The sequence below is a fragment of the Streptomyces sp. NPDC006476 genome, assembly GCF_040612015.1.
Classification (GTDB): Bacteria; Actinomycetota; Actinomycetes; order Streptomycetales; family Streptomycetaceae; genus Streptomyces; species Streptomyces griseorubiginosus_B.
Genome location: NZ_JBEXPK010000003.1, coordinates 171,390 through 286,732, shown reverse-complemented (window position 1 = coordinate 286,732; position 115,343 = coordinate 171,390). Strand labels below are relative to the sequence as shown.

At 71.4% G+C, this 115,343-nt stretch carries 90 protein-coding genes and 3 pseudogenes (1 of these 93 only partly in view); 54 read left to right on the top strand and 39 right to left on the bottom strand.

Translation table 11 applies throughout. The annotated features are described in order from the left end of the window. The 3 genes in view from ABZZ74_RS05235 to ABZZ74_RS05225 are tightly spaced (at most 22 nt apart) and all read right to left on the bottom strand, a layout consistent with a single transcriptional unit that may run on beyond the window. Positions 1 to 441, bottom strand: partial view of an FAD:protein FMN transferase gene (locus ABZZ74_RS05235; protein ID WP_356762061.1) — the 5' portion only. It extends 276 nt beyond the left edge of the window; only the first 441 of its 717 coding nucleotides appear in the window; it begins with the start codon at positions 439 to 441; the stop codon falls past the left edge of the window. Between the two features lie 22 nt (positions 442 to 463). Further along, positions 464 to 898 carry an FMN-binding protein gene (locus ABZZ74_RS05230; RefSeq protein WP_356761966.1) on the bottom strand — a complete coding sequence of 145 codons (435 nt, stop codon included), beginning with the start codon at positions 896 to 898 and terminating at the stop codon, positions 464 to 466. A gap of 10 nt (positions 899 to 908) precedes the next feature. Beyond that, positions 909 to 2,246: a ferredoxin reductase family protein gene (locus ABZZ74_RS05225; RefSeq protein WP_356761965.1), complete on the bottom strand. Its 1,338-nt coding sequence runs from the start codon at positions 2,244 to 2,246 to the stop codon at positions 909 to 911. Between the two features lie 153 nt (positions 2,247 to 2,399). On the opposite strand from ABZZ74_RS05225, the gene ABZZ74_RS05220 reads away from it, so the two are divergent. Genes ABZZ74_RS05220 through ABZZ74_RS05210 form a run of 3 tightly spaced genes read left to right on the top strand, consistent with a single transcriptional unit; the run spans position 2,400 to position 5,592 of the window. Then, complete coding sequence (locus ABZZ74_RS05220; protein WP_356761964.1) at positions 2,400 to 3,089, top strand: response regulator transcription factor; 690 nt, start codon at positions 2,400 to 2,402, stop codon at positions 3,087 to 3,089. After that, positions 3,086 to 4,537, top strand: a complete 1,452-nt coding sequence (locus ABZZ74_RS05215) for a HAMP domain-containing sensor histidine kinase (protein ID WP_356761963.1) — start codon at positions 3,086 to 3,088, stop codon at positions 4,535 to 4,537. The genes ABZZ74_RS05220 and ABZZ74_RS05215 overlap by 4 nt, the downstream gene beginning before the upstream one ends. Positions 4,538 to 4,590: 53 nt before the next feature. Then, a complete protein-coding gene (locus ABZZ74_RS05210; protein WP_356761962.1) occupies positions 4,591 to 5,592 on the top strand; it encodes an NAD-dependent epimerase/dehydratase family protein in 1,002 nt (333 codons plus the stop codon). Positions 5,593 to 5,634: 42 nt separating this feature from the next. On the opposite strand, the gene ABZZ74_RS05205 is transcribed toward ABZZ74_RS05210, so the two are convergent. Next, positions 5,635 to 6,747, bottom strand: a complete 1,113-nt coding sequence (locus tag ABZZ74_RS05205) for a HAMP domain-containing sensor histidine kinase (RefSeq protein ID WP_356761961.1) — start codon at positions 6,745 to 6,747, stop codon at positions 5,635 to 5,637. 2 nt (positions 6,748 to 6,749) lie between these two features. Further along, complete coding sequence (locus ABZZ74_RS05200; protein ID WP_356761960.1) at positions 6,750 to 7,463, bottom strand: response regulator transcription factor; 714 nt, start codon at positions 7,461 to 7,463, stop codon at positions 6,750 to 6,752. Positions 7,464 to 7,566: 103 nt separating this feature from the next. Between ABZZ74_RS05200 and ABZZ74_RS05195 the strand changes: the two genes are divergently transcribed. Genes ABZZ74_RS05195 through ABZZ74_RS05185 form a run of 3 tightly spaced genes read left to right on the top strand, consistent with a single transcriptional unit; the run spans position 7,567 to position 9,703 of the window. Next, positions 7,567 to 8,277, top strand: coding sequence for a glycosyltransferase family 2 protein (locus ABZZ74_RS05195; protein ID WP_356761959.1), 711 nt, complete (start codon positions 7,567 to 7,569; stop codon positions 8,275 to 8,277). Continuing rightward, positions 8,274 to 8,951 carry a DUF2064 domain-containing protein gene (locus tag ABZZ74_RS05190; protein ID WP_356761958.1) on the top strand — a complete coding sequence of 226 codons (678 nt, stop codon included), beginning with the start codon at positions 8,274 to 8,276 and terminating at the stop codon, positions 8,949 to 8,951. The genes ABZZ74_RS05195 and ABZZ74_RS05190 overlap by 4 nt, the downstream gene beginning before the upstream one ends. Further along, entirely contained in the window at positions 8,948 to 9,703 is a 756-nt protein-coding gene (locus ABZZ74_RS05185) for a methyltransferase domain-containing protein (RefSeq protein ID WP_356761957.1), read from the top strand. The genes ABZZ74_RS05190 and ABZZ74_RS05185 overlap by 4 nt, the downstream gene beginning before the upstream one ends. On the opposite strand, the pseudogene ABZZ74_RS05180 reads toward ABZZ74_RS05185, so the two are convergent. Both ABZZ74_RS05180 and ABZZ74_RS05175 read right to left on the bottom strand, forming a co-directional pair. Further along, a pseudogene (locus ABZZ74_RS05180) lies at positions 9,634 to 10,038 on the bottom strand (hypothetical protein); the annotation flags it as partial. The gene ABZZ74_RS05185 and the pseudogene ABZZ74_RS05180 overlap by 70 nt on opposite strands. Beyond that, positions 10,038 to 11,258, bottom strand: a complete 1,221-nt coding sequence (locus ABZZ74_RS05175) for a molybdopterin-dependent oxidoreductase (protein WP_356761956.1) — start codon at positions 11,256 to 11,258, stop codon at positions 10,038 to 10,040. The pseudogene ABZZ74_RS05180 and the gene ABZZ74_RS05175, both read right to left, overlap by 1 nt. Positions 11,259 to 11,372: 114 nt before the next feature. On the opposite strand from ABZZ74_RS05175, the gene ABZZ74_RS05170 reads away from it, so the two are divergent. Continuing rightward, positions 11,373 to 12,689 carry a hypothetical protein gene (locus ABZZ74_RS05170; protein WP_356761955.1) on the top strand — a complete coding sequence of 439 codons (1,317 nt, stop codon included), beginning with the start codon at positions 11,373 to 11,375 and terminating at the stop codon, positions 12,687 to 12,689. Between the two features lie 263 nt (positions 12,690 to 12,952). Here ABZZ74_RS05170 and ABZZ74_RS05165 read toward each other — a convergent pair whose 3' ends face one another. Further along, positions 12,953 to 13,717 carry an SIS domain-containing protein gene (locus ABZZ74_RS05165; RefSeq protein ID WP_356761954.1) on the bottom strand — a complete coding sequence of 255 codons (765 nt, stop codon included), beginning with the start codon at positions 13,715 to 13,717 and terminating at the stop codon, positions 12,953 to 12,955. Positions 13,718 to 13,889: 172 nt separating this feature from the next. Between ABZZ74_RS05165 and ABZZ74_RS05160 the strand changes: the two genes are divergently transcribed. The 6 genes from ABZZ74_RS05160 to ABZZ74_RS05135 all read left to right on the top strand — a co-directional run bounded on the left by ABZZ74_RS05160 (position 13,890) and on the right by ABZZ74_RS05135 (position 23,189). Beyond that, positions 13,890 to 14,774, top strand: a complete 885-nt coding sequence (locus tag ABZZ74_RS05160; RefSeq protein WP_356761953.1) for a MurR/RpiR family transcriptional regulator — start codon at positions 13,890 to 13,892, stop codon at positions 14,772 to 14,774. Positions 14,775 to 14,908: 134 nt separating this feature from the next. Next, entirely contained in the window at positions 14,909 to 19,129 is a 4,221-nt protein-coding gene (locus ABZZ74_RS05155; RefSeq protein WP_356761952.1) for an NEW3 domain-containing protein, read from the top strand. Further along, positions 19,126 to 19,788 carry a peptidyl-prolyl cis-trans isomerase gene (locus ABZZ74_RS05150; protein WP_356761951.1) on the top strand — a complete coding sequence of 221 codons (663 nt, stop codon included), beginning with the start codon at positions 19,126 to 19,128 and terminating at the stop codon, positions 19,786 to 19,788. Before ABZZ74_RS05155 ends, ABZZ74_RS05150 begins: the two co-directional genes overlap by 4 nt. 130 nt (positions 19,789 to 19,918) lie before the next feature. Beyond that, positions 19,919 to 21,292, top strand: coding sequence for an extracellular solute-binding protein (locus tag ABZZ74_RS05145; RefSeq protein WP_356761950.1), 1,374 nt, complete (start codon positions 19,919 to 19,921; stop codon positions 21,290 to 21,292). Continuing rightward, the gene (locus tag ABZZ74_RS05140; protein ID WP_356761949.1) at positions 21,292 to 22,314 is read left to right on the top strand and encodes a sugar ABC transporter permease; all 1,023 of its coding nucleotides are present in this window, start codon (positions 21,292 to 21,294) and stop codon (positions 22,312 to 22,314) included. Before ABZZ74_RS05145 ends, ABZZ74_RS05140 begins: the two co-directional genes overlap by 1 nt. Beyond that, positions 22,311 to 23,189 carry a carbohydrate ABC transporter permease gene (locus ABZZ74_RS05135; protein ID WP_133041562.1) on the top strand — a complete coding sequence of 293 codons (879 nt, stop codon included), beginning with the start codon at positions 22,311 to 22,313 and terminating at the stop codon, positions 23,187 to 23,189. Before ABZZ74_RS05140 ends, ABZZ74_RS05135 begins: the two co-directional genes overlap by 4 nt. Here the strand turns inward: ABZZ74_RS05135 and ABZZ74_RS05130 are convergent. Together ABZZ74_RS05130 and ABZZ74_RS05125 are read right to left on the bottom strand one after the other, a co-directional pair. Then, entirely contained in the window at positions 23,153 to 25,297 is a 2,145-nt protein-coding gene (locus tag ABZZ74_RS05130; RefSeq protein WP_356762060.1) for a glycoside hydrolase family 3 N-terminal domain-containing protein, read from the bottom strand. The two genes, ABZZ74_RS05135 and ABZZ74_RS05130, sit on opposite strands and share 37 nt — an antisense overlap. 153 nt (positions 25,298 to 25,450) lie before the next feature. Continuing rightward, positions 25,451 to 26,467, bottom strand: coding sequence for a BadF/BadG/BcrA/BcrD ATPase family protein (locus ABZZ74_RS05125; protein WP_356761948.1), 1,017 nt, complete (start codon positions 26,465 to 26,467; stop codon positions 25,451 to 25,453). An 8-nt stretch (positions 26,468 to 26,475) separates the two neighbouring features. On the opposite strand from ABZZ74_RS05125, the gene ABZZ74_RS05120 reads away from it, so the two are divergent. Continuing rightward, the gene (locus ABZZ74_RS05120; protein WP_356761947.1) at positions 26,476 to 27,777 is read left to right on the top strand and encodes a glycosyl hydrolase; all 1,302 of its coding nucleotides are present in this window, start codon (positions 26,476 to 26,478) and stop codon (positions 27,775 to 27,777) included. A gap of 10 nt (positions 27,778 to 27,787) precedes the next feature. Here the strand turns inward: ABZZ74_RS05120 and ABZZ74_RS05115 are convergent, their stop codons facing one another. Beyond that, the gene (locus ABZZ74_RS05115) at positions 27,788 to 29,281 is read right to left on the bottom strand and encodes a glycoside hydrolase family 3 N-terminal domain-containing protein (protein WP_356761946.1); all 1,494 of its coding nucleotides are present in this window, start codon (positions 29,279 to 29,281) and stop codon (positions 27,788 to 27,790) included. A 364-nt stretch (positions 29,282 to 29,645) separates the two neighbouring features. Between ABZZ74_RS05115 and ABZZ74_RS05110 the strand changes: the two genes are divergently transcribed. Then, positions 29,646 to 30,809, top strand: a complete 1,164-nt coding sequence (locus tag ABZZ74_RS05110; protein WP_356761945.1) for a lysylphosphatidylglycerol synthase domain-containing protein — start codon at positions 29,646 to 29,648, stop codon at positions 30,807 to 30,809. 36 nt (positions 30,810 to 30,845) lie between these two features. On the opposite strand, the gene ABZZ74_RS05105 is transcribed toward ABZZ74_RS05110, so the two are convergent. From ABZZ74_RS05105 to ABZZ74_RS05080, 6 genes are read right to left on the bottom strand one after another with little or no spacing between them, the layout of a single operon-like run. Beyond that, on the bottom strand, positions 30,846 to 31,595 hold the full coding sequence (locus ABZZ74_RS05105; RefSeq protein ID WP_356761944.1) for a DUF2071 domain-containing protein: 750 nt from the start codon (positions 31,593 to 31,595) through the stop codon (positions 30,846 to 30,848). A gap of 34 nt (positions 31,596 to 31,629) precedes the next feature. Continuing rightward, positions 31,630 to 32,877: a carbohydrate ABC transporter substrate-binding protein gene (locus ABZZ74_RS05100; RefSeq protein ID WP_356761943.1), complete on the bottom strand. Its 1,248-nt coding sequence runs from the start codon at positions 32,875 to 32,877 to the stop codon at positions 31,630 to 31,632. Next, the gene (locus ABZZ74_RS05095) at positions 32,874 to 33,935 is read right to left on the bottom strand and encodes a hypothetical protein (protein WP_356761942.1); all 1,062 of its coding nucleotides are present in this window, start codon (positions 33,933 to 33,935) and stop codon (positions 32,874 to 32,876) included. The genes ABZZ74_RS05100 and ABZZ74_RS05095 overlap by 4 nt, the downstream gene beginning before the upstream one ends. Continuing rightward, on the bottom strand, positions 33,932 to 35,332 hold the full coding sequence (locus tag ABZZ74_RS05090) for a hypothetical protein (RefSeq protein WP_356761941.1): 1,401 nt from the start codon (positions 35,330 to 35,332) through the stop codon (positions 33,932 to 33,934). Before ABZZ74_RS05090 ends, ABZZ74_RS05095 begins: the two co-directional genes overlap by 4 nt. Before the next feature lie 55 nt (positions 35,333 to 35,387). Beyond that, complete coding sequence (locus tag ABZZ74_RS05085) at positions 35,388 to 37,676, bottom strand: tetratricopeptide repeat protein (protein ID WP_356761940.1); 2,289 nt, start codon at positions 37,674 to 37,676, stop codon at positions 35,388 to 35,390. A 43-nt stretch (positions 37,677 to 37,719) separates the two neighbouring features. Further along, on the bottom strand, positions 37,720 to 39,042 hold the full coding sequence (locus tag ABZZ74_RS05080; RefSeq protein WP_356761939.1) for a serine protease: 1,323 nt from the start codon (positions 39,040 to 39,042) through the stop codon (positions 37,720 to 37,722). Positions 39,043 to 39,132: 90 nt separating this feature from the next. On the opposite strand from ABZZ74_RS05080, the gene ABZZ74_RS05075 reads away from it, so the two are divergent. Further along, positions 39,133 to 39,426 carry a trypco2 family protein gene (locus ABZZ74_RS05075; RefSeq protein ID WP_208785691.1) on the top strand — a complete coding sequence of 98 codons (294 nt, stop codon included), beginning with the start codon at positions 39,133 to 39,135 and terminating at the stop codon, positions 39,424 to 39,426. 22 nt (positions 39,427 to 39,448) lie between these two features. Here the strand turns inward: ABZZ74_RS05075 and msrB are convergent, their stop codons facing one another. The 4 genes from msrB to ABZZ74_RS05055 form a co-directional block, all read right to left on the bottom strand. After that, entirely contained in the window at positions 39,449 to 39,856 is a 408-nt protein-coding gene (msrB, locus tag ABZZ74_RS05070) for a peptide-methionine (R)-S-oxide reductase MsrB (RefSeq protein ID WP_133041551.1), read from the bottom strand. Between the two features lie 13 nt (positions 39,857 to 39,869). Then, entirely contained in the window at positions 39,870 to 41,261 is a 1,392-nt protein-coding gene (murC, locus tag ABZZ74_RS05065; protein ID WP_356761938.1) for a UDP-N-acetylmuramate--L-alanine ligase, read from the bottom strand. 341 nt (positions 41,262 to 41,602) lie between these two features. Further along, positions 41,603 to 42,076, bottom strand: a complete 474-nt coding sequence (locus ABZZ74_RS05060) for an indole-3-glycerol phosphate synthase (RefSeq protein WP_207929648.1) — start codon at positions 42,074 to 42,076, stop codon at positions 41,603 to 41,605. A 133-nt stretch (positions 42,077 to 42,209) separates the two neighbouring features. Further along, positions 42,210 to 43,016: a pyrimidine reductase family protein gene (locus ABZZ74_RS05055; RefSeq protein ID WP_356761937.1), complete on the bottom strand. Its 807-nt coding sequence runs from the start codon at positions 43,014 to 43,016 to the stop codon at positions 42,210 to 42,212. A 37-nt stretch (positions 43,017 to 43,053) separates the two neighbouring features. Between ABZZ74_RS05055 and zapE the strand changes: the two genes are divergently transcribed. From zapE to ABZZ74_RS04965, 18 genes are all read left to right on the top strand, one after another. Beyond that, entirely contained in the window at positions 43,054 to 44,160 is a 1,107-nt protein-coding gene (zapE, locus tag ABZZ74_RS05050) for a cell division protein ZapE (protein WP_356761936.1), read from the top strand. A gap of 154 nt (positions 44,161 to 44,314) precedes the next feature. Next, the gene (locus tag ABZZ74_RS05045; RefSeq protein WP_356761935.1) at positions 44,315 to 44,707 is read left to right on the top strand and encodes a hypothetical protein; all 393 of its coding nucleotides are present in this window, start codon (positions 44,315 to 44,317) and stop codon (positions 44,705 to 44,707) included. An 89-nt stretch (positions 44,708 to 44,796) separates the two neighbouring features. Continuing rightward, on the top strand, positions 44,797 to 45,375 hold the full coding sequence (locus tag ABZZ74_RS05040) for a carbonic anhydrase (protein ID WP_356761934.1): 579 nt from the start codon (positions 44,797 to 44,799) through the stop codon (positions 45,373 to 45,375). An 8-nt stretch (positions 45,376 to 45,383) separates the two neighbouring features. Beyond that, the gene (locus ABZZ74_RS05035; RefSeq protein WP_356761933.1) at positions 45,384 to 46,853 is read left to right on the top strand and encodes a SulP family inorganic anion transporter; all 1,470 of its coding nucleotides are present in this window, start codon (positions 45,384 to 45,386) and stop codon (positions 46,851 to 46,853) included. A 100-nt stretch (positions 46,854 to 46,953) separates the two neighbouring features. Then, positions 46,954 to 47,742 (top strand): slipin family protein, encoded by a 789-nt coding sequence (locus tag ABZZ74_RS05030; RefSeq protein ID WP_356761932.1) that lies wholly within the window; start codon positions 46,954 to 46,956, stop codon positions 47,740 to 47,742. 45 nt (positions 47,743 to 47,787) lie between these two features. Then, positions 47,788 to 48,342: a YbhB/YbcL family Raf kinase inhibitor-like protein gene (locus tag ABZZ74_RS05025; protein WP_356761931.1), complete on the top strand. Its 555-nt coding sequence runs from the start codon at positions 47,788 to 47,790 to the stop codon at positions 48,340 to 48,342. 17 nt (positions 48,343 to 48,359) lie between these two features. Beyond that, the gene (locus ABZZ74_RS05020) at positions 48,360 to 49,217 is read left to right on the top strand and encodes a PPK2 family polyphosphate kinase (protein WP_356761930.1); all 858 of its coding nucleotides are present in this window, start codon (positions 48,360 to 48,362) and stop codon (positions 49,215 to 49,217) included. Between the two features lie 28 nt (positions 49,218 to 49,245). Further along, a complete protein-coding gene (locus ABZZ74_RS05015; RefSeq protein WP_356761929.1) occupies positions 49,246 to 50,766 on the top strand; it encodes an FAD-dependent oxidoreductase in 1,521 nt (506 codons plus the stop codon). Positions 50,767 to 50,850: 84 nt separating this feature from the next. Beyond that, positions 50,851 to 51,693 (top strand): polysaccharide deacetylase family protein, encoded by an 843-nt coding sequence (locus ABZZ74_RS05010; RefSeq protein WP_356761928.1) that lies wholly within the window; start codon positions 50,851 to 50,853, stop codon positions 51,691 to 51,693. Positions 51,694 to 51,737: 44 nt separating this feature from the next. Continuing rightward, a complete protein-coding gene (locus ABZZ74_RS05005; protein ID WP_356761927.1) occupies positions 51,738 to 51,917 on the top strand; it encodes a hypothetical protein in 180 nt (59 codons plus the stop codon). A 23-nt stretch (positions 51,918 to 51,940) separates the two neighbouring features. Next, positions 51,941 to 52,657 carry an aminoacyl-tRNA hydrolase gene (locus ABZZ74_RS05000; protein ID WP_356761926.1) on the top strand — a complete coding sequence of 239 codons (717 nt, stop codon included), beginning with the start codon at positions 51,941 to 51,943 and terminating at the stop codon, positions 52,655 to 52,657. Then, positions 52,654 to 53,304, top strand: coding sequence for a TetR/AcrR family transcriptional regulator (locus ABZZ74_RS04995; RefSeq protein ID WP_356761925.1), 651 nt, complete (start codon positions 52,654 to 52,656; stop codon positions 53,302 to 53,304). The genes ABZZ74_RS05000 and ABZZ74_RS04995 overlap by 4 nt, the downstream gene beginning before the upstream one ends. Before the next feature lie 32 nt (positions 53,305 to 53,336). Continuing rightward, a complete protein-coding gene (locus ABZZ74_RS04990) occupies positions 53,337 to 53,945 on the top strand; it encodes a TIGR03086 family metal-binding protein (protein WP_356761924.1) in 609 nt (202 codons plus the stop codon). A 149-nt stretch (positions 53,946 to 54,094) separates the two neighbouring features. Beyond that, a complete protein-coding gene (locus tag ABZZ74_RS04985) occupies positions 54,095 to 54,880 on the top strand; it encodes a DUF4142 domain-containing protein (protein WP_356761923.1) in 786 nt (261 codons plus the stop codon). 123 nt (positions 54,881 to 55,003) lie between these two features. Then, positions 55,004 to 56,407 (top strand): DUF692 domain-containing protein, encoded by a 1,404-nt coding sequence (locus tag ABZZ74_RS04980; RefSeq protein ID WP_356761922.1) that lies wholly within the window; start codon positions 55,004 to 55,006, stop codon positions 56,405 to 56,407. A 112-nt stretch (positions 56,408 to 56,519) separates the two neighbouring features. After that, complete coding sequence (locus ABZZ74_RS04975) at positions 56,520 to 57,293, top strand: DUF4142 domain-containing protein (protein WP_356761921.1); 774 nt, start codon at positions 56,520 to 56,522, stop codon at positions 57,291 to 57,293. A gap of 100 nt (positions 57,294 to 57,393) precedes the next feature. Beyond that, entirely contained in the window at positions 57,394 to 58,155 is a 762-nt protein-coding gene (locus ABZZ74_RS04970; RefSeq protein WP_356761920.1) for a TIGR04222 domain-containing membrane protein, read from the top strand. A 159-nt stretch (positions 58,156 to 58,314) separates the two neighbouring features. Continuing rightward, positions 58,315 to 59,934 carry an alpha/beta hydrolase gene (locus ABZZ74_RS04965; protein ID WP_356761919.1) on the top strand — a complete coding sequence of 540 codons (1,620 nt, stop codon included), beginning with the start codon at positions 58,315 to 58,317 and terminating at the stop codon, positions 59,932 to 59,934. On the opposite strand, the gene hemQ is transcribed toward ABZZ74_RS04965, so the two are convergent. After that, on the bottom strand, positions 59,935 to 60,666 hold the full coding sequence (hemQ, locus tag ABZZ74_RS04960; RefSeq protein ID WP_356761918.1) for a hydrogen peroxide-dependent heme synthase: 732 nt from the start codon (positions 60,664 to 60,666) through the stop codon (positions 59,935 to 59,937). 4 nt (positions 60,667 to 60,670) lie between these two features. Continuing rightward, entirely contained in the window at positions 60,671 to 62,125 is a 1,455-nt protein-coding gene (gene hemG, locus ABZZ74_RS04955) for a protoporphyrinogen oxidase (RefSeq protein ID WP_356761917.1), read from the bottom strand. Between the two features lie 160 nt (positions 62,126 to 62,285). Here hemG and ABZZ74_RS04950 point away from each other — a divergent pair, with 160 nt between their 5' ends. Together ABZZ74_RS04950 and ABZZ74_RS04945 are read left to right on the top strand one after the other, a co-directional pair. Next, on the top strand, positions 62,286 to 63,275 hold the full coding sequence (locus tag ABZZ74_RS04950; RefSeq protein ID WP_356761916.1) for a DUF4349 domain-containing protein: 990 nt from the start codon (positions 62,286 to 62,288) through the stop codon (positions 63,273 to 63,275). Positions 63,276 to 63,302: 27 nt separating this feature from the next. Further along, positions 63,303 to 64,691 (top strand): FAD-dependent oxidoreductase, encoded by a 1,389-nt coding sequence (locus ABZZ74_RS04945; protein WP_356761915.1) that lies wholly within the window; start codon positions 63,303 to 63,305, stop codon positions 64,689 to 64,691. Positions 64,692 to 64,769: 78 nt separating this feature from the next. Here ABZZ74_RS04945 and ABZZ74_RS04940 read toward each other — a convergent pair whose 3' ends face one another. Beyond that, on the bottom strand, positions 64,770 to 65,093 hold the full coding sequence (locus tag ABZZ74_RS04940; RefSeq protein WP_356761914.1) for a hypothetical protein: 324 nt from the start codon (positions 65,091 to 65,093) through the stop codon (positions 64,770 to 64,772). Positions 65,094 to 65,218: 125 nt separating this feature from the next. On the opposite strand from ABZZ74_RS04940, the gene ABZZ74_RS04935 reads away from it, so the two are divergent. Then, entirely contained in the window at positions 65,219 to 66,031 is an 813-nt protein-coding gene (locus ABZZ74_RS04935; protein WP_356761913.1) for a rhomboid family intramembrane serine protease, read from the top strand. Between the two features lie 13 nt (positions 66,032 to 66,044). Here the strand turns inward: ABZZ74_RS04935 and hemE are convergent, their stop codons facing one another. Further along, a complete protein-coding gene (gene hemE / locus ABZZ74_RS04930) occupies positions 66,045 to 67,103 on the bottom strand; it encodes a uroporphyrinogen decarboxylase (RefSeq protein ID WP_356761912.1) in 1,059 nt (352 codons plus the stop codon). Between the two features lie 118 nt (positions 67,104 to 67,221). On the opposite strand from hemE, the gene ABZZ74_RS04925 reads away from it, so the two are divergent. The 3 genes from ABZZ74_RS04925 (at position 67,222) to ABZZ74_RS04915 (ending at position 70,183) form a co-directional block, all read left to right on the top strand. Beyond that, positions 67,222 to 67,890 (top strand): DUF3000 domain-containing protein, encoded by a 669-nt coding sequence (locus ABZZ74_RS04925; protein ID WP_133046039.1) that lies wholly within the window; start codon positions 67,222 to 67,224, stop codon positions 67,888 to 67,890. 212 nt (positions 67,891 to 68,102) lie between these two features. Next, on the top strand, positions 68,103 to 68,765 hold the full coding sequence (locus tag ABZZ74_RS04920) for a response regulator transcription factor (RefSeq protein WP_030939825.1): 663 nt from the start codon (positions 68,103 to 68,105) through the stop codon (positions 68,763 to 68,765). Between the two features lie 131 nt (positions 68,766 to 68,896). Further along, entirely contained in the window at positions 68,897 to 70,183 is a 1,287-nt protein-coding gene (locus tag ABZZ74_RS04915) for a ribonuclease D (protein ID WP_356761911.1), read from the top strand. A 6-nt stretch (positions 70,184 to 70,189) separates the two neighbouring features. On the opposite strand, the pseudogene ABZZ74_RS04910 reads toward ABZZ74_RS04915, so the two are convergent. Further along, positions 70,190 to 70,372: pseudogene (locus ABZZ74_RS04910) on the bottom strand (carbohydrate ABC transporter permease); the annotation flags it as partial. Positions 70,373 to 70,380: 8 nt separating this feature from the next. Between ABZZ74_RS04910 and ABZZ74_RS04905 the strand changes: the two are divergent. The 3 genes and pseudogenes from ABZZ74_RS04905 to ABZZ74_RS04895 all read left to right on the top strand — a co-directional run. Further along, positions 70,381 to 71,083: pseudogene (locus ABZZ74_RS04905) on the top strand (substrate-binding domain-containing protein); the annotation flags it as partial. Between the two features lie 118 nt (positions 71,084 to 71,201). Then, a complete protein-coding gene (locus ABZZ74_RS04900) occupies positions 71,202 to 72,419 on the top strand; it encodes an acetyl-CoA C-acyltransferase (RefSeq protein WP_356761910.1) in 1,218 nt (405 codons plus the stop codon). After that, the gene (locus ABZZ74_RS04895; protein WP_356761909.1) at positions 72,416 to 74,545 is read left to right on the top strand and encodes a 3-hydroxyacyl-CoA dehydrogenase NAD-binding domain-containing protein; all 2,130 of its coding nucleotides are present in this window, start codon (positions 72,416 to 72,418) and stop codon (positions 74,543 to 74,545) included. The genes ABZZ74_RS04900 and ABZZ74_RS04895 overlap by 4 nt, the downstream gene beginning before the upstream one ends. Before the next feature lie 85 nt (positions 74,546 to 74,630). Here the strand turns inward: ABZZ74_RS04895 and ABZZ74_RS04890 are convergent, their stop codons facing one another. Beyond that, entirely contained in the window at positions 74,631 to 75,650 is a 1,020-nt protein-coding gene (locus ABZZ74_RS04890) for a hypothetical protein (protein WP_356761908.1), read from the bottom strand. A gap of 149 nt (positions 75,651 to 75,799) precedes the next feature. Between ABZZ74_RS04890 and ABZZ74_RS04885 the strand changes: the two genes are divergently transcribed. Next, positions 75,800 to 76,690 carry an NAD(P)-dependent oxidoreductase gene (locus ABZZ74_RS04885; protein ID WP_356761907.1) on the top strand — a complete coding sequence of 297 codons (891 nt, stop codon included), beginning with the start codon at positions 75,800 to 75,802 and terminating at the stop codon, positions 76,688 to 76,690. 144 nt (positions 76,691 to 76,834) lie between these two features. Beyond that, entirely contained in the window at positions 76,835 to 77,209 is a 375-nt protein-coding gene (locus tag ABZZ74_RS04880; protein ID WP_356761906.1) for an NTP pyrophosphohydrolase, read from the top strand. Positions 77,210 to 77,462: 253 nt separating this feature from the next. Here the strand turns inward: ABZZ74_RS04880 and ABZZ74_RS04875 are convergent, their stop codons facing one another. The 9 genes from ABZZ74_RS04875 to ngcE all read right to left on the bottom strand — a co-directional run bounded on the left by ABZZ74_RS04875 (position 77,463) and on the right by ngcE (position 89,513). Then, positions 77,463 to 78,956: an amino acid permease gene (locus tag ABZZ74_RS04875; RefSeq protein WP_356761905.1), complete on the bottom strand. Its 1,494-nt coding sequence runs from the start codon at positions 78,954 to 78,956 to the stop codon at positions 77,463 to 77,465. Positions 78,957 to 79,102: 146 nt separating this feature from the next. Continuing rightward, the gene (gene dxs, locus ABZZ74_RS04870; protein ID WP_356761904.1) at positions 79,103 to 81,022 is read right to left on the bottom strand and encodes a 1-deoxy-D-xylulose-5-phosphate synthase; all 1,920 of its coding nucleotides are present in this window, start codon (positions 81,020 to 81,022) and stop codon (positions 79,103 to 79,105) included. Positions 81,023 to 81,199: 177 nt separating this feature from the next. Continuing rightward, positions 81,200 to 82,492 carry a sugar ABC transporter permease gene (locus tag ABZZ74_RS04865; protein WP_356761903.1) on the bottom strand — a complete coding sequence of 431 codons (1,293 nt, stop codon included), beginning with the start codon at positions 82,490 to 82,492 and terminating at the stop codon, positions 81,200 to 81,202. Beyond that, positions 82,489 to 83,280: an ATP-binding cassette domain-containing protein gene (locus tag ABZZ74_RS04860; RefSeq protein ID WP_165954963.1), complete on the bottom strand. Its 792-nt coding sequence runs from the start codon at positions 83,278 to 83,280 to the stop codon at positions 82,489 to 82,491. The genes ABZZ74_RS04865 and ABZZ74_RS04860 overlap by 4 nt, the downstream gene beginning before the upstream one ends. A gap of 185 nt (positions 83,281 to 83,465) precedes the next feature. Beyond that, a complete protein-coding gene (locus ABZZ74_RS04855; RefSeq protein ID WP_165954970.1) occupies positions 83,466 to 84,569 on the bottom strand; it encodes a substrate-binding domain-containing protein in 1,104 nt (367 codons plus the stop codon). Between the two features lie 133 nt (positions 84,570 to 84,702). Then, positions 84,703 to 85,902, bottom strand: a complete 1,200-nt coding sequence (locus tag ABZZ74_RS04850; RefSeq protein ID WP_208780941.1) for an ROK family transcriptional regulator — start codon at positions 85,900 to 85,902, stop codon at positions 84,703 to 84,705. 197 nt (positions 85,903 to 86,099) lie between these two features. After that, positions 86,100 to 87,023, bottom strand: coding sequence for a carbohydrate ABC transporter permease (locus ABZZ74_RS04845; protein WP_133046052.1), 924 nt, complete (start codon positions 87,021 to 87,023; stop codon positions 86,100 to 86,102). Positions 87,024 to 87,038: 15 nt separating this feature from the next. Beyond that, positions 87,039 to 87,974 (bottom strand): sugar ABC transporter permease, encoded by a 936-nt coding sequence (locus ABZZ74_RS04840; protein ID WP_356761902.1) that lies wholly within the window; start codon positions 87,972 to 87,974, stop codon positions 87,039 to 87,041. A gap of 93 nt (positions 87,975 to 88,067) precedes the next feature. Then, on the bottom strand, positions 88,068 to 89,513 hold the full coding sequence (gene ngcE, locus ABZZ74_RS04835) for an N-acetylglucosamine/diacetylchitobiose ABC transporter substrate-binding protein (protein ID WP_133046054.1): 1,446 nt from the start codon (positions 89,511 to 89,513) through the stop codon (positions 88,068 to 88,070). A 368-nt stretch (positions 89,514 to 89,881) separates the two neighbouring features. Here ngcE and ABZZ74_RS04830 point away from each other — a divergent pair, with 368 nt between their 5' ends. After that, a complete protein-coding gene (locus tag ABZZ74_RS04830) occupies positions 89,882 to 93,682 on the top strand; it encodes a GH92 family glycosyl hydrolase (protein ID WP_356761901.1) in 3,801 nt (1,266 codons plus the stop codon). A 140-nt stretch (positions 93,683 to 93,822) separates the two neighbouring features. Here the strand turns inward: ABZZ74_RS04830 and ABZZ74_RS04825 are convergent, their stop codons facing one another. After that, positions 93,823 to 97,095: a GH92 family glycosyl hydrolase gene (locus tag ABZZ74_RS04825; protein WP_356761900.1), complete on the bottom strand. Its 3,273-nt coding sequence runs from the start codon at positions 97,093 to 97,095 to the stop codon at positions 93,823 to 93,825. 365 nt (positions 97,096 to 97,460) lie between these two features. Next, complete coding sequence (locus ABZZ74_RS04820) at positions 97,461 to 98,537, bottom strand: lytic polysaccharide monooxygenase (protein WP_356761899.1); 1,077 nt, start codon at positions 98,535 to 98,537, stop codon at positions 97,461 to 97,463. Positions 98,538 to 99,547: 1,010 nt separating this feature from the next. Here ABZZ74_RS04820 and ABZZ74_RS04815 point away from each other — a divergent pair. Beyond that, on the top strand, positions 99,548 to 103,204 hold the full coding sequence (locus ABZZ74_RS04815; RefSeq protein ID WP_356761898.1) for a S8 family serine peptidase: 3,657 nt from the start codon (positions 99,548 to 99,550) through the stop codon (positions 103,202 to 103,204). 71 nt (positions 103,205 to 103,275) lie between these two features. After that, positions 103,276 to 104,277, top strand: coding sequence for a LuxR C-terminal-related transcriptional regulator (locus tag ABZZ74_RS04810; protein WP_356761897.1), 1,002 nt, complete (start codon positions 103,276 to 103,278; stop codon positions 104,275 to 104,277). A gap of 61 nt (positions 104,278 to 104,338) precedes the next feature. Here ABZZ74_RS04810 and acnA read toward each other — a convergent pair whose 3' ends face one another. Continuing rightward, on the bottom strand, positions 104,339 to 107,056 hold the full coding sequence (gene acnA / locus ABZZ74_RS04805; RefSeq protein WP_356761896.1) for an aconitate hydratase AcnA: 2,718 nt from the start codon (positions 107,054 to 107,056) through the stop codon (positions 104,339 to 104,341). A 327-nt stretch (positions 107,057 to 107,383) separates the two neighbouring features. Between acnA and ABZZ74_RS04800 the strand changes: the two genes are divergently transcribed. The 6 genes from ABZZ74_RS04800 (at position 107,384) to ABZZ74_RS04775 (ending at position 115,158) form a co-directional block, all read left to right on the top strand. After that, positions 107,384 to 110,242: a TnsA-like heteromeric transposase endonuclease subunit gene (locus ABZZ74_RS04800; RefSeq protein WP_356761895.1), complete on the top strand. Its 2,859-nt coding sequence runs from the start codon at positions 107,384 to 107,386 to the stop codon at positions 110,240 to 110,242. Continuing rightward, positions 110,239 to 111,252 (top strand): TniB family NTP-binding protein, encoded by a 1,014-nt coding sequence (locus ABZZ74_RS04795; RefSeq protein ID WP_356761894.1) that lies wholly within the window; start codon positions 110,239 to 110,241, stop codon positions 111,250 to 111,252. The genes ABZZ74_RS04800 and ABZZ74_RS04795 overlap by 4 nt, the downstream gene beginning before the upstream one ends. Positions 111,253 to 111,283: 31 nt before the next feature. Beyond that, complete coding sequence (locus ABZZ74_RS04790; RefSeq protein WP_356761893.1) at positions 111,284 to 111,949, top strand: hypothetical protein; 666 nt, start codon at positions 111,284 to 111,286, stop codon at positions 111,947 to 111,949. A 212-nt stretch (positions 111,950 to 112,161) separates the two neighbouring features. Next, positions 112,162 to 112,419: an integrase core domain-containing protein gene (locus ABZZ74_RS04785; RefSeq protein WP_356761892.1), complete on the top strand. Its 258-nt coding sequence runs from the start codon at positions 112,162 to 112,164 to the stop codon at positions 112,417 to 112,419. A gap of 765 nt (positions 112,420 to 113,184) precedes the next feature. Continuing rightward, positions 113,185 to 113,448, top strand: a complete 264-nt coding sequence (locus tag ABZZ74_RS04780; protein ID WP_356761891.1) for a helix-turn-helix transcriptional regulator — start codon at positions 113,185 to 113,187, stop codon at positions 113,446 to 113,448. 228 nt (positions 113,449 to 113,676) lie between these two features. Further along, positions 113,677 to 115,158: a UvrD-helicase domain-containing protein gene (locus ABZZ74_RS04775; protein ID WP_356761890.1), complete on the top strand. Its 1,482-nt coding sequence runs from the start codon at positions 113,677 to 113,679 to the stop codon at positions 115,156 to 115,158. The last annotated feature ends 185 nt before the right edge of the window (positions 115,159 to 115,343 follow it).

The window sequence follows — 115,343 nt, the reverse complement described above, 5'->3', positions numbered from 1 at the left end:
GGTCAGCTCCAGGACCGCGCACAGCTGGTCGGCCTGTTCGGGGTGTCGTACGCCCACCCGCCAGGGCCCGCCGGAGGCGACCACGTCTCCGCCGGCGTTGAGGACGAACCGTCTCGCACCGGCCGTCCGCAACAGCTGCGCGGCCCGCTGCACCGACCAGCCTTTGACCACCGCGCACGGGTCGAACCCGCGCCCCGGCAGCCGCGCGTCGAACGCGCCGCCCGTGGCGACCCGGTAGTGCTCGCACAGGTCGAGCACCTCGGACAGATCGGTGCTGAGCGAGTCCCGCTCCAGCTCACCCCGGCCGTGGCGGGACACCTCGCTGTCGGCCCTGAAGGGGCTGAACCGGGCGTCGACCTCGCGCAGCCAGGCGAACACCGCGTCCGCGGCCTCCTCCCACCCGCCCTCGTCGTCCACCCGCAGCGAGACGGGGAACCCCATGACGTGTTCGACGCGGCGCACGTCAGGCGCCCTTGGCGTCGATCGCGGCCTGGAGGGACTGCTTGTACCCCTCGCTCGTGATGGTCGCCCCGGACACCGCGTCGATGTCCGCGCTCTGCGCCTTCAGCGTCTCCGCGATCAGCTTCGGTACAGCGGCCGTGGTCTGGGGGTGGTTCGGCTGCTGGAGCATCGACACGGCGGTGATCCGGTCGCCCTCGAAGGTGACCTGCACCTGCACGGGCCCCTTGTCCGTGTTCACGGTCGTGCCCTTGACGACCTTCCCGGAGGCCGAGGACGCACCCGAACCGGACGACGAGGACGAGGCCGAGGCCGAGGAGGACGGTGTCACGGCGGGCTCGGCGGTGGTGGACGTCGTACCGCCGACCGATGGCTCGTAGCGCCAGACCGGGACCAGGCCCGCGATGCTGAGGACGACGACGGGTATGGCTCGCTTCACGTTCTCCTCCTCATCCCGCCAGGCTGAAGCGTTCGAAGTGGATCTGCCGCTTGGGCACGCCCAGTTCGCCCAGGCTGCCCAGCACCGCCTTCATCATCGGCGGCGGCCCGCACAGGAAGACGTCCCGCTCGCCGATGTCGGGCACCAGCCGGGCCAGTTCGCGCGGGGCCAGTTTGTCGGGGACGGGCGGGCCGGTGACCAGGTGCAGTTCGGCGCCCTTGGCGGCGGCGAGGTCGCGCAGTTCGTCGTAGAGCACGGCGTCCCGTTCGCCGGCGACACGGTAGACGACGACCGCGTGGCCCTCGATGTCCTCCAGCAGGGCCCGGATCGGGGTCACACCGACACCGCCCGCGATCAGCAGGGACTCGGTCCTCGTGCGGTGCAGGGCGGTGAAGGCGCCGTAGGGGCCCTCGGCGAAGACGCGGGTGCCGACCTTCACATGGCGCAGGGCGGCGCTGCCCGCGCCGGCCGCCTTCACCGTCAGGCGCAGGGTGCGGCCGTCGGGGGCGGCGGAGAGGGAGAAGGGGTTGGCCTGCCACCAGCGGTCGGCGGTCAGGAACCGCCACAGGAAGAACTGGCCGGCCCGGGCGGGCAGTTTGTCCAGGTCCTTGCCGGTGACGTGGACCGAGACGACGTTGTCGGACTCGGGGACGACCGCGGAGACCCGGAACTGGTGGCGGGTGTTGCGCCACAGCGGCAGCACGAGCCGGCCCAGGACCAGTGCGCCGAGGGCCACGGCCCACACCCCGTACCAGTACGTCTTCGCGGCGGACGACGAGGTGAACGTCGTACCGACCGCGACCTGGTGGGTGAAGGCGAGCACCACGGCGACGTAGGTGTAGAGGTGGATGAAGTGCCAGGTCTCGTAGGCGAGCCGGCGTCGGGCGAAGCGGGCCGAGACGGCGCCGACCACGAGGATCAGGCCGAGGGCGACGATCGCGCGCAGCACGCCCTCGGTGGTCTCGGCGAGGTCCACCAGCTCGGTGACGGGACCGACGCCCGCCCCGTCGGCGTATCCGAAGCTGATGAAGACGGCGTGGGCGAGCAGCGTCCACAGCAGGGCAAAGCCGGTCCAGCGGTGCCAGGAGGTCAGCCGGTCCATGCCGATCCGCCGGTCGAGCCAGGGCAGCCGGGCCACCAGCACCAGCTGGAAGGCCATGACCAGGGCGCCGTACAGTCCGGCGAGGCGGCCGATGACGATGAGCGCGTTGGAGGCGAAGCCCGCCTGGGCGAAGAAGTAGGCGACCACGGCCGCGTTCGCGGCGAGCACGGCGAACAGGCCCGTGCGGGCCACCACCCTGGGGCGTGTCGCCGTGGGGGGCGCAGGGGGTGATTGGACGGTCGTCACGGTGACGGCAGCTCCTTGATCGGGTCCTGGGTGACCGAGCTTGGCCGGTGGGAGCTGTCGAGAAGCTGTCGGACAACTTTCAAGTACTTATCGATGTGCCCGCTGTGCGCCGGACCACACGGTCCGCCCGGGCGGGTGCCGCACTATGAGCGGGTGGAAAAAGTACGCCTCCTCGTCGTGGACGACGACCCGCCCATCGCCGACCTCGTCGCGACCGTCGCCCGCTACGAGGGCTGGGACGCGGTCACCGCGAACACCGGCGAGGAGGCGATCGCGCTGGCCGGCGAGTTCCGCCCGGACATCGTGGTGCTCGACGTGATGCTGCCGGACGTCGACGGCTTCGGTGTGCTCGACCGGCTGCGGCGCTCGGGCACGATGGTGCCCGTGGTGTTCCTGACCGCGCGGGACGGGGTGGCCGACCGGGTGGCGGGGCTGACCCGGGGCGGCGACGACTACCTGGTCAAGCCGTTCGCGGTGGAGGAGCTGATGGCGCGGCTGCGCACGGTGCTGCGGCGCAGCGCCGGGCCCGTCTTCCAGCGCTCCGTGCTGCGGGTCGCGGACCTGACGATGGACGAGGACACCCGCGAGGTGCGCCGGGGCGACAGGCTGCTCACGCTCACCCCCACCGAGTACGAGGTGCTGCGCTTCCTGATGCGCAAGTCGCCGACCGTGATGACCAAGGCGCAGATCCTCGACCATGTGTGGGAGTACGGCTTCGGGGGCCGCTCGAACGTCGTCGAGCTGGTCGTCAGCCGGCTGCGCCGCAAGCTGGACGACACCGGCGCACCGCTGATCCACACCGTGCGCGGCTTCGGTTACGTCGTCCGGCAGGCGGCCGAGTGATACGGCGGCTGCGCCGGGCGTACCCCGGGATGCGCCTCGGGACCCGGCTGGCGCTCGGGCTGGGCGCGCTGGCGCTGGTGGTGTTCGCGGTCGTCGGCACGGCCCTGACGACCTACATGCGGGACTATCTCTCCGCCCAGCTCGACGACCAGCTGGGCCTGGCCCAGGTCGCCCAGGCCAGGAGCATCGCGGAGAACGGCACCCTGCAGGGCAAGAAGTACTACCGCTGGTACTACGCGGTGTACGACATCTCGGGCGGCGCCGCCGTGCTGCGCAGGCCGGAGGAGCCCGGCGACCTGCCCGCGGACATCGCCCCCCTCACCTCCCTGGCCCGGGCCCAGGCCGGCGGGAGGACCGAGATGCTGCGCACCGCGCGGATCTCCGGCGAGGGCGAGTACCGGCTGCGGGCCTGCGAGGTCGAGCCCGGTGTGGTGCTGGTCAGCGGGGCGCCGATGGACGACATCGACGCCACCGTACGGCGGCTGATCACCGTGCAGGTGGTCGCCTTCGGGCTGGCGCTGGCGGCGCTGGTGGTGTTCGGCCGCAGGATGCTCAGACGCGGTCTGAACCCGCTCAGCGACATGGCGCACACCGCGCACGGCATCGCCTCGCACGACCTGACCGAGTCCGCGGCCCGGCTGCCGCTGCGCGCCGACGAGCGCGGCGGCGGTCCCGAGGTGGAGGAGCTGCGCACGGCCTTCAACACGATGCTGGAGCACATCGACCGCTCGCTCGCGGTGCGCGCGGAGGCGGAGCAGCGGCTGCGCCGGTTCGTGGCCGACGCCTCGCACGAGCTGCGTACGCCCCTGATGTCCGTACGGGGCTACGCGGACCTCTTCCAGTACGCCGCCGCCAACGCCCCCGAGGAACGCGACCGGCACCTGGCCCGGCTGCGGGCCGAGGCGGCCCGGATGGGGGTGCTCCTCGACGACCTGCTGCTGCTCGCCCGGCTGGACGCGGCGGAGGTGGACGCGCCGCTGCGGGTGCAGGACGCGGACCTGGTGGAGCTGGTCGGGGAGGCGGCCGCCGCCTTCCGGGCGAGTCACCCGGAGCGCCCGCTGACGGTGGAGCCGGGGCCGCCCGCGCTGCGGCTGCGCCTGGACCCGCACCGCATCCGGCAGGTCCTGGACAACCTGCTCACCAACGCGGCCGTGCACACGCCGGCCGGCACCAAGGTGTCGGTGGCGGTCGCGCTGGAGCAGGAGACGGCGGTCGTCCGGGTCGAGGACGCTGGTCCCGGCATCCCGGCCGCCGACCGGGAACGGATCTTCGACCGTTTCTACCGCGTCGACAAGGCCCGCAGCCGCGACCGGGGCGGCAGCGGTCTGGGACTGTCCGTGGCGAGCGCCCTGGTGCGCGCCCACGGCGGCACGATCGAGCTGAGCGGCGAGCCCGGCTCGACCGTCTTCACGGTGCGGCTGCCGCCGCGAGGTCTTACGGACCGGTGACATGACGTGCGCGGCCCGCCGGTTCGGGCCGCTCACGGCCCTAGCGTGGCGGCATGCGCGTACTGGTCACCGGCGGTGCCGGATTCATCGGGTCCCATGTCGTCAGCGCTCTGCGGGTCCACGGGCACGAGACGGTCGTGTACGACGTCCGCGCCGCCCCTCCGTCGGACGTGCGCGACCCCTACGCCGTCGGCCGGGCGCTGGCCGGTGTGGACGCCGTGTGCCACCAGGCGGCGATGGTCGGACTCGGGACGGGCTTCGCGGACGCGGCGGAGTACGTCTCCCGCAACGACCTCGGTACGGCCGTCCTGCTCACCGCGATGGCCGAGGCGGGCGTACGGCGGCTGGTGCTGGCCGGGTCTATGGTGGTCTACGGCGAGGGGCGGTACTCCTGCGAGCGGCACGGCGTCGTACGCCCCGGCCCGCGCGCCGTCGCCGACCTGGACGCGGGCCGCTACGAGCCGCCCTGTCCCCGGTGCGGCGCGGACCTCGCCCCCGGTCTCGTCGGCGAGGACGCGCCGGTCGACCCGCGCAACGTGTACGCCACCACCAAGCTCGCCCAGGAACACCTCGCGGCCGCCTGGGCCCGTGCCACGGGCGGCTCGGCCGTGTCCCTGCGCTACCACAACGTGTACGGGCCGGGCATGCCCCGCGACACCCCGTACGCCGGGGTCGCCTCCTTCTTCCGCTCGGCCCTGGCCCGCGGCGAGTCCCCGCGCGTCTTCGAGGACGGGTGCCAGCGACGCGACTTCGTCCACGTACGGGACGTCGCGGCGGCCAACGTGGCGGCGCTGCGGGCGGACGCGCCGTCGGGCGCGCTGACGGCGTACAACACCGGCAGCGGCGAGCCGCACACCGTCGGCGAGATGGCACGGGAGTTGGCGGCGGCGTACGGCGGTCCCGAACCGGTCGTCGCGGGCGGGTACCGCCTCGGCGACGTACGGCACATCACCGCGGACTCGACGCGCATCCGCGCCGAACTGGGCTGGAAGCCGGAGGTGGGCTTCGCGGAGGGGATGCGGGAGTTCGCGCGGGCCGGGATGCGGGAGGCATAGGGCCGGTCCGGCCCCTCCGGGACCGGTGGTGCTGTCCGCCTTTCAGGAAGCGGCGGCGGGCAGCACCACCTCGAAGCGGCAGCCGCCCGGGACGTTGCGGACGGTGGCCGTGCCCCGGTGCGCCTCCACGATGCCCCGGACGATGGCGAGGCCGAGTCCAGCGCCGGCGGGGGGAGTCCGGGCGTGGGTGCCGCGCCAACCGGTGTCGAAGACGCGGGGCAGGTCCTCCTCGGGGATGCCGCCGCAGCCGTCGGTGACGGACAGCACGACCCCCTCGGGCGAGCGCTCGGCGGCCACGGCGACCGTGCCGTCGGCCGGGGTCCGGCGGATGGCGTTGACCAGCAGGTTGCCCAGCACCCGGCTCATCTCCTTGCCGTCCACCTCCACCGGCACCGGCTCGACCCCGTCACCGACGAGCCGTACGCCGTGTTCGCGCGCCAGCGGATCGGCGCCCGCGAGCGCGTCGCCGACGAGGTCGTACAGGGAGATGCGACTCGGGCTCAGCGCCAGCGTGCCCGCGTGGATACGGGAGAGTTCGAAGAGGTCGCCGACCATGTCGTTGAGGCGCTCGACCTCGGTGCGGATCTGCTTGAGATAGCGGTCGGGGTCGGCGGCGACACCGTCCTCCAGGGCCTCGGACATGGCGCGCAGGCCGGCGAGCGGGGTGCGCAGGTCGTGGGAGATCCAGGCGACCAGTTCGCGCCGCGAGGACTCAAGCGCCCGCTCACGCTCCCGGGACTCGGCGAGTTTGGCGCTGGTGATCTCCAACTCGCGGCTGAGCTCGGCCAGTTCGGCGGTGGCGGGACCGGCGGGAGAGGTGAAGTCGCCGCCGTCGCCGAAGGACCGGGCGGCGAGGGTGAGGGCGCGGCTGCGGGCCGCGACCCAGCGGCCGAGGAGCAGGGCGGTGGCCAGGGAGACCACGGCGGCCATCGCGACGACGGTCGTGACCACCTTCAGGTCGTGTCCGGACAGGAACATGGCCTGCGCCACCGCGAGCGTGCCCGCGAACATGGCGGTGACGCCGACGGCCGCGACGACACCGAGGTGCAGGGCCAGCGAGCGGCGCCGGATCAGCAGCAGCACACCGGCGCCGAGCAGACCGGCCACGGCGGCGCCGAGGAAGGCGAACAGGGCGATGAGGAGGTTGGCGCGCACGGTCAGGCCCCCTGGTCCGAGGCGTCGAAGCGGTAGCCGACGCCCCACACGGTCTGGATCAGCCGGGGCCGGGCCGGATCGTCCTCGACCTTGCCGCGCAGCCGCCGCACATGGACGGTGACGGTCGACAGGTCGCCGAAGTCCCAGCCCCACACCTCGCGCATCAGGTCCTCCCGGCTGAAGACCCGGCCGGGATGGCGCAGGAAGAACGCGAGCAGGTCGAACTCGCGGATGGTGAGGGCGAGTTCGGCGCCGCCCTTGAGGGCGCGACGGGCCCCGGGGTCCACCGAGAGCCCGCCCGCGCGCAGCAGGCCGGCCGGCTGTGCGGGCCGGGTGCGGCGCAGGACCGACTCGACGCGCAGGACGAGTTCGCGGGGGCTGAAGGGCTTGGTGACGTAGTCGTCGGCGCCGACCTCCAGGCCGAGGATGCGGTCGTCCTCGTCGCCGCGCGCGGTGAGCATGATGACCGGCACGGGCCCGTACCCGCGCATCCGGCGGCACACCTCCAGCCCGTCCATGCCGGGCAGCATCAGGTCGAGGACCACGAGGTCCGGCCAGTGCGCGGCGGCCCGCGCGAGCGCGTCGGGGCCGTCGCCGGCCCGGTCGACGACGTATCCGGCCCGGTCGAGATACCCGGTGACGACCTCGGCCACGGTGGGATCGTCGTCCACGACGAGCACCCTGGCCCCGGCCCGTCCACCCTGCTGCTGCTCCATGGAGCCAGCCTCGCACCCCGCGCGTGCGAGCGGGCTCCTCGGCTTCCGACGTCCGTGTTTCGTAAGGAGCCGCCGCCCGTTTCGCCGGTTTCGCGTCCGTAGGGTGAGACGGGTGACGACCCCTTCCGACGAAAGAGAACAGCTCGCGGCGTCCGTCGACGTCGTCCTCCCCTGTCTCGACGAGGCCGAGGCCCTGCCGTGGGTGCTGCGCCGCATCCCGCCCGGCTGGCGCGCGCTGGTCGTGGACAACGGATCGACCGACGGCTCGGCCGACCTCGCCCGCTCCCTCGGCGCGACCGTCGTGTCCGAGCGGCGGCGCGGTTTCGGCGCCGCCTGCCACGCGGGCCTGCTGGCGGCCACCGCCGACCTCGTCTGCTTCTGCGACTGCGACGCCTCCCTCGACCCGGCCGACCTGGTGCCCTTCACCCATCGCATCCTGACCGGCGAGGCGGACCTGGTGCTCGGCCGCCGCCGCCCGCAGACCCGGGGCGCGTGGCCGCCGCACGCCCGCGCCGGCAACCTCGCCCTCGCCCGCCTGCTGCGCCGCCGCACCGGCCTGCGCCTGCGCGACCTCGGCCCGCTGCGCGCCGCCCGCCGCGAGCCGCTGCTCGCCCTGGACCTCTCCGACCGGCGCAGCGGCTACCCGCTCCAGATGGTCGTCCGCGCCGCCGACGCGGGCTGGCGGATCGCCGAGTACGACGTCCCGTACCGCCCCCGCACGGGCGCCTCGAAGGTCACGGGCACCTGGCGCGGCACCTGGCAGGCGGTCCGGGACATGAGCCGCGTCCTGGCCGAGAAGGAGGCCGGCACGTGACCACCCTCCTCGTCATCGCCAAGGAACCCCGCCCCGGCAGGGTGAAGACCCGCCTGACACCGCCGTTCACCCCGCGGCAGGCCGCCGCGCTGGCCGAGGCGTCACTGGCGGACACCCTGCACACGGTCGCCCGCACCCCGGCCCACCGCCGCGTCCTGGCCCTGGAGGGCGAACCGGGCCCCTGGCTGCCGCCCGGCTTCGAGGTCATACGGCAGTGCGCGGGCACCCTCGACGAACGCCTGGCCGCCGCCTTCGCCCACTGCACCGGCCCGACCCTCCTCATCGGCATGGACACCCCCCAGGTGACCCCGCCCCTCCTGACCCTCGACTGGACCGACTGCGACGCGTACTTCGGCCCGGCGGAGGACGGCGGCTTCTGGGCCCTGGGCCTGGCGACCCCGGACCCCGCACTTCTACGGGGCGTCCCCATGTCGACTCCCCACACGGGCGCGGCCCAGAGGGCACGACTGACGGGCCTGCGCGTCCGGGACCTACCGCCCCTGCAGGACGTGGACACGGCGCAGGACGCGAGGTTGGTCGCCAAGAAGGCCCCGAACAGCCGGTTCGCAAGTAAATTCGCGGAACTGAACGCGCCCTGTAAATTCGCGGAACTGTATCAATGTGCGGCTCCGCCGCGGGGCGCGATCAACCACACCGAATCCGCAGCCACATGACGACAACCGCACCCACAACTCTCGACACCCACCCCTGGTCCACCGACCCCTACACCCGCGCCCTCCACACCGGCCAGGGCCCCCTCTTCCTCCGCCGCCCCGACGGCTGGCTCCTCCCCCTGGACGTGGAACGCTGGTGCGCCGAAGCCGACGCCGCCGACCTGGACGTACTGCGCCATTGCGAGGGCACGGTCCTGGACGTCGGCTGCGGCCCCGGCCGCCTCGTCGCAGCCCTGGCCACCCGCGGCCACCCCGCCCTCGGCATCGACGTGAGCGCCGAGGCCGTCCGCCGCACCAGAACCCTCGGCGGCCGGGCCCTGCACCGCAGCGTCTTCGACGAGCTCCCCGCCGAGGGCCGCTGGGGCACGGCCCTGCTGATCGACGGCAACATCGGCATCGGCGGCGACCCGCGCGCCCTGCTCGACAGGATGGCCCAACTCCTCACCCCGGCCGGTCTGTTGATCGTCGAGACGGTCACGGACCCGCACGTCGACGAACGCGTCCTCGTGCACGTGACCGACGCCCGGGGAGCCGCCGGCACCCCCTTCCCCTGGGCCCGGCTCGGCACGACGGCCCTGCTGCGGCACGCACCCCGCTGGCGGGCCGTCGCTCAGTGGACGACCGGCGGCCGCTCCTTCGTCGCCCTGCGCAGCCCCCGCGCCCAGCGCGGCCGACGCGCCCGGCGCAGCACGAACAGCAGCGCCGAGCCGCCGAAGAGCGCGGCGGTCACCAGCAGCCAGCGGGCGAGGTAGCCGTCGGCGGACAGCCCGGTGCCGGCGGTGTAGCGCGCCGCCACCTGTCCGCCGATCAGCGGGAACCACACGAGCAGGAGCAGCAGGGAGAGCGCGGCCGGCACCCGGACGTACATGACCCGTTCCCGGCCCGCCACCCCGATCAGTGCCCGGTCCGCCGCCGCGTACAGCGGCAGCAGCACCAGGTCGTGCAGGAGGGCGGCGCCCGCCATCCACAGCGCGATCCCGAACCAGTCCCCCTCGAACAGGCGCAGCCCCGCGTAGGCGGCGAGCGCGAACGTGCAGGCGAGCAGCAGGAGTTGCAGCGGGCTGCCGATGACGATCCGCGGGCGCATCACAGGTCTCCGAAGGTCAGCCGGGCCACCCACTTGGTGTTGAGCACACCGGGTGCCGCGGGCACGATGATCCGCGCGGGGTGGCCGTGGTCGGGGGTCAGGTCCTCGCCGTTCACGAACAGGGCGAGCAGGGAACGCGGATCGGCGACCTGGTTGGCCCGCAGGGCGGCCCGCCGGAAGGAGCCGTGCCGTTGCAGCGACTCCACGAACACGTCGGGCGGATCGGTGTCGTACCCGACGAGCGCCGCGAGGTCCCGCAGCCGTACGCCCCGCCACCACTGGTCGGAGGTGGACCAGCCCTCCACGCAGGCGATGGGCAACGCGGCACTGTGCAGGGGGAGTCGGAGGAGTTCGGCACGGCTCAGGCGGACGGTGCCCGTGCGTCCCGTCACCACCAGCCGCCACGCCTCCTCGGTTGTCTCGGCCGGGTGGATGCCGGCGTACGCGGCGGTCTTGTTGATCTGGAAGCCGCCGGGGCCGGTGCCGGGGTCGCGGCGGCCGTGGGGGGCGAAGAGCGCCGTCCAGCGCAGTCCGTCGAAGTCCTGCCCGACGGTCGTGGCGAAGAGCAGCAGCGAGCCGCCCCCGACCAGCCCCAAGGCTCCCCTGCGGCTGACGGTCGGCGCGTCGGGCGTCGGAGACGTCAACTCGCTCCGCTCCTCCTTCAGTTGACGCAGGTTGCGTAGGGCAGCCGGTGTCTTGAGCACGGCGTGCGCGGCGAACGCGGCGAAGAAGATCCAGGCGCCGTAGAAGTGCAGGGGGTAGAAGGAGCCGGGGAAGAGGTAGTCGAGCTGGACGTTGAGCACGCCGGTGACGAACTCGAACAGTCCGCCCCCGACGAGCAGGAGCAACGAGATCCGCTCCAGCGCGTGGGCCACGGAACGGGCCGGCGGCAGCGTGAAGAGCTTCGGCACGACCGACCACAGCTTGGCCAGGAGCACGGGGATCAGGGTGATGCCGAGCGTGACGTGGACGCCCTGGGTGAGGCGGTACAGCCAGTGCGGGTCGGTCGGCCAGGCGAAGAGGTAGAAGCCGAGGAGGCCCTTGCCGGGTGTCTTGTCGTTCACCGGCGACAGGTCCGGGTTGTAGGCGGCGTACGACAGCAGTCCCGTCACGAACAGCACCGTGATGCCGCCGAGCAGGACGAGGCCCAGTACCGAGGTGAGCCAGGGGCCGCGCAAGGGGCTGCGCCAGAAGGCGGGTGAGAAGGGTGACCGTGCCATGCCTCGACCGTAGGTCCGTACGGGCCCCGGAGCGGCGATGCGAACCATGACGAAATGCTGACGTCCGCGCACGTCAGACGTCCGGGCGTTGTTCCCCGGCCTAGCGTGTCGACCGTGAACCGGGACCTGAACCGAGACCTGTACGCCGCCTCGGCCGCCGCCTTGCTCGTCGTCGTGGCCGCGGTCGTCGGCACCGGCATCCAGCACCGTGACGGCTCACTGCGCGTCGGCTGGCCTCCGCTGCTGGCGGTCTGGGACCCGCACCTCGGCCCCGGCACCCCGGCGGCGATCGTGGTGGCGGTCGCCGTGGTGGCGTACGGCCCGGCCCTCGCCGTACGGCTGCCCTGGCGCCCGCTGCTGCTGGCGGCCTGGGGCGGGGCCATGGCCTGGACATGGTCGCTCGCGCTGGTCGACGGCTGGGACCGGGGCGTCGCCCGGCGGCTCACCACGAGGAACGAGTACCTCCAGGTCATCGGCCGCTTCCACGACATCCCCGACACCCTGCGGGACTTCACCCGGCACATCCTGATCGGCAGTCCGGACAACTGGCCCGCCCATGTGGCCGGGCATCCGGCGGGCGCGACCGTCACCTTCGTCCTGCTGGACCGGATCGGGCTGCACGGGGGCGGCTGGGCGGGCGCCTTCGTCATCACCGTCGGCACGACAGCGGCGGCCGCGGTCCTGGTCGCCGTACGGGCGCTGGCCGACGAGCACCTGGCCCGTCGTGCCGCGCCGTTCCTGGTGCTGATGCCGGGCGCGGTGTGGGTGGGGACCTCGGCGGACGGTTACTTCACGGGGGTCTCCGCGTGGGCGGTCGCGTTGCTGGCGCTCGCGGTGACGGGGCGCCGCCCACGGACGACGGGCTTCGCCGCCGGCCTTCTGCTCGGCCTGACCGCCTACCTCTCCTACGGCCTGACGCTCCTCGCCCTCGTCGTCGCCGCCGTCCTCCTGCTGGGCTCCCGCCGTGCCCGCCCGCTCCCCTTCCTCCTTGCCGGACTGGCGGTCGTCCCGGCGGTGTTCACCGCGCTGGGCTTCGACTGGTGGGAGGCTTACCGCCTGTTGGTCACCCGCTACTACCAAGGAGCGGGCGGTGTACGGCCGTACGCCTACTGGGTGTGGGCGAACCTCGCCTGCACGGTGTTCGTCGTGGGCCCGGCGACGGCGGCCGCCCTGCGGCGCGCCGGAACGGCCCTGGTCGAGCGCGCCCCGACTCCCGCCCTGCGGCTGGCCGTTCTGACGGCTGCCGCTCTCCTCGCCCTGCTGGTCGCCGACGTCTCCGGCATGAGCAAGGCGGAGACGGAACGGATCTGGCTGCCGTTCGCGGTGTGGCTGCTCCCGGCGTGCGCGCTCCTGCCGCGTCCGCGGGCCTGGCTGACCGCGCAGGCGGTCCTGGCGCTGCTCGTCAATCACCTGCTGCTGACGTGGTGGTGAGGCGCGGTCACCGAGCACCTCCTCGGCCTGGGGCACCGTACCGTCCACCACATCGCCGGCCCCGCCGGACTGGGATGCCGACTCCGGCCACGGGGTCGGTCGCGCGAACTGGTACCGGTCGACGTGGCGACGGTGGGGAAGGCGGAAACCCCTTCGCGACCGGCCCCTGTCCACTGGCGGTGGCCCTCACCCCCTAGGGGCGCGGGGAACTGCGCGACCAGCCCCCACCGGCCCGCGGCTTCGTGTCCGCACCGCCGACGGAGTCAACTGGCGGTGCGCCGGATCCGCCCGGCGTACCGCTTCTCCAGTTCCAGATTGCCCTCGAAGCCGCCGGGCACATTGGCGGAGACGTAGACCGGCGGCCGCTGCCCCGCGTCCAGGAGCAGCTTCGACGCCTCCGCCACCGCCATCTGGACCAGCATCACGCCGGTCAGCGTGGACAGCGCGCACACCGCGCCCCCGGCCGGAAGCTCCAGCAGCGCATCCCCCCGGGGAGCCCGGTTGTCGAGGACGACGTCGGCCAGGTCGGCGAGCTTCTTGCCGCTGGGATGCCCCGCGGGCACCGCCCGGGTATGGGTGAGGGAGGTGATGGCCAGCAGCCGGTGCCCCCGCTCCTTGGCCAGCAGGGCCGTCTCCACGATCACGTTGTTGACGCCCGAGTTGGAGATGATCACAAACAGGTCCTGGGGGCGGGGTTCGGCGAGCCGGTAGATGCGCTCGGCGACACCCTCCTGCCGCTCCAGCAGCGGATCGTCGAGGACCCCGGGACCGTCACCGCCGTACAGCACCAGGTCGGCGATGCTCAGCCGGTTGGTCGGCACCAACCCGCCCGCGCGGCCCGCGAGTTCGAGGACGATTGCCTGGGAGTGGCCGGTGCCGAAGGCCTGGATCACGCCGTCGGAGCGCACGCAGTCGGCGATCAGTTCGGCGGCGCGTGCGACCTCCTCGCGCGCGGACTCGGTGAGGTCCCGCAGGACGGTCAGGCTCTCCCGCGCGAAGCCCTCGGCGCTCACGGACTCGTCGGACACGCGACACTCCCCACTGGTGGATTGAACCACCCCGTACACCGTCACAGGTGAATCAATAAATCACATGGCTCTTGCAGCGAGCAATGGCAGTGGAGCAATGGTTGAACGCTGCTCTCCTTTGTGGTCCTGGTATTCAATCCATGCCTCTAAGGGTGGCTGATACCTTCTGTGCATGCCCTCCACGGACGTCACCACACTGATCCGGACCGAGCTGCCCCGCCTGGCCGGCTCCCTGCGGAAGGTCGGCGAGCTGATCCTGGAGGATCCGGCGGCCGTCACCCACTGCTCGGCCGCCGAACTCGGCCGCCGCACCGGCACCTCCCAGGCGACGGTGACCCGGTTCTGCCGGGCCATCGGCCTCGACTCCTACCAGCATCTGCTGATCGAGCTGGCCCAGGAGCGCGGCCGCGGCGAGGTCTCCGCCTGGGGCTCGACAGAGATCGACACCGACATCTCGCCCGAGGACAGCCTGGAGCGGGTGGTCCAGGTCGTCGGCAGCGCGGATCTGCGCGCGATCCAGCAGACCATCGACCGCATCGACCTCGACGCGCTGGAGCGCGCGGCCCAGGCGCTGGCCAAGGCGCGCCGTATCGACGTGTACGGCGTCGGCGGCAGCGGAGCGGTGGCGCAGGAGACGGAGACGCGGCTGTTCCGCATCGGCTGCCAGGTCCGCGGCTGGACGGAGGTGCACGGCGCGGCCACCTCCGCGGCCCTGCTCACCCCGGCGGACGTGGCCATAGGGATCTCCCACTCCGGCGCGACGCGCGAGACCCTCGAGCCGCTGGAGATGGCCAAGGAGCGGGGTGCCACCACGATCGCGATCACCACCGATCCGCGTTCGCCGCTGGCGCGGGCCGCCGACATCCGGCTGATCTCGGCCACCTCCGAGACCAGCTTCCGCACCGGCAGCATCGGCGGCCGCCACTCCGTCCTGATGATCGTCGACTGTCTCTACGTCCGGGTCGGCCAGCTCTCCTACCAGCGCGCCAGCGCCTCGCTCGCCCTGACCGACCACATCACCCCGCAGCACGCGGTGAAGTCGCGCCGGGCGAGATGAGCGGATCCGTGCCGCGTGGGCCGGCGGTGTTCGGATCTGTATGGATGAACCACCGAGAAAACGTGTGGATGGTTGTTTGAATCATCCCCACGGTGCCAGGATGGGGCTCCGCCGAGCATCCTGGTAGGAGACCCATGCGCGTCACCGCTGCCGAGTCGACCGAGCTGTTCGTCGGCACCGCCGAGCATCCGCAGCAGGTGGTGGCCGTCGAGATCGAGCACTCCCCCGGACGGACGGTGCTGCTGACCGTCGAGGGCGCGGGCGTCACCGGTGACGCGGTCGCCGACGCCGGCGACGACGGGACCGTACGCGCGGAGATACCCGTGACCGTCGACGGACCGGTGCCCGGCGACCGGCGCGAGGTCACGCTCACCGCCGTCGACGGCGGCCAAGTGGCCCGGCACACCTTCGAGTTCACGACCGCCGAGCCCGGCTGGACCATGTTCATGGTCAGCCACTTCCACTACGACCCGGTGTGGTGGAACACCCAGGGTGCCTACACCGAGACCTGGGACGTCGCCGACGAGCCCGCCGTCACCGGCCTGCCGGCCCGCACCTTCGACTCGCGCGGCCAGTCCGGGATGAGCCTGGTGCGCGCCCACTGCGACCTGGCCCGGCGCGACCCGGCGTACACCTTCGTGCTGGCCGAGGTCGACTATCTCAAGCCGTACTGGGACGCCTTCCCGGAGGAGCGGGCCTTCCTGCGCGAGCTGATGCGCACCGGCCGCGTGGAGATCATGGGCGGCACCTACAACGAGCCGAACACCAACCTCACCGGCGCCGAGGCGACCGTGCGCAACGCGCTGTACGGCGACGGGTTCCAGCGCGGGATCATGGGCGGATCGCCCGAAACGGCCTGGCAGTTGGACGCGTTCGGGCACGATCCGCAGTTCCCCGGGCTGATGGCGGACGCGGGGATCGGCTCCAGCTCCTGGGCGCGCGGCCCGTTCCACCAGTGGGGGCCGGCCCTGTCGGTGTTCGGCGAGGAGCCGCGCGATCCCGGGCGGATGCAGTTCCCGGCGGAGTTCAGCTGGATCGCCCCGTCCGGACGGGGACTTCTGACCGCCTACATGGTCAACCACTACGGCGCCGGCTGGGCGATCGACAACGCCCCCTCCCTGCCGGCGGCGGAGGCGGCCGCCCTCAAGCTGTTCCGGGGCTTGAGGTCGGTCGCTCTCACCCGCAACGTCCTGCTCCCGGTCGGCGGTGACTACGCGCCCCCGTGCCGCTGGGTGATGGACATCCACCGGGACTGGAACGCCCGTTACGTCTGGCCCCGGTTCGTCAGCGGCACCCCGCGCGCCTTCTTCGCCGCCGTCCGCGCGGAACTCGACACCGAGGGCCGCAAGGCCTCCCCCCAGACGCGCGACATGAACCCGGTCTACACCGGCAAGGACGTCTCCTACATCGACACCAAACAGGCCCAGCGGTACGGCGAGACGCTGCTGGCCGACGCGGAGGCCTGGGCGACCCTCGCCTCCCTCGTCACCGGCCGGCCCTACCCGGACGCCGCCCTCGACAAGGCCTGGCGGCAACTGATCTACGGCGCCCACCACGACGCCATCACCGGGTCCGAGTCGGACCAGGTCTACATCGACCTGATGACCGGTTGGCGCGAGCTGTACGACCTGGCCCGGCTGGTCCACACCGACGCGACCCAGGCCCTCGCCGACCACGTCACTCCGGGCGCCGCGCCCGATCTGGTCGTCTTCAACCCCTCGACCTGGACCCGCGGGGACGTGCTGACGATCGACGACCCGGGGCTCGCCCCCGCCGGCCTGCCCGCGGTCCGCGAGGACGGCCAACTGCACGTCGTCGTACCGGACTTGCCGGGCATGGGCTACAAGGCCCTCCCTCTCACCGACGATTCCGTCCCCGAGTGGGCGCTCGGCGAGGGCACGACCATCCGCAACGCGTTCTACGAGGTGACGGTCGACCCCGCGCGCGGCGGCGGCGTCAGCAGCCTGCGCGCGCTCGCCGAGGGCGGCCGGGAGCTGCTGCGCACCGGGGACATCGGCAACGAGCTGGTCGTCCAGGAGGAGTACCCGAGACACCCGCGCTTCGGCGAGGGCCCCTGGCACCTCACCCCGACCGGCACCACCGCCGCCCGGAGCCGGGACGTGCGCGCGGACATCGATGTCGAGCACTCCCCGGCCGGCTCGCGCATCACCGTCCGCGCCGACCTCGGCCTCTTCCGGTACACGCAACGCCTGACGCTCTGGACCGGCGTCCCGCGCCTCGACGTGACCACCACGATCGACGGCTACGACGGCGCCGACCGGCTGATCCGCGTCCGCTGGCCCTCCGACGTACAGGGCGGGCTGCCGGTGCACGAGGTGGCGGACGCGGTGATCGGGCGCGGCTTCGGGTTCGTGGACGTGGACAGCGAGCGGTTCCCGTGGACGCTGGACAACCCGGCCAACACCTGGTTCGGGCTGGGCTCCACGGCCCGGGTGGAGCTGCGGGACGAGACGGGGAAGGTGGCGGGCCGGCGGTCGATCGGGGTCGCCGAGCTGGTGTACGCCTCCTGGGAGGAGGCCGGCGAGCTGGGCACCCCGCTCGCCGCCGCGCTGGTCCGCGCCGGGGTCACGGCGACCTCGACGATCGCCGACGGTCCCCGTTACGGCGACCTGGAAGTCGACTCCAACCTGCCGGACATCCGGATCGCCGTCGGCGCCCCGGAGCGCAACTCCGTGGTGGCCGAGGCACTGGCCTGGGATCCGGCGGCCGGGCGCGAGCTGCGGCGGCAGGTGGCCGAGGGCGGGGTGGCCGCCGTGTGGGTCGCGCCGCGTGCCGGGCTGCGCGAGGAGTGGGTGCCCGGGGCCGATCTGCGGGACCTGGAGCGGCTTCCGCTGCTGGTGATCGCGGGCGCCGACGCGGACGGGGACGCCAAGGCGGTGGACGCGCTGGTCGCCGATCTGGACGACGCGGTCGTCACGGCGACGGCGGCGGGCGGCGGCGAGGCACTGCCGCCGGGCGACGCCTGGGACGGGCGCGGCTTCGCGGTGCTCAACCGGGGCACGCCCGGCTGTGTGATCACCTCCTCCGGCGATCTCCACATGTCGCTGATGCGCTCCTGCACCGGCTGGCCGTCGGGCGTCTGGGTCGATCCGCCGCGCCGCACGGCTCCCGACGGCTCGGGCTTCCAGCTCCAACGCTGGTCCCACACCTTCGAGTACGCGGTCGTGGCGGGCCAGGGCGACTGGCGGCAGCAGCAACTGCCGCGCCGGGGCCATGAGTTCAACCATCCGCTGACCGCCCGGGTGCGGGAGGCGGCGGACGGCGGCTCGTTGCCGCGGGAGTCGGTCCTGCTGGCCCTGGAACCGGCGGGCGAGGTGCTGCTCGACGCACTCAAGCCGGCCGGTTCGCCGCTCGCCCGGGGAAGCGTGGCACCGGTCGATCCCGGGCGCGGGGTCGTCGTGCGGATGCACGAGGTGAACGGGCGTCCGGTGCGGGCGCGGGTGCACGGGCCCGGGGAGTGGGTGCGCGGCGCCCGGGCGGACGTGCTGGAGACCCCGGGTGAGGCGCTCGCGCCGGACGGGCAGGGGGCGCTGGGCCTGGGCCTGACCGGCTTCGAGGTGGCGACGGTGCTGGCCACGCCGCCCGAGACCGCGAGATCCCCCTACGACCCCGGAATCGCCGCCCACGAACCGGCCCAGCCGGTCGCCACCCGCTACTGGCTGCACAACTCCGGCCCGGCACCCCGCGGCAACATGCCGGTCACCGTCTACCTCTCGCCCGGCTCACTCACCGCCCCCGGCGGCCGGCCGGTCACCGCGACGGTCCGTGTCGCCTCGGAGCTGACCGACGCGCCCGTCTACGGCACCGTGTCGGTCGGCGTCCCGCCCGGCTGGTCAGCCGAGCCCGCCGAACTGCCGTACGGCCTGGCCCCGGGCGGCTTCACCCTCACCGAGGTCACGGTGACACCCCCGCCCGACGCCGCCCCCGGCCGCCACTGGCTGACCGCCCGCCTGACGTACGAGGGCCAGACGTACGAGGACGTGGCCTCCCTCGACGTCCCGGGTGCGCCACCGGGCCCGACTCTGGTCACCGGGCTGGGAGTCGACCGACTGACCGTCGCCCGGGACGAACGCGCCCGCGTCCCGGTGACCCTGCACAACCCCACCCGGGGTCCGGTCGACGGCACCGTGTGGGCGGTCTCCTCGTGGGGCACCTGGGCCGGCGTCACCCCGGCCTGCCAGGGCTTCACCGTGCCGCCGGGCGAGCGGCGGGAGGTCTTCGTCGACGTCGACGGCGCCGCGACACCTCCGGGCTCCTACTGGCTGCTGGCGAAGATCGCCTGCCACGGCCGGGTCGCCTACACCGAGGCGATCCCCCTGGAGGTGACCCCATGACGGACCACGCGGCGGTGGTGCACGGTAGTCCGGTGGCGAAGGCCCGCGTGGACGCCTTTCTGCAGACGGTCACCTCCGCGCCCCTCAGCGGCCCGGGCAACCGCGCGACCGGCCACGACGACAGGCCGGCCGGCCGACCGCCTTCCGCCGCGCTCTCCAGCTCCGCGGATCGCCAACGACGGCGCTGGGCCACGCAAGTGGTGGTCGCGGACGAACTCGCCCGGCGAGCCTGCGAGGAACGGAACCTCTCCCTGCCGGACGAGGTGTCCCCGGCCTACCTGCTCACCGTCGAGGAGGTGGGAAGCATCGTCGCCGCCGCGCTCGCCCACTCCCCCGCCGCCCGTCTGCTCCTGACGGAGCTGGAAGCCGAGCAGACCGTGCCCGAGACGGCCGTACGGGACTACTACGAGCGCAATCCGGACCGCTTTCTCACCCCGGACGCCCTGCGGCGCGGCGTCGATCCCTTCGGACGCGCCGCGCCCACCGACTTCCTGGCGTACGAGCAGGTCCGCGACGGCGTCGAACGCGATCTTCGGCGCGCGGCGGGGCGGCGGGCCTTCTTCGACTGGTTCGACCAGGCTCGGGCGGATGTGGTGTTCGCAGCCGGGCACGAACACCCCGGCGATCGCTCGCACCAGGACCACGAACACCGCCACTGATCACGGCCGGAACCCAAACGCAACACGGCAACCCATTGACCTCCAATGAATTCTGGTCCACCTTTTCATCAATCGGAGTCGAAGTTGGTTGATTGAACCAGCCGCCTCGGCTGGTCCCAGGAGGGTGGACATGCGCGCTGGAAGACTCACCGCATCCGTGGCGGGAATCATCGCCCTGACGCTGACAGCCGCCGGCTGCGGCCTCTCCGGCGGCTCCTCCGGGGGTGACTCCACCGCCGGGGGCTGCAAGGTCGACAAGGGCAACGTCGGGTCCGGGAAGCTGACGGGTGACGTCAAGGGCCAGATCACCTTCCAGACGACCAACCTGAAGAAAGACTTCGGGAAGTTCTTCAACGGAGTGATCGCGTCCTTCGAGAAGGCCCACCCCGGAGCCAAGGTCAAGTGGATCGACGACCCGGGCGACAACACCTTCACCCAGCGCACGGTCGCCGACGCGCAGGCCTGTACGTTGCCGGACGTCATCAACGTCAACGCCCCGACGGCGACGGCCCTCACCAAGGCCGGCTACCTGCTGAACCTGGGCGTGAAGGACCCGGACGTCGCCAAGCCGTTCGTCCCCTCGTTCTGGAAGTCGGCCACCTTCGACGACGCCTCCGGCAAGGCGATCCACACCACGCTCCCCTGGTACACCGGCGGTGTCCTGCTGACGTACAACAAGGACCTCCTCGACCAGGCCGGCATCGACCCGGCGAAGCCGCCGACGACGATCTTCGGGCTGTTCGCCGACTACGAGAAGGTCGCCAAGGCGGCCAAGGGCAAGTACTACGCGACGATGGCCAACCCGATCTGGCGCATCCCGGCCGACTTCGACCAGATGAACATCAGGACGCTGTCCGCCGACGGCAAGTCCGCGGTCTTCGCCGACGACCCGAGGACCACCCAGTGGGTGGCCTGGATGGCGAAGCTGTACAAGGAGGGCGCGATGCCGAAGGACTCGCTGTCCTCCAGCAACGACCCGTCCACCCTCTACAGCCAGGGCAAGGTGGCGTACGGCTCGACGAACCCGAGCTTCGTGCGGTTCGTGAAGCAGAACAGCCCCTCGGTCTATGCCAGGACGGCTGTGGGCCAGCAGCCCTACGACGCGCTCGGCCGCGCCTCCGCCGGTGCCCCGCAGTACATATCGGTCGCGGCGACCAGCAAGCACGCGCCGGTGGCGCTGTCGTTCGCGGAGTACCTCACCAACGCCGAGAACCAGACGGCCTGGTGCAAGGACCCGGACGTCGTCATCTTCCCGACGACGACCGCCTCGCTCGACGACCCGTTCTTCCAGAACGTGACCGGCAGTGATCCCTTCTCCCAGGCGCGCAAGCTCGTCGCCGACCAGCTCAAGACGGCCGACACCAACCAGACCAACCTCTCCCCGGCCGTGCAGAACGCGATCGTCGGGCAGGTGCAGTTGGCCATGCAGGGCAAGAAGAGCCCCGCGCAGGCCGTCAAGGACGCGCAGGCCAAGGCCAACGAGCTGCTGAAGCAGGCGGGTTGATGGTGGCGACCCAGACCGCGAAGCCGGTGTCCGTGTCCGGCGCGGAGGGCATCGCCTCCGCGCCGGGCGCGGCCCCGTCCCGTGCCCGGCGCGTCGTGAGGGCCGTGCTGCCCGGCCCGGCGGCGGGCGCCAACGGAGCGGCCCTGTACCGGCGTTGGTGGCTGCCCTGGCTGTGGACCGCCCCGGCGATCGGCTGCGCGGTCGTCTTCGGCGTGTTCCCCTTCCTCAACACCGTCATCCTGTCGTTCACCGACGCCAAGCCGCTCGGCGGCGCGGCGGGCTTCGTCGGGCTGGAGAACTACCGCCGGATGCTGGGCAATTCGGACTTCTGGCTGGCGACCCGCAACAGCGTCCTGTACGCCGTGATCGTCGTCCCGCTGATGGTGTTCCTGCCGCTGATGCTGGCCGTCCTGGTGGAGAAGAACCTCCCCGGCATCGGCTTCTTCCGCTCCGCCTTCTACACGCCCGTGCTCGCCTCCAGCGTGGTCGTGGGTCTGAGCTGGCAGTGGCTGCTGGCGGACGACGGGCTGGTCAACACCTGGCTGCAGAAGGCCCACTTGATCAAGTCGGCCATCCCGTTCCTGTCGGACTCCTGGCTGATCCTGCTGTCGGCGATGGGCCTGACGCTGTGGAAGGGCCTCGGCTGGTACATGATCTTCTACCTGGCCGCCCTCGGGAACGTCCCCAAGGAGCTGCACGAGGCGGCGCAGATGGACGGTGCCGGCACGGTCCGCCGCTTCTGGCACATCACCGTGCCGGGCGTGCGGCAGGCCATGATGCTGGTCGGCACGCTCACCGGCATCGGCTGTCTGCGGGTCTTCACCGAGATCTTCATGCTGGGCAGTTCCACCGGCGGCCCCGGCGGCGCCGACCGCACCCTGCCGTTCTACATCCGCGACGTCGGCCTGGACCCGATCACCGGCAACGCCGGCTACGGCTCCGCGGTCAGCGTCGCCCTGTTCGTACTCACCCTCGGCCTGACCCTGCTGGCGCAGCGCCTGACGAAGGAGGACGAGGCATGACGACCGCCGTCGACAAGCCCCGGCGCCTTGTGCCGCGCTGGCGGGACTACGGCCGCCCCCGTGAACTGGTCGTCCGCTACCTGCTGTTGCTGTTCGTGCTGGGCATCACGGTGGGCCCGCTGCTCTGGCAGTTCCTGGCCTCGCTGAAGGGCGTGGGCGAGGACGTGTTCGGCGCGAACGCCTCCCTCCTGCCCCACCATCCCACCCTGCGTGCCTACCGCGAGGTCTTCGACCAGGTCCCGGTGGCGACGTACATCCGCAACAGCCTCATCGTGGTGGCCTTGTCGATCACCAGCCAGCTGGTGTTCTCCACCACGGCCGGCTACATGCTCTCCAAGCCCGGCTGGAAGGGCCGCAAGGCGGTCTGGGTGGTGCTGGTCGCCTCCATGATGTTCCCCTTCGAGTCGATCATGGTGTCGCTGTTCCTGAGCATCCGGGACCTGGGCCTGGTCGACAACCTGGCGGGCGTCTGGCTGCCCGGCTTCGTCGGCGCCATCAACGTCCTGCTGATGCGCGGCGCGTTCCTCGCCGTCCCGCGCGAGATCGAGGACTCGGCGATGCTGGACGGGGCCAACGAGTGGCAGCGCTTCCGCCACCTCTACCTCCCCTCCGCCTGGGGCGCGATCATGGTGGTCACCATCAACACCTTCATCAGTGCCTGGGACGACTTCCTGTGGCCGCTGATCGTGCTGCGCTCCGAGAACCACATGACGCTGACGCTGGGCCTGTCCCGGCTGCAGAGCTCGTCCTTCGGCTACGACCAGCGGGTGGTGATGGCCGGCTCGGTGATCTCGGTCGTCCCGGTGCTGGTGCTGTTCGTGATCACCCAGCGGTGGTTCTACCGGGGAGTGGCGGCGGGCGCGGTCAAGCTCTGACCCGGCGCGTCGAGCGCTTCCCGGGCCGATGCCGCGACCCTGATCTCGGCCGTGCCGGTGAGCTCCGGGAGGGTCAGGGTGAGCGTGCGGCACTCGCCCGGCTCCAGGCCGACACCCTCGAACGCACAGAGTTCGAGGGTGCGCGGCCAGGTGGCGGTGACCAGCCGGCGGAGATACACCTGGACCGTGGAACGTCCGTACCGCCGCCCGGTGTTGGTGACGTCGACCTCGACGGTGCGCCCCGTCGTGCGCGGTGTGCCGTAGTCGAAGCTCGTGTACGACAGCCCGTGCCCGAAGGCGTACAGCGGCTCGGCGCTCTCGTCGGCGTAACCGCGGTACTCGGTGTCCTTGTGGTTGTAGTAGACGGGCAGTTGGGCCACCGAGCGGGGTACGGAGAGCGGCAGGCGACCCCTCGGGTCCGTCAGCCCGAGCAGCACCTCGGCGATCGCGTCACCGCCCCAGGGGCCGGGATACCAGGCGGTGAGCAGGGCGGCGGCGGTGTCCGGCACCAGGTGGGGTCGCCCCTGGACCAGCACGACGGCGGTCGGTGTGCCCGTCGCCACGACGGCGTCCAGCAGCGCGTACTGCGCGTCCCCCAGCCGGAGCCCGGCGAGGTCGACGCCCTCGCCGCAGGTCATCTCGGACGCGACCGTGAGCGCGGCCCCGTTGGCGTCGAACTCCGTCTCGGGGGCGCGGGCGCTGCTGCCGCCCAGCACCAGCACGGCGAGGTCGGACGCGGCGGCCTCGGCGATCGCGGCCGGGATGCCCGAGAGGTCCGCGCCGGTGAGGGAGCAGCCGGGGGCGTGGCGGACGTCGAGGCCGGCGGGGGCGAGTCGGCGCAGGGCGTCGAGGACGCTGCTGCCGGTGCCGGGGCGTTGCGGGGCCGTGTAGTCGCCCGACTGGTGTGCTGTGGTGGCGGCTTGGGGGCCGAGCACGGCGATCCGGGAGACGCTCGCGGCGACGGGCAGCACGCCGTCGTTGCGCAGCAGGGTGACGGCGGCCCGGGCGAGCTCCCTGCTCAGCTCCTCGCCTCCGGCCGGCATCCGGGCCGTGGTGTACGGCCTTTCGAAGAGCCCCAGCCGGAACTTGAGGCGCAGCACGCGGGCGACGGCCCGGTCGAGGGTCTCCTCGCGCACCAGGCCACGCTCGACCGCCTCCTCCAGCAGCGTGAAGCCCCGGTCCCAAAGGCTGAGATCGACACCGGAGTTGAGGGCCAGGGCCCCGGCGGAGACGTGGTCGCCGGTGATCCGGGCGAGCCGGTCGACGGCGAGCCCGTCCGCCATGACCAGACCCTCGAACCCCCAGTCCGCCCTGAGCAGTTCGGTGAGCAGCCACCGGTTGCCCGAACACGGCATCCCGTCGACCTCGTTGTAGGCGGCCATGACGGCGGCGGCCCCGGCGCTGACGCCCGCGCGGGCGGCGGGGAGGTGGATCTCGTGCAGCTCCCGGTGGCCCAGCTCGGACTCGGCGGAGTTGCGGCCGCCGACGGTGGCGCCCTGGCCGGCGAAGTGCTTGAGGACGACGGGGGCCTTGTCGGCGGCGAAGTACTCGGCGGGAACGCCCTGCATGCCGTGCACCAGCGCCTCGGTGAGGCGGGCGGCGAGGCAGGGGTCCTCGCCGAAGCACTCCTCGGTGCGGCCCCAGCGGGGGTCGCGGGAGATGTCCAGCGCGGAGACCAGGGCCACATGGCCGCCGCGGGCGCGCAGTTCGGCGGCCGCGTGGGCGGCGGCGCGCTGGTACAGGGCGGGGTCCCAGGTGGCGCCGACGGCCAGGTTGACGGGGAGGACGGTGCCGTCGAGGGCCATGTGGCCGTGCGGGACCTCCTCGACGAACAGGGCGGGGATGCCGAGCCTGCTGCGTTCCACGACGTGCCGCTGCACGAGCTCGGCGAGCAGGGCGCTGTCCTCGGCTCCTGGCCCGCTGCCGTGGGCGACCCCGGACCAGGCGTCGGCCCGCATCAGCCCGTAGAGGGCCCCGAGCCCCTCGAAGCGGTCGGTCTCGGCGTACAGGGCGTCGGTGAGCTCGTAACCGCCGTCGGGGGACCGGCGGTACGCGTCCCACCCGTACATCCGCTGATTGACCTGCCCGACCTTCTCCCGGAGGGTCATACGGGCCACAAGGTCCTGGACACGGGCGTCGAGGGGGGCGGAGGGGTCGCGGTAGAGGGGGTGGGCGGTGGCTCGGCGTACGGGTTCCGCGCGGGTGGCCGCGGGGTCCGGGGTCGGCATGCGGCCGGTCCTTTCGTGGGTGGAGTCGGAGGTTCAGATGAGGAGGCGGGCCAGGGCGACCGCCCCGCGGCAGCCGTCGGGGACCCAGTCGAGGGTGAGGCCGAGGGCGTGGAGGCGGGCGGTGAGGGATGCGGTGAGGGGGCCTTCGGGTCCGAGCAGACCACCGGTGGCGACGACCCGTTCCCCTGGGCGCGGATCCAACGCCCTTACGGTCACCGCCAGTTGATTGACGGCCTCCTCGAGAATCGCCCCGGCCACGGCGTCCGTGCCCCGCGCCGCCTCGACGACGAGCGGGGCGAGCCGGGCGAGCCGGATGGGGGGCTCGGCCATGACGGCGGGCAGAACATGCCTCCGGAAGGCCTCGCGGTGAGGGCGGGACCAAGCGGGACCGGACCTCACCCCCAGCGGCGCCTCTCCCGGCAGCACGTCCTCCGGCACCCCCAGCTCCCGGCCCACCGACAGCGCCAGGGCCGTCGCCCCGCCCCTCCCGTCCGCCATGCGTAGCGCGGCCCGTACCGCCTCCCGGCCGATCCAGAAGCCGCTGCCCTCGTCGCCGAGGAGCCAGCCGTCGCCGTCGACCGTGGTGGTGGCGTGGCGGTCGGTGATGCGCATGGCGACCGCGCCGGTACCGGCGACCAGCGCGAGCCCGTCGGCCGGGGCGCCGGGCGCCGAGGCGAACGCGGCCTCGATGTCACTGCTGACGGTGAGCGCGCCGGCGCCGATGCCGACCTCGCGGAGCGCGGCGGTGAGGGCGGTCACGGCGTTGACCCGCCCGGGGTCGGCATCGTCCGCCCCGGTCGCCCCCGCGAACCCGCCCGCCACGGCGACGACCCGCCCCCGCGCGGCTTCCGGCACCGCCCGGGCGACGGCCTCGGCGAGATGCGCGGTCAGCCGCGCCGACGGCACGGTGAGGGCGTTCCCCGGCCCGCCGGCCCCCTCCCCGAGCAGCCGCCCGTCGTCCGCAGCCGCCACAACGGCCCGCGTCCGCGTACCGCCCGCGTCCAGCCCGACGACCAGCGCGCCGAAAGCTTGGTTCAAATCGCTATTCATTACCGACCATGGTGGTTGATACATTCAGCGAGGACAAGCCCCGTCCCACGGACGAGTCCCGCCCCGGGGACCGGCCCCGACCCGAGGAGGATCCCATCCCCACGCTCCGCTTCGGCGTCAACTACACGCCCCGCCGCGGCTGGTTCCACTCCTGGTACGACTTCGACCCGGACCACGCCCGAGAGGACCTGGCCCAGATAGCCGGCCTCGGCCTGGACCACGTCCGTGTCTTCCACCTGTGGCCGCTGCTCCAGCCCAACCGCACGCTCATCCGCACGGCCGCCGTCGACCAGCTGGTCCACCTCGTGGACCTCGCGGCCGAGGCCGGTCTGGACGTCATGGTCGACGGCGTGCAGGGGCACCTGTCGAGCTTCGACTTCTACCCGGAGTGGACCCGCAGCTGGCACCACCGCAACGTCTTCACCGACCCGGAGGCGGTCGAGGCGCAGGCCGAGCTCCTGCGCACCCTCGGCCGCGCCCTCGCCGACCGGCCCAACCTCCTCGGCCTCCAGCTCGGCAACGAGCTCAACAACCTGGTCGAGCACAACCCGGTGACGGCCGAGGAGGTCGACCGCTACCTCGACACGCTGCTGACGGCGGCCCGGGAGGGCCTGCGTCCGGGCCTGCTCGCCACCCACTCCGCCTACGACGCGGCCTGGTACGGCGACGACCACCCCTTCACACCGCAGGCCTCGGCCCGCAAGGGCGACCTGACGACCGTCCACCCCTGGGTGTTCTCCGCGAACTGCGCCGGACGTTATGGCTCCGGCTCCTTCGAGGTGCTGCATCTCGCCGAGTACGGAACGGAGTTGGCCAAGGCGTACGCCGAGGATCCGTCCCGCCCGGTGTGGGTCCAGGAGACGGGCGCCCCCGAGCCGCACATCCCGGCCGCCGACGCCCCGCGCTTCGCCCGCGCCACCGTGCTCAACGCGGCCGGGTGCACGGATCTGTGGGGCGTGACCTGGTGGTGCTCGCACGACGTGGACCGGTCCCTGGCCGACTACCCCGAACTGGAGTACACCCTGGGCCTGTTCGACTCGACGGGCCGGCGGAAGCCGATCGCCGAGGCCCTGGCCCAGACGGTCGCGGAACTGCGCGCCCAGCCCCCGTCCCCCGAAGCCCGCGGCACCGCCCTGGTGCTGGACTGCACGCCCGCCACCCGCTCCGTCTCCGGTCCGGGAGGCGCGTACTTCGAGGCGTGGATGCGGCTGCGCGCGCAGGGCGAGCGCCCGGCCGTGGTCCTGGCCGAACGGGCCGAGGACGCCGCGCACCTGGCGGCGCGCGGGATCGTGAGGACCGTACGGCCGTAGCCGCTCGGCCTCAGCACTCGGCGGCCAGCACCTCCGCGACCGCCCGCAGATTGACCCGGCCCCGCCCGTAGGAGAGGACGTCCCCGCCCTCCGGCAGCCCGGTGTCCACGCGTACCGCGTCCGGGCGGCGGGCCAGCAGGGCGTCGCGGAGCCGGGCCTGCCAGGGGTGCAGTCCGGCGTCGCAGGTGGCCACGACCAGCGGAGCGCCCCGCGACACGCGCAGGATGCCGTCGGCGAGGGCGGCGGGGTCGCTGGGCTCGCCGCTGACGGCCGTACCGGAGGCGGTGGGGTCGAGGGCGCGCACCTCGGTGAGCAGGTCCTCGCCGCCCCAGTTGAGGGCGGGGTGCGGGGGCGGGAAGAGGTCGACGACATGGGCGCCGCGCACGGGCGCCGGCACGGGTCGGGCGTGCACCGCGCGGCGGGCCGCCTCGAGCCCGGCCCCGGAGTCCCAGCCGGCGACCGGCCCGGCGCCGGGGGCCGCGTACCGCTCGGCGAGCCGCCGTACCCGCCCGGCCGCCTCCCAGACGCGTTCCTCGGGCAGCCGCCGGGAGTGCAGCGCCTCCAGGACCTCGTCCCGGCAGGCGAGCGTGACCTCCAGGTCCGGTACGGCGACGATGACCTGGTCGGCGCCCGTGGCGAGGGCGATACGGGCGCCGGCGGCCTCGCCGTAGCGGCCCGCGATCGCCTTCATCTCCAGGGCGTCACTGATCAGGACGCCTTCGAAACCGAGGTCCAGGCGGAGGACATCACCCAGGATGCGGCGGCTGAGGGTGGCGGGGCGGTTGGCGTCCAGCGCCGGGTAGACGACGTGCGCGCTCATCAGCATCGGCACACCGGCGGCGACTGCCGCGCGGAACGGTTCGAGGTCGGCTCGCAGTTCCTCACCCGGCCTCGGGTCGACGGCCATGTCGTGGTGGCTGTCGGTCTCGGTGCCGCCGTGGCCGGGGAAGTGCTTGGCACAGGAGGCGATGCCACGGGCCTCGGTGGCACCGATCCAGGCCCGCAGATGGCGGGCGGCGAGCCCGGGGTCGGCCCCGAAGGACCGGGTGCGCACGATCGGGTTCAGTGCCTGGTGCTGGAGGTCGGCGACCGGGGCGTACGAGGCGGTGATGCCCAGGGTGGCCAGGTGCCCGGCGAGTGCGTCGGCGCAGCGGGCGGTGAGGTTCGGGTCGTCGACGACGCCGAGTGCGTAGCTGCCGGGGACCTCGGGGGCGCCGGCGGCGACGAGGTGGCCGATGCCGCCGCCCTCGTTGTCGATGGCCACCAGCAGGTCGGGGCGGATCGCGCGCAGCGCGTCGGTCAGCTCGCGGACCTGCTCGGCGTCGCGCACGTTGCGGGTGAACAGGATGACGCCGCCGAGACCCCGGTCGATCAGGCGTTTGAGGGTGTCGGGGAAGGTGGTGGTGCCCTCGAATCCGGCGACGAGACAGCGGTGGACGGCCTCGTCCAGGTCGGAGGAGACGGGAGACGGGGGCTGGGTCTCGCGGACGTGCAGGGAGGTCACCTCTAGGATTCTTCTGACTCGCTCAGCCGGAAGTCAACCCTTAGTTGGATGATTGATTCATCTACGCCGTATGTGGTCGCGGACATCACCGCAGGTCGGCGCGGAGGACAACGTTCGCAACGGGTTTCGGCACCACGGGCCGGTGGCAGAGATAGACCCTGGGAGGTCGACGGACGCCCCCATGGCCAAAACGGGCCACGTCTGCCCCGTCGTCCACCCGCCCCCGCCCCTTCCGCTCCCGGACACCACGGCGTCACACCGGACGGGAACGGTTCCGGCGTCCCCTCCTGCCTCGCCCCGCACCCGTCACGCCCGCGCTCCGCACCCGGCCGCCCGGACGTGCCGTGAAAGGACGACGTGCGCCGTGTCCCTGCTCCCGCTCGACGCCACCACCGAGACGGCACCGGCCCTGTGCCCAGCCGTACCGTCCCCCGCGGCCACGCCCGCGACACTCACCCCGGCCACCCCGGCCGGTTCCCCTCCGGTCTGCGCGGCCCCCACCGCGCGCCGCCCCGCCCTCGCCGCGGCCGTGTCGGCCCTCCTCCGGCCGCCCTCCGCGGACGAGTCCACGGACTCTCCCGCTCGCTGCGGTCCACTCGCCACGCTCACCCGGCGGGCCCTCGTCCTCCTCCCCCTGCTGCTGATCGGCGTCTGGGCGGTCGTCGACTGGCGGACGCTGCGGGACGGGACCGCGCGGCTCGGGTCCGCCGACCCGGGATGGCTGCTGGTGGCGTTCTTCTTCACCTGCCTGTGCTGGCTCTCCTCGGCCTACGTACGGCAGGGCGCCCTGCCCGAGCGGCTGCCGACCGGGCTGCTGATCGCCTCGCAGTTCGCGGCGGGCGCCGCCAACCACGTGCTGCCGGCGAGTCTCGGCGCGCACGCCGTCACCCTGCGCTTCCTCCTGCGCCGCGGCATCCCGTTCGCCCGCGCCACCGCCTCGCTCGCCCTGTACTCCCTGGTCAGGCCGATCGCGAAGACCGCGGTGCTGCTCGTCTTCCTGCTCGCCTTCCCCGATCTGCTGGGCCTCGACGGGCTCGCCCCGGACGGGCGGACGCTGCTGCTGATCGTCGCCGGCGCCGCCGCCGGCCTCGCCGTCACCGGCGTCCTCGTGACGACCGTACGACCGCTGCGCCGTCCGCTGCTGAACGGTGTCCGCACCGCCCTGACCGACGTACGGCTGCTGCACAGCCGCCCGTCCCGGGTGCTCGCCCTGTGGGGCGGGGCGGCCGCCGCGCCGCTGCTCCAGGCGAGCGTGATCCACGCGGTCGGCGCCTCGCTGGGGCTGACGCTGTCCTGGGCCCAGGTCGCCTTCGCGTTCCTCGCCGCCAGCAGCGCGGTCGGCGCCGTACCCGCGCCGGGCGGCATCGGCCCGGTGGACGCGGCGATGGTGTTCACGCTGTCGGCGCTCGGCGCCCCCGTGGACCTGGCCGCGGCGACCCTGATCGGCTACCGCGTGCTGACGGTGTGGCTGCCGCTGCTGCCAGGCGCGCTGGTGCTGTCGGCACTCGTGCAGCGAAAGGTGCTGTGAGCCGAGCGGGTTCCCGTCACCCGGGCACCGGCCCGGTCACGGCGTCGGGATGCCCGCCGGGCGGGCCGGCCGGCCGAAGCGGGCCGGGACGCCCGGCGAGTACAGCACGCTCACCGGCTCGCCCACCGGCGTCGGCAGCCCCGCCGCGGCCACCAGGTCCTCCGCGCACTCCAGCAGCTCGGCCCGGTGCAGGGACCAGCGCGGGTGGACGTTCGGCAGGTACATCGGCCGGCCGAAGAACGTGCCGTGCATGCCCCAGCGCGCGGTGAGGAAGTGCTCCAACTCCGTGGGCTCCCCGATCCGTTCCCCCACCCGCACGGTGATGCGGCTGTGCGCGCCCCGCGGGCCGGGCCAGCGCCGCGAGCTGGTGTAGGACACGGTGTCGCCGTCGGCGCGGACGCTCATCCGGGACCACACGTACGGCATCCGGAACCCGATCCGCGCCACGGCCACCGGCAGCAGCCGGGAGGCGTCAAGGGACCGGAAAACCACGCCCCGCCGCCCGTGCCCGTCCACCGAGTACAGCCGGACGTTGGTCTCGGGGAAGGTCCCCAGATAGGGAACGCCGGGGAGCCGGAACCAGCCGACCCGGTGCATCCGGAACGCGACCAGCCCGACGTACGTGACCCCGTCGAGGGTGTCCGGGACGGTCCCGGCGGGCAGCAACGGGGCCACGTCGGCGGGGTTCGCCGCCCAGTGCAGAAAGGCGAGGTCTAGCCAGGACTGGGTGAGCAGCGGACGCGCGATGGCGCCCGGCGCGTCGACGCTGATGGGCTCCGGTGGCACGCGGGTCACCGTACCGCGGCCGGCCGCGCCGCGGTCAGGGCGTGCTGCACACCGTCTCCGGTCTCGCCGGGCTGCGGGACTGCGCGTCCTGCACCCGCTGCAGGTCCCTCAGCAGACCCCGTATATCGAGGTCCGCGCCCGTCGCGGCCCGGGAGAGGGTCATCAGGGCGGCCTCGTAGAAGGCGTCCCGCACGGCCGGGGCCATCACGTCGGATGCGTCCAGGCACCGGATGCCCCTGCCGGTGAGCTGTTCGGAGATCTCGCGGCCGACCCTGTCGGATTTCGGCGGCACCCGGCGGTTCGCCGAGAAGACGTCCTGGGAGCCTGCCCAGGCGCGCTGGCCCTCCCGGGAGGCGAGCTTCTCGATCAGCCTCTTCGCCTGGGGGCGGTCGCTGAAGAGGGCGGCGAAGTCGCCGGTCACCTCGTGGGCCCGCACCGGGTAGGGGCCGCCGGGCAACAGGGGGGCGGAGTCGGTCAGTTCGGCAGGCCTGCGGCTGTAGAACGAGCGGGCGAAGGAGCCCTGGTGCTCCAGGGCGCACCCGTTCCAGCCGGCGAACAGCAGCCCGGCCCCGCCCTGCTTGCCCCGGTGGTCGGTGAGCAGGGCGTGCCGGGCCGCCGAGGGGCTCTGCTGCAGCAGTCGGCCCCACGCCTCCCAGGCACCGCGCACCCGCGAGTCGGTCCACCGCACGCTGCGGTCGCCCAGCGCCCAGCGCGCGTACACGCCCGGGCCGGCCCGCTGCAGCACCAGGTCCTCGATCCAGTCGCTGCCGGGCCAGCCGGAGGCGCCGTCGTCGCCCATGCCGATGCACCAGCTCTTCAACGGAGCCGGGGAGGGTGCGGGTTCGTGGCCGGAGCGGTACCAGACCACGCTCTTCAGGTCGGCCTTCACCGGCACCCAGAACACGTTGTCCCCGCGCTTGCCCGCCAAGTCCCAGGGGGCGCCGTAGTCCGCCTGGTCGTAGAGGTTGCCCAGGGGTCGCAGGCGCTCCTGTTCGGCGTACTCGCCGAGTTCACCGACGCCGGGCATGATCACGATGTCCGGGGACTCCCCCGACTGCACCTTGGAGAGCAGGACTTCGCGCTGGGCCGCGGTGCCCTGGTAGGTGAACGGGATGCCGAAGCCGCGCAGCACCTTCTCGAAGTGCTTCTCCTGGGTGCCGGTCCAGGTCCCGAGGATGGTCACCGGCGCCTCGTCGCGCTGCGTCCAGGCCGCCACCAGTCCGCCCGCGGCGACCAGCAGCAGCGCCACCAGGAACACCAGCAGCCGGAACGGCCGGGTCATCGCTGCCTCCAGTAGTCCCGGTCGAGCCGGTAGCCCAGCCCCGTCGCGGGCAGCACGAAGACCAGCAGCCCGATGATGAGGGTGGCCCGGTACACCCCGTCGGTCCAGGTGGTGCCGGTCAGCTCCCGCCGTACCTCCTCGGACCTGTTCGTGACGGCCGTCTGCACGTCGGTCAGGTGGTCGCCGCACTTCTTCCAGGCGGCCGGCGCCAGAGCGGGCTCGCACCGGACGGTGTGCCGCGAGATCTCGGTGATGCCGCGCAGACCTCCGCCGACCCGGTCGAGGTCGTGCTGCGCCGACGACGCCGTCAGCACCGGGAAGACCGCGAGCAGCACGGTGAGGGCCAGCGCGGGCAGCAGACACACGTCGAAGTCCCGGCCGCAGCGGTCGCGGAGCACGAACAGGGCGGACAGCAGGGTCACTCCCAGGACGGCCAGGGAGAGTTCGGCGAGCCACCAACCCCCGCGTTGCACCCACCCCATGCCGGCGGTGGCCGCACCACGCCTCATCTGGTTGCCCTGCAGCTTGTCCAGCCGCGGGGCGATCCCGGTCTGCGGACGGCTGAGCAGCGAGGCCGCCTCCATCAGCTTCTGCTGCCGCATGAGCGGCTGGTGCCCGTACTGGAAGGCGCCGGGAGAGATGGAGTTGCTGTAGGACGCGAGCAGGCCGTTGACGGTGCCGAGGTCCTGGTCGGTCCGGTCCGCGGTCCGGGACAGTCCCTGGTCGGCCGCGGCGAGCTGGACGCGGTAGGTCTCGCCGGGGCCCACGATGTCGGCCAGGCCCCTTCTCACCAGGTCGTTGGCGCCCCAGTCGGCCCGCATCAGCGCGAGCCGGGTGGCGGCCAGGCCCTGCACGGCCGGTGCCTGCCGGGCGGCGAGGGACTGGGTGGCCTGCTGGGTCTGACGGTAGGAGACCAGCAGAGCGCTGACCGCGAGGGCCGCGCAGAGGGTGAGGACCAGGGCGTGTGCCTCCAGCAGCCGCCGGGTCCGGTAGGGGCGAAGACGCCGGCGCCAGAACGCGGCGGGGGTGTACGTGTGCCAGGTGTGTCCCGTCGTCACAGCAGTTCCTCCCCGCACCTGATGCAGTAGCGGGCCTCGCCGCCGGCCGGGGTGCCGCAGCCGGCGCAGTGCGGGCCGGGTGGCGGTCCGGCCGCCTCGGCCGGGGGTTCGACCGGCCCGGAACCGACGCGCAGGATCATCGGGGCCAGCGTGTCGGCGTCGACGGCCGTGCGCAGCCGTACCTCTCCCCCGGCCGCGTCCTCGATCACCGCGACGGCGCGGATCTCCTCCAGCACCCGGTCCGTGCCGAGGCCGGCCGCCAGGCGCGCGGCCCGCCCCAACTGGCGTTCCGCCTCCTCCCGGCGGTCCTCCCTCAGGGCGAGGAGCCCCTTGCGCAGGGCGGTGCGCATGGCGGTGGCGGCGTTCAGGGAGAGCACGCTGTCCCCGCCCTGGCCGTGCGGTGCCGCCGGGTCGGGCCGATGCCAGCGGGCGGTGACGGCCGCATGGACGTCGCCGACGGAGACCATGGCGAACTGCAGCTCGGTCTCCTGGGGATCGTGGTCGGCGTCGGCGACGAGGGTGAGCAGATAGTCGCGCGAGCCCGGCTCCCACTGGTAGGTGGGGAAGAGCCAGGTGTACGGCCGGCCGGGCTCGCGCAGTCCGCCCAGCCGGTGCGGCCGGGGCGCCTTCTCGTTGAGGGAGACCTGGCGTACGGCGGGCCGCACGGTCACCGCGATGGGCAGCTGCGGGGTGTGCACCCGGCGCAGCCGCCGGACGGCGGCGGTGATCGCCGAGCCGAGGCCCTCCTCGACGAACTCGGCCGTGCCGTGCAGCCGTTCGGCGAGGGTCAGCAGCGGTTCGGGCGGCCAGTCGGTGCCCACGGCGAACACGTCGCAGGTGAACTGCCCGGCGCAGGCCTCCAGTTCCTGCCGCAGCCGGCTCTCGCCGGGGGCACTGCTGCCGTCGGTGATCAGCAGCAGATGGCGTACGGACAGCGGGCGGGCGGCGAGCAGCGCGCGGGCCCGCGCCACCCAGGCGGCGTATCCGGCGGGCCGTGGGCCGTCCCGGTGCAGCGGCAGCGCGCCCGCGGCGAAGGCGGCCCGCCGTCGGTGGTCGTGGTCGGCGACGGCCCACTCGCCCCCGCGCAGGGGATAGCAGGGGGCGGGTTCGGGGCCGCCGCCGAGGACCGCGAAGGAGATGTCGTCGGGCAGCGCGCGCAGCGCGGTGGGCAGGGCGTGCCGTACGGCCGCCCGATGGGTCTCGGCGACGTCCACGGCGATGATCACGGCAAGTTCGACGGCCGGCAGTTCGGCGGCGGCGCCGGTGGCGGCCACGTCCACCCGCAGACGGGCCTCGATCTTGGCGCTGCGGTGCGGACGCACCTCGCCGTCGAGGTCGACGTGCAGCCGGACGTCCAGGTGCGGCGGCCGGATGGGGCTGCCCGTCTCGTACGTCACCGGTCCCTCGCCTTCGTCTCCTCGGCGCCGGGTGCGCGCCGCCGTGTCCGTGGGGTCAGATCACCGTCTGTGGTCGTACCGCGTGGGAGAGATCCACCAGGTGTTCATGGGCGGCGGCCGACTCCCTGTGGTGCGCGGCCAGTTGGCGGAGGTGCCGCTCCAGCCGGGCACGGACCTCGCGCTCAGCGGGGGACGGTCGCCTCAGGCGCCGGGCGCCGCGGCCCGGGTGGCGGGGTCCGTCGCCGCGGCTGTGCAGCGCGTCCAGCTTCCATTCGTGCAGTTCGGTGCTGAGCCGCAGCACCTCGTCCTCGGAGAGGCCGGGTTCGCCCGCGCCCGGGGTGCGCCGCCCCAGGCCGCGCAGTTCCTCGAGCGCCGCGTCGACCTCGGCGGGCGTGGGCAGCGGGTCGTCGACGTCGGGCAGCCGGGCGGCGCGGATGCGCAGGGCGGCGATCCGGGCGACGGTGTGGTCCAGCGAGCCCGCCCGGACCCGGCCGAGGACGTCGAGGGCGGCGCCGCGGTCGCCCTCCCGCAGCGCGAGCCGGGCCAGGCCGAGGGCGGCGCCGCCGTGCGAGGGGTTGCGGGCGAACACGGCCTCGTAAAGCTCCTTGGCGGTGGGCCCGGCGGTGTCGTCGCCGAGCCACTCCCCGCAGTAGGCGAGGGCGAGCTTGGGCGCGTACTCGCCGGGCAGGTCGAGCCGGACCCGGGTGAAGTGGGCCTTGGCCTCGGCCACTTGGCGGGGGTCGCCGTCAACGTCGGCGCGGCGCAGCGCGACCAGGGCGCGGTGCCACTGGAGCCGCCACTGGCGTACGGCACGCGGCCCGGGGATGGAGTCGGCGGTGTCGAGTTCCTCCTGGGCGCTCTCCAGGTCCTCGGCGGTGTTGCGGCCCAGCAGGACGCGCACGTTGTGCAGGCAGATCTCCACCGAGGTGGGCTGCTCGCCGTCCTGGCCGAGGAGATGGCCGGGGTCGTAGCCGCTGCTGACCTCGAACCGGGCGGTCTGCGGGTCGTCCGGGTAGCGGCGGGGCACCGGCAGACAGCGGGCGATCTCCGTGGGGGTGGGCGCGCCGAGGGCGAGGGCGGGCGCACGGGGCGGTTCGTAGCGGTCGCGGCGCGGGCGCTGAAGCCAGTGCCCGATGTCCGGCACCGTGCCGAGCCGGGCGCCGAGCAGCCGGGAGGAGGGGCGGAAGTGGCGGGAGGGCTCGGGCGGGTCGCTCTTGCCGCGCAGGGCGCGGATCTCCCGCAGGGCGCCGCGGAGTTGGCCAGCCATGTCCTGGGCGTCGGCGAAGCGCAGGTCCGGGTCGCTTCTGGTCGCGCGCTCCAGGACCCACCAGAAGGAGGCGGCGCCGAGGCCGGGCACCCGGTCCACGGCCCAGCGGGCGAGGTCGCGCAGGGTGGCGCCGACAGTGTGCAGGTCGTGGGCGACGGTGGGCAGGCCCGAGGCCTCGGTCTCGGGTGCCATGTAGCCGGGCGTGACATGGGCGGGCGGCTCGGTCTGCCCCTGCTCGCGCATGCCGCCGAGGTCGATGACCTTGACGCCGTCGCGGTGGTGCACGACGTTGGAGGGCTTCATGTCGCCGTACAGGAAGACCCGTTCGCCGCCGGTGTGCAGATGGCCGAGGGCCTCCAGGATCTGGCAGCCGTAGGCGGCGACGTGCTCGATGTCGAGGACGAACTCCCCGCGCCGGGTCTCCTCGACGACCTTCTCCAGGGTGCCGTCGCCCACGTCGTCCATGACGAGGTAACCGCCGGTGACCCGGTCGCTCCCCTCGCTCCGGGCGACGAAGTCCCGGATCTGCACGATCCGGGGGTGGCGGATGGCGACGAGGTTGCGGCGTTCGACGTCGGCGAGCCGGGCGCCGTCCCGTTCGTAGCGGTTGAGCAGTCCCTTGACGGCGACGACGTCGCCGAGGTGGGTGTCCTCGGCGAGGTAGACCCACCCCTGGCCGCCGTGCGCGATGGGCCCGAGGATGCGGTACTGCTCGCGCAGCTTCTCGTCCTGGGCGAGTTCGGGCCGGTAGGAGTAGCGCTCGCCGCAGTTCGGGCAGTGGCCCTCCAGGGGTACCGGGCCCTCGGTGTAGGGCGGGGCGAAGGTGATGCCGCAGGAGGAGCAGCCCATGCGGATGCGCAGCGGTGCCTCGGGGTGGATCAGGCGCTCCTCGGCGGGGCGCGGCTCGCGCCGCGGGAGGGCGAGGAGTTCGCGGGGGCCGAGGTCCCCGGGGTCCTTCGGCAGCGGGGGCAGCCCGGGTGCCTTCTCGTGGCGGCCGCACTCGGCGCAGTAGCCGGTGGGCAGGACGGAGCCGCCGCAGGGAGCTCCGGTGAAGTGCCGGTGCGGGCAGGTCGTCATCCTCGCGGCGCCCTCCTCCCCTCCCCGCGCCGGACGGGACCCCTCATGCCCGGCCTCCGTGGTGGCGCAGGTCCTCGCGGAGGACGGCGATCAGCTCGCGCAGCCGGGCGAGCTGCCGGGACGGGTCGGTCAGCGTGGCGATCTGCAGGCGTTCCGTCCGGCGCCGGTCGGCGGTCTCGGTGGCGGTGGCGAGCGACTCCCGGTCGACGACGCCGAACTGGACCGAGCGGCCGAGCTCCACGCGTCGCAGCCGGGCGAGCAGCGCGTCGGCGTGGTCGAGCAGCGCGGGCCGCAGGAGGGTGTCGCGGGCGGCGGTCCAGCCGGTGCCGCCCTCGTGCCGGAAGACGAGCAGCAGCCGGAAGCCGCACTCCCGCAGCCGGGCGAGCAGTTCGATCAGGCGCCCCGGCTCGCGTTCCTCGTCGACTCCGTCGACCAGGACCGTGGCCGGCCGGGTGAGCACGGGCGGCGGTGCGGGGCGGCGTCTGGTGCCCAGCAGCCAGTCCCAGTGAGCGAGGTAGGCGCCGGCCGGGAAGCCGATGTGCTCCAGGGCGTGGTCGGCGAGGTCGGGCCGGCCGGAGACGCCGCCGCGGTGGACGAGGTGAGCGCGGTGCTCCAGGTGCCGTAAGGAGCGGTCCTTGCCGCTGTCCGGCGGCACCACGGTGATCTTCACGGGGTCCTCGTCGGGATCCTCGAACCAGCGCACCAGCCGCTCCTCGAAGCCATGGTCCCAGGCGTGCGGACTGCTCAGCTCCTTGACGAGCGGGGAGAGTTCGGCGATCCGCTCGACGGGGATCAGATACGAGAAGGCGAGCCGGTTGTTCTCGGGCAGCAGTTCGTCCATGTCGCCGCGCCAGCTGACGACGAGGCCGACCACGCGGGTGGGGCGGCCGTCGTACGGCCGGGTGCAGACGGCGGCGCCGCTGAAGCCGCGGCGCACCACTTCCGCCCTGGTGACGGCGTCGAGTTGCACCCGCTCGCCGTGGACTCCGCTGATCCGGCCCCACAGGGTCATGCCGTCGTCGAAGCCCTCCGCGTAGCCGGTCGCGAAGACCTCGGTGCCTCCGCGCGGCACGCCGTCCAGCGGCGCGGGCCGTGCCTGCGGGCGCGGGCTGTCCAGACGCAGCACGGCGACGTCCTCGCCGCCCTCGCCCTCCGGCAGCCAGCCGCCCGGCATCACCCGGGCACCGACGCCCTCGAGCTCGCGGTTCTCGGCGAACTCCACCCACATGACCGCGTCCGGGTCGCCCACCACGTGGGCGCAGGTCAGCGCCGTGTGCTGATCGACGAGCACCCCGGCACCGCGGACGGGACCGCGAGCGTCCCCGCGGCGCAGCCTGAGTCTCCAGTCCGCACGTAGCTCCCCCATACCGGTTCACCCTACGCGCGGGGCTGGTGCGTCCCTAGACTTGTGACGAGGTTGGATCGGCCAATCAACGGAAGTCGGCGGTGAGTTGGCATGGGGGAGACGGAACCGGTCGGTCTCGCGGAGGCCATCGGCACGGTCCGTGCGGAGCTGGCTCGGGCGCAGGCCGAGGGGGCCGCCAGCGACTGGCGGTTCAGTGTGGAGCAGGTCAGCCTGGAGTTCGCGGTGCAGTTCCACCGGGTCGGCGAGGGCGGCGCGGGACTGCGCCTCGGCGTGGTGGAGGCACGGCTCGGCGGCTCGGTGAGCCATGACTCCACGCACCGTATCCAGGTCGACCTCAAACCCCTGCCCCGCGCCGACGGCCGGCACCACGAGGTGGGCCGCTAGCGGCCGCCGGCGGGGTCCCGGCTCAGGCCTCGTCGGGCGTGAGCCGCAGCGAGATGCTGTTGATGCAGTACCGCTGGTCGGTCGGGGTCGGATACCCCTCACCCTCGAACACGTGCCCGAGGTGCGACCCGCAGCGGGCGCACCGGACCTCGGTGCGCACCATCCCGTGCGAGCGGTCCTCGATCAGCTCCACCGCGTCGGTGTCCTTCGGGTCGTAGAAGGACGGCCAGCCGCAGTGGGACTCGAACTTGGTGGTGGAGGTGAACAGTTCGGCGCCGCAGGCGCGGCAGGAGTAGACGCCCTTGGTCTTGGTGTCGGTGTACTCACCGGTGAAGGCCGGCTCCGTGGCGGCCTGCCGCAGGACCGCGTACTCGGCCGGCGTCAGCTCCGCACGCCACTGCTCGTCCGGCTTGTCGACGTCGTACGACATGAAGCTCAGCCCCTTAGTTCGCGAGACGGTCCAGGATGCGCGGGCCGAGGTCGGTGACGTCGCCCGCGCCCATGGTGAGAACGAGATCACCGGCCCTCGCCATTCCCGCGACCACGTCCGGCACCTCTGTCTTGTCGTGCACCGCCGTCACGTCGGCGCCCGCGGCCCGCGCGGCCTCGACGATCAGCTCGCTCGTCACACCGGGGATGGGGTCCTCGCGGGCCGGGTAGATGTCGAGGACCACGGAGGCGTCCGCGAGCGCGAGCGACTGTCCCATCTCCTTGCCGAGCTCCTGGGTCCGGGAGAACAGGTGCGGCTGGAAGACGACCAGGATCCGGGCCTCGCCCGCCGCGGCGCGCATCGCCTCCAGGTCGGCCGTCATCTCCGTCGGGTGGTGGGCGTAGGAGTCGATCACCTGTACGCCGGCCGCCTCGCCCTTGAGCTGCAGCCGCCGCTTGACCCCGGTGTACGCGGCCAGGGCGGGCGCCAGCTCGGCGGCGGGGACACCCAGCGCGGCACCGGCGGCGAGGGCGGCGACGGCGTTGTGGGCGTAGTGCCTTCCGGGCACGGAGACGGTGAAGGTGAGCGGCGCGCCGTCCAGTTCGACGGTGACCTCGCTCTTCAGGCCCTGGGCGACGACGGAGAGGACCCGCACGTCGGCGTCCTCGGCCTCGCCGTACGTCACCGTCCGGACCGAACCGGCCAGCCGGCGGGTCAGCTCACGGGCGCCCTCGTGGTCGGCGGAGATCACCAGGGTGCCGCCGGGCACGATCTTTCCGGCGAAGGTCTCGAAGGACTCGTAGATCTCGTCCATGGACGCGTAGTTGGCGTGGTGGTCGAGCTCCACGTTCAGCACGATCGCCACCTCGGGGGCGTACGTGTGGAAGCTGCGGTCCGATTCGTCCGCCTCCGCGACGAAGATCTCCCCCTCGCCGTGCAGGGCGTTGGAGCCGGGCGCGTCCAGGTCGCCGCCGATCGCGTACGAGGGGCCGAGGCCCAGCGCGGACAGGGAGACGGCCAGCATGGAGGTGGTGGTCGTCTTGCCGTGGGTGCCGGCCACGGCGATCGGCCGCAGGCCGTCCATCAGGGCGGCGAGGGCGTCCGAGCGGTGGACGACCGGGACGCCCAGCTCCGCGGCGCGGGCCAGCTCGGGGTTGTCCTTCCGGATCGCCGAGGAGACGACGACACAGCTGGCGTCGTCGGCGAGGTGCTCCGCGGCATGTCCGATGTGCACCGTGACGCCCAGGGCCCGCAGTGCCTCGGCGGTCGCGGATTCCTTCGCGTCGCTGCCGGCCACCTTGGCTCCGCGCTGGGCGAGGATCTTCGCGATGCCCGACATCCCGGCACCGCCGATGCCGATGAAGTGCGGTCGGTCCATGGCGGGGGGAAGGGTGCCGGGTGCCATGCGTATGTCTCCCAAGATGCGGTGCGAGGGTCGGGCGTCCTTCTGCGGAACCCGCCCCAGCCTATGCCGTCCGGTGCCCTGTGCCTCTCAGCAGGCGTCCGGTCGACACGCGAGGAGGCGCGGGGGCGCACCGGCATGCGGTCGCGCCGCGAAGAAACACAGGGCCGCACCGGCGTCCGGCAGCGCCGCGCGCGGGCGCGCCCCGCCCCGACGCGTCCACGTCAGGACGACGCACGACGGGCGCCTCGTCGTCCATCCCGGTCGTCCACCCCGGTCCGCCCAGGCACGACCACCTGACCCAGTCCGACCCGGCCTGGCCCGATCCGGTCCGGCGGCAGCCGCTACGCCTTGCTGTGGGAGAACAGCTTCAGGACCGGGACGCCCACCTTGTGGCGGGCCCGGGACGCCCAGTCCCGGTGGAAGAACTCCTCGACGTAGTGGGGGTCGGTCAGCACGATCACCTCGTCCGCGCCGATCTCCTCCACGAGGGACTTCAGCGCGTCGAGCGGATGGTCCTCGATCAGTCTGCCCTCCGCCGCGCTGCCGGCCGCCGTCAGCGCCTGCAGGGACACCGCCAGGGCGCGCTCGCCGAAGCTCTTCGCCTCCTCCCCCTCCGGGGTCAGTCCCTCGCGCGTGGCCTCGTCGAGCTCGCCGAGGGCGACGTCGTCGATGGCCCGCAGCAGGCGGTCGGCCTGGTCGCCGCGGGGCTGGAGCAGTACATGGAAGGAGACCTCCTCCTCCCCGTGCAGGCCGGTGACGAACTCCACGTCTGCGGACGTCAGGGCCTTCTCGATCATCAGTACGCTTGTGAACACCGGGCGCCCCTTCTGCGGAAACCATCCTGCCCCGTGATCTCACGGGGACTGCGAGATTCAGTGTGCCCGCCGCAAGGCAAGCGGAACGGTAGATTCCGCCGATTTCGGAACCGGCGGTACCGCTGAACGATTGTCAGGTCCGCTGGTAGCGGCTGAACAGGAACCCTTCCTCCTCCAGCAGGGACGCCAGCGCGAACCGCCTCGGAACCGCGACCGACGGCCCCCCGGCGATCCGCTGGGCGTCCCCGGCGGTGAGCATCGGGGCGACGGTCAGACACAGCTCGTCCAGCACCCCCGCCGCGACCAACTGCCCCAGCAGCCGCGGCCCACCCTCGGTCAGCAGCCGTGTGTGACCGAGCTCACCGAGGGCCTGTACGGCACGGGCGGGCTCCACGCCGACGCCGTCCCCGGCGACCACCACCCGGGCGCCCGCCTTCTCCGCGGCCAGCACCCGGTCCGGGGCCGCCGCGGCACCGGTGAGGATCAGCGTCGGCACCTCGGGCGAAGCGAACAGGGGCAGCGAGAAGTCCAGGTCGAGACCGGCGGTGACGACCGCGATCGCCGGCACCGGCGTCTGCCCGGCCGCCGCCCGCACCGCCGCGAACTCCGCGCGCACCCGGGCGGGCCGGTACCCCTCCTGCCGCACCGTTTCGGCACCGACGACCACCACGTCCGCCAGGGCCCGCAGGGTGCCGAAGATCCGCATGTCGGTGGCGCTGGAGATGGGCTGCGACTTCCCGTCGTGCTGCGCGGCCCCGTCCAGCGTGGCGACCATGTTGGCCCGCAGCCAGGGCACCGGCCGGCCCGCGGCGGCGGGCTCCGGGTAGGCGTAGGCGGCGGCGAGCTCGGCGAGGCTCCACTCACCGCCGTCCGGCCCACCGGGCCCCTCGCCGGAGGCGGTCGGCACTGTCTGGTCGGTCACAGGGAACAGGCGTCGCATGCCGTGCAGTGTTCCACGACGCTTAGCATGGGTAACCGTGTCGTCCTCGCCTTCCGCTCCCGGCCTGCATCCCTCGACCGACGCGGCCCCGGTGTCCCTCTGCGCCCGCGCGCCGCACGTCCCCGCGGAACGGCTGGTGGCCGAGATGGTCCCCCCGCCACGCTTCGACTCGGTCCGCTTCAGCACCTACATGCCGGACCCGAACCAGCCCAGCCAGACCGAGGCGGTACGGGTCCTGGAGGGTTTCGCGGCCGGTCTCGGTGGTGCGCACCGGGCGAGCGGCGGCAAGCGCGGCTTCCTCGGCTTCGGGAAGACCAGGGCCCCGAAGACCCCGGCCGGCCCGCGCGGTGTCTATCTCGACGGCGGTTACGGCGTCGGCAAGACCCATCTGCTCGCCTCCCTGTGGCACGCCACCCCGGCGGAGCCCGCGCTGAAGGCGTTCGGCACCTTCGTGGAGCTGACCAACCTGGTCGGCGCCCTGGGCTTCCAGCAGACGGTGAAGACGCTCTCCGGCCACCGTCTGCTGTGCATCGACGAGTTCGAGCTGGACGACCCCGGCGACACCGTCCTGGTGTCGACCCTGCTCGGCCGGCTGGTCGAGGCGGGGGTCGCGCTCGCCGCCACCTCCAACACCCTGCCCGGCAAACTGGGCGAGGGCCGCTTCGCGGCGGCCGACTTCCTGCGCGAGATCCAGGGCCTGTCCGCCCACTTCCGGCCGCTGCGCATCGACGGCGAGGACTACCGCCACCGGGGTCTGCCCGAGGCGCCGGCGCCGTTCTCCGACGAGCAGGTGACCAAGGCGGCGCACGCCACGGAGGGCGCCTCGCTCGACGGCTTCCCGTCCCTCCTCGGCCATCTCGCCAAGGTGCACCCCAGCCGCTACGGCGCGCTCACCGACGGCGTGCGGGCGGTCTGCCTCACCGACGTCCAGCCGGTGCCGGACCAGGCGACGGCGCTGCGTCTGGTGGTGCTCGCGGACCGGCTCTACGACCGTGAAGTCCCGGTCGTAGCCTCGGGGTTGCCCTTCGACCGGCTGTTCAGCGAGGAGATGCTGAACGGCGGCTACCGCAAGAAGTACTTCCGGGCGATATCCCGGCTCACCGCGCTGGCCCGGGACGGCAAGGCGCTCGTCGCCGCCGACTAGATCACGCCAACCCACCGGCGCCATTCAGGCCCTCTTCAACTCGAAACGTAAAGTTAACCCTGCAAACCGGATCACCGGGTTACCGTGGCTCTTGACCAGTCGTTGACCATCCTTTGGTCGAGACCAGAGACACGAAGAGCACGGAGGGGGGCGCATGTTCCGAGGTACGACGGCCAGGGCCGCCCTGGCCCTCCTCGCCGCCGCCCTGCTCACCCTCCAGCTCTTCGCTCCGAACGCATCCTTCGCAGCCGCGCACACGGCCCGTCACGCCGTGGCCAAGGACCTGCCCGGAACGAAACCCTCCGGCAAGGCGCTGCGTGACGAGTCGGCGACGCATGGCGACTGCGGTCTCTCCAAGGACCCGACCGGCCCCCTGCGCACCCGCGACCGTCATGTGAACACCGGGTGCACCCCCGAGGACCCCGAGCGCCCCCTGCTGGGCGAGGACCCGGCGTCCGCCCGCGAACCGGTGGCGCTCCGCGCCCCGCATCCGTCGAGACCTTCGACATCCCGCTCCCCGGCGGCACTTCAGGTCTTCCGCTGCTGAGAGAGCCGAGCAGAACAGAGCAGTTCCCCCACCCTGTTCCTGCCCACACCGACGTGCCCCCACGGCGCGTCAGGAGGAGTCACCACATCATGCAGCCCCTCATCGACAACGCCCGTACGTTCGGACAGCGCCCTGAGGAGTTCGCCAAACTCGCCGAAGGCCAGTCCCCGCAGGTGCTGTTCATCACCTGCTCCGACTCCAGGGTCGTGCCGGCCCTGATCACCGGCGCCCGCCCGGGCGAGCTCTTCGAGCTGCGCACCGCGGGCAACATCGTGCCGCCGTACGCCTCCGAGCACCCCACCAGCGAGGCCTGCACCATCGAGTACGCCGTGGAGGTGCTCGGCGTCTCCGACATCGTGGTCTGCGGGCACTCGCACTGCGGCGCCGTCGGCGCCCTGGTGCGCGGCGACGACCTGGACGCCGTACCGGCCGTGCGTGACTGGCTCGCGCACGCCACCCCGCGCCCGACGGGGACGGTGGAGGACCCGACCGTGTCCGAGGGCGTGCAGAGCCACGTCCTGACGCAGCTGCTCAGGCTGCGCTCGTACCCGTACATCGACAAGAAGCTGAAGGACGGTCAACTGACCCTGCACGCCTGGTTCTACGAGGTCCACACCGGCGCCGTGCAGGCGCACGACCCGGCCGCCGACGTCTTCAAGGCCCTGTGAGCGCGGCGATGACAACCCTCACCTCGAAGTTCCCCCATCTGCGGCAGGACTTCCTCGCCTCCATAGTCGTCTTCCTGGTCGCCGTGCCGCTGTGCGTCGGCGTGGCGGTCGCCTCCGGCGTCCCGGCGGAACTGGGCCTGGTCACCGGCATCGTGGGCGGCCTCGTCACCGGGTTCCTGCCCGGCAGCAGCCTGCAGGTCTCGGGGCCGGCCGCCGGTCTGACCGTGCTGGTCTTCGAGGCCGTCAGCGAGTTCGGCGTGGGCACGCTCGGTGTGATCGTGCTGATGGCCGGTCTGCTGCAGCTCGCGATGGGCTTTTTCAAGATAGGCCGCTGGTTCCGGGCGATATCCGTCTCCGTCGTCGAGGGCATGCTCTGCGGCATCGGCCTGGTGATCATCGCCGGGCAGATCTACGCGGCGGCGGGCCTGAAGGCGCCGGAGACCGGCCTCGGCAAGATCGCGGGCCTGCCCGGGGCCTTCGCCGACGCGCTCGGCAGCACCGAGGCGCTGGCCTCGCTCGCGATCGGCGCGGGCACCATCGCCGTCATCGTGCTGTGGAAGAGGATGCCGAAGGCGCTGCGGTCGGTGCCGGGCGCCCTCGCCGCGGTGGTCCTGGCCACGGCCGCCACCCTCGCCTTCGGCCTGCCGGTCGCCACCGTCACGGTGGAGGGCCTGTTCGGGGTGATCCAGGTGCCGGGGGGCGACGCCTTCGGTGAGCTGGCCACCCCGGCCATCTGGGGCACGATCGTGGCGTTCGCGCTGATCGCCTCGGCGGAGAGCCTGTTCAGCGCGGCGGCCGTGGACCGGCTGCACGACGGTCCGCGCACCGAGTACGACAAGGAGATGGTCGCCCAGGGCGTGGGCAACACGGTGTGCGGTCTGCTCGGCGCGCTGCCGATGACCGCGGTGATCGTGCGCAGCTCCGCCAACGTCAGCGCGGGCGCGCGGACCAAGGCCTCGCGGGTGCTGCACGGCGCCTGGCTGCTGCTGTTCGCCGCCGCGCTGCCGTCCGCCCTGGCGCTGGTCCCGATCCCCGCCCTGGCCGGCATCCTGGTGCACGCGGGCTGGAAGCTGATCCCGTTCCGGCAGATCTCGGCGCTGTGGCGCAGCCACCGGGGCGAGGCGCTGATCCTCGTGGTCACGGCCGTCTCGATCGTCGCGGTCAACATGTTCGAGGGCGTGCTCATCGGTCTGGCCCTGTCCGTGGTCAAGACCGCCTGGGAGGCCTCGCACCTCAGGACCGAGATCGTCGACAAGGGCGCCGGTCCCATCCAGGTCCATCTGACGGGCAACGCGACCTTCCTCAGGCTCCCGAAAATCCTCGACAGCCTGGAGGCGCTGCCCCAGGACCGCCCGGTGGAGCTGGACCTGTCCGGACTGCACCACCTGGACCACGCCTGCCGTACGGCACTGGAGAACTGGGCCGAGCGGCACAGCGCGGTCGGCTCCGAACCGGTGCGGGTGACGACGGCCGCATAAGCACCCCGGTGGCCGGTCCCGGACCCTCGTGGCCCGGGACCGGCCACCGGGCATATCGTTGCATAAACAGACAGATGGACCTCTCTCCGAGGGGGTCGTGATGGTCCCTGAGCTGGTGACAGCCGTGGTCGCGGCCGGAGCGGGCGCGCTCGTCTACGCCGCCGCGGCGGCGCGCGTCGTCAAGCAGTACGAGCGCGGGGTGCTCTTCCGGCTCGGGCGGCTCGGCGGTGAGGTGCGCACACCCGGGTTCACGATGATCGTCCCGTTCGTGGACCGGCTGGCGAAGGTCAACATGCAGATCGTCACGCTGCCGATCCCGGCCCAGGAGGGCATCACGCGGGACAACGTGACGGTGCGGGTGGACGCCGTCGTCTACTTCAAGGTGGTCGACGCGGCTGCAGCGCTGGTCAACGTCGAGGACTACAAGTTCGCCGTCTCCCAGATGGCGCAGACCTCCCTGCGTTCCATCATCGGCAAGAGCGACCTGGACGACCTGCTCTCCAATCGCGAGAAGCTCAACCAGGGCCTTGAGCTGATGATCGACAGCCCGGCCATCGGGTGGGGCGTGCAGATCGACCGGGTGGAGATCAAGGATGTCTCGCTGCCGGAGTCGATGAAGCGCTCCATGGCCCGCCAGGCCGAGGCCGACCGTGAGCGCCGCGCCCGCATCATCAACGCCGACGCCGAACTGCAGGCATCCAAGAAGCTGGCCGAGGCCGCCCAGCAGATGGAGGACACCCCGGCCGCGCTCCAACTGCGGCTGCTGCAGACGATCGTCGCCGTCGCCGCCGAGAAGAACTCGACCCTGGTGCTGCCCTTCCCGGTGGAGCTGCTGCGCTTCCTGGAAAGGGCCCAGGAACACCCGCAGGACCACCACCTGGAGAAGTGACCACGCCGCTGGCGGGGCACGGATCGCGGGGCTAGCGTTCCGTGCATGCGGCGCACGGTGGTGATCGTCGGTGTGGCGATGGCGGTGGGGCTCGTCCAGGGCTGCGGGGACGGCGGAGGGAGTTCCTCCGCGCCCTCGCCCGACACCGGCCGGCGCCTCGCCGTCTCCAGCCCCGCCTTCGCCGAGGGCGGCACGATCCCGCGGCGCCACACCTGTGACGGCGAGGACGTCTCACCGCCGCTCGCCTTCTCCGGCCTGCCCCCGGCCACCGTCACCCTGGCGCTCCTGGTCCAGGACCCCGACGCCCCGCACGGCACCTTCACCCACTGGCTGCTGTGGAACGCGCCCCCGGACCGGACCGGCTGGCCCGCCGGCCAGGTCCCGCGAGGAACGGTCCAGGGCCGCAACGGCTTCAAGCGGACCGGCTACGGCGGCCCCTGCCCGCCCAGGGGAGACCAGCCGCACCACTACGTCTTCACGGTCTACGCCGCCGACCGCACCCTCCATCTGCCCTCCGACGCCTCGCCCGACGACCTGGGGCGCGCACTCGCCGGCCACACACTGGCCTCGGGCACCCTGACCGGCCGTTACGGCCGCTGACTGGAAGGGACACTCCCGTGGCCAAGGACGGAAGGAACGAGGATCTGCGCACGCTGCTGCGCGTGCCCGGCGGTGAACATCTCGACCTGGCCGAGTACGACACCCGGCACGGGCCGGCGGGCCCGAAGGACAAGGCCGCGGGGCGCGCGGAGACCGCCCGCACCGGCAAGCGGCTGGCCAGGCTCCAGGAGCGGCTCTGGGCGGCCGGCACCGCGGGCGACCGGAGCCGGGTGCTGCTGGTGCTGCAGGGCATGGACACCAGCGGCAAGGGCGGCACGATCAAGCACGTCGTCGGGATGTTCAACCCGGCCGGCTGCCGGGTCATGGGCTTCAAGGCGCCCACCGCCGAGGAACGCGAGCACGGCTTCCTGTGGCGCGTCGAGAAGGAACTCCCCCGCCCCGGCGAGATCGGCGCCTTCGACCGCTCGCACTACGAGGACGTCCTCGTCCCCCGCGTCCGCGCCCTCGCCCCGCGCGACGAGATCGAGCGCCGCTACGACGAGATCAACCGCTTCGAACAGCGCCTGGCCGACGACCGGGTCACCCTCGTCAAGTGCTTCCTGCACATCTCCTTCGAGGAGCAGCGCCGCCGTCTCCTCAGGCGCCTGGACCGCCCCGACAAGCGCTGGAAGTTCAGCCCCGGTGACATCGACGACCGCGCCCTGTGGCCCGCCTATCAGGAGGCGTACGAGATCGCCCTGCACCGCTGCTCCGCCCCGCACGCCCCCTGGTACGTGATCCCGGCCGACCGCAAGTGGTACCGCGACTGGGCCGTGGCACGGCTGCTCCTGGAGCATCTCCAGGCGCTGGATCCGCAGTACCCGGAGCCGGGGTTCGACCCGGCCGAGTGCCGCAAACGGCTCCTGGAACACTGATCCCTGCCGGGCTGGGTACCCGGCCGCCATGAACGAGGACCAGCACGTCAACGGCTCGTACTGGCTCGAGACCGCCCCGGGCCCCGACCATCCTCCGCTCACCGAGGACCTCACGGTCGACGTGGCCGTGATCGGCGCCGGGATCGCCGGGCTGAGCACCGCGTGGGAGCTGGCGCGGGCCGGCCGGTCGGTGGCCCTGCTGGAGGCCGACCGGGTCGCGGCCGGTGTCACCGGCCACACCACCGCCAAGCTCACCGCGCTGCACACGCTGATCTACGACAAGCTGCGCCGTACCCGCGGCCCCGACGGCGCCCGACTGTACGCCCGCTCGCAGAGCGAGGCCGTCGAGCACGCCGCCGAGGTCGCCGAGGAACTCGGCGTGGACTGCGAGTGGGAACGCCGCGACGCCTACACCTATGTCTGTGACGCGGCCCGGGTGGAGGAGCTGCGGGCCGAGGTGGCCGCCGCGAGCGGGGCGGGGCTGCCGGCCTCGTTCACGACGGACACCGGGCTGCCGTTCCCGGTGGCGGGGGCGGTGAAGGTGACCGGACAGGCGCAGTTCCATCCGCGCAAGTACCTGCTGGCGCTCGCCGAGGACCTGGTCCGCCGGGGCGGGCGCATCCACGAGCACACCACGGTCACGGGCCTCGACGAGGGCGAGCCGTGCCGCGTGGCGACCGCGTCCGGCGCGACGGTGACCGCCCGGGACGTCGTGGTCGCCACGCACTACCCGATCTTCGACCGGGCCCTGCTCTTCACCCGTCTCTCCCCGCGCCGCGAACTGGTCGTCGCCGGGCCACTCCCCGTCGACCGGGACCCGGAGGGCATGTACATCACGCCGGACGAGGGCACCCGATCCGTGCGGACGGCACCGTACGGCGAGGACGAACGGCGGTTCCTGGTCGTCACCGGCGAGCACTTCACGCCCGGCACCGGAGACACCCGGACCCGCTTCGAGCACCTGACGGCCTGGGCCCGCGACCACTTCCCGGACGCCGACCTCACCCACCGCTGGGCCACCCAGGACAACGACCCCACGGACACGGTGCCCATGGTCGGCCTGCTGCACCCGGGCGCCCGGCACGCCTACGTCGCCACCGGCTTCGGCGGCTGGGGCATGAGCGGCGGCATCATGGCGGGCCGGCTGCTGAGCGCGCAGATCCTGGGCGAGCCGTGCGCGTGGAGCGAGCTGTACGACCCGCGGCGGCTGCGGACGGCGGTGCGCGAGGCGCCGACGTTCCTCAAGACGCAGGCCGAGGTGGCCCGGCACTTCGTCGGCGACCGGCTGCGTCCGGTGCCGCCGCTGGAGTCACTGCCGCCGGGCGAGGGCGCCGTGGTCCGCGCCGGACACGACCGGGTCGCGGTGTACCGGGACGACGACGGCAGCCTGCACGCGCTCTCCCCGCGCTGCACCCACCTCGGCTGCCTGGTCTCCTTCAACTCCGCCGAACGCGCCTGGGAATGCCCCTGCCACGGCTCCCGCTTCGACAAGGACGGCAAGGTGATCCAGGGTCCGGCGACCAGGCCGCTGGAGCGCCGGGACATCTGACCGGGTGACCTGACCGAGTGACGCCGACCCCGAACACCACCCCCATAACCACATAAATAAGACAATCAGCTCTACGTTCGTACGGTGATCGCTCCCGTACGACGTGCCGCCGCCCTCTGCGCCCTCGGCACCGCCCTGACCGCCTGCGGCACCGTCAAGGCCCCACACGCCGCCCACCCGGCCCCGTCCGCCACCTCCGCCGCGCCCTCCCGGCCGCCGACCCTGGCCCCCGGCCCGGGCGGCCTGACGCCGGTCTTCAAGAACGGCCCCCGCACCGACGGGAAGATCGTCGCCCTCACCTTCGACGCCGACATGACCGCCGACGAGGGCAAACGGGCCGCGGCCGGCGAGCGGTTCGACAATCCGCAGCTCATCGCGACGCTCCGGGCGCTGAAGGTGCCGGCGACCGTCTTCATGACCGGGCGGTGGGCCGACGAGTACCCGGTGCAGGCGCGGTCCATCGACCGCGACCCGCTCTTCGAGATCGCCAACCACTCCTACAGCCACTACGCCTTCACCGGCGACTGCTACGGCCTGCCGACCGTCACGGTGGACCGGATGCGGACGGACGTGGAGCGGGCGTACACCGCGTTCCGCCGGGCCGGGGTGAGGGACGCGATGCCGTACTTCCGCTTCCCCGGCGGCTGTTACGACCAGCGGGCCCTCAAGGCGCTGGCCCCCGTCGGCGTCACCGCCGTGCAGTGGGACGTGGTGAGCGGCGACGCGTTCGCGACGGACGCGGACGCGGTGGCCCGGCAGGTCCTGGACGGCGTGCGCCCCGGCTCGGTGGCGGTCATGCACTGCACCCGCAGCGCGGCCCCGGTGACCGAGCGCGCGGTCCGGACGATCGTGCCGGAGCTGCGTGCCCGCGGGTACCGGTTCGTGAAGGTCTCGGAGCTGGTGGGGGACGCGCAGGGACGTCGGTGAGCGGCGTCCGCGAGCGGCTTGCGTGAGCGACTTACGCTGGAGTCATGAGCGACGAGTACTGCACGATCGCCGACGCCACGAAGCCGCCGACGGCGGACGGTCCGCCGTACGCGGAGTGTGTGCTGTGCCGGGAGCCGACGGAGTACCCGGAGTCGTACAAGGGCATCACGATGTGCCCCGTCTGCGAGTGGCAGGAAGCCCAGCGCGGCGCCTGCTCAGGGTGAGCGGCCCTTTAGAGTTGCCTGGTGTGAGCCCTGATTCAACAGCAACCGGTGACAGTCCCTTCCGGTCCGAGCGCACCGCCCGCGACGAGGCCCCGCAGTTCGTGCTGCCGCTCGTCGTGCGGATCGAGAAGGCGGCGCCGCCCGCCCGTACCGACGCCCTGGAGACCGCTGCCCGGGCCGTGCTCGTCATGCTCAGCGATGAGCGGTCCCTGGGGGACGGCGCGTGGGCCCAGGCGATGCGGGAGTGGCAGGACGCGCGGATCCGGAAGGTCGTACGGCGGGCCCGCGGGGCCGAGTGGCGGCGGGCGGAGGGGCTGGACGGGATAACCGTCACCGGGAAGTCCGCCGAGGTGCGGGTCTTCCCGCCGGTACCGCTCGACGGGTGGCCGAAGGACCTGGCCCGGCTGCAGGTGTCCGGCACCGACCTCGACGATCCCGAGGCACCGGCGGAGGCCGACACCTCGCAGCCCGTGCTGTGGCTGAACCCGGAGCTGGACATGTCCGCGGGCAAGGCGATGGCCCAGGCGGGCCACGGCGCTCAACTCGCCTGGTGGGAGCTGTCGGACGAGGAACGCGCCGCGTGGCGGGACGCCGGGTTCCCCCTGGCCGTACGGACCGCCGAGCGGGGGCGCTGGGCCGAACTGACCGGCGGTGGGCTGCCGTTGGTCCGGGATGCCGGGTTCACCGAGATCGCGCCCGGCTCGTGCACCGTCGTCGCCGATCATCCGGCCTTGCGATGACACGACTGGACGGGCGGGTCGAGCGGGGAAACCGGACGCGGCGGTCGGTGCTGGCGCGGACCGTGGAGATCGCTTCCGTGGAGGGGCTGGAGGCGCTGTCCGTCGGGCGGTTGGCGACGGAGCTGGGGCTGAGCAAGAGCGGGGTGTTCGCGCTCTTCGGGTCGAAGGAGGAGCTGCAGCTCGCCACGGTCCGGGAGGCGGGACGGATCTTCGCCGAGCGGGTGGTCCGGGTGGTCGAGGAGGAGCCCGCGGGGGTCGGACGGGTGTGGCGGCTGTGCGAGGCGTGGCTGGAGTACTCGCGTGGCCGTGTCTTTCCGGGCGGGTGCTTCTTCTACGAGGTCGTCGCCGAGTTCGACGCCCGCTCGGGGCCCGTGCACGAGGCGGTGGCGCGGGCGCAGCGGGACTGGACGGCGTACGTGGAGCGCACGGTCGCCGGCGCCCGGGACGCCGGTGAGCTGCGTGAGGACACGGATGTGCCGCAACTCGCCTTCGAGCTGGTGGCGTTGATGGAGACCGCGAACGGGATCGCGGTGCTGCGGGCCGAGGAGACCGCCTATCGCCGGGCCCGGGTGGGGATCGCGGCGCGGCTGCGGGCGGCGGCCGTCGAGCCGGAGAGGGTTCCGGAAACGGGCGGCGAAAACAAGTAGCACGACCGTTCGCTTGGTTTTAGGCTCGGCTCATGGCTGTCACCGGAGCGGACATCGTCGAGCTGGACCGGATCGCCGTGCGCGAGGCGGTCCGGGTGGTGGATCTGGCGGGGGACGAGGACTGGGAGCGGGACACCCCGTGCGCGGGCTGGACCCTGCGGCGGCTCGTGGCACACATGGCCGCCCAGCACCACGGGTTCGCGGCCGCCGCGCGGGGTGCGGGGCAGGAGGCCGAGCGCTGGCGGGAGCCGGCGGACATGGGCGATCCAGCGGGGGTGCACCGGGCAGCTGCGGCGGACGTGCTCGGCGCGTTCGGTGAACCGGGCGTGGAGCAGAGGGAGTTCGCGCTTCCCGAGCTCGGCGGGAGCTTCCCCGGACGGATCGCGGTCGGCTTCCACTTCGTCGACTACGTGGTGCACGCATGGGATGTCGCGGCCACGCTCGGCGCGGCGGTGGAGCTGCCGGACGAGGTACTCGGCGCCGCGCTCGCCGTCGCCCGGCGCGTGCCGACCGATCCGGCGCGACGAGGACCGGGGTTCGCGTTCGCGCCGATGGTCCGGGTGCCGGAGGAGGCCGGGCCGTTGGAGGAGACGCTGCGGCTGCTGGGGCGGACGACGGAGGTGTGGACGAAACGCGACTGAGCGGGCATATCGCTTTACCAGTCGTTTAGTTATTTGGCCGTCGCTTGAACAACCGGGTCCACCCCCGCGTACCTCCTGTCACCGGCGCCCGGTCAACATCCCCGCGCCGTGGACCAGTTGGTTTCACCCGGGAGGGACCTTTGCAGCGCATGCGGATCAATGGCACGGCCTTCCTCGTCGCGGCCCTCGTCGCCACCGTCGGAGCGATCGCGTTCCCCGTGTGGTCGTACGCCGACCGGTCGGGCACCGGTCAGGCGAACGTGGCCGCGGGGACCGTGAACACCCAGTGGGGCCCGCTCACCGCCGCCGACCGCGATCTGATCGTGCGGGTGCGGCTGGCCGGACTGTGGGAGCTGCCGGCCGGGCAGCAGGCCCTGGAGCGCGCGCCGAGCCAGGCCATCAAGGACGCCGGCGACCATCTCATCGTCGGCCACACCGACCTCGACAAGCGGGTCCGGATCGTCGCGGCCCAGCTGGGCGTCGCCCTGCCGAACCAGCCGAACGAACAGCAGCAGGGCTGGCTGCAGGAGATGTCGGCGGCGAGCGGCGCGGAGTACGAGTACAAGTTCGTGAACCTGCTGCGGTCCGCGCACGGCAAGATCTTCCCGGCGATCGGCACGGTCCGGAACACCACCCGCAACACCCTCGTACGGCAGCTGGCCTCGGACGCCAACCAGACCGTGCTCGACCACATCACGATCCTGGAGAAGACCGGCAAGGTCGACTTCGACGCCATCGCCAACGACGCGGTGGCCGGGACGACCGCCAGCCCGACCGGACCGGCGGCCCCCGTGCCCGGCCAGGTCGCGCCCTCGGCGCCCGCCGCCGAGCCCGGAGCGAACCTGCCGACGACGTCCAGCCCCTCGCCGGGCGCGCCCGGCACGGTCAACACCGGGCGGCCGGACCCGGTGGACACGGCGGGCGTCCTCGGGTGAGCCGGGCGGGACGCAAGGAACCTCAAATGTTGCTCTGAAGGTGCGGGGCGCGCGGTTCGGGGCGGGGCGCCGGGGCCATACCCCCGTCACGTTCTTCGGGGAGACGGCAGGGAGGGGACGACCATGGAGCGTCTGGGCACGGGCATCGGGTGGCGGCCGGAGATCGCCGACGCCGTGGAGCGGATGCCGGGCATCGACTGGGTCGAGGTCGTGGCCGAGAACGTGTGCCCGGGGCACCTTCCCGACGCGCTCCAGCGGCTGCGGGCGCGTGGCGTGACGGTGGTCCCGCACGGTGTCTCCCTGGGCCTGGGCGGGGCCGACCGTCCCGACGCGGGCCGGCTGACCGCGCTCGCCGAGCGGGCGGAGGCACTGGGGTCACCGCTGGTCACGGAACACATCGCCTTCGTCCGGGCGGGCGGACCGCTGACGGCGTCCCCGTCGCTGGAGGCCGGTCATCTGCTGCCCGTCCCGCGCACCCGTGACGCCCTCGACGTGCTGTGCGAGAACGTCCGCGTCGCGCAGGACGCGCTGCCCGTGCCGCTCGCCGTGGAGAACATCGCCGCGCTGATCTGCTGGCCGGGCGAGGAGATGACGGAGGGGCAGTTCCTGTACGACCTCGTCGACCGGACCGGGGTGCGGCTCCTCATCGACGTGGCCAACCTGCACACCAACCACATCAACCGCGGCGAGGACCCGGCCAAGGCCCTCGCCGAGCTCCCCGTGGAGGCCATCGCGTACGTCCATGTCGCGGGCGGCTTCGAACGCGACGGGGTCTGGCACGACAGCCACGCCCACCCGGTGCCGGACGCGGTCCTGGACGTCCTGACCGACCTCGCGTCCCGGGTGCGCCCGCCGGGCGTGCTGCTGGAGCGGGACGAGAACTTCCCCGAGCCGGGAGTGCTGGAGGGGGAGCTGGCCGCGATCCGGACGGCCGTGGAGAGAGGACGGGCGGCGGGCGGCGAGCCGGGGCGAGCGGTGCGGAGGGAGGTGGCGGCGACCGCGGCGGGCACCGGGACAGTGACAGCGGCAACCACCGAGGAACCCCCGACCGCCGCCCCCTCCCCCGTCACCACCGCCCCGACTCCGCCTCCCGCCGCCCCCTCGGACAGCGCCGAGGGCGCCCGGCAGCGGCTCGGACTCGCTCAGGCCGCGCTGCTGTCCGCGCTCGTCGCCGGGACGCCCGTGCCCGAGGGGTTCGACCGGGGGCGGCTCGGGGTGCAGGCGCGGGCGCTCGCCGGGAAGCGTGCCGATGTGGTGGGGAAGGTCGCGCCCGAGTTGCCGGGGATTCTCGGCGAGGCGTACCGGGCGGCGTTTCTCGCGTACGCGCACGGGCACCCCATGACCGGCGGCTATCGCCGGGACGCGTTGGACTTCGCCGAGCATCTGCTGGTGTCGGGGCGGCTCGCGGAGGGGCGGGTGCGGCGGGAGCTGCGCGGCTGGTGGCAGGAGCGGTCGGGGCCGGTGCCGCCCCGGTCCGGGCGGGGGCGGGTGGCCCGGGTGGCGCGGCGGGTGCTGTCGCACCGCTGAGCGGCGAGTGTGGGATACGCCTCCTCGCGGCATCGGTGCCCGCACCACGCAGTAACATGCCAGTCCCGCACTCACAACCGACCAGCGTGCGGTGCCGCAGGTAGGAGGCACCATGCGACCGAGACCACCCATCAAGGGCCGGGGCATCGTCAGTGGAACCGGCGTCATCGTCACGGGTCTGCTCGCGACCCTGCTCGCACTGATCTTCCCGATCTGGTCCTACGCCGACCGGTCGGGAACCGGCGTGAGCGTGCTGAACGCCCAGACAGTCGCCACGAACTACGGCCCCCTGTCGGGCCTCGACCGCGACTTCCTCACCAGGGTCCGCCAGGCCGGCCTGTGGGAACTGCCCGCCGGCCAGGAGGCCGAGCAGAAGGGCACCACCCAGGCCGTACGGACGGCGGGGCAGCACCTCGTCCAGGGCCACACCTTCCTCGACCAGCGGGTCCGGGACGTCGCCGCCAGGCTCGGCATCGAGCTGCCCAACGAGCCCACCGCCCAGCAGCGGCAGTGGCTCACCACCCTGAACAGGGCGCAGGGCGTGGAGTACGACCACGACTTCGTGAACATCGCGCGGCTGGCGCACGGCAAGGTGTTCTCGCTCGTCGCCCAGGTCCGCGCGACCACCCGCAACTCGCTGGTGCGCGCCCTCGCGGACGACGCGAACACGACCGTGCTGGACCACATCAAGGTCCTGGAGGCGACGGGCGACGTCGACTGGGACGCCCTGGCGCGCAACATGGCGGCCGCGAGCACTCCCCCGCTGGTCAACTCCCCCGCCCCGCCCGGCCCCACGACGGACCCGAGCCCGGCGGTCCCGGTCGCCCCCACGCCGTCCGCGACCTACTCGCTGCCGCCGGCCGCCTCCAGCCCGCCTCCCCAGTAGTCCCGTTCAGGACAAGCGGAACGTCACAGGCCGACAACGCTCCGTCCGGATTGTGAACAAGGCATGGCGCCCGAGAGGGCCTTTGGCATAGAAACGCGGCATGTTCTGGGTCCTCCTCCTGCTGCTGGCTTGGGCCGTCGCCGGCACGGCGTGTACGCGGCTGTGCCTGGCCGCCGTACGCGCGGCGGCCGTCGACTCGGACCCGGTCCAGCGTGATCTGACGCTCTACGAGGCCGCGTTCCTCTCCGGAGGTCCGCGCCGGGTCGCCGATCTGACCATGGTCTCCATGGCCCGGCAGCGCCGGCTGCTGCTCGCCCACACCGGCTGGGCGACGGTGGTCGACCCGCGCGGACGGGACGAGATCGAGGAGTCGGTCATCGGGGCCATCGGGCCCGAGGGACAGAACCGCATCGCCCCGGTCCGTGCCGCGGCGGCCGCCGCGGACGCGGTGGGCAACCTGGGCGACCGTCTCGTCCGCGCGGGACTGGCCGTGCCGCCCGGCGCCCGGACCACCGTCGCGGCCGCGGTGCGCCAGGTGCGGCTCGCCGTGCCGGCGGTCCTGGCACTGGGCGCGACCGCGCTGCTGGCCCCGGCCCAGCCGGCCATGCCGCGCGGCCTGGTCGCGCTGTGGTTCGCGCTGCCGCTCGCCCTGAGCCTGAGCTGTCTGGCCATAGCCCGCGTCGAGGCGCACCCCTACTCCCGCTGGGCCTCCCCGGCCGGTCAGCGCCTGCTGGGCACCCTGGCCCGCCGTCCCTCGGACGGCGACGACCGTACGTATCTCACCTGCGTCGCCGTCCGCGGGGTCCACGCGGTCGGCGAACCGGACCTGCGCGCCGCCTTCGCACATCGCGACCGGGTCTAGGACGGTCTAGGACTGGTCTAGGACGGTCTTTCGGGTGTGAGCCGTGTGCCGGGGGCGCACGGGGGGCATTGGGGCGACACCGCCGGGACGGTGCTTGCCTTCGGCGGAGGCCGAACGAGACTTCCCTTTTGTCGCCGCCGTGCACCGAAGGGATACGCGATGAGAGCAGCCGCCTTCTACTCGGCCGCAGGATCCTTGCTCCTGACCGCCCTCGCCACGGCCCCGGCCGGTGGCGCCCCCGGTGCCCCTGGCACGGCCGAGCTGCGCGGCACGGCGGTGGCCGCCGCGCGGGCCCGGGCCGCCGGTGTCGACTTCGGCGCGTGTTCGAACGCGCAGGACATGCCGGGCAGCCTGGAGTGCGGCACGGTCTCCGTCCCGCTGGACTACGCGGACCCGGGCGGGCGGCAGATCAAGCTGACCGTCAGCCGGGTGCGGGCCACGCACCGCGACCCGCACAACAGCAAGCGCCGGGTGCCCGGGCAGGGCGCCCTGGTCTACAACCCCGGCGGGCCCGGCGGCGACGGACTGTACTTCCCGCTCGTCGGCCTGCTGCCGCAGTGGAAGCGCATCGCCGGCGCCTACGACCTCGTCGGCTACTCGCCGCGCGGCGTGGGCCGTTCGGCGCCCCTGTCCTGCGAGGACCCCAAGCGCTTCTTCAAGGGGCCGTCCCTGGCGCCGGCGCACCCCTCGCAGTCGTACAAGAGGGAACGCGTCGCACGGGCCAAGGCGTACGCGCGCGGGTGCGCGCAGCGGGCCGGCAAGGCGCTCGGCCACTACACCTCGCTCGACAACGCCCGCGACCTGGACGTGCTGCGGGCGGCGCTGGGCGAGGAACGGCTGACGTTCATGGGGTCGTCGTACGGCACCTACCTGGGTGCGCTGTACGCCACGCTGTTCCCCTCCCATGTGCGCCGGATGGTGTTCGACGCGGCGGTGAACCCCGATCCGGAGCAGGTCTGGTACCGCAACAACCTCGACCAGTCGGCCGCGTTCGAGGAGCGCTGGGCGGACTTCCGGGAGTGGATCGCCGAGCACGACGACGTGTACGGGCTGGGCGGCACGGCCGAGGCGGTGCAGCTCAGCTACGACCGGGCGAGCGCGCGGCTGGCGGCCGAACCGGCGGGCGGCAAGGTGGGGCCGGGGCAGTTGCAGGGCGCGTTCCTGACGGCGGGCTACTACGACGACTTCTGGCCGCAGCGGGCCGAGGCGCTGTCGCGGTACCTGAAGGGCGACCCGAAGCCGCTGATCGAGCAGGCGTCCCCGGTGGTGGAGGCGGCGGCCGAGGTGGAGAACACCAACGCGGTCTACACGGCCGTGGAGTGCAACGACGCGCCCTGGCCGACGGACTTCCGGGTCTGGGACCGGGACAACACACGGCTGGCGCGGGTGGCGCCGTTCGAGACGTGGGACAACGTGTGGACGAACCTGCCCTGCGCGTACTGGCCCGCGCGGCGGCAGCGGCCGGTCGATGTGCGGACGGGTCCCGGTGAGGTGCCGGCGACGCTGATCCTGGCCGCGGAGCGGGACGCGGCGGCCCCCTACCAGGGGGCGCTGGAGTTGCAGCGGCGGCTGTCGGGGGCGGTGCTGGTGACGGAGCGGGACGCGGGGACGCACGGCGTCGCGGGCGGACCGAACCGGTGCGTCAACGCCTATCTGGACGCGTACCTGCTTCAGGGGAGGCTGCCGCGGCGGCATGCCGCCTGCGCCCCGCACGCCGCCCCCGAGCCGACGAAGCCGGACAGCCGCTCCGCGACGGCCCGGCCCGCTTCGGGGCGCTGATCAGGCGAGGCCGGCGATCAGCTCGGCGACGTCCTTGCGGCGGCCCGTGTAGAACGGGATCTCTTCACGGACGTGCCGACGGGCCTCGGAGCCGCGCAGGTGGCGCATGAGGTCGACGATGCGGTGCAGCTCGTCGGCCTCGAAGGCGAGGATCCACTCGTAGTCGCCGAGGGAGAACGACGCGACCGTGTTGGCGCGGACGTCGGGGAAGCCGCGGGCCATCTTGCCGTGGTCGGCGAGCATGCGGCGGCGGTCCTCGTCCGGCAGGAGGTACCAGTCGTAGGAGCGCACGAAGGGATAGACGCTGACGTAGTTGCGGGGCGTCTCGTCGGCGAGGAAGGCGGGGATGTGCGAGCGGTTGAACTCGGCGGGGCGGTGCAGCGCCATGTTCGACCAGACCGGCTCCAGGGCGCGGCCCAGCCTCGTGCGGCGGAAGAGGTTGTACGCCTCCTGCAGCTGGTCGCTGGTCTCCGCGTGCCACCAGATCATGAGGTCGGCGTCGGCGCGCAGCCCCGAGACGTCGTAGGTGCCGCGGACGGTCACGTCCTTGGCGGCGAGCTGGTCGAACAGCTCCTGGACCTCGTCGGCGTAGCCCGCGCGGTCCTCGGGCAGCACGTCCTTCAGCTTGAAGACGGACCAGAGGGTGTAGCGGATGACCTCGTTGAGGTCCTTGGCCAGCTTGCCCTTGTTGGGGATCCTGGCGGCCTCGGTGGTGGGGGCGTCGTCACTCATGCGGCTATTCTCCCGCTCCGCCGTGCAGGCTCTGCACCGGGTCGGCAGTGAGCCGCTGCACAGCGGTGAGGTCGCCCTCCAGCTGGTCGACCGCCGCGTAGGCGCTGGCGATGCAGGCCGGGATGCCGACGCCGTCGTACTGCGCGCCGCAGACGGCGAGGCCGGGCAGCTTGGCGATGTGCTCGCGGATGCGGGCCACGCGCGCGTGGTGGCCGACGGGGTACTGGGGCAGCCCGTCGGTCCAGCGGGTGACGCGGGTTTCGAGCGGGGTGGCGTCCAGGCCGATGGCGGCCTTCAGGTCGTGGCGGGAGACGTCCACCAGACCGGCGTCGTCGCGCTGAAGGATCTCCGTCTCGCCGTACCGGCCGACGGAGGTGCGCAGGACCAGGACGTCCGGGTCCTCCTCGGCGATCCAGCCCCACTTCTGGGAGGCGAAGGTGGACGCCTTGATGGTGCGGCCGTCGACCGGCGGGACGAGGAAGCCGCTGCTGCCTTCCGGGAGGGCGGTGTCGGAGCGGCGGTAGGCCAGGGTGACCAGGGCCATGGAGGCGTACTCGACGGCGGCCAGCTCGGCGGCGGCCTCGGGGGCCTCGCCGCGCAGCAGGCCGGCCGCGGCCGGGGCGGGGACGGCGACGATCACGGCGTCGGCGTGCAGGACGCGGTCGCCCGCCACCACGCGCCAGCCGCCGGACGCGTCACGGCGCAGCTCCGTCACCGGGGCGCCGGTGACGATCTCGCCGCCCCGCGCGCGCACCGACTCGGCGACGGCGAGCGGGAGGGTGCCGATGCCGCCCTCGATGCCCATGAACACGGGCCCGGTCTGCTGACCGGCCGCCGCCTTCGCCTGGATCTCGCGGACTCCCTCGGTCAGCGAGGTGTGCGTCCGCGCGACCTGGAAGAGCTGCGGGACCGCCGAGCGCATCGAGAGGCGGTACGCGTCGCCCGCGTACACACCGCCCAGCAGTGGCTCCACGAGACGGTCGACGACCTCGCGGCCGAGCCGCGCCGCCACGAACTCCCCGACGGCCACGTCGTCGCCGATCTCCGTGCGCGGCAGGTCGGCGTCGCGCCCGATGCGGGCCAGGCCCTCGTCGGAGAGGACGCCCGCGAGCGCATCCGCGGTGCCCGGTACGCCCATCACATGGCCCTTGGGCATGGGGCGCAGGGCGCCGCGGGTCCACAGCGAGGCCGACGCGGTGGCCGGCGGCTGGAGGCGGTCCGTGAGCCCCACCTCGCGGGCCAGGCCGACCGCCTCCGGTCTGCGGGCCAGCATCGACTCGGCACCGAGGTCGACGCGCACACCGGCGATCTCGCCGGGCAGCAGCTTGCCGCCGACGCGGTCCGACGCCTCCAGCACCGTCACACCGGCGCCCCGCCGCAGCAGCCGGTGGGCCGCTGCCAGTCCGGCGACACCGGCTCCGACGACGACCACCCGGGTGCCGGCACGTGATCCGTTCATGGCTCCACTGTCTCAGACGCAACTGACAGTCGTGCCAGGGCCCATGTGGCCCCGCCGAGTCCCGACCGTGACCGCATCGGGACCATCGGAGTCCAACGTCCCGCGCCCTTCCGGCGTCGAAGGAGCGTCAGTCGTCACGACCCTCGGGGGGTACGCCCACATGCGCGCACGACGTTCCGTACGACCTGTCCGGGCCCTGGCCGGACTCCTGCTGGCCGCGGCAGTCGCCCTGACCGGATGCAGTTCCGCGAGCGACTCCGGCGCCTCCGCCTCGAACAAGGGCGCCGCCGCCCAGGGCGACGCGAAGGCGGCCGCTCCGGGCGGCGCGAAGGACGGGGGCGGGGCGGAGGCGACGAGCGGCACGAAGGCCCGGGCGCCGAAGCTCACCGCGAGCAGCATCATCCGCACCGCCTCCCTGACCGTGCAGGTCAAGGACGTACCGAAGGCCCTCGACAGGGCGCGGACCACCACCGAGAGCGCGGGCGGCTACGTCGGCGACGAGACCACCAGCCGGGACCCGGAGGGCCGCGAGCACACGCGCGTGGTGTTGCGGGTGCCCGTGGACCGCTACGACGAGGTGCTCGCCGACCTCCAGGGCACGGGCAAGCTGATCGACCGGACGGCGAAGGCCGAGGACGTCACCGACCAGGTCGTCGACGTCGACAGCCGCGTGAAGTCGCAGCGGGTCAGCGTCGCCCGGGTCCGCGAGCTGATGGACCGGGCCACCAGGCTGAGCGATGTCGTCACCCTGGAAGGCGAGTTGAGCAGCCGGGAGGCCGATCTGGAGGCGCTGCTCGCCCAGCAGGCGTCGCTGAAGGACCGCACGAGCATGGCCACCATCACGCTGTCCCTGTCCGAGACGCCGGTGAAGGCGGCCGCGAAGGACGACGACCCCGGCTTCCTGGACGCGCTGGCGGGCGGCTGGCACGCCTTCGTGACGATGCTGCGGTGGCTGGCGGTGGCCTTCGGCGCGGTGCTGCCGTTCGCCGCGGTGGCCGTCCTGCTCGTCCTGGCCTGGCTGCGGCTGGTGCGGCCCAGGCTGCCGCGCCGCCCGGCCACCGCACCGGCGACGAGCGCGCTCGGCCCGCTGCCGACGGCCCGCCCGGCCCCGGAGGGCACGAACCCGCGCGAGGAGGGCCGACGGGACTGAAATGCCCTGCGCCCGTAGCGTGTTCGCATGAGCATGAGCGCTGCGCGGGAACGACTGGTGGTGATCGGCGGTGACGCCGCGGGGATGTCCGCGGCGTCGCAGGCACGCCGGCTGAGGGGCCCGGACGATCTGGAGATCGTGGCGTTCGAACGCGGCCACTTCACCTCCTACTCGGCGTGCGGCATCCCGTACTGGGTGGGCGGCGACGTCGCCGAGCGGGACCAGCTGATCGCCCGCACGCCGGAGGAGCACCGCGCGCGGGACATCGACCTGCGCGTCCGGACGGAGGTCACGCAGATCGACGTGGCGGGCGGCCGGGTACGCGCGCGTGACGTCGATTCCGGCGCCGAGTCCTGGACGTCGTACGACAAGCTCGTGATCGCGACCGGCGCCCGCCCGATCCGCCCGGACATGCCGGGCGCCGACGCCCCGGGCGTCCACGGGGTGCAGACCCTGGACGACGGTCAGGCCCTGCTGGACTCGCTGGCACGCACGCGTGGCCGACGAGCGGTCGTGATCGGCGCGGGCTACATCGGCGTGGAGATGGCCGAGGCCCTCATCAACCGCGACTACGAGGTCACGGTCGTCAACCGCGGCAGCGAGCCCATGTCGACCCTCGATGCGGACATGGGCCGCCTGGTACACGAGGCCATGGAGGGCCTCGGCATCACGATGGTGAACGACGCAGCCGTCACCAAGATCCTCACCGACGGGGACGGCCGGGTCCGCGCGGTCGCCACCGAGGACGCCGAGTATCCGGCGGACGTGGTGGTCCTGGGCATCGGCGTCCGCCCCGAGACGGCCCTCGCCGAGGCGGCCGGCCTCCCCCTCGGCGCCCACCACGGTCTGCTCACCGACCTCGCGATGCGGGTGCGCGGCCACGAGAACATCTGGGCCGGCGGCGACTGCGTCGAGGTCCTGGACCTGGTCTCCGGCCAGGAACGCCACATCGCCCTCGGCACCCACGCCAACAAGCACGGCCAGGTCATCGGCACCAACGCCGGCGGCGGCTACGCGACGTTCCCCGGAGTGGTCGGCACCGCGGTCAGCAAGGTCTGCGACCTGGAGATCGCCCGCACGGGCCTGCGCGAGAAGGACGCGCGCAGGGTGGGGCTGGAGTTCGAGGCGGTCACCATCGAGTCCACGAGCCGCGCGGGCTACTACCCCGGTGCCTCCCCCATGACGGTCAAGATGCTCGCCGAACGCAGAACCGGACGGCTGCTCGGCGTGCAGATCGTGGGCCGGGAGGGCGCGGCGAAGCGGGTCGACATCGCCGCGGTGGCCCTCACGGCCGGAATGACGGTGGAACAGATGACGTCCCTGGACCTGGGCTACGCTCCCCCGTTCAGCCCGGTCTGGGACCCGGTACTGGTGGCTGCCCGCAAGGCGTCAAAAGCCGTACAGCAACACCGATAGGGGCGCGGGGCTGTATCGATATGCGGCTCCGCCGCGGGGGCGCGAGCAACCCCCACGGCCCCGCACCCGGCAACGAGCCTATGCCGACCCGTTGATCCGCTCGATCGCCTGCCGCGCCTGCTCCGCCGGAGGCCGCGGCGGCAGTGACGACACCGACGCCGTCGTCGTCATCGCGACCGGCTGCTCCCCGGCGGGCTTCGCGTGCGCCGCGGCCGGCCGTGTGGAGCGCAGCCGGTGGCTCACCGCCTCGTCCAGGGTGACCGGCCGCTGCATCTGGGACGCGAGCCGCCCGGCCTCCTGGCCGAGCCTGGCCACGTCTTCCCACGGCAGCCTCACCACCAGGGATATCTCGGCCTCACCGTCGGGAAGAGCATGCATCGGGGGAGTAACTCCGTCGTTCATCGCCTGTTCCTCACGTCGTCCCCGCGGCCCGCCTTCCCCGCGCCGCGGGCGGTTGACGAGTCATACGGACACGCGCGCGCCCACGTTCACCGGTTCGCCCCGCTCATCGGGGGCACTAATCCCTTGTGGTCATCCCCGTTCATGACGTGAACCCGGTCCGCCGCACCCCCTGGGTGACGTACGCGCTCATCGCCGCGAACGTCTTCGTGTTCCTGTCCACACCCGGCATCGCCGGTTCGGTGGCGGGCGGCAGCGACCTGTCGCAGACGTGCCATCTGCAGGCGTTCCTGGACCATTACGCCGCGGTGCCACGGGAGTTGATCCACCATCAGATGCCCCAGCTGGTGCCCACGGGCGACGTGCGCGGCGGGGGCTGTCTGCTGGCCCCGCCGGGTTACGACAAGTCGCCCCCGCTGTCGGTCCTGACGGCGATGTTCCTGCACGGCAGCTGGCTGCACCTGCTGGGCAACATGCTGTTCCTGCTGATCTTCGGCAACAACGTCGAGGACCGCATGGGCCACATCCGCTTCGCCCTCTTCTACGTCGTCTGCGGCTACGCGGCCGGTTACGGCTTCGCCCTTCTCAACGCGGATTCCGGCGACCCCCTGATCGGGGCCTCGGGAGCCATCGCGGGCGTGCTCGGCGCCTATCTGGTGCTGTATCCGAAGGCCAGGGTGTGGGTCCTCGTACCGTTCCTGATCTTCCTGCCGCTACGGCTGCCGGCCTGGCTGGTGCTGGGCTTCTGGTTCGTGCTGCAGGCCTTCTACTCGGCCGGCCAGGGCGTCTCCGCCGCGGGCACGGTGGCGTACGCGGCGCATGTGGTCGGGTTCATCGCCGGCATGCTGCTCGCCTGGCCGCTCAAGCCGGGCACTCCCCCGCCGCCGGAACCGCGCGGTCTGCTGTTCGGCAGGAGGGCGCAGCCCCGGCACACCTGGTGAGCGGCGGAGGCGATCAGCGCTCGGTCTGGGTGTGGACGTACTCCGCGAGGCGGGTCAGCGCGTCGGGATCGATGGACGGCGTGACGCCATGGCCCAGGTTGAAGACGTGGCCCTCCAGGCCGGCGGCCGCGTCGAGGACCTCGCGGGTCTTCTCCTCGACCGTCTCCGTGGGAGCGAACAGCACGGTCGGGTCGAGGTTGCCCTGCAGCGCCTTGCCGGGGCCGATGCGGCGGGCGGCCTCGTCCAGCGGGACGCGCCAGTCGACGCCGACGACGTCCGCGCCCGCCTCGCTCATGAGCCTCAGCAACTCGCCGCTGCCGACGCCGAAGTGGATGCGCGGGACGCCGTATCCGGCGACGGCTTCGAAGACCTTCGCGGAGGCGGGCATCACCGACCGCTTGTAGTCGGCGGGGGCCAGCGCGCCGACCCAGGAGTCGAAGAGCTGGATGGCCGAGGCGCCGGCCTCGATCTGCACCTTCAGGAAGGCGGCCGTGATGTCGGCGAGCCGGTCGAGCAGGTCGGCCCAGAGTCCGGGGTCGCCGTACATCATCGCCTTGGCGTTCTCGTACGTGCGCGACGGACCGCCCTCGACGAGGTAGCTCGCGAGGGTGAAAGGCGCGCCGGCGAAACCGATCAGCGGGGTGGCGCCGAGCTCGCGGGTGAGCAGGCCGATCGCCTCGGTGACGTAGGAGACGTCCTCGGGGGTCAGGTCGCGGAGCTGGGCGAGGTCCGCGCGGGTGCGGATCGGGTGGGCGACGACCGGGCCGACGCCCGGTTTGATGTCGAGATCGACGCCGATGGCCTTGAGCGGGACGACGATGTCGCTGTAGTAGATCGCCGCGTCCACGTTGTGGCGGCGGACCGGCTGCAGGGTGATCTCGGTGACCAGCTCGGGGCGCATGCAGGACTCGAGCATGGGGACGCCCTCGCGCACCTTGCGGTACTCCGGGAGCGAGCGCCCCGCCTGGCGCATGAACCACACCGGGGTGTGCGGCACGGGCTCTCGGCGGCAGGCCTTGAGAAAGGCGGAGTCGTGCGTGGGGGAAGGCTGCTGGGTCTCGTTGGCGCTCACGGGGCAAGTCTGACATGACGCCGGCGGGGCTCACGCGCCGCACGGGGTTACAGCCATGTACACCAGATCCCGGGTGTCTAGGCCCGCACCACGCCCCTGTTCCCCTTAATCTTCCGGCATGGCTGCGGCTCAGGAACGACTGTCGGACGGCGCTGGCGGAATGGATGACGGCAAGGAGGGGGACGGGGACGGGAGCGGGGCTGCTCCGCCGGCTTTCCTCGCGGCGGTGCAGGCCCTGCGCGGCAGCCGGCTGCGGCCGCAGATCGAGGTGGAACCGACCCGCGCCCCGCAGCGGCTCGCGCCCCACGCGTACGCGCTGGAGGCGACCGTCGTCGACGGCGAGCAGGACCTGGCCGACGGGCGTCTGGTGCTGCTGCACGACCCGTCCGGGCACGACGCCTGGCGGGGCACCTTCCGGCTGGTGACGCTGGTGCGCGCGGAGCTGGAGCCGGAGATGGCCGCCGATCCGCTGCTGCCGGACGTGTGCTGGTCCTGGCTGACCGGCGCGCTGACCGCGCGCGGGCTGTCGTACGGCGAACCCAGCGGCACCGTCACGCGCGCCAGTTCGCACTACTTCGGCGGGCTGTCGGAGCGTCCCGCGGCCTCACAGATCGAGATCCGTGCCTCCTGGACGCCCCGCGAGGGGCTGGGCGGGGTCCCGGACACGGCCGCCCATCTGGCGGCCTGGTGCGATCTGCTGGCCCAGGTCGCCGGGCTGCCGCCGGCCGGGCCGGGTGACGCGTCGGTGGTGACGTTGCCGCAACGGCGGGGGCCGCAGTCACGCTGACACGCCTTTTTTGGGCGTCACTTTGTCGATACGGCCACTTTCAATCACGAATCAGTTCTCGAACGAACCGATTCGTTCACCGAACGATCGACCGCGTGTCCGAATTGCTCGTATTGTTACTCACTAAATCGTGATCTTTCCCTAAAGGACCCCGGGTTCGCTGCCGAAGACGACTGTGACCTTGAAAGCCGTCCCGCACCCCAGGAGGCCTGGTGTCCGTTCTCCTCGAGCAGCCCGCAAGCCTGGTCGCCTACCGCCCGAACAAGCCGACCGCCATGGTGGTCGTGGCCGACCCGCGCGTCCGCTCCACCGTCACCCGCCACCTGTGGGCGCTCGGTGTGCGCGACGTCATCGAGGCCTCGTCCATCGCGGAGGCTCGTCCCCGCATCGGCAACCCCCGCGACATCTGCGTCGCCGACGTCCATCTGCCCGACGGCTCGGGCCTCACCATCCTCTCCGAGACCCGCGCCGCGGGCTGGCCCAACGGCCTGGCCCTCTCCGCCGCCGACGACATCGGCGCCGTGCGCAACGCCCTCGCGGGCGGCGTCAAGGGCTACGTCGTCACCGGCACCCGCACCAACGTCGGGCTCCCCACCCGGCCCGGTGCCGCCCCCATCGGATCCGCCGCCGCCCGTATGCACCGCCGCCCCCCGGGTGCCCCGAGCCACCCGGGCGGCTACCGCGAGCTCTCCGGCCGTGAGGTCGAGGTGCTGAGACTGGTCGCGGAGGGCCAGTCGAACAAGGCGATCGGCGTCTCCATGGGCCTGTCCGCGCTCACCGTAAAGAGCCACCTCGCCCGTATCGCCCGCAAGCTCGGCACCGGTGACCGCGCCGGGATGGTGGCCGTGGCCCTGCGCACCGGCATCATCCACTGAGGCGGGCGAGCCTCGGTGTCCATATCCGTGAACCAGGACTTTCGTCGAACTGACTGGTTTGCGACCCTCAGGCGCCTGCCGACGGAACGTTCCATCGGCAGGCGCCGTCCATCCACAGATACCCTTGACATGTGACCGACGCCCAAGAAACCGCAGCAGACACATCACTGCGAACCACCGGAGGCGCCCCTCCGGACGACGGCGGATCTTCTGACACCGGGGCGCCGATCCCTCTGCTGGAACCGCGCGAGGGCATTCCGCCCGTGATCGCCGACGCCGAGTCGCTGGCCAGGACGATCGCCGCGTTCGCCGCCGGCTCCGGCCCCGTCGCCGTCGACGCCGAACGCGCGTCCGGCTACCGCTACGGCCAGAAGGCCTATCTGGTGCAGCTGCGCCGCGAGGGCGCGGGCACCGCGCTGATCGATCCCGTTGCCTGTCCGGATCTGTCCGGGCTCGGTGAGGCGCTGTCCGGCGTCGAGTGGGTCCTGCACGCGGCCACCCAGGACCTGCCCTGTCTGCGCGAGATAGGCATGGTGCCGACGCGGCTGTTCGACACCGAGCTGGCGGGGCGGCTCGCCGGGTTCCCGCGGGTCGGCCTGGGCGCGATGGTCGAGGGCGTCCTCGGCTTCGTACTGGAGAAGGGGCACTCCGCGGTCGACTGGTCGACCCGGCCGCTGCCCGAGCCGTGGCTGAGGTACGCGGCGCTGGACGTCGAGCTCCTGGTCGATCTGCGCGACGCGCTGGAGAAGGAGCTGGACCGGCAGGGCAAGCTGGAGTGGGCGCGCCAGGAGTTCGACGCGATCGCCGCCGCGCCGCCGGCCGAGCCGCGCAAGGACCCCTGGCGCCGGACGTCCGGCATGCACAAGGTGCGCCGGCGCCGCCAGCTGGCCGTGGTACGGGAGCTGTGGCAGACGCGGGACCGGATCGCGCAGCGGCGGGACGTGTCGCCGGGCAAGGTGCTCAGCGACGCGGCCATCGTGGAGGCGGCGCTCGCCCTGCCGGCGAACGTGCAGGCGCTGGCCGCGTTGAACGGCTTCGGGCACCGGACGGGGCGGCGCCAGCTGGAGCAGTGGCAGGCCGCCGTCGACCGGGCGAAGGCGCTGACCGAAGCCCAGCTGCCGGCTCCCGGGCAGCCCGTGACCGGGCCGCCGCCGCCGCGGGCCTGGGCCGACAAGGACCCCGCGGCCGCGGCCCGGCTGTCCGCCGCGCGGGCCGCTGTCTCGGCGCTGGCCGAGACCCTGAACATGCCGCAGGAGAACCTGATCGCGCCGGACACCGTGCGGCGGGTCTGCTGGGAGCCGCCGGCGGTCGTGGACGCCGAGTCGGTGGCGGGCGCGCTGGCCGGTTACGGGGCGCGACCCTGGCAGGTCGAACAGGTGACGCCGGTCCTGGTGGCGGCGCTGTCCGCCGGGACCTGAGGTGACTCATCGGCTCGCGCCCCGGGTGAAGCCGTTGTAGATGTACCGCTGCAGGCACAGGAAGACGATCAGGGTCGGCAGGATGACCAGGATCGCTCCCGCCGAGATCGTCTCCCAGTGGGCTCCGCAGGGGCCCTTGAAGCGGAACAGGGACGTCGAGATCACGCCAAGATCCTGCGACGGCATGTAGCGGAACCTGGTGGCGGGGGCGGCAGATCGGGGGGGCGATCCTGGTCGACTTCCAGCTGAACGACCCCCGGGTGGCCGCGGCCGAACAGCTGGGGATGCCGGTGGTGGCCGTCGGGCACCCCTCGCTGACCGGCTCACTGACGTCCGTGTGGACCGATGACGCGACCGCCGTGACCGATGCCGTGCGGTGTCTGGCGGCGCTCGGGCACCGCCGGATCGCGCGGGTGGGGGGCGCGGCGGCGCTGGGGCACACCGCCATGCGTACGGCCGCGTTCGACGAGGCGGCGCGGGTGCTGGAACTGGCCGGGGCCTGGCAGGTGACCACCGACTACTCCGGTGAGGCGGGGGCGCGGGCCACCCGGTCCCTGCTCACGGCCGCGCCGCCGGACCGGCCCACGGCGATCGTGTACGACAACGAGATCAAGGCGGTGGCGGGGCTCTCGGTGGCGGCCGAGACGGGGCTGCGGGTGCCGGACGACGTGTCGCTGCTGGCGTGGGACGACTCGCAGCTGTGCCGGCTCACCCATCCGACCCTGTCCGCCATGAGCCATGAGCCATGAGCCATGAGCCATGAGCCATGATGTGCACGGATTCGGCGCGGACGCGGCACGGACCCTGTTCGGGGTGATCACCGGCGAGGGCCCCGGGTCGCACCCCGTACCCACTCCGGTCCTCACCCCGAGAGGCTCCACGGTGCCTCCCCGGGTGTGACCTTCGCCGCTCCCGCCTGCAGGACTGTGCAGCTACGTTACTCATAAGTAGCATGGGACTGAGCGCGCGCTCAGCGCGGCCGCAGCAGTGCAGATCCCGCATCTGGAGGAGAGCCATCGTGCCTCGTACCGTCAGGGACGTCGTCTTCGTCGACGGCGTCCGTACCCCGTTCGGCAAGGCGGGCCCGAAGGGCATCTACCACGAGACCCGCGCCGACGACCTCGTCGTGAAGGCGATCCGGGAGCTGCTGCGCCGCAACCCCGGTCTCGACCCGAAGAAGATCGACGAGGTCGCCATCGCCGCGACCACGCAGATCGGTGACCAGGGCCTCACCCTCGGCCGCACGGCCGGCATCCTCGCCGGGCTGCCGCAGTCCGTCCCGGGTTACTCGATCGACCGTATGTGCGCCGGCGCGCTGACCGCCGTCACCACCACCGCCGGCTCCATCGCCTTCGGCGCCTACGACGCCGTCATCGCCGGTGGTGTCGAGCACATGGGCCGCCACCCGATGGGCGAGGGCGTCGACCCCAACCCGCGCTTCGTCAGCGAGAAGCTGGTCGACGAGTCGGCGCTGTTCATGGGCATGACCGCCGAGAACCTGCACGACCGCTACCCGCACATCACCAAGCTGCGCGCCGACGAGTACGCCGTGCGCTCCCAGGAGAAGGCCGCCAAGGCCTACGCCAACGGCAAGATCCAGGCCGACCTGGTCCCGATCTCCGTGCGCCGCACCAACCCGGAGGCCGGCGAGACCGGCTGGGGTCTGGTCACGGCCGACGAGCCGATGCGCCCGGGCACCACCCTGGAGAACCTGCAGAGCCTCAAGACGCCGTTCCGCGTCCACGGCCGGGTCACCGCGGGCAACGCGGCCGGTCTGAACGACGGCGCCACCGCCTCGATCATCGCCTCCGAGGACTTCGCCCGCGAGAACGACCTCCCGGTCAAGATGCGCCTGGTCTCCTACGCCTTCGCCGGTGTCGAGCCCGAGGTCATGGGCTACGGCCCGATCCCGGCGACCGAGAAGGCCCTCGCCAAGGCCGGTCTGTCGATCGAGGACATCAACCTCTTCGAGATCAACGAGGCCTTCGCCGTCCAGGTCCTGGCCTTCCTCGACCACTACGGCATCGCCGACGACGACGAGCGCGTCAACCAGTACGGCGGCGCGATCGCCTTCGGCCACCCGCTGGCCTCCTCCGGTGTCCGTCTGATGACGCAGCTGGCCCGCCAGTTCGAGGAGCAGCCGCAGGTCCGCTACGGCCTCACCACCATGTGCGTCGGCTTCGGCATGGGCGCCACGGTCATCTGGGAGAACCCGCACTTCGAGGGGGACAAGTGAGCACCACCGCTGAGCTTTTGAAGGGTGCGGCCGAGCTGTTCCCCGACGAGGTCGTCACGTCCGCGCACGTACGCCACCTCGACCTGCCGTTCGGCGCGGGGCGCTTCGCCCTCATCACGCTGGACAACGGCTTCGACCACACCAAGCCGACCACCTTCGGACCGGCCTCGCTGGCGAACCTCAACACCGCCATCGACCAGGTCGAGAAGGAGGCCACGGCCGGGGAGATCGTCGGTGTCGGCATCACCGGCAAGCCGTTCATCTTCGCCGTCGGCGCCGACCTCAAGGGCGTCGAGCTGCTGAAGGAGCACCAGGACGCGCTGGCCATCGGCAAGGGCGGCCACGAGGTCTTCAAGCGCCTCGGCGGCCTCGCGGTGCCGACGTTCGCCTACTACAACGGTGCCGCGATGGGCGGCGGCGTCGAGGTCGGCCTGCACTGCCAGTACCGCACGGTGTCCGCGGCCCTGCCCGCGTTCTCCCTGCCCGAGGTCTTCCTCGGCCTGGTCCCCGGCTGGGGCGGCTGCACCCTGCTGCCGAACCTGATCGGCGCCGACAAGGCCGTCTCGGTGATCATCGAGAACAGCCTCAACCAGAACAAGCAGCTCAAGGGCGCGCAGGTCTACGAGCTGGGGATCGCCGACGCCATCTTCGAGGGCGCCGACTTCCTGGAGCAGTCGCTGCTGTGGACGGCGGCCGTCCTCAAGGGCGAGATCGTCGTCGAGCGCCCGGTGATCGACCGCGGTGAGGCCTGGGACCAGGCCGTCGCCAAGGGCCGCTTCATCGCGGACTCCAAGGTGCACGGCGCCGCCCCGGCCGCCTACCGCGCCCTCGACATCATCGCCGACGCCAAGAACGGCGACCTGCAGCAGGGCTACGACGCCGAGGACAAGGCCCTCGCCGACCTGATCATGGGCGGTGAACTGCGCGCCGGCATCTACGCGTTCAACCTGGTGCAGAAGCGCGGCAAGCGTCCCGCGGGCGCCCCCGACAAGTCGCTCGCCCGTCCGGTCACCAAGGTCGGTGTCGTCGGCGCGGGCCTGATGGCCTCCCAGCTCGCCCTGCTCTTCCTGCGCCGCCTGGAGGTGCCGGTCGTACTGACCGACATCGACCAGGAGCGCGTCGACAAGGGTGTGGGCTACGTCCACGCCGAGATCGACAAGCTGCTCGGCAAGGGCCGTATCAACCAGGACAAGGCCAACCGCCTCAAGGCCCTGGTCACCGGTGTGCTGGACAAGGCCGAGGGCTTCGCGGACGCGGACTTCATCATCGAGGCCGTGTTCGAGGAGATCGGCGTCAAGCAGCAGGTGTTCGCGGAGGTCGAGGCGGTCGCGCCGGCGCACGCGATCCTCGCCACCAACACCTCCTCGCTGTCGGTGACGGAGATGGCGTCGAAGCTGAAGAACCCCGAGCGGGTCGTCGGCTTCCACTTCTTCAACCCGGTCGCGATCCTGCCGCTCCTGGAGATCGTCCGCGGCGAGCAGACCGACGACGCGTCGCTCGCGACCGCGTTCGCCGTGGCCAAGAAGCTGAAGAAGACCGCGGTCCTGGTCAAGGACGCCCCGGCGTTCGTCGTGAACCGCATCCTCACCCGCTTCATGGGCGAGATCCAGAACGTCATCGACGAGGGCACCCCGGTCGAGGTGGCGGAGAAGGCGGTGGAGCCCCTGGGCCTGCCGATGTCTCCTCTCGTCCTCCTGGAGCTGGTCGGTCCCGCGATCGGTCTGCACGTCTCGGAGACCCTCAACCGGGCCTTCCCGGATCGCTTCACGGTCTCCCCCAACCTCAAGGCGGTCGTCGAGGCGGGCAAGCGCGGCTTCTACGTCTACGACAGCGGGAAGCCGGAGCTGGACCCGGAGGTCGCGGCGCTGCTGAAGCAGGGCGACAGCGTCCTGACGGAGGAACAGGTCCGCGAGCGCGTCCTGGACGCGGTGGCGCAGGAGATCGGGCTCATGCTCGACGAGGGCGTCGTCGCGGAGGCCCAGGACATCGACCTGTGCCTGATCACGGGTGCCGGCTGGCCCTTCCACCTGGGCGGTATCACGCCGTACCTGGACCGCGAGGGTGTCTCCGAGCGCGTGAACGGCAAGAAGTTCCTGGCTCCGGGTGTGGCGTCGGTTCCGGCGTAACACCTGACAGCGTGTGAAGAGGGCCTCCGCCGCCGGGCGGAGGCCCTCTGTCGTTCCGTGCCGGGGTTCGTTGCGAGAAGGGCGGTCACACCTCGCGCCAGGCCTCCAGGGCCAGGCCCGGTTCGGACTTGCGGCGGGTGAGGAGGAGTTGGCCGGTCGAGGGGGACAGCGTCGCCGCCACCACGCGGTCGTCCTGGTCCACCGTCAGGGAGACCGTGGCGTCCGAGGGCAGCGCCGGTCCGGAGTCGGTCCACCAGGCGCCCGCCGACTCCTGCTCGGTCGGGTACGCGGCGAAGGCGATCCGGCCGGCCGCGGAGCGCTGGGCAAGCAAGGTGCAGTCGTGGCCGTCGAGTTCGCAGCGGACGGCGGAGACCGGACCGGGCCCGGCGGAGGGCAGCAGGGTGACGGGCTTGGCACCCGGGCGCCAGGCGCACAGGTCGCCCGAGTCGTCGGTGTAGAAGAGCGTCGTGCTGTCGGGGGACGTGGCGAGGGCGCGCAGGGTGTCGGGGCGGACCGGCGCCTCCATCGCCTCCTCCAGCGTGAGCGCGGCGCCCGGTTCCTCCTGCCGCCAGTGCAGGATGCCGCCGGGCACGGCCGCGTACAGCTCCACGCGTCCCGACTCCCCCGTCACCGCCGCCAACTCCCCCTGGACGTCACGTCCCTTGAGGTCCGCCCAGGGCTCCCAGCCGCCCTTCTCCTTCTGCGCGGCCAGGCTCACCCCGTCGGCCTTGTTGCGGACGAAGACATGGGCGCGGCCCTGCGCGTCGACCGTGACGGCGGGCGGGCCGGTGAGGGCGCCCTTCTTGTCGGGGTGCCCGATGGACGCCCAGTCGAGGGCCGCGAGCCGGGGCCGGAAGTGGGTGGAGTGCACCAGGCCCGCCTCACCGGCCGTCGTGGGGCGCCAGCACACCAGATGGGCGTAGAGGTCGCCGCCCTGTCCGACGGCGCACGAGGACGGGTGCAGCTTCTGCTCGCCGCCGACCCTGCGCGGGTCCGTCCAGGGGCCGCCGGGGGCGCGTTCCGCTCGGCACAGCACGGCATCGTCCGTCGGGAGGTACACACTGAGCCGGCCGTCACGGCCGCGCAGAAGCCAGTCGCCGTTCACCAGTTCACTTTAAGCGGCCGCCCTGGCGCCGCGCGGTCCGGCCCCACCGGGGCGCGTGCCCGACGAGCACGAGGGGGTACTGAACCGGCAGGCTGTTCCCGAGCAGCACCGCACACACTCGGCAACGAAGTGAGAAGGAAGCCGATCTCATGACCGACAAGCTCACCGTGAGCGTCCTCGGTACGGGCATCATGGGCGCCGCCATGGCCCGCAACCTCGCCCGCGCCGGACACACCGTCCGCGCCTGGAACCGCACCCGCGCCAAGGCCGAGCCGCTCGCCGCCGACGGGGCGCACATCGCCGACACGCCCGAGGAGGCGGTACGGGGCGCCGACGTGGTCCTGACCATGCTGTACGACGGTCCCGCGACCCTGGACGTCATGCGCGAGGCCGCCTCCGGACTGCGGTCCGGCGCCGCGTGGGTGCAGTCGACCACCGCCGGCATCGACGCGGTCGCCGACCTGGCCGGGTTCGCCGCCGAGCGGGGGCTCGTCTTCTACGACGCCCCGGTGCTCGGTACGCGCCAGCCCGCGGAGGCGGGGCAGCTGACCGTGCTGGCCGCCGGACCGGTCGAGGGGCGGGGGGTGGTGGTGCCGGTGTTCGACGCGGTGGGCGCGCGGACGGTGTGGACCGGGGACGACGGCGGGGCGGGCAGCGCGACGCGGCTGAAGCTCGTGGCCAACAGCTGGGTCCTCGCGGCCACGGCGGCGACCGGGGAGGTGCTGGCCCTGTCGAAGGCGCTGGACGTCGACCCGGCCGGCTTCTTCGACCTCATCGCGGGCGGGCCGCTGGACATGGGCTATCTCAAGGCCAAGGCCGGGATGATCCTCGAAGGGCGGCTCTCCCCCGCCCAGTTCGCGGTGACCACGGCCGGCAAGGACGCCCGCCTCATCGTCGAGGCCGGCCGCGCCAACGGCGTACGCCTGGACGTGGCCACGGCCACCGCCGAACGCATGGAACGGGCGGCGAGCCAGGGCCACGGCGACGAGGACATGGCCGCGGCGTACTACGCGAGCTTCGAGGAGAAGCCGACGGACTGACAGGGCGACGCGTGCTTCCGGCCACGCCGGCCCCCGGTCACCGGTTGCCGGGGGCCGGTGAGCAGGTGGGACAGGGCTGCTCCACTCGCCGAGGCCGGGCGCGACGGAAGGAGGCCCCGGCGCCGGCTGTGCGAACCTTGCCCCATGAGTGAGAGCGACCCGCTGCTGGTGATCGTCGACGGCGCCAATGTCGTCGGGTCGGTGCCCGACGGGTGGTGGCGGGACCGGCGGGGGGCCGCGGAGCGGCTGCGGGACCGGCTTGCGGCGGACGGTGTGCCGGGGCACGCCGGGCCCGTGGAGATCGTGCTCGTGGTCGAGGGCGCGGCGCGCGGTGTGACGCCGGTGCCGGGCGTGCGGATCGAGTCGGCGCCGGGCAGCGGGGACGACCACATGGTCGCGCTGGTGGCGGCCGCGGGCGACCGCCCGGTCCTGGTGGTGACCGCGGACCGGGAGCTGAGGCGCCGGGTGACGGAGCTGGGCGCGGAGGTGGCGGGCCCGCGGACGGTAAGGCACACGTAGCCGCCCGCCACCGCCCTCGCTCGCTGCCTCCCCCGCGACACCGGCCCTGCTGCCCCCGGTCAGCACAGGCATCACGAGCGCCGACTGACCCACCGGCATCCGCCCTCCGGTGACTCACGCCACCGGCATCCCCCACTCCGGCCGACGACCGCCACGGGCATCCGGCGCCGACGTCGGCGGACCCAGCCTGCGGCCGTCGGCACCCGTCCCGGCTGGCCCTCCCGCCATCGAGCGGCATCCATCCGCACCGGCGTCACCGCACCGTCGGCTGCTCCTCGCGGCGCGCCAGGCGGCTGTGGGTGCGGCCGTAGAGGAAGTACACCGCGAAGCCGATGACCATCCAGATGCCGAAGCGGAGCCAGGTCTCGGCGGGGAGGTTGAGCATCAGCCACAGGGACGCGAGCACCGACAGGATCGGCACGAAGGGGACCCACGGGGTGCGGAAGGAGCGCTCCAGGTCGGGGCGGGTGTTGCGCAGGATGATGACGCTGATCGCGACGACGATGAACGCGAAGAGCGTGCCGATGTTCACCAGTTCGGCCAGTTCGCTGAGGCTGGTGAAGCCCGCGACGATCGCGATGATGACGCCGAGCAGGATGGTCGGGCGGTACGGCGTGCGGAAGCGCGGGTGGGTGTGGGAGAAGAAGCGGGGCAGCAGCCCGTCGCGGCTCATCGCGAAGAAGACGCGGGACTGGCCGAGGAGCAGGATCATGCAGACCGTGGTGAGGCCGACCGCCGCGCCGAAGCTGATCAGACCCGCGAACCAGGGGTGTCCCGTCGCCTTGAACGCGTCGGCCAGCGGCGCGTCCACCGACAGCTTCGTGTACTTCTGCATGCCGGTCACCACGATCGACACGGCCACGTAGAGCGCCGTGCAGATGATCAGGGACCCGATGATCCCGCGCGGTACGTCCCGCTGCGGGTTCCGCGTCTCCTCCGCCGCCGTGGCGACGACGTCGAAGCCGATGAAGGCGAAGAACACCACGGACGCGGCGGTGAAGATGCCCATGACGCCGAAGTTGGAGGGCGCCCATCCGAACATCAGCTGGATCAGCGGCGCCTTGAGGTTGCCCCCCGCCTCCACGGTCTGCGCCTTGGGGACGAACGGGTTGTAGTTGTCGCCCTTGATGAAGAACGCGCCCGCGATGATGACGACGAGGACGACGGCGACCTTGATGGCGACGACGACCGAGGTGACCCGGGCGGAGAGCTTCATGCCGATGACGAGGATGGCGGTGAGCAGCAGCACGAGCGCGGCGGCGAGGATGTCGAAGCCGAACCCGGAGGCACCGTCCCGGCCGCTGAGCGAGGCGGGCAGATGCCAGCCCGCGTTGTCCAGCAGCGAGTGGATGTAGCCGGACCAGCCGACGGCCACCACCGCCGTGCCCAGCGCCAGCTCGAGAACCAGGTCCCAGCCGATGATCCAGGCCGGGAACTCCCCGAGCGAGGCGTAGGAGAAGGTGTACGCGGAGCCGGCGACCGGGACCGTGGAGGCGAACTCGGCGTAGCACAGCGCGGCGAGCGCGCAGACCACGCCGGCGACGACGAAGGACAGGGACACGGCGGGGCCCGCGGTGTTCTTGGCGGCCGTGCCGGTGAGGACGAAGATGCCGGTGCCGATGATGACACCGACGCCGAAGACCGTCAGATCCAGCGCGGACAGGGATTTTCGGAGCGCGTGCTCGGGCTCCTCGGTGTCCCGGATGGACTGCTCGATGTTCTTCGTCCTGAAGAGGGTGCTGCTCACGGGCGTACCTCCCACGCTGTGTCGTCCCCGACATGATCGAGAGGGGGCGTAGTGCGTATGCCCCGGCGCGAGCGGATTCACGCGAATGGGCCGCCTTCACCACCCCTGGTGGTGGCGGAAGCGGCCCATGGGAGGCGGGTGTCGCGTCAGTCCCGGGCGGGCTCCACCTCGGCCACCGCACGGTCGTAACGGCCGTCGAGCTTGGAGACGAGGCCGGTGACCTGGCGGGCGATGTCGGGGGCGGTGAGGCCGATCTCCGCCATCACCTCGGCGCGCGAGGCGTGGTCGAGGAAGCGCGGCGGGATGCCGAAGTCGCGCAGGGGTACGTCCACGCCCGCGTCCCGCAGCGCCTGCGCGATCGCCGAACCGACGCCCCCGACCCGGGAGTTGTCCTCGACGGTGACGACCACCCGGTGCCGCTCGGCGAGCGGGGCCATGGCCTCGTCGACCGGCTTGACCCAGCGCGGGTCGACGACCGTGGTGGAGATGCCCTGCTTCTTCAGCAGCTCGGCGATCTCCAGGCACATGGGCGCCAGGGCGCCCACGGAGACCAGCAGCACGTCCGGCGTGTCCGTGCCCGGCTGGCGCAGGACGTCCATGCCGCCCACCCGTCCCACGGCGGGTACGGCGGGACCGACCGCGCCCTTGGAGAAGCGCACCACGGTCGGCGCGTCCTTGACCTGGACGGCCTCGCGCAGCTGCGCGCGCACCTGGTCGGCGTCGCGCGGGGCGGCCAGCCTGAGGCCCGGGACGACCTGGAGGATCGACATGTCCCACATGCCGTTGTGGGAGGCGCCGTCGGTGCCGGTGACGCCGGCCCGGTCCAGCACGAAGGTCACGCCGCACTTGTGCAGCGCAACGTCCATCAGGACCTGGTCGAAGGCACGGTTGAGGAAGGTGGCGTAGACGGCGAAGACGGGGTGCAGTCCGCCGTGCGCGAGGCCGGCCGCGGAGACGGCGCCGTGCTGCTCGGCGATGCCGACGTCGTAGATCCGCTCGGGGAAGGTGTCGGCGAACTTCTTCAGGCCGACCGGCTGGAGCATCGCGGCCGTGATGGCGACGATGTCCTTCCGTTCCTTGCCGAGCTCGACCATCTCGTCGCCGAAGACGGAGGTCCAGTCGGCGCCGGACGCCTTGATCGGCAGGCCGGTGTCGGGGTGGATGGGGCCGATGCCGTGGAAGCGGTCGGCCTCGTCCTGGAGGGCGGGCTGGTAGCCGCGGCCCTTCTCGGTGAGGCAGTGGACGATCACCGGGCCGCCGAACCGCTTGGCCCGGGCCAGCGCGGACTCCAGCGCCTCGATGTCGTGGCCGTCGATGGGGCCGACGTACTTCAGGCCCAGGTCCTCGAACATGCCCTGCGGCGCGATGAAGTCCTTCAGGCCCTTCTTGGCGCCGTGCAGGGTCTCGTAGAGGGGCTTGCCGACGACCGGGGTGCGCCCGAGGAGGTCCTTGCCGCGGGCCAGGAAGCGCTCGTAGCCGTCGGTGGTGCGCAGGGTGGCGAGGTGGTTCGCGAGGCCGCCGATGGTCGGCGCGTACGACCGCTCGTTGTCGTTGACGACGATGACGAGGGGGCGGTCCTTGGCGTCGGCGATGTTGTTGAGGGCCTCCCAGGCCATGCCGCCGGTCAGCGCCCCGTCACCGATCACGGCGACCACGTGGTCGTCGCGCTCGAGGATCTGGTTGGCCTTGGCGAGCCCGTCGGCCCAGCCGAGGACCGTGGAGGCGTGGCTGTTCTCGATGACGTCGTGCTCGGACTCGGCCTGCGAGGGGTAGCCCGACAGACCGCCCTTCATCTTCAGCCGCGAGAAGTCCTGGCGGCCGGTGAGCAGCTTGTGCACGTAGGACTGGTGGCCGGTGTCCCACAGCACCTTGTCCCGGGGCGAGTCGAAGACCCGGTGCAGGGCGATGGTCAGCTCCACCACACCGAGGTTGGGGCCGAGGTGGCCGCCGGTCTTGGAGACGGCGTCGACGAGGAAGGTCCGGATCTCCTCTGCCAGCTGCACCAGCTCCTCGGGGCTGAGCCGGTCCAGATCGCGCGGTCCCCTGATACGGGTCAGCAGCGGCACCCGTGCCTCCTTGCAGTAGAGCTGTTGCCGGGCTTGTCGAGTCTAATGTTCCGCCTGTGCGGGTGACGCCCGGGCGGTGCGTCGTAGGTCACGCGATCGGCTGTACCCACGATTCCCCGGTCCTACGACACGACGATGCCCGGCACCTGTGGGGTGCCGGGCATCGGGTGCGGTCGGTTACGCGCGTCCGGCCGTCTTCTGCGTCCTGCGGGTGATCGCGTCGATGACGACGGTCGCCAGCAGAACACCACCAGTGATCATGTACTGCACCGGCGAGGCGATGCCCTGCAGGGCGAGGCCGTACTGGATGGAGACGATCACCAGCACACCGAGGAGCGCGTTCCAGGTGCGGCCGCGGCCGCCGAAGAGGGACGTGCCACCGATGACGGCCGCCGCGATGGCGTTCATCAGCAGGTCACCGCCACCGGCGCCCTGGTTGGCCGAGGCGATCTTCGAGGCGATGAACAGACCGCCGAGCGCGGCGAAGGTGCCGGAGATCGCGAAGACCGAGATCCGGACCATCTCCACGTTGATACCGGCACGCCGGGAGGCCTCGACGCTGCCGCCGAGCGCGAAGATCTTCCGGCCGTACGGCGTGCGGCGCAGGATGAAGTCCGTGACCAGCAGCACACCGACGAAGATCACGACGGCCAGCGGCAGGCCCTTGTACTGGTTGTAGACGATGGCCACGGCGAAGGCGACGATCGCCAGCAGCACCGTGCGGAGAATGGTCTCGCTCACCGGCCGGGACGGCACGCCTGCCGCCTCGCGGCGCTTGTTGCCGAAGTAGGAGCTGAGGAAGAACAGCGCGGTCACCGCGATGGCCAGGCCGTAGGAGGCGGCGACGTCGCTGAAGTAGTACGTCGTCAACTTGGCGACCATGCCGTCGCTGTTGAGGTTGATCGTGCCGTTGGAGCCCAGGATCTGGAGCATGAAGCCGTTCCAGAACAGCAGGCCGGCCAGGGTGACCGCGAACGCGGGCACACCGATCTTCGCGAAGACGAAACCGTGGATCGCGCCGGCGACGGTGCCGGTGAGGATCGCCAGGATGAACGCCAGCCACTCGCTCATGCCGTGGTTGACGTTCAGTACGGCGAAGCTCGCGCCCGCGACACCGGAGACCGAGCCGACCGACAGGTCGATCTCGCCGAGCAGCAGCACGAAGACGATGCCGACGGCGATCATGCCCGTACCGACCATCGTGACGGAGATGTCGGAGAGGTTGTTCGCGCTCAGGAAGTTGGAGTTCAGGCTCTGGAAGATGATCCAGATGATCACCAGACCGATGACGACCGGGATGGAGCCCAGGTCACCCGCCTTGATCTTGCGCTTGAACTCGGTGATGTACCCCGCGAAGCCCTGTTCGCGCACCAGCAGCCGGGGGTCGACCACGGTCGCGGCACCAGCCGCGGCCTCGGGGTTCTCCACCACGTGGTCCTCGGGAGGCGTGGAGGTCTTGTCGATGCTCACTTCTTGATCTCCCCAGTGCTGCGCGCCGCACGACGGGTCACGGCGTTGTCCGTGGCGCCGGTGATGGCGGAGATGATCTCTTCCTGCGAGGTCGACTTGACCTCGAAGACGCCGTTGTTACGACCCAGACGCAGCACCGCCACCTTGTCGGCGACGGCCTTCACGTCGGCCATGTTGTGGCTGATGAGGATCACGGCGTGACCACGTTCCCGCAGCCGCTCCACGAGGTCGAGGACCTGCGCGGTCTGCTCGACACCGAGAGCGGCGGTGGGCTCGTCCAGGATGACCAGCTTCGGCTCGCCCAGCATCGAGCGGGCGATGGCCACGGTCTGGCGCTGGCCGCCGGAGAGCGAGGCGATCGGGATACGGACGCTGGGGATGCGGATGGACAGCTGGTCCAGCAGCTCGCGCGAGCGGCGCTCCATCTCGACCTCGTCGAGCACGCCGTACTTGCGGACCTCACGGCCCAGGTACAGGTTGCCCACGACGTCGATGTTGTCGCACAGCGCGAGGTCCTGGTACACCGTCGCGATGCCCAGGTGCTGGGCGTCGTGCGGCCTGTTGATCGAGACGGACTTGCCGTCCCACTCGATGACGCCCTCATCGATGGGGTGCACGCCGGCGATCGTCTTGACCAGCGTGGACTTTCCGGCGCCGTTGTCGCCCACCAGGGCGACCACCTCACCGGCGTGGACCTCAAGCTCTACGTCGGTGAGCGCCTGGACGGCACCGAACCGCTTGGAGACCCCGCGCAACGCCAGCACGGGCGTAGCGGACACGTGAACCATCTCCTTCGCCGCCTGACCCGGCGGGAGGTTGTGCAGAAGTTTTGGGGGGGGCTGATCCGTCCGGCGCCCCGCAGCTAGCTTGCGGGGCTGTGTGATGCGCGGGGCGCCGGAGGAGCCTTGGAGCGGGCGTCCCGTAAGGGAATTCAAGAGCGAATTCCCTTACCTGGGAAGGGACCTGCCGCTGTCTACTTCAGACCGATCTTGTCGCAGGCGGCCTTGTACTGCGGGGTGCAGATGTCGGCGACCGTGTAGATGCCGTCCTTGATGACGGTGTCGTTGATGTTGTCCTTGGTCAGCGCGACGACCGAGATGATCTTCGCCGGGATGCCCTTGTCGCTCGGGCTGTCGACCTTGTCGGGAGCGACGGAGCTGAGGTCCTTGCCCTGGGCGATGTCGACGGCCATCTCCGCGACGGTGTTGGCCTCGGTCGGGTAGGGCTTGTAGACGCTCATGTACTGCGTGCCGGTGACGATGCGCTGCACACCCGCGAGCTCCGCGTCCTGGCCGGTGACCGGGATGTTGGAGATACCGGCGGCCTTGAGGGCGGTGATGATACCGCCGGCCATGCCGTCGTTGGCCGAGTAGACACCGATGAGGTTCTTCTTGCCGATCGCCGAGATCGCCGCCTCCATGTTGGCGTTGGCGTTCTCCGGCTTCCAGTCCTTGGTGTCGTAGGACTCGCCGATGTTGACCTTGCCCTGGAGGACGGAGAGGGCGCCCTTCTTGAACTGGGCGGCGTTCGGGTCGGTCGAGGCCCCGTTCATCATGACGATCTTGCCGGACTTGGCCTTCGAGCCGAGGGCCTTCAGCAGGGCCTCGCCCTGGGTCTTGCCGACGGTCTCGTTGTCGAAGGACGTGTAGCCGGAGATCGGGCCCTGCGCGAGGCGGTCGTAGGCGACGACCGGGATGCCGGCGTCCTTGGCCTTCTGGACCGAGTTCTTGATGGCCGCGGAGTCCACCGCGTCCACGATCAGCACGTCGACCTTCTGGGTGACCATGGTGTCGACCTGCTGCGCCTGGAGGCTGGCGTCCTGCTTGGCGTTGGCGTAGACGACCGTGCCCTTGCCGTTGGTCAGCTCCTTGACCTTCTTCTCGATCAGGGGCTTGTCGAACTTCTCGTAACGCGCGGTCTGGTTCTCCGGAAGCAGGAGACCGACCTTGATGTTGTCGCCCTTCTTGGACGACGAGCTCGAAGAGCTGCTCTTGTTGCCGGACTCCTTGGCGGAGCCACAGGCGGCCAGCGAAACGGCCATCGCACCGGCAGCAACGGCAAACGCGGCACGACGCATACGCGTGTTCACTTCAGAAACCTCCCTGACGAGGCCGCGACGTTGCGGCCGAGGTGGCTGGAAGTCAACTCGGCCACACGTGCGACGTCAAGAAGTAAATCCTTAACGAGATGGCAACGGTGCCATCCGTTCTCTAAGTGAAGGCAGGGGTCGCCGTAGCGAGCGTGCCGTCCAAAAGGGTCGAATCACCCATCTCGCTGAGCGCGAGAGCGAGTGCTCCGAGCACCTCCGCACGGCCCCCAAGTGCCCCGGGGAGAACGGACAGTTGGCGCGCCGCGCTGGGGATTGCGTAGCGGCCGACAGACTCCCTGATCGGCCCGAGCACCAGCTCACCGGCCTCGGCGAGATCACCGCCAAGCACCACCCGGCTCGGGTTCAGCAGATTGCAGAGATTGGCGACTCCAGAGCCGATGTGGCGGCCGACGTCGGCGATCACGCGACGGCAGCCCGGGTCTCCGTCCCTGGCCAGCCGCACGACGCCTTCCATCGTCAGATCCGTACCGTGGCTGGACTGGAGCAGCGGCAGCACATAGCGCGCGGCCGCGAAGGTCTCCAGGCAGCCCCGGTTTCCGCAGCGGCAGACGGGGCCGGATTCATCAAGAGTAATATGTCCGATTTCTCCCGCTGTACCACCTGGCCCGCGGTAGATCTTCCCGTTGATCACCAGACCGGCGCCCACACCGCTCGCGACCTTGATGTATGCAAGATCACGCACGCCCCTCCCGCTGCCCCAGACCAGCTCACCGAGGGCGCCGAGGTTGGCGTCGTTGTCCACGTGCACCGGCACGCCGAGCCGCCCCCGCAGCTCCTCGGCGGGCCTGGTGCCGGTCCAGCCCGGCAGGATGGCGGTGGAGCCCAGCGTCCCCGACTCGACGTCGATCGGTCCGGGCACGCCGAGGCCCACTCCGGCGATCTTCGACCGGTCCACGCCCGTTGCGCTGATCAGGCGGTTGACCAGCTCCTCCGCCCGGTCGAAGCCCTGGGTCGAGGAGGCGTCCACGTCCAGCGGCTCGGACTCCTCGGCGAGCACCTGATGGGCGAGGTTGCCGACGGCGACCCGCAGGTGCGTATGCCCGAAGTCGACCCCTATGACGATGCCGGCGTCCCCGCTCAGCGAGACGCTCCGCGCCCTGCGGCCACCCGCCGAGGTGGGCGTGACCTCGACCGTTCCGCCGTCCTTGAGCTCGCGGACGATGTTGGAGACCGTCGCCGCGGACAGGCCCGTCGTCCGCGCGATCTCCGCCTGCGTGAGGGACCCGGCCAGCCGGACGGCCCGTACGACCCGTTCCAGGTTGGCTCGGTGCAGTGACGACTGCGACCCCGGAGTCTCCACGACGACCTCCTGCGCACGGGACCGCCTCGATGAGGCCCCGTCTATGTCCAACTAGTGAACTCTAAGCTGAGCCGTTCGGGTTGCCTCCCGTCAAGAGGTTGAACCGTATCCGGGTGGATGGACGCACATATGAGCGCGCCGCCCCCGGGTCCGGGGACGGCGCGCTCGTGGGCGCCGCGCGAAGGCGGGGCTCCCGCCTACTTGAGGGTCGCCGAGGTCAGTCCCGCCTGCACCTGACGCTGGAAGGACAGGTACACCACGAGCATCGGGATCATGGCGATGGTCACGCCGGCGAACAGGACCGGCAGGTCGGAGGCGTAGCCCTGCTGCTGTTGCAGCTGGATGAGGCCCTGGGTGAGGACGTACCGCTCGGGGTCGCCGCCGCTCTGCGGCTGCATGAGGACCGTCGGCAGGATGAACTGGTTCCACTGGCCGAGCGTGTTGAAGATGCCCACGCTGATCAGTCCGGGCTTCGCCATCGGCAGCATGACCTGGAAGAAGGTCCGGGTGTGCGAGGCGCCGTCCAGGATCGCCGCCTCGAAGACCGCCGTCGGCAGGGTCCGGAAGAAGGCGTGCATGAAGAACACCGTGAACGGCATCGAGTAGGCGATGTAGACCAGGATCAGCCCCTGGTAGGTGTTGAGCATGTCCAGCCGCTTGACCATGAAGAACAGCGGGACGAGGGCGAGGAACACCGGGAACATCGCGCCGGCGACGAAGAAGTAGTACAGCAGCCGGTTGCCCCAGAACTGGTAGCGGGCCAGTACGTAGGCCGCCATGGAGCCGAAGAGCATGGTCAGCGGCACCGAGAAGACCAGGACGATCACGGTGTTCAGGAAGTAGTCGCCGATGCCCTTGTTCCAGGCGCGGTGGAAGACGCCGAAGGACCAGTTGTGCGGCCAGCCGAAGGCCGAGCCGCCGATCTGGGCGTCGGTCTTGAAGGAGCTGATCACCAGCCACAGCAGTGGCAGCACGATCAGCAGGGCCCACAGGGCGAGGAAGCCGTGCGAGAAGACGTTCAGTACGACGCCCTCGCCGCGCTTGTCGTCGGGGCGGGCGGGGCTCTTGGCGACGGGCCGCTCGGCGGGGGCGGCCGGGGTCTCCTTGATGGGGGCGCTCATCGTCTTGTCTCCCGCTCAGAACTCGATGCGCTCGCGGCGGGTGACGCGCAGCGTGAAGACGGACAGGATCAGGGTGAGCAGCAGCATCACGACACCCATGGCACAGGCGTAGCCGCTCTTGCCGAAGTACAGGAAGTTGCGCATCATCACGGTCGCCATGACGTCGCTGTGGTGGTCGGGTCCGCCGCCGTAGGCGCCCATGTTCTGGGTCATCGAGGAGACCAGCACGAACATGTCCATGGCGATGATGCCGAGGTACACCCACGCCGTCTGCACGGTGTCCCACAGCAGCGGCAGGGTGATCCGGAAGAACGACTGGTTGCGGTTGGCGCCGTCGATGAGCGCGGCCTCGTAGATGTCCTTCGGGATGGACTGCATGGCCGCCGAGAACAGCACCAGATAGAAGCCGACACCCTGCCAGATCACGGCGACCATCAGCGCCCACAGCACCATGTGCGGCTCGTTGAGCCATTCGACGGGGTTGTCCGGGTCGACCAGGTGGACCTTGATCAGGACGCCGTTGAGCAGACCGCCGCCGTCACTGCGGTAGACCGCGTTGAACAACACCGCGAGAATCGCGAGCGACAACACCTGCGGGAAGAAGTAGACGATTTTGTAGACCTTCGATCCGGCGACACCCTGCACACCGCCGGCTTTGCTGCGTCCACCCGCGTTCAGCATGAAGGCGAAGAACAGGGCCAGCAGGATCGTGATCACCGGAATGAAGACCAGGAACTGGATGTTGTGCCAGATGGCCTGCATGAAGACGTCGTCGTGGAACAACGCCCGGTAATTGGCGAACCCGACGAACTTGAAGGTCTGCGACTGCCCCTTCCAGTCCGTGAGGGAATAGCCGAAGGTCTGGATGTAAGGCCAGATGACAAAGACCACGTAGAGCAACACGGGAGCGAACAAGAACCCCGCGACGAACCGGTACTGCCCTTTTCGCATACCTGCCCCTGATATTCCGGTCTGTGCAGCGCCCCGAAAGGGGCGCGGGGAACCGCCCGGCACCGAAGGCAGTCCCCACGACGCCCCCGTGGCCTATTCGTGCACGTTCTTCTTGGACGCGGGGTCCGCGGCCTGCTTGTCGACGGCGGCCTGACACCGCTTCAGCCACTCCTTGGGCTGGATGCGCTTGGCCATGAGCTCATTGGACGCGTTCTGGATGGCCGTGTCCATCTCGCTGTACCAGTCCGGGTAGAGGTAGCGGAAGGTGTTGTCGCCGGCCGCCTTCGAGGCCTCGACCGTGGACTGCGTGCCCGGGCGCAGCTTGACGCTGGCGTCGACGCCGTCCTTGAGGATGGTGAGCGAGTTGGCCTGCTTGGCGAAGAGCGTCGACCACTCCTTGGAGAGCATGTGCCGCATGAACTCCTTGGCGCCGGGCAGGTTCTTGGCCTTCGCGGGGATGATGAAGGGCTCGCCGGAGCCGGCCCGGATCGCCTCGAAGGGCATCTTGCTGTCGGGCAGCAGCGGCATCGGCAGGAACTTCATGTCGAAGTCCGAGGGCGTCTGCTTGAGCTGCTCGTTCTCCAGCCAGGAACCGCAGGTGATGAACGCCGCTTTGTACTGGTTCCAGCGGGTCTGCGACTCGGTGTGGGTCAGGCCGTTGGTGCCGGGCATCAACAGGCCCTTCTCCACGACCTCGTAGATCGCCTCGACGCCCGCCTGCGCCGCGGGCGAGCCGACGAAGGCGTTCGGCTTGAGGTTGTCGATCGCCTTGACGGCGTCGATGCCGCCCTTCTTGGCGATCATGTCCATGATGGCGACATTGATGTAGTACGGGTACTTGCCCTGGTGGGCGAGACCGCCGATGCCGGCCTTCTTGGCCTCCTGGCAGATCTTGATGAAGTCGTCCCAGGTCTTGGGCGGCTCCCAGCCCTTCTCCTTGAAGAGCTTGCCGGAGTACCACAGGCCCCACACCGTGTAGATGTAGTTAAGGGCGACGACCTTGCCCTCCTGGACGCCCGGGTCGAGGGTGCCGGGGATCAGCATGTCGCGGACCTTCTTGCTCGGGTCGTCGACCGATGGCGCGTCGAGGACCGGGGCGAGGTCCAGCAGCTGGCCGTTCTTGTAGAGCACGTCGACCTTGATCTGCTGTGCGCCGGAGTCGTCGACGATGTCCGGCGGGTTGCCCGCGTTGAAGCGGGGCTGGAGCTTTCCAGTGATCTCCTGGGTGCCGGTGTGGGTGGAGGTGATACCGAGTTTCTTCTCGTAGTCCGCCTCCCACGCCTTGGCGTAGTCGTCGCCGTAGCCGCCCTTGAAGATGACAACGTCGAGCTTGGTGCCCTTCTTCGCACCGAAGGGGTTCGACTTGGACGTCTTGCCCTCGTCGTTGCCACTGGAGTTGTTGTCCCCGCCACCGCTGGCGCAGGCCGCCAGAAAACTCATCGTGGGGACGGAGATCAGGCCGAGTGCGGCCGACCGCTTGATCAGATCGCGGCGGCCGACACCCGCGGTGCCGTTGTTCTCGGCGGAAGTGGATCCCATGCTCAAAGTCCTCGCCTTCTCCAGGACTCAGGCGGTGAACCGGATCCTCCGGGCACCGCGGTCAGGTCAAGCAGGGTCGTGCAGGACGTACGGATCATGCCGTATCGATCGTGTGAAGTGCCGACAGGTATAGTCCACTTCCCGCGGACGGAGCAAGATCGAATGCAAGGTTGGTCATCGGTCTTTTCCGAGTTGAGACCTCGCGGAAATATGAGCGCCCTGTGTACCGCTTGCCGGAAAAATCCTCGACATAAGCCCCGAATGCCACACCCAACACCCTTGACAGCACAGACCACTTGACCCACTACTGGTCTCTGCGCAGCAAAGTTGACAACGTTGTCCGGTTGGCGCAGGAGGGGTGCTGGTCCATGAGACACAGAGCTCGGCACAGACGGGGTACGGCGGTCGTCCTCACGGCCGCCTTTGTCATGGCTGTGGGGTCGCAGGGGGCGGCGGTCGCCCTGCCGGAGGCTCCGGCCAAGGCGGACCGGGAGTTCACGTCCTCGTTCGAGGCGGGTGACCCGGCGCCGACCTGGCTGAACACGGTGGACACCGCGCCGGACGGGAGCAAGCGGGCCTCCGGTGTCGACGGCGGCTACAGCAGCGGTGTCGCCGGGAACGTGAACGACCATGTCACGGACGTCCGGGCCAGCAGCGAGAACTCGGGCGGCGGCGAGGTGAAGGAGAACCTGGTCGACGGCGAGTCCGGCACCAAGTGGCTGACCTTCGCGCCCACCGGCTGGGTGGAGTTCGACCTCGAAAAGCCGTACGCGATCACCACCTACGCGCTGACCTCCGCCAACGACGAGGCCGGGCGCGACCCGCAGGACTGGACCCTGCAGGGCTCGACGGACGGCAAGGACTGGAAGACCGTCGACACCCGCTCCGGACAGTCCTTCTCGGAGCGGTTCCAGACCAAGCAGTACGACCTGGCGGCGCCGGCCGAGTACGAGCACTTCCGGCTCGACATCACCAAGAACAACGGCGCCGACATCCTGCAGCTGGCGGACCTGCAGCTCTCCACGGGCGGCAGCGGCGGCTCGGTGCCCGAGGACATGCTGTCGCTGGTCGACCGCGGGCCCGCCGGATCGCCGACCGCGAAGGCGGCCGCCGGGTTCACCGGAAAGCGTGCGCTGCGCTACGCCGGCCGGCACACGGCCGACGGGCGGGCGTACTCGTACAACAAGATCTTCGACGTGAACGTGAAGGTCGACCGGGACACCCAGCTGTCGTACCGCCTGTATCCGCAGATGGCCGACGGCGACCGCGACTACGACGCCACGAACGTCTCCGTCGACCTGGTCTTCACCGACGGCACCCGCCTCAGCGATCTGGGCGCCGCCGACCAGCACGGCTTCCCGCTCAGCCCCCAGGGGCAGGGCGCGTCGAAGGTGCTGTACGTCAACCAGTGGAACAACGTGGTCTCGAGGATCGGGTCGGTCGCGGCCGGGAAGACCGTCGACCGGATCCTGATCGGGTACGACTCCCCCAGGGGCCCGGCGAGGTTCCGGGGCTGGCTGGACGACCTGGCGATCAGGCCGGTGGCGCAGGAGCAGCCGAAGGCGCATCTGTCGGACTACGTGCTGACCACCCGGGGCACCAACTCCAGCGGCAGCTTCTCCCGCGGCAACAACTTCCCCGCGACCGCGCTGCCGCACGGGTTCAACTTCTGGACCCCGGTGACCAACGCGTCCTCGCTGAGCTGGCTGTACGACTACGCGCGCGCCAACAACGACGACAACCTGCCGACGATCCAGGCGTTCAGCGCGAGCCATGAGCCGAGCCCGTGGATGGGTGACCGGCAGACCTTCCAGCTGATGCCCTCGGCGGCCGCCGGCACCCCGGACACCGGCCGTGAGGCGCGTGAGCTGGCGTTCCGGCACGAGAACGAGACCGCGCGGCCGTACTACTACGGGGTGCGCTTCGAGAACGGTCTCAAGGCCGAGATGACCCCGACCGACCACGCGGCCGCCCTGCGCTTCACCTACCCGGGCGACGACGCGAGCGTGATCTTCGACAACGTCACCGAGCAGGCGGGGCTCACCCTCGACAAGGACAACGGGGTCGTCACCGGCTACTCGGACGTCAAGTCCGGGCTGTCGACCGGCGCCACCCGGCTGTTCGTGTACGGCGTCTTCGACAAGCCGGTGACGGACGGCTCCGCGAGCGGCGTCAAGGGTTATCTGCGCTTCGACGCGGGCTCCGACCACACCGTGAACCTGCGTCTGGCCACCTCGCTGATCAGCGTCGACCAGGCCAAGGACAACCTGCGTCAGGAGATCCCGGACGGCACCTCCTTCGACACGGTCAGGAAGGGCGCCCAGCGGGCCTGGGACAGGCTGCTGGGCAAGGTGGAGGTCGAGGGCGCGACGAGCGACCAGCTGACCACGCTGTACTCCAGCATGTACCGGCTGTACCTCTACCCCAACTCCGGTTTCGAGAAGGTCGGTTCGAAGGAGCAGTACGCCTCGCCGTTCTCCCCGATGCCCGGGGCGGACACCCCGACCCACACCGGGTCGAAGATCGTCGACGGGAAGGTGTACGTCAACAACGGCTTCTGGGACACCTATCGGACGACCTGGCCCGCCTACTCCCTGCTGACGCCGAGTCAGGCGGGCGAGATGGTGGACGGGTTCGTCCAGCAGTACAAGGACGGCGGCTGGACGGCCCGTTGGTCCTCCCCCGGCTACGCGGACCTGATGACCGGCACGTCCTCGGACGTGGCCTTCGCGGACGCCTACGTCAAGGGCGTGAAGTTCGACGCGAAGGCGGCCTATGAGGCTGCCGTGAAGAACGCGACGGTCGTTCCGCCGACGTCGGGCGTGGGCCGCAAGGGCATGGCCACCTCCCCGTTCCTCGGCTACACCACCACCTCCACGGGCGAGGGCTTCTCCTGGGCGATGGACGGCTACAACAACGACTACGGCATCGCGCGGATGGGCCAGGCCCTGTACGCGAAGACTGGTGACAAGCGCTACAAGGAGGAGTCGGAGTACTTCCTCAACCGCGCCCAGGACTACGTCAACCTCTACGACAAGCAGGTCGACTTCTTCCAGGGGCGGGACGACCAGGGCGACTGGCGGCTGGACGCCTCGAAGTACGACCCGCGCGTGTGGGGGTACGACTACACCGAGAGCAACGGCTGGGGCTACGCCTTCACGGTCCCGCAGGACACCCGGGGCCTGGCCAACCTGTACGGCGGCCGGGACGCGCTGGCGCAGAAGCTCGACACGTTCTTCTCCACGCCGGAGACGGCCGACCCGCGGTTCTCCGGCTCGTACGGGGGCGTCATCCACGAGATGACCGAGGCCCGCGACACCCGGATGGGCATGCTCGGGCAGTCCAACCAGCCCGCGCACCACATCCCGTACCTGTACGACGCGGCCGGCCAGCCGTGGAAGACGCAGGCGAAGGTCCGCGAGATACTGTCCCGGCTCTACGTGGGCAGTGAGATCGGCCAGGGCTACCACGGCGACGAGGACAACGGCGAGCAGTCGGGCTGGTACCTCTTCTCCGCGCTCGGCTTCTACCCGCTGGTCATGGGCAGCGGTGAGTACACCATCGGCTCCCCGCTGTTCAAGAAGGCCACGGTGCACCTGGAGAACGGGCAGGATCTGGTGATCAAGGCGCCGAGGAACAGCCAGAAGAACGTCTACGTCCAGGGCGTGCGCTTCAACGGCCGTGCGTGGAACTCGACTTCGCTGCCGCACTCGCTGCTGTCGAAGGGCGGGGTCCTCGAGTTCGACATGGGGGCCAAGCCCTCGGGGTGGGGCTCGGGCAAGAACGCGGGGCCGGTGTCCATCACCCAGGGCGACAAGGTGGCGACGCCCCGGGCGGACGTGCTGAAGGGTGACGGGCCGCTGTTCGACGACACCTCGGCGACGGACGCGACCGTGACCTCCGTGGACCTGCCGGTCTCGGGTCCGGTCAAGGGCCTTCAGTACACGCTGACCTCGTCGGGGGACCACTCCAAGGCGCCGACCGGCTGGACGCTCCAGGGCTCCGACGACGGCACCACGTGGAAGACGCTCGACAAACGGTCCGGCGAGTCCTTCACCTGGGACCGTCAGACCCGGGCGTTCAGCGTGGGCTCCCCGGGTACGTACGGGAAGTACCGCCTGGTGTTCGACGGCCAGCCGACCGTGTCGGAGGTCGAACTGCTCGCCTGAGCAGCCGAGTTGGGGGCCTGATGCCGCTTCTGGCGTGGGCGCCCGCCGCACGCTCTCCTACCTGGAGGGCATCAGCTTCGCCCGAGAGGCGCGGACCTCCGCAAGGAGATCCGCGCCTCTCCGCACAACGGCGTTGCCGGTCAGCCCGTCGCCAGTGTGAACACGTGCAGATCCGTGTTCCGCGGCAGCGTCACGCTTGCGATGGTCCTCCCCTGAGGTGCCGCGAACGGCTTCGTGGCGAAGACGTAGGTCGCGACCGGGTCCTTGTCCGCGCCGGCGACGTTCCGGTACGCGGTCCTGGCGAGGACCTCGTTGCCGTACTGGACGGTGCCGCCGCCCCCGCCGACGGTCCAGTCGGTGAAGGAGAGATCGATCGCCTCGGTGCCTCCGTCGGTGTAGGTGACGGTGGCCTTGGCCTGCTGGTTGCCGTTGACCGCGCTGCCGACGAAGGACAACGCGGCTGCCGGGCTGTCGAGGCGGACGGTCTGCCCGTCGGACGAGACGTTGTCCGGGCGGCCGGCGGGCGAGTCGGGCCAGGTGAAGGTGAGCCCGTCGACCGTCCCCCGCGCGCCCGGTGTCAGACCGGCCGCGGCGAGTGCCTGGCGGGAGTAGCTCCAGCCGCCGCCGTCGTAGTCGGCCTCGTCGTGCTCGCCGGCGTCGTCCGAGACACCGGTGTTGTCGTAGGCGGCGAGCAGGGTGCCGGGGGCGGCCACGGTGAGGGCGACCGGCTGCTCGTAGGAGGTGCCGTCGGAGGTCACGGTGACCTCGACGTCGTAGAAGCCCTGCTTCATGTCCCTGGCCGAGCTGAGCGTGATCTTCTGCGAGCCGTCGACGACCGTGCCGGAAGCGGGAGTCGCGGTGACCCCCTCGGGTGTCTCGACCCGGAACCGCACCTCGGGCCCCGCTCCCCCGCTCATCGACAGGGCACGGATGCCGACCTCGGTGCTCTCGCCGGGTGCGAGGGTCGCCGTCGTCGGTCCGACGCCGATCTGGTACGGCTGCTCGCCCTGCCGGAAGGACGGCGGGGCGTCGGCGGGATCGCTGCCCCAGGCCTTGTCGGGCGTACCGGAGAGCGTGTAGTCGAGCCGGCCGCCGTCCCGCACGAGGGACGCGGGCAGCCAAGGCCGCTGGCTGGTACGGCCGTTGACCTTCAGCGAGGTGATGTACGGGGCGTCGGCGGCGGCACCGTTCGCGCGGATGGAGATGTCGTTGCCCCGGGGACGGTCGATCTCGATGCGCGGGAACAGCGGTGACGCCAGGGTGAGTTCGGCTCGGGAGGGCACCTGGGGGTACATCCCGAGCGCGGAGAAGACGTACCAGGAGGACATCGCGCCGAGGTCGTCGTTGCCGGGGATGCCGCCGGGCTGCGTCGACCAGAGCTGCCGCATCGCGGCCCGCACGGTCTCCTGCGTCTTGTAGGGAGCACCCGCGTAGTCGTACAGGTAGGGCACGTTGATCGACGGTTCGTTGTCCAGTTCGGACTTGTCGCCGCCGCTGCCGGTGAACGCCCAGCTCCCGTCGCTGTCGTGGAAGAAGGTGTCGAGGCGGGCCAGCGCGCTGTCCCTGCCGCCCATCGCCGCGAACAGGCCGGCCGGGTTGTGCTGGACCATCCACGTGTACTGCGCGGCCGTACCCTCGACGAAGCCGTTGCCGGTGGCCGGGGTGAAGCCGGTGACCCAACTGCCGTCGGCCTTGCGGTTGGCGATGTAGCCGCCCGTCGGATCGGCGGCGATGTTGAAGTTGTTCTGCCACCACTGGGCGCGCCCGGCGAAGGCGGCCGCCGTGTCCTTCTCCCCGGCCGCCGTGGCGAGTTGGGAGAGGGAGAAGTCGGCGGTCGACATCTCCAGGGTCTCCGCCGCCCCGCCCCAGGCGTTGGAGACGGACGGCATGTAGTGCAGCTTCAGGTACTTGTCCAGGGAGGGGCGCTGGCCCACGGACAGGACGGGCTTGCCGGCCGCCGACAGGTCCTGCCCGGTGGGCACGGTCGCCGCCCGGACCAGCGACGACAGCGCCCCGCGCAGATCGAAGTCCGTGCCGCCGAAGGCGCGGATGCCGGCGAGGGCGGTCGGTGAGGGGTCGCCGTTCATGACGTGCGTGCCGCTCGCGCCGTGCAGCCAGCGGTCCCAGACACCGCCGTTCTGCCGGGCGAGTTCGTACAGGGACTGCGCGATGTCCGAGCCGGTGCGCGGGTCGAGCAGGGTCAGCAGCTGCACCTGGTCGCGGTAGACGTCCCAGCCGGAGAAGGTGCCGTACTGGGCCAGGTGCCCCTTGCGAACGGTGTGTGCCTTGCCGTCGGCGCCCCGGTATCGGCGGTCGACGTCACTGATGACGTTCGGGTGCAGCAGGGAGTGGTAGAGCGCGGTGTAGAAGGTGGTGCGTTCGTCGTCGGTGCCGCCGCCGACCCGGACGGCGCCGAGACGCTCCCGCCAGGCGTCGTGGGCGGCGGCCCGCACGGCGTCGAAGGAGCGCTTCGGCGGGTTCTCCGCGGCGAGGTTGGCGGCGGCCCCGGCCTGGCTCACATAGGAGATGCCGACCTTGACGTTCACGGGTCCGCCGCCCGGCGCGAACTCCACATAGCCGCCCGCGCCCTTGCCGGCGACGGGCCGTCCGCCCTGGGAGAAGCCGCCGGTGCCGCCGGAGGCCGAGGTGGAGCCCGGGCTCAGCCTGTCGTCCTGCCAGGTGCCGGTGGCCTTGAAGTCACGGTCGAAGCGGGCGGTGAAGTACAGGGTGTAGTAGGCCCGTTGGCCCTCCGGATCGAGGTAGCCGCAGAAGTCGCCGGAGGTCACCGAGCCGGAGACGGTACGGGTCGCCGGGTCGATCGTCACCGACGAATCGGTCGAGCCCACTTCGGAGTTGGCGGTGCGGATGAGGAGCGAGGCGGGCTTGTCGGCCGGGTAGGTGAACCGCGCCGAGCCGGTGCGCGCCGTCGCCGTGAGGTCGGCGGTCACGCCGGACGCCAGGCCGACCTTGTAGTGACCGGGCTCGGCGGTCTCGTCGGCGTGGCTGAAGTCCGAGGCGTAGACGGCGTCCTTGGTGTCGCTCGCGGGGGACGAGGTGACCTCGCCGGCGTACGGGAAGAACGGGATGTCGCCACTCCCGCCCGCACAGCCGGTGCCGGACATGTGGGTCAGGCTGAAGCCCCGGATGCGGGTGGCGTCGTACTGGTAGCCGCCGGGCGCGGCCGTTCTGGTCGCGTCGCCTCTGGTGTTCTCCGGGCTCCAGGAGAGCATGCCGAACGGGGTGACGGCCCCCGGGAAGACATCGCCGCCGTTCTTGGTGCCGATCAGCGGATCGACGTACGAGGTCGGGTCCTTGACCAGGTCAGGGGGTGCTGACGTGGCCGCCAGGGCGGGTGTGGCGCCGGTGACCGCGAGAACGGCGGCCAGCAGCAGGGACGTCGGGCGGAAGCGCATGACGCGGCCCCTCCTCCTTCGGACGGGTCGCGCACCACAGGTCGCACAAGCCGCAGTGACCGTAGCGTGCGCCACGGGTACCACGGAAGACCGCGTGCGGTCGGGTCGGCGCACGGAACGCGCCACTCGATCGGGTAGTAGCAGGCCAACTGGGTTGACATCGTTGTCCGTTGGCGCGGTAGAGTCATATGCAGACCAATCGACAACGTTGTCGCATCACAGCGTCGTCGCACAAGCCGGCACCACCGCACCAGCCAGCACACCGCACAAGCCAGCCACACCCGGACAGGTACTCCCCCGGCCTGGACCGGCTCGCGGACCCGGTGGGGCGACACACCGCCACCGGGTCCGCCCTGAGCGGTGCCTCAACCGACGCGACAGGGCAGGGTCGTCGCACTGTCCCCGCCGTCGCCCTGGACCACGTACCCGAAGGTGGCGCTCTGTCCCGGACTGAGCGAGCCGTTCCAGTCGGCGTTGTGGACCATCACGTCCTGCCCGGTGTAGGTCGCGTTGCCGTTCCACAGGCTCGCGACCCGCTGGCCGCCCGGCAGGGTCCAGTCGACCATCCAGCCGAGCATGGGGACGTCACCGGTGTTGGTGACGGTCACCTCGGACTGGTAGCCGCCGTTCCAGCTGTTGGTCGTCCGGCGGGTGGCCGAGCAGGTGCCCGGGACGGGGTCGGTCGGGTTGCCCGGGTCGTGAATACCCGTCACCTCGCCGTTGCCGCCGTCGAAGACGACGTCGGAACAGGAGTAGAAGGTCTCCGCGCTGTCCGAGCGCTGCCACACCATGTAGATGATGTGCCGCCCCGACTTGTTCGCCGGGAGCTTGCCGGTCCAGGAGTAGTTGGCCTCGACCGTGCCCGGGGTGCCGTTGAGCGGTGGGTGGTCGACCGTGAGGAAGGGCTTGTCCTCGATGTCGTCCCAGGTGAGTGGCTTCGTCGGGTCGTAGCCGTCCTTGGTGACGTAGACATAGAACCAACCGGGGTGCGCGGCCCAGGCGTTGTAGGAGAAGTCGACGGTCACGCCCGAGGTGAGGTGGGTGAGCGGCCAGTCGCCCCGCGCGAGGTTGAAGCCCGTGAAGTTGGGGTTGCCGCCGCTGCACAGCTCCCCGTCCGGAACGAAGCCGCGGGTGCGGCCGGCGCCGTCGGAGCGCAGGACGGAGAACCAGTTGTAGAACGGGGTGGTGCCGCTGACCTGTTGGGCCGCCTTGCAGGCGGGGTTCACGGGTTTGATCTCGCCGGTGTCGGTCAGTCCGTCCTGCCAGCACAGGAAGGTGCGGCTGGCGGGTTTCATGGGGGTGCCGTGCGCCTCGGCCCGGCCGCCGGTCGTGACGATGAGACCGAGGGCGGGGACGGTGGCGAGCAGGGCGAGGAGGACCAGGAGGAGGGCGCGGGAACGTAAGCGCTTCCCTGTTATTGACGCGATCATGACACTCTGCATGGTGGTGTCCGTCCTTCCGAGGGGGACGGTGGGAGTGGGGGTGGGTGGTGCGGTGGAGGGCCCGCGGGTGCGGGCTGCCGTGCTGGATGGCGTGCGGGGTGGCTGGTGCGGTGTGGGGGGACATGCGGGCGGGGCGGCCGGCGCGGTGCGGGTCAGGCGCCGTGCGGCGGCCGGGGGGTGGGAGCGGTCCGGGAGGGGGTCCGGCGGGTTCCGGTCCGTCGGGCCCCTTTATGGGAGCGCTCCCATCCCACCCTGAGGGGGAAGTTAGCGCCGAACGGGCCAGTTGTAAACGGGCTCGTACGGGGCACCTCCCCCCGCCCCTGCGCACGCGTTGAACCGCTCGGCCGTGCGCCCGCGTTGTGGGGGGCGAAGCCGGGACCGGACAGGGCGGGGAAACGGAAGCCGGGCCGCTGGTTCAGGTGTCAGACACGGAGACCGGGATCCGGTCGCCGTCGTACAGGCCGACTTCGGCCGGGACGACGGCCATGATCTGTCCGCGGCCCCCGTCGGCGATGTCAGAACAGGCAAGATTTCACGCCCGGATCCTCAACCGGGTGCTCGGATCTGCGCGAAGTTCGCCTGCACGGCGTGCGGGTTCGCAGCGAACGCGGACCACGTCGGCGCGACGCACGTCCTCAACAGGGCCGGGCTGGTCCTCTGTCGAGCCCGTAGGCGTCCGCGATGAAGTCGCCCGCGTCGTGCATGGTGGTCCTCTCCGGCCGCCTGATCCTTTGTGAACCGACTGACGATACGTCACTGATGCCGTGACCGGGCCGGGTTCAGGTGCCGGTCGGCGCAGGGACGCGCGGGAGCCGAGGGTCTGGGGCAGGCAGGGCACTGAGGTGTCCGGGACTGGCCGGAGGGGGGCAACTGCTGTGGCCGAAGGGGGCATTGGCACGCATCGGCCACCGGATTCCCTTGAGCCGGCTGGGCGGCGGCCCACAGGCTGAATTCCGGCCTCCGCTCACCGGCGGAGGCGTCTGACATGTTTCAGGGGAGGACGTCCACCCATGCGAAGACTCCACGCCCTGTGGGCCGGGGCCGCGGCTGCCGGACTGCTCGCGGGGGCGATCCCGCCCGCGGCGGCCGCTTTCGGAGCCTCGGACACCACACCGCCCGCGGCACCGCGCGCCGCGGCGCCGCAGATCGTCACCCTCATCACCGGCGACACCGTGTCGCTCACCACGGGACCGGACGGCAAGAACGCCGTCGACGTCCGGCGCGGGAAGGGCCGCGAGGCCGCCACCTTCCTGTCCAGCGAGAAGAACGGCGAGATCAGCGTCCTGCCCTCGGACGCCATCCCGCTGATCAAGGCGGGCCGGCTCGACCCGGCCCTGTTCAATGTCACCCAGCTGGTGAAGCAGGGGTACGGCGACGCGAAGACCGGTACCACTCCGGTGATCGCGACCTACAGCAGGGGCGGCGCGACCCCCGAGGGCGCGCGCCGGACTCTCGCTCTCCCCGGGATCGACGGCGCCGCGCTCAGCGCGAAGAAGTCCACCACCTTCTGGGCGGACGTCGCCCCGGCCCTCGGCACCCGGGCCACCAGCAAGGCCGCGAAACAGCTCGGCGACGGCATCGCCAAGATCTGGCTCGACGGCAAGGTCGAGGCGTCCCTCGACGTCAGCGTGCCGCAGATCGGCGCACCCGAGGTGTGGCAGGCGGGCTACGACGGCACGGGCGTGAAGGTCGCGGTCCTGGACACCGGCGTGGACGCCGGTCACCCCGACCTGGCCGGCAAGATCGCCGGGTCGGAGAACTTCGTACCGGGCGAGACCATTCAGGACGGCCACGGCCACGGCACCCATGTCGCGTCCACGATCGTCGGCTCGGGCGCGGCCTCCGGCGGCAAGCGCAAGGGTGTGGCGCCGGGAGCTCAACTCCTGATCGGGAAGGTGCTGGGCAGCGACGGTCGCGGCCAGACCTCCTGGATCCTCGATGGCATGAACTGGGCGGCGCACTCCGGTGCGAAGATCGTCTCCATGTCGCTGGGCGGAACGGCGTCCGGCCCCTCCGATGTGCTCAGTGAGACCGTCGACGAGCTGTCCGCCGCCACGGGCGTCCTCTTCGTGATCGCGTCGGGCAACGCGGGTCCGGGCGAGCAGACCGTGGGCACCCCGGGCATCGCCGACTCGGCGCTCACCGTGGGCGCGGTCGACAAGTCCGACAAGCTGGCGTCGTTCTCCAGCCGCGGCCCGCGCCTCGGAGACTCCGCGGTCAAGCCGGAGATCACCGCGCCGGGCGTGAACATCACGGCGGCCCGTGCCGCCGGCACCTCCATGGGCACGCCGGTCGACGACTACTACACGAGCTCGAACGGCACCTCGATGGCGACCCCGCATGTCGCGGGCGCCGCGGCGCTGGTCGCGCAGGCGCATCCGGACTGGACGGGACAGCAGATCAAGCAGGCGCTCGCGAGCACCGCGAAGACGAACACCGTCAACTCGGTGTTCGAGCAGGGCGACGGCCGGGTCGACGCCGTACGGGCGGTCCGTCAGGGCGTCTTCGCGACGCCGACGCTGAGCTTCGGCACGTACAAGCACGACGACACCGAGGCCGACAGCAAGGACATCACCTACACCAACACCACCGACAAAGCCGTGGAGTTGAAGGTCTCCTCGTCGCTCCCGGACGCCGCCCTGAACGCGGACACCGTGACCGTTCCGGCGAAGGGCACCGCCACCATCGGCGTCACCGTCGACCCGGCCGAGGAGAAGGCGGGCCGGTACACGGGCCACATCACCGCGGGCGCCGACGGCGTCCAGGTCACCACCGCCGTCGGCTTCGAGAAGCTGGCGAAGACCTACGACCTGAAGGTGTCGCTGGTGGGCCGGGACGGCAAGCCGTCCACCTCGGCGTCGATCTACATGCTGCAGGAGCTCAACGGCGCGTACCCGGACACGTACGGGTACATCGGCAAGGGCAACACCTTCAAGGTGCCCGCCGGTACGTACAACGTGGCGTCCTGGATCTCGACGCTGGACGCCGCCGGACTGGAGGCCGACACCTCGGTCGTCGGCGATCCGGAGATCAAGGTCGACAAGAACACCGAGGTCGTCCTCGACGCCCGCAAGGCGGTCGAGATCAAGCCGAAGACCAAGCAGGACTCCGAGTTCCAGGGCTTCACCACCAACTGGCACCGGGAGGGCCCGGGCAGCGCCTGGGGCATCACCTACAGCCAGGGCTGGTGGACCGACCACGTCTACGTGGCGCCCACCGAGAAGGTCACCGAGGGCACGTTCGAGTTCTCCTCGAAGTTCCGTCTGTACGCCAAGGAGCTGACGGCGAGCGTCACCAGCCCCGAGAAGTACGCGCTGCCCCTCGACTACGCGCAGACGTACAGCGGTTTCCCGGTGAAGATCAACGGTGACCGCACGGTCCGGGCGGTGGACGCGGGCAGCGGCACCGTGGCCGACTTCGCGGGGCTCGACGTCAAGGGCAAGGTGGCCGTCGTCCGGGTGGGCGCCGGTGCGACGGCGGACGAGGCGCTGGCCAACGCGACGGCGGCAGGGGCGGGTTACGTCCTCGCCTACCACGAGACGCCCGGGTACTGGATCTCCTGGGTGGACAGCGCGACCATCCCGCTGATGACCGCCACCGGCGAGGACGGCGCGAAGCTCGGGGCCCTGCTCAAGAGCGGGAAGAAGGTCAAGCTGAAGCTGCACGGCACCGCGGTCAGCCCGTACGTGTACAACGTGATGTTCCCGCAGACGGGCGCCGTCTCGGCCGACCAGACGTACGACCTGAACAGCTCCAACACGGTGAAGCAGACGGTTCGCTATCACGGGACCAAGGCCGGTCAGGTCGGCAAGGACGCCGTGTACAGGTACCGTCCTTGGCAGTTCGCCGACATCGCGACGTTCAACAACGTGCAGCTCGGCACGGAGCGCACCGAGTACTACAACGTCTCCGACAGCCGGATCTGGCACGCCGTCTATCCCGACACGAACGCCACGAAGCCTCAGTGGAACTCCCTGCGAACCTTCGACAAGGCGGGCAGGCTGCCCACCGAGGACTGGCTGCGCCAGGTCGTCCGTCCGGCGACCAGTGAGCAGTACGGTCTCTCCCAGCGCACCGGCGACAAACTCACCTTCACGATCCCGGAGCTGAGCGACTCCACGCCGGGGCACTACGGGTCGGTGGACAACGTCCAGGACACCGCGAAGGGCAAGCTCTACGCGGACGGACAGCTGGTCGGCGACAGCGCGCTCGGCGGACTCGGCACCTTCGACGTCCCGGCGGCGAAGGCCTCGTACCGCTTCGTGCTCGACGCCAAGCGCACGGCCGACCGAGCCGCGTACTCCACCGGCACCCACACCGAGTGGTCCTTCGCCTCGGCGCACACGGACCAGCTGACGGCGCTGCCGCTGCTCTCGGTCGACTACGAGGTGGACGGGCTCGACCTCCTCAACCGCGTCGACCGAAAGGACAAGTCGGAGCTCGGACTCTCCGTACGCAACCAGTCGGGCAGCGTCGCGGCCGGTGACCTGAAGGCATGGGTCTCCTACGACGACGGCACGTCCTGGAAGGAGATGAAGGTGAAACACGGCGAGCTGGAACTCAAGCACCCGAAGGGCGCCGAGTTCGTGTCGCTGCGCGTGCGGGCCGCCGACCGGAACGGCAACGCGGTCGACCAGACCGTACTGCGAGCGTTCGGCCTGAAGTAGACGACCTGAGGTGCGCGGCCTTCCAGGCCGTTACGAACATCCTTAACAGAGATCGTCTACCGTGCCGGGCCATGGTGAACACGGCATACGACACGGCAGGGCAGACCCCCGCCGCGAGCCCCTGGGCTGCGGTGGGGGTCTCCGCGTTCGACGAGCTGGTGTACCAGGCGGTCCTCAACCAACCCGACGCCGGCACGGCCGGCTGGGCGTTGCTGACCGGTGCCTCCCCGGCCCGGGTCCGCGAGGCCTGCAACCGGCTGCTCGCGCTCGGGCTGCTGCAGCCGCCCGACTCGATGGGCGGGTTACGGGCGGTGGACCCCCGGGTGTCGATCCGCGGGCTGATCCGGCGGCGCGAGACGGAGTCCGAGCTGCTGGCCGCCACCGCCGAGGAGCTGGCGACCGCGTACGAGGCGGGGCTGCTGCGCGAGGAGCCGTCCCGGCTGGTCGAGGTCGCCTCCGGCGAGGGCGCCATCGCGGCACGCCTGGAGGAGATGTACGCGCGCGCAGAGCACGAGGTGTGCCTTTTCGACACACCGCCGTATCTCGCCCCGGCCGCTCCGCAGGTGGATCTCCAGGCCGATCTGCTCAGCCGCGGCATCGTCTCTCGCGGGATCTACGCGGCAACCGGCCTGGAGGATCCGAAGGTCCTGTCCCGCGCCCTGAGAATGGTCGAACTCGGCGAGCGGGCCCGGGTGTTGCCGTCCGTGCCGCTCAAGCTGCTGGTGGTCGACGGATGCCGGGCGCTGCTGCCGCTGACCGCCTCCGTGGCCGGCGGCTACTGTGCCGTCGTGGTGTGGCACTCGGCGGTGACCGAGGCCCTGCAGAAGCTTTTCGACCTGGCCTGGCAGCAGGCGACGCCGCTGGGCCAGGCGGCCGACGACGGTGAACTCTCCGAGAGCGAGAGGACGTTGATCCGGCTGCTGGCGGCCGGAATGAAGGACGAGGCGGTGGCTCGCCATCTGGGGGTGAGCCTCAGGACCCTGCGGCGGCGGGTGAGCGAGCTGCAGGAGCGGCTGGGTGCGGCGAGCAGGTTCCAGCTGGGGGTGCGGGCCTCGCAACGCGGCTGGCTGTGACCGGCGAAGGGCCGCATCCCCCGGACGGGGAACGCGGCCCTCGACTGCCGTGCTGTACCGCTTACTTGCGGATCAGGCTGCGCAGCACGTACTGCATGATGCCGCCGTTGCGGTAGTAGTCGGCCTCACCGGGGGTGTCGATGCGGACGACCGCGTCGAACTCGACGCCGGTGTCGGTGGTGACCTTCACCGTGCGCGGGGTGGTGCCGTTGTTGAGCTCCTCAACGCCGGTGATGGAGAAGGTCTCCTCGCCGGTCAGACCGAGGGCCTGGGCCGAGCCGCCCTCCGGGAACTGCAGCGGCAGGACGCCCATGCCGATGAGGTTCGAGCGGTGGATGCGCTCGTACGACTCGGCGATGACGGCCTTGACGCCGAGCAGCGCGGTGCCCTTCGCGGCCCAGTCGCGGGACGAGCCGGAGCCGTACTCCTTGCCCGCGAGGACGACGAGCGGGATGCCCTGCTCGATGTAGTTGCGGGAGGCGTCGTAGATGAAGGAGACCGGGCCGCCGTCCTGCGTGAAGTCGCGGGTGTAGCCGCCCTCGGTGCCCGGCGCGATCTGGTTGCGCAGGCGGATGTTGGCGAACGTACCGCGGATCATGACCTCGTGGTTGCCGCGGCGGGAGCCGTAGCTGTTGAAGTCGCGGCGCTCGACGCCGTGCTCCGTGAGGTACTTGCCGGCCGGGGTGTCGGCCTTGATGGCACCGGCGGGCGAGATGTGGTCCGTCGTCACCGAGTCGCCCAGCTTGGCCAGGACACGGGCACCGGAGATGTCGGAGACCGGGGCCGGCTCGTGCTGCATGCCCTCGAAGTAGGGGGGCTTGCGGACGTAGGTGGACTCCGGGTCCCACTCGAAGGTGTTGCCGGTCGGGATGGGCAGGGCCTGCCACTGGGCGTCGCCCGCGAAGACGTCCTGGTAGGACTTGTTGAACATGTCCTCGCCGATGGCGTTCGCCACGACGTCGTTGACCTCGGCCTCGGAGGGCCAGATGTCCTTGAGGAAGACCGGGTTGCCGTCCTGGTCGATGCCCAGGGCGTCCTTGGTGATGTCCACCTTCATGGAGCCCGCGAGGGCGTACGCGACGACCAGCGGCGGGGAGGCCAGGTAGTTCATCTTGACGTCGGGGTTGATCCGGCCCTCGAAGTTGCGGTTGCCGGAGAGGACCGACGTCACCGCGAGGTCGTGGTCGTTGACGACCTTGGAGACCTCCTCCGGCAGCGGGCCGGAGTTGCCGATGCAGGTGGTGCAGCCGTAACCGACCAGGTTGAAGCCGACCTTGTCGAGGTACGGGGTCAGGCCCGCCTTGTCGAAGTAGTCGGTGACGACCTTGGAACCCGGGGCGAGGGTGGTCTTGACCCACGGCTTGCGGGTGAGGCCCTTCTCGACCGCCTTCTTGGCCACCAGGGCGGCGGCGACCATGACGTACGGGTTGGAGGTGTTGGTGCAGGAGGTGATGGCCGCGACCGTCACCGCACCGTGGTCGATCTCGTACGTCGAGCCGTCGGGGGCGGTCACGGTGACCGGGTTGGACGGGGCGCCGTTGGGGTGGATGGCCGGGGCGTCGGAGGCCGGGAAGGACTCCTGGCCCGCCTCGTCCACGGTGTCGACGTAGTTGCGGACGTCCTGCTTGAACTGCTCGGCGGCGTTCGCGAGGACGATGCGGTCCTGCGGGCGCTTCGGGCCGGCGATGGAGGGGACGACCGTGGAGAGGTCGAGCTCCAGCTTCTCGGAGAAGTCCGGCTCGGCCTTCGGGTCCAGCCAGAGGCCCTGCTCCTTGGCGTACGCCTCGACGAGCGCGAGCTGCTGCTCGGAGCGGCCGGTGAGCTTGAGGTACTTGATGGTCTCGTCGTCGATCGGGAAGATCGCGGCGGTCGAGCCGAACTCCGGCGACATGTTGCCGATGGTGGCGCGGTTCGCGAGGGAGGTGGCGGCGACGCCCTCGCCGTAGAACTCGACGAACTTGCCGACGACACCATGCTTGCGGAGCATCTCGGTGATGGTCAGCACGAGGTCGGTCGCGGTGGTGCCGGGGGTCAGCTCGCCGGTGAGTTTGAAGCCGACGACGCGCGGGATGAGCATGGAGACCGGCTGGCCGAGCATCGCGGCCTCGGCCTCGATGCCGCCGACGCCCCAACCGAGGACGCCGAGGCCGTTGACCATGGTGGTGTGCGAGTCGGTGCCGACGAGGGTGTCGGGGTACGCCTGGCCACCGCGGACCATGACCGTGCGGGCCAGGTGCTCGATGTTCACCTGGTGGACGATGCCGGTGCCGGGCGGGACGACCTTGAACTCGTCGAAGGCGGTCTGGCCCCAGCGCAGGAACTGGTAGCGCTCCTTGTTGCGGCCGTACTCCAGCTCGACGTTCTGCTTGAAGGCGTCGTTCGTGCCGAACTTGTCCGCGATGACGGAGTGGTCGATGACCAGCTCGGCGGGCGCCAGCGGGTTGATCTTCGCCGGGTCGCCGCCCAGCTCCTTGACGGCCTCACGCATGGTGGCGAGGTCCACGACACAGGGAACGCCGGTGAAGTCCTGCATGATCACGCGGGCGGGCGTGAACTGGATCTCCTGGCTGGGCTGGGCCTGGGAGTCCCAGCCGCCCAGGGCGCGGATGTGGTCGGCGGTGATGTTCGCGCCGTCCTCGGTGCGGAGCAGGTTCTCCAGCAGGACCTTGAGGCTGTACGGCAGTCGGGCCGAGCCCTCCACCTTGTCCAGCCGGAAGATCTCGTACGACTCGTCGCCCACCTGCAGCGTGCTGCGGGCGTCGAAGCTGTTCGCCGACACGACAGTCTCCTTCATTGATGTGCGCGTACCACCGTCCATCGTGCCGCCACGCCGACTTGGCCGGTCCGGTCAGGTCAGGCTAAGTTAGGTTTGCCTTACTGGAGCGGCGACCACGGTGCGCCTCGGCAGATATCTCGATGTCGAGATAACTCTAGTACATGGGCGCTGGATGGTCATGCCCGGCCTCGTGATCTGTCGCAGCGAAGATTGAGCATTGTCAGCGAAGACTGGTGAGCGCTAGGTATTCTCAGCGAAGGTTGAGTGGCCGCTGAGGCCTGACTGTCTGGGGGGACGGTGGGGGACCCGTTACTCGCGTACGGCGATCCCGTGCTCAGCGCCTTCGACCTGGACTTCTTTGACGGTGGACGACGTCGTCGCACCGCGTTGGGTGCCGGGTGGGACGTCCGGTTCGAGGATGTACCTCCGGTACGTGGGTTCCGCTGGAACAAGGGCGACCGCAGTTTCCCCGGCTGGTACTACGCGGTAACCACCGGCGGCCACGTGGGGTACGAGTCGTGGCTGGAGCGGGACCGGCTGATCCTGCTGGATTTCGCCCCGGACGTGGTGGGGATCGCCTCCCAGCCGTTCTGGTTGCACTGGCGCAACGCAAACAAGCGGCGGCGGCACGCGCCTGACTACTTCGTACGGCTCGCTGACGGCCGCGCCCGGGTGGTCGATGTCCGCGCGGCGGACCAGGTCGACGAGCGGACCGCACAGGCGTTCACCGCAACCGAGCAGGCATGTTCGGCGGTTGGCTGGGAGTTTTTGCACCTCGGCCTCCCCGATCCGGTGTTCATGGCGAACTTGCGATGGCTGGCCCGTTACCGGCACCCCCGGTGCGGCCGTGAAACGGACGTCGCCGAACGCCTTGCAGAGGTCTTCCGGCAGCCACGCCAGCTGCGGGCGGGAGCCGAAGAAGCCGGGGACGTGCTGCGGATTTTGCCGGTGTTGTTCCACCTGCTCTGGACTGGGGCACTTCGCGCTGACCTTGATGGGTCCCTGCTGGGCGGTGGAACAGTGGTGCACGCGTCCGATGGGACCGCCGACGGGCTGGAACTGGAAGGTCGCGGTCGCAGCCTGCTGTTGCGTCCGAGACCGGGCACACGCAATGAGGGGTGCCAGATGCCCAAGCTGTCGAGGCCGGCCGCGCTCGTGGTGGGCGACCGGGTGCGGTTCGCCGGGCAGGTGCGGGCGGTGGTCGCCGTGTCCGCGCGGGCGGTGACGCTGACCGACGAAGGCGGCTCGCCGCGGGAGGTTCCGCTCGTGGTGCTGCTGGGCGAGAAGGACTTTGAGGTGCTCAACAGCCCAGTGCGGATACCGGTGCCGCCGGTGTCACTGCTGGAGGCGCTTCCCGAACGCGTTCGAGAAAAGGCCCTGTGGTGGGAGGGGCACATCCTTGAGGTCCTCCACGGGCTGGGCCCCGACGCCGATGCGGATGCCCGGCCGCGGCCCGAATACGATCCGGCCCGCCACTCCCTGACCGCGCGCGAGCGGGCCAAGGCAGCCGAGCTGACAGCCGCGGGCAGCCGAGTCAGCGTGAGTACGGTCGGCAACTTCCGCCGCCGCTACCAGGCCGAGGGGTTGCTCGGGCTGGCCGACCGGCGCCCGGTCCGCAAGAGGCCGCGGTTCGGGATGGTCGATAACGCGGTGGCCGAGGCCATGCGGCAGGCGATCAAGGAGGGGGAGGACGACTCCACCCGCACCGGGACCTACATCATCTGGCGAACGAGCGAGATCCTGCGGGAGCAGGGCGAGAGAGCGATCAAGCTGCCGTCGCAGGCGACGCTCTACCGGCTGCTGACGAAGCTGTCGCAGGGCAACCCCACTTCGGCAACGGCCCGAAATCGCCGCTCACGCGCCCACGGGGCGAAGGCACCGTTCGGCCAGTGGACGGTGTTCGCGCCGGGCGAGGTCGTGCAGATCGACTCAACACCGCTGGACGTGCTGGTCCGACTCGACGACGGGGTGGTAAGCAAGGTCGAGCTCACCGGCATGATCGACGTCGCGACCAGGACGGTGACGGCGGCACTTCTGCGGCCCACTACGAAAGCGGTCGACGCGAGCGTGCTGCTGGCCCGCACCGTCACCCCCGAGCTGATGCGCCCTGGGTGGGTCGACGCCCTGAGGATGTCACGGTCGGTGCTCCCGTACCGCCGACTGCTGGACATCGACGAGCGTCTGGAGCACGCGGCCGCGAAACCGGTGATCGTTCCGGAGATGATCGTCTGCGATCACGGCAAAGCGTTCGTCTCGCGCAACTTTCGCGCCTCATGCCGCTTCCTGGAGATCGATTTCCAACCCACGCACAAGGCGTCCCCGTTCCAGAAGGGGCACGTGGAAAAGATGCTGGACTCCGTCGGCACACTCTTCGCTCAGTTCGTGGCTGGCTATACAGGCCGCAGCACCGACCACCGCGGCCGCAACCTGCACAAGCAGCCGCTGTGGTCCCTGCTGGAGTTACAGGAAGTTCTTGACGAATGGCTCGTTGCAAAGTGGCAGAACCGCGCACATGACGGGCTGCGCGACCCGTTGCATCCGGGTCGGTCGTTCACGCCGAACGAGAAGTACACCACCCTGGTCGAGGCCTGCGGCTACCTCCCGTTGGCGCTCAGCGCCGAGGACTACATCGAGCTGCTGCCGTCGACCTGGCGGGCGGTGAACGACTACGGCATCAGCATCAAGCGCCGCATCTATGACGGTCCGGGCCTGATCCGGCGCCAACACTCCGGCATCACGGAGAAGAAGGGGTTGTGGGAAGTCCACCACGATCCCTACGACATCTCCCGGGTCTGGGTACGCAACCACCACGGCGATGGCGCGTGGATCGAAGCTACCTGGAGACACCTGCGCCACGCCCCGGTCCCGTTCGGTGAACTGGCCTGGGATCACGCTGCCCAGGGCTTGCCTGAAGGCACCGAGGCGGAGATCGCGGAGGCTGCCGCGGCCCTGCTGACCCGCGCCCATGCCGGGCCGCAGGACACGGAGGCGAAGCCGAAGAAGCGCACCCACCGGGACAAGCGGGTGGCCGCCCGTACCAAGGCCGCCCCGCCGGTCCCGACGCCGCCACCGGCCTCATCCCCCACGCCGAAAGCCGAGCCACCGCAGCCGGAGGAGGAAGAGCGGCTGGCCAAAGTGATCCCGCTGGGCCTGTTCGATCCGCTCGCCGACCCCTGGAAGACTCGATGACGCCACCGCACAGCCCGCTCGCCCTGTCCGCCGACGGCCCGCAAGAGCCGGAACGCCATCTGACGACCCTGTCCGGCTGGCGAGCCTTCGTCGCGGACCAGCCGGTCATACCCGAGCTGCTGAGCGACGTCGAACTCGAGAAGCTCACTCTTGCCGAGCGCACCCGCTACGACGAGGGCCGGATCGACCATCACACCCGGCTGCTGGTAGTGGCGACCTCAATTGTCCAGCAGACGGTTACCTGCGGGCGCCGTCTGGTGCTGCTGAACCGGCACGCAGTCAGTGCCCGCCGCGGACTGATCGTCTCCGGACCGGCCGGCACGGGCAAGACCACCGCGATTACCCAGCTCGGCCGTTCGCACGAACTCATCGACCGGGCTCGCCATCCGGGGTTGCGCGACCGTATCCCGGTTGTCTACATCACGGTCCCGCCGGCCGCCACACCGCGGATGGTCGCGGTCGAGTTCGCCCGGTTCCTCGGTCTGCCCGTCCGCACCCGTTCTAACATCACCGACATCCTGCAATCAGTCTGCGGCGTGCTGGCAGACGCCCGGGTGGGCCTGATCTTGGTCGACGAGCTGCACAACATCTCGCTGGCGACCAGATCCGGAGCCGAGGTCGCCGACACGCTGAAGTACTTCTCCGAGCGCATCCCTGCGACGTTCGTCTATGCCGGGATCAATGTCGAACGCCAGGGCCTATTCGACGGCACCCGCGGGCAGCAGATCGCCAGACGCTTCACCTTGGTCCCCACCGCCCCGCTGCCCTACAAGTCCGAGTGGCAGGGTCTGGCCGCCACTCTGGAGGACTCCCTCCGCCTCCACAACCACAAGCCCGGGAGCCTCACCCACTTGGACCGTTACCTCCATGACCGTACCGGCGGCATGATCGGCTCGCTTTCCCACCTGATCCGCGGCGCCGCTCTGGACGCGATCCTGACGGGCACCGAGGAGATCACCGAGCGGAGCCTGAAAGCGATCCCGCTCGATCACAGCTCCGACTCCGACTAACTGGCCTCGCCAGAAAGGATCGCCCCGCACAATGCCGTCCCAGCGCACTGACGCGCAGGGGCTCACCCCGCTGCCGATGCGGGTACGTCCGCACCTGGGCGAGAGCACCGAGAACTACATCCGCCGTCTGGCCCGGGCCAACCATCTGAAACCCAGCGCCCTGCACAGCGTCGCCTGCGGCCCGCCGAACTGGACCGGCAAACCGCGCATTGAGCGGCTCGCCATCCTCACCGGCCGTCCGGTCGACCATTTGGAAAGGGCCTTGGCCGACGGCTCCATCCCGCGTCTACGCACGACGATCACGGGCCGGTACGAGTGGCTACCCAAGGACACCTACCTGCTCTATCTCAAAATCCGCAAGGACGCCGAGAAAGGTTTGTCCTCGCATCAGCTCGCCGAGCGGCACGGCGTAAGCCGACGCATCGTCCGCCAGGCCCTGACCGCCTCGCTCCCTCCCGCCCGCCGACGACCCAACTCATACCCCAAGACGCCGGTCATCGACTTGGTCCGCCACCTAGTGGACCCGATGATCAGCCAAGACAAGAGTGCGAAGGAAATCTGGACGGCCTTGATGGATGACCACGGCGTCTCGATCTCCTTCTCCACGCTCAACGCGTACGTCCGCAACCAGCGGACCGGCTACAGCTCGTCCTCGCTCCCCCAACGGCTCTGCGGGCCTCCACCGTGGCCTCACTAGCCAGGACTCGGCATCGTGAACCGCTCCGGGATCGGTGGAGGCTCCGGACTGTCCCGGGTTGGGTGGACTCGAGCTGCTGGGTTCACGCTACGGGTGAGGTGCGGAGTTGAGCGATCGCCGACCACAAGCGCGCCGAACTGGCCACCCAGGCCCTGGCCGCTGCCGAGCGGTGCCGCGGCAGCCTCGCCGGCACGGTCATGTACACCGATCACGTGGCCCAGTACACAAGCCGGGCATCCGCCGACGCCTACCGCAGCGCGGGCACGATCCAGAGCATGAGCACCGTCGGTAGTTCGGCGGACAACGCGCTCGCCGAGCCCTTCAACGCCACATGCAAGCGGGAGAACCTCCAGGTTCGCAGTGCCTGGGCCGATGAGTGTGAAACCCGCATTGACCTATTCCGTTGGCTGCACCCCTACAACACCCGACGCCGCCACTCCAGCCTCGAACAACGCAGTCCCATCGCCTAGCGCTCACCTGGCGCGAAGCCGACTGGGTCTTCTGAGCCCTCGGCTGCCCTTGAGTCCCGCGACGCCGACCCAAGAGTTGCCAGGCAGGCCGGGCCGCGGACCCGGCCTGACACGGGTCAGCTGGATTCCTCGACTCAGGCAGAGGGGAGCATTCACCACTGAGCTTCGACCCACTCCAGGGGCTCCTCTGAGAGGTCTCCGCCTCTGGGGGCCTGTGCCTCGGAGTCGCTAGTGGCCCGCACCGGAGGCTCAGGGACGGTGGCGGCGTGAGGGATGGCAGCAGCGCACGCGTCGCAGGCGTCAGCGAGGTGCCAGGTCCGCCCTCCGTCCGCTCGGATGAGCAAAAGCCGCAGCTGGCCGGCGCACGGGCCTTGACGCCGGTGCCATGCGCAGGATTTGTCGCGGCACTGGCAGGTGCGCAGGTGCGGGGGCAGCCGGGACTCCACGAGATGGCGAGCGAGGTGCCGGCGGATCTCCTCGACCGCGACACCCGCCGCCGGCGCGGGCAAGGGGCAAGCGCTGCAGCTCAGCATGGACTGCCCGGATGGACTGGTGATCGTGACGGTCCAGGCGTGTGAGGACAGGGTGTTGGTCATCGGTCCCTCCAAACCGGGATGCGGGCGTCCAAGGTTCTCCCCACGGGACGGCTCCGGGAGCGGCCACCGTAGTGCAGACCTATGCCCTAGCGAACTGGCGCCTTACCCTCGCAAAATAGGGCAGACATCTGCACTGCCAGGGCAGGGGTCTGCACCGTCGGATGGACGGGTGACGATCTCCCTGCCGCCGGAACCCGACCCGACGGCACTGCGGCAATCTCTCGCCCGCCTCCGGGCATCCCACGGCTGGAGCTACGACGAACTCGCCGCCCGCAGCGGCCTGTCCCGCCGCACCCTCATCGAGATCGAACAGGGCCGCACCATCGGCACACTGGCCACCTGGCATGCCCTCGCCCATGCCTTCACCATCCCGCTGGGTAAGCTCCTCGACCCGCTCTGCACCGGTCACGAACCTCCAAGCTCCGGGCGTTGAGCGAGGCATCCGCAGGTCACCCGAAGGAGAAGTCCGTCTCGCATAGCTGCGTGCAATCCGGATGTGTGTCTCATTCTTGTCACCGCATCGAAGGGTTCGGGCCGCGCGCGCACGGGCGCTGGGCGTGTCCGTTGGCAAGTTTGGCTCCGACGCCCGCGCCACGTGCAGGTCGATTCTCTATGCCCGCTCTTCGGCGCGGGCCGTCACGGCTTCCGGAGAGGTCCCTTCATGTCCTTCATCCCCACCGACGAACAGGCTGCGGCCCTCGAGACATTCCAAAGTGGTGACCATCTCGCCATCCAGGCCGGCGCCGGGACGGGCAAGACCTCCACACTCGCCCTCCTCGGCGAGCAGATGCCCGGCCGCCACGGGCGCTACCTCGCCTTCAACCGGGCCATCGCCCGGGACGCAGCTGCCCGCTTTCCCGCGACCGTGCAGTGCAAGACCGCCCACTCTCTGGCCTATGCCGCCCTCGGCCACCGCTACCGCAGTCGTCTCAACGGCCCCCGCAAACCCGGCTGGGCTATCGGCCAGGATCTGGGGATCAACGCCCCCGTCCGTATCAGCGGACTCGACCTCATGCCCGCGACGCTGTCCAACGCGGTGCTGCGAACGGTGACCCGCTTCTGCCAGTCCGCCGACACAGAACTGGCCCACCATCACGTCCCGCACTTGCGGCGCCTCGACGAGGACGAAGCACACGCGGAACTCGCCAACCTGATCCTGCCGTACGCACGTAAGGCGTGGGCTGACCTGCAGAATCCCCATGCGGGTATGGTGCGCTTCGAGCACGACCACTACCTGAAGATGTGGGCCTTGACGGAACCCGTTATCCACGGCGACTTCCTGCTGCTGGACGAGGCACAGGACACCAACCCCGTGCTCGAGCAGATCGTCCTGGCCCAAAGAGAACGGACTCAGATCGTCATGGTCGGCGACTCTGCCCAGGCCATCTACGGCTGGCGCGGTGCCAGGGACGTGATGATCCGCTTCACCGGCCGCCATCTCACCCTCACCCGCTCCTTCCGCTTCGGCCCTGCACTCGCAGCCGAAGCCAACCGATGGCTCACCCTCAGCAAGGCCCCTATCCAACTCACCGGATCACCCGGCATCCCCACCACCATCGGCGCGCGTACAGGCCACCCAGACGCGGTCCTGTGCCGCACCAACATTGGGGCCATCACCGAAATCCTCGCCCTCCTCGAAGCCGGCACCAAAACGGCCCTAGTCGGTGGCGGAGACGCACTGCGCGCCCTGGCCCAGGCCGCTGGCGACCTCACCCAGGGCCGCCGCACCCATCACCCCGAACTCGTGCTGTTCACCACCTGGACGGCCTTGCGCGACTACGCCGAGCACGACCCAGCCGGAAGCGACCTACAGCCCTTCGCCAACCTCGTCGACGACCACGGCCCCGACGCCATCCTCCACGCCGTGAATCGCCTTGTTCCCGAAACCCACGCTCAGGTCACCGTTACCACTGCCCACAAAGCCAAAGGCCGAGAATGGGCCCGCGTGCGCATTGCCCCCGACTTCACGCCTCCTACCGACACAGACGAGGTTGATGCTTCAGGCCACCCCGTACCGGGCCCGATCGACGAAACTGAGGCCCGTCTGGCTTACGTGGCTGTCACCCGTGCGCGCCACCATCTCGACCCCACCGGCCTAGCCTGGATCAACCGCCATCCTGACAGCCCGCCCATGGCCCGGTGACACAGTTGGCGTGCCACCTGGTCGGCTCCGCGAGTGTTCTTTCGCAGCGAAGGCTGAGCGGACCGCCCCGCGCCGGGTCGATCGTCAGTCGGATGTCACTTCCGAGATCAGCGCGCGGACGCGGGTCTCGATCGCGTCGCGAATGGGACTTACAGCCTCGACGCTCGGAACGAAACGACTGACCG

Excerpts from the sequence above, each read along its gene's own strand:
- ABZZ74_RS05210 (WP_356761962.1), top strand. The coding sequence starts at position 4,591 with ATGCGCGTACTGGTCACCGGCGGTGCCGGATTCATCGGGTCCCATGTC.
- ABZZ74_RS05200 (WP_356761960.1), bottom strand. The coding sequence starts at position 7,463 with ATGGAGCAGCAGCAGGGTGGACGGGCCGGGGCCAGGGTGCTCGTCGTG.
- ABZZ74_RS05185 (WP_356761957.1), top strand. The coding sequence starts at position 8,948 with ATGACGACAACCGCACCCACAACTCTCGACACCCACCCCTGGTCCACC.
- ABZZ74_RS05175 (WP_356761956.1), bottom strand. The coding sequence starts at position 11,258 with ATGGCACGGTCACCCTTCTCACCCGCCTTCTGGCGCAGCCCCTTGCGC.
- ABZZ74_RS05160 (WP_356761953.1), top strand. The coding sequence starts at position 13,890 with ATGCCCTCCACGGACGTCACCACACTGATCCGGACCGAGCTGCCCCGC.
- ABZZ74_RS05155 (WP_356761952.1), top strand. The coding sequence starts at position 14,909 with ATGCGCGTCACCGCTGCCGAGTCGACCGAGCTGTTCGTCGGCACCGCC.
- ABZZ74_RS05150 (WP_356761951.1), top strand. The coding sequence starts at position 19,126 with ATGACGGACCACGCGGCGGTGGTGCACGGTAGTCCGGTGGCGAAGGCC.
- ABZZ74_RS05145 (WP_356761950.1), top strand. The coding sequence starts at position 19,919 with ATGCGCGCTGGAAGACTCACCGCATCCGTGGCGGGAATCATCGCCCTG.
- ABZZ74_RS05140 (WP_356761949.1), top strand. The coding sequence starts at position 21,292 with ATGGTGGCGACCCAGACCGCGAAGCCGGTGTCCGTGTCCGGCGCGGAG.
- ABZZ74_RS05135 (WP_133041562.1), top strand. The coding sequence starts at position 22,311 with ATGACGACCGCCGTCGACAAGCCCCGGCGCCTTGTGCCGCGCTGGCGG.
- ABZZ74_RS05130 (WP_356762060.1), bottom strand. The coding sequence starts at position 25,297 with ATGACCCTCCGGGAGAAGGTCGGGCAGGTCAATCAGCGGATGTACGGG.
- ABZZ74_RS05125 (WP_356761948.1), bottom strand. The coding sequence starts at position 26,467 with ATGAATAGCGATTTGAACCAAGCTTTCGGCGCGCTGGTCGTCGGGCTG.
- ABZZ74_RS05120 (WP_356761947.1), top strand. The coding sequence starts at position 26,476 with ATGGTGGTTGATACATTCAGCGAGGACAAGCCCCGTCCCACGGACGAG.
- ABZZ74_RS05100 (WP_356761943.1), bottom strand. The coding sequence starts at position 32,877 with ATGACCCGGCCGTTCCGGCTGCTGGTGTTCCTGGTGGCGCTGCTGCTG.
- ABZZ74_RS05085 (WP_356761940.1), bottom strand. The coding sequence starts at position 37,676 with ATGACGACCTGCCCGCACCGGCACTTCACCGGAGCTCCCTGCGGCGGC.
- ABZZ74_RS05080 (WP_356761939.1), bottom strand. The coding sequence starts at position 39,042 with ATGGGGGAGCTACGTGCGGACTGGAGACTCAGGCTGCGCCGCGGGGAC.
- ABZZ74_RS05075 (WP_208785691.1), top strand. The coding sequence starts at position 39,133 with ATGGGGGAGACGGAACCGGTCGGTCTCGCGGAGGCCATCGGCACGGTC.
- msrB (WP_133041551.1), bottom strand. The coding sequence starts at position 39,856 with ATGTCGTACGACGTCGACAAGCCGGACGAGCAGTGGCGTGCGGAGCTG.
- murC (WP_356761938.1), bottom strand. The coding sequence starts at position 41,261 with ATGGCACCCGGCACCCTTCCCCCCGCCATGGACCGACCGCACTTCATC.
- ABZZ74_RS05055 (WP_356761937.1), bottom strand. The coding sequence starts at position 43,016 with ATGCGACGCCTGTTCCCTGTGACCGACCAGACAGTGCCGACCGCCTCC.
- ABZZ74_RS05045 (WP_356761935.1), top strand. The coding sequence starts at position 44,315 with ATGTTCCGAGGTACGACGGCCAGGGCCGCCCTGGCCCTCCTCGCCGCC.
- ABZZ74_RS05040 (WP_356761934.1), top strand. The coding sequence starts at position 44,797 with ATGCAGCCCCTCATCGACAACGCCCGTACGTTCGGACAGCGCCCTGAG.
- ABZZ74_RS05035 (WP_356761933.1), top strand. The coding sequence starts at position 45,384 with ATGACAACCCTCACCTCGAAGTTCCCCCATCTGCGGCAGGACTTCCTC.
- ABZZ74_RS05030 (WP_356761932.1), top strand. The coding sequence starts at position 46,954 with ATGGTCCCTGAGCTGGTGACAGCCGTGGTCGCGGCCGGAGCGGGCGCG.
- ABZZ74_RS05025 (WP_356761931.1), top strand. The coding sequence starts at position 47,788 with ATGCGGCGCACGGTGGTGATCGTCGGTGTGGCGATGGCGGTGGGGCTC.
- ABZZ74_RS05015 (WP_356761929.1), top strand. The coding sequence starts at position 49,246 with ATGAACGAGGACCAGCACGTCAACGGCTCGTACTGGCTCGAGACCGCC.
- ABZZ74_RS05005 (WP_356761927.1), top strand. The coding sequence starts at position 51,738 with ATGAGCGACGAGTACTGCACGATCGCCGACGCCACGAAGCCGCCGACG.
- ABZZ74_RS04995 (WP_356761925.1), top strand. The coding sequence starts at position 52,654 with ATGACACGACTGGACGGGCGGGTCGAGCGGGGAAACCGGACGCGGCGG.
- ABZZ74_RS04990 (WP_356761924.1), top strand. The coding sequence starts at position 53,337 with ATGGCTGTCACCGGAGCGGACATCGTCGAGCTGGACCGGATCGCCGTG.
- ABZZ74_RS04985 (WP_356761923.1), top strand. The coding sequence starts at position 54,095 with ATGCGGATCAATGGCACGGCCTTCCTCGTCGCGGCCCTCGTCGCCACC.
- ABZZ74_RS04980 (WP_356761922.1), top strand. The coding sequence starts at position 55,004 with ATGGAGCGTCTGGGCACGGGCATCGGGTGGCGGCCGGAGATCGCCGAC.
- ABZZ74_RS04975 (WP_356761921.1), top strand. The coding sequence starts at position 56,520 with ATGCGACCGAGACCACCCATCAAGGGCCGGGGCATCGTCAGTGGAACC.
- ABZZ74_RS04970 (WP_356761920.1), top strand. The coding sequence starts at position 57,394 with ATGTTCTGGGTCCTCCTCCTGCTGCTGGCTTGGGCCGTCGCCGGCACG.
- ABZZ74_RS04965 (WP_356761919.1), top strand. The coding sequence starts at position 58,315 with ATGAGAGCAGCCGCCTTCTACTCGGCCGCAGGATCCTTGCTCCTGACC.
- hemQ (WP_356761918.1), bottom strand. The coding sequence starts at position 60,666 with ATGAGTGACGACGCCCCCACCACCGAGGCCGCCAGGATCCCCAACAAG.
- hemG (WP_356761917.1), bottom strand. The coding sequence starts at position 62,125 with ATGAACGGATCACGTGCCGGCACCCGGGTGGTCGTCGTCGGAGCCGGT.
- ABZZ74_RS04950 (WP_356761916.1), top strand. The coding sequence starts at position 62,286 with ATGCGCGCACGACGTTCCGTACGACCTGTCCGGGCCCTGGCCGGACTC.
- ABZZ74_RS04945 (WP_356761915.1), top strand. The coding sequence starts at position 63,303 with ATGAGCATGAGCGCTGCGCGGGAACGACTGGTGGTGATCGGCGGTGAC.
- ABZZ74_RS04940 (WP_356761914.1), bottom strand. The coding sequence starts at position 65,093 with ATGAACGACGGAGTTACTCCCCCGATGCATGCTCTTCCCGACGGTGAG.
- ABZZ74_RS04925 (WP_133046039.1), top strand. The coding sequence starts at position 67,222 with ATGGCTGCGGCTCAGGAACGACTGTCGGACGGCGCTGGCGGAATGGAT.
- ABZZ74_RS04885 (WP_356761907.1), top strand. The coding sequence starts at position 75,800 with ATGACCGACAAGCTCACCGTGAGCGTCCTCGGTACGGGCATCATGGGC.
- ABZZ74_RS04880 (WP_356761906.1), top strand. The coding sequence starts at position 76,835 with ATGAGTGAGAGCGACCCGCTGCTGGTGATCGTCGACGGCGCCAATGTC.
- ABZZ74_RS04860 (WP_165954963.1), bottom strand. The coding sequence starts at position 83,280 with ATGGTTCACGTGTCCGCTACGCCCGTGCTGGCGTTGCGCGGGGTCTCC.
- ABZZ74_RS04855 (WP_165954970.1), bottom strand. The coding sequence starts at position 84,569 with ATGCGTCGTGCCGCGTTTGCCGTTGCTGCCGGTGCGATGGCCGTTTCG.
- ABZZ74_RS04845 (WP_133046052.1), bottom strand. The coding sequence starts at position 87,023 with ATGAGCGCCCCCATCAAGGAGACCCCGGCCGCCCCCGCCGAGCGGCCC.
- ABZZ74_RS04840 (WP_356761902.1), bottom strand. The coding sequence starts at position 87,974 with ATGCGAAAAGGGCAGTACCGGTTCGTCGCGGGGTTCTTGTTCGCTCCC.
- ngcE (WP_133046054.1), bottom strand. The coding sequence starts at position 89,513 with ATGGGATCCACTTCCGCCGAGAACAACGGCACCGCGGGTGTCGGCCGC.
- ABZZ74_RS04830 (WP_356761901.1), top strand. The coding sequence starts at position 89,882 with ATGAGACACAGAGCTCGGCACAGACGGGGTACGGCGGTCGTCCTCACG.
- ABZZ74_RS04825 (WP_356761900.1), bottom strand. The coding sequence starts at position 97,095 with ATGCGCTTCCGCCCGACGTCCCTGCTGCTGGCCGCCGTTCTCGCGGTC.
- ABZZ74_RS04820 (WP_356761899.1), bottom strand. The coding sequence starts at position 98,537 with ATGCAGAGTGTCATGATCGCGTCAATAACAGGGAAGCGCTTACGTTCC.
- ABZZ74_RS04815 (WP_356761898.1), top strand. The coding sequence starts at position 99,548 with ATGCGAAGACTCCACGCCCTGTGGGCCGGGGCCGCGGCTGCCGGACTG.
- ABZZ74_RS04810 (WP_356761897.1), top strand. The coding sequence starts at position 103,276 with ATGGTGAACACGGCATACGACACGGCAGGGCAGACCCCCGCCGCGAGC.
- ABZZ74_RS04795 (WP_356761894.1), top strand. The coding sequence starts at position 110,239 with ATGACGCCACCGCACAGCCCGCTCGCCCTGTCCGCCGACGGCCCGCAA.
- ABZZ74_RS04790 (WP_356761893.1), top strand. The coding sequence starts at position 111,284 with ATGCCGTCCCAGCGCACTGACGCGCAGGGGCTCACCCCGCTGCCGATG.
- ABZZ74_RS04775 (WP_356761890.1), top strand. The coding sequence starts at position 113,677 with ATGTCCTTCATCCCCACCGACGAACAGGCTGCGGCCCTCGAGACATTC.